Raw genomic sequence first — 115,343 nt, forward strand, 5'->3', positions numbered from 1 at the left:
AGGCGTCCGCGGCCGCACACTTCGTGCCCGGATCTGGCGAGGCCAGGCCGACGCTCGACTCGGCGCCAGGAGTGTCACGGCACACGAGGCGATCTTCGAGGCGCTGGCTGGCCGCGACGCCTCACACAGCCAGGCGGCCGCACTGATGCACAGCAGCAGCACGGAACAGTGGTTGCGGGAACACATCGAGGCCGGCCTTCCCTCGGGTACCCCCGCGAACTCCGGCCGAGGGCGGACAGGACGTGCCTGGAGCTCGGGACGGTCGGAGCCGCATGACGGGGTTTCTCATGCCAGGTGCCGGATTACTGCCTCGGCGACGGCCCTGGCGCTGCTGGGGTTCTGGCCGGTGATGAGGCGGCCGTCCTCGACCACGTAGACGTCGAAGGGCTTGTCCGCGGTGGTGTAGGAAGCGCCGAGTTCCTTGAGCCGGTCCTCCAGGCTGTAGGGGACGGCGTCCGCCCGCTGGGCGAGTTCTTCCTCCCGCCAGGAGAAGCCGGTGACCTTTCTGCCCTTCAGCAGGGGCTCGCCGCTGCTCAGTGTGACGTCGAGCAGACCGCACGGCCCGTGGCAGACGGCCGAGACGATCCGGCCGGTCTCGTAGAACCGTGCGATGAGCGTCTCCAGGGCTTGGCTCTGGTGGAAGTCGAACATCACGCCGTGACCGCCGGTGAGGTAGATGGCGTCGTAGTCGTCGACGTCGACCTGGGTCACGGCCACGGTGTCTTTGAGCCTGTCCATGAACTGGCGATCGGTGTACCGCTTGTCGGTGCCGAGGTCGCCGAGGACGGTGTGGGCGAGGCTCTCCGGGTCCAGGGGCACGGGCCCGCCCTGGATGCTGGCGATGGTGACGTCGAAACCGGCCTGTTCAGCGACGTCGTGGAAATGAGTGAGTTCACCCAGCCAGAGACCAGTGCGGTATCCGACCTTCTCGTACTCGCTGATGCTGGTGACAATCACGAGGACGCGGTTCGTGCGCGGCATGGAATTCCCTTCGGGGACGGAATGCGTGGATGGATCGTGCCGTCAGGCGGAAGGCGCACCGGTCAGGACTTCCACCCGGCCGGTGTCGAGAGAGTAATAGGCGCTGACGACAGCCAGATCGCCCTTCTTCACGAGCGGCGCGAGGTCGGCGTTGGACCGCAGGTCCGCGGAAGTCTGCTTGGTGTGGATGCGGATCATGGCGTCGACCGGGTCAGCGTGCTTGGCCTTCGCCGTCTCCTCGTACGCGGGCCGCAACGCCTCGACGATGGCCTGCAGGTTGCCGGGCAGCGGCTTGTTCTCCTTGAGCGCCTTGTAAGCGGCCTTGATGGCGCCACAACGCTGGTGCCCCAGTACGACGATCAGGGGCGTCCCCGACGTCATGGGGCCGTACTCGACGGAGCCGATGACCACCGGTCCCACCACCTGGCCGCCGGTTCGCATCACAAACAGGTCTCCGAGCCCGGTGTCGAACAGCAGTTCCGGCGGCACACGGGAGTCGATGCAGGACAGGATCACGCCGTAGGGATCCTGCTCCTCGGCGACAAACTGACGCTGGCTGGGGTCCCGGTCGGGGTGCAGCAGCTTTCCGTCCACCCAGCGCCTGTTGCCGTCCATCAGGCGGGCGAAGGCTGCCCACGGCGTGTCAGGCCGATCGGCCGAAGACGAACCCTGGGTGGTCGGGGACGGCGACGATGCCTTCGCCGCATCCGCGTTCTCCGTCTTTGTGCTGTCCGTCTTCGACGAGCAGCTCGAAAGCGCGGCCACGGTGGCCACCAGTCCTCCGGTAAGTATGGATCTGCGCATCGGCTGTCCAACCCTGCTCATTGTCTTTTCCTTCCGTTCCGCATGGCTCGTGTCGGGGGTGACGTATGCATCTGACGAGAATTACGACCGAGGCCCGTCCAGGCATCTCTGGCATCGGCATGTATCGAGCCGCGGGAGCGAGATCCCAGGACCCGGCCCCAATGTAGGAGTGATTTCCCGGCCACCCCCGGTACCCTGGAAGGGAATTGGGAGGCAGCGGTTGCTACCGGAGTACCAACGGTCCCCATCCGGAAGACCCCGACACGGGATGCCACCCGCTGGACTTCGGGACAAAGGTGCGCAGGCTCTCCTTGGCGATCCAAGCCGTCAGCAGCGTCTACCCGCAGGGCGTATCGTCGCGAAGCTGACGGTTCCGAACGCGGCCTCGTCGCCCGGGTGGTGAGATACCGAAGCGGGCAAGCCCCTTGTCTCCATCGGCTACCGGCTCGGCGTCGAGGGCTTGCTCCACCTCGACGCCGCTCCCGACAACCGCGGCGTCCTCGACTGGATCGCCGGGCTGCGCTGGGTCCGCCGGTCTCTTCCGCGCTGCGACATCCCAGTCGAGTGCGGTCGTGTACCGCCCAGCGTCGCAGAGACGGCCTCGCCGTTTGAACCCTCATGACCGAGCGCATGGGTCTCCCCGCCACTGCCACAGCACTCCGCGACCTCACCGGTGACGAACTGCTCGCCTTGCAGAACGCCGTCTCCCCTCCCGGAGCTGGCCTGGTGCTAGCCCCTTCGCCGAGAGGGAGTTGATGCCGGTCCCCGTTCCCGACGCTTTCGCCGACGGTATGGCCGCGCGGGTGCCACTGCTGCTCGGATTTACACAGAAGGAGTTCAACGTCGTGGCGCCGGCCGAATCCGTGCGTGCCACGCTGGCGGACAACGGCCTCGTCCCCGAAGTCGTTGCCGCATACGCCGTGCTCCGCGCACAGACGCCCACACCCGCCACGAACTGCCCGCCCGGCTCTACCACTTCACCTGGGGCAGCGCCGCGCACTGCATCGACATGCCCTTCGCCTTCGACCTCCTCGACGCCGAGCACGGCAGTCTCCATGTCGGTGCCGTGCCGCAGTGCGCCCAGGAACGTTGCCCTGTCAGGAACGTGTGCGCGCGGTCCGCCGTCCGCGGCGGGAGGGCTCGGTTCCGACCAGGGCCAGGGCGGCTTCCTGGCCGGAAACGGGAGTGCCGGAGCCGCCATCCGCGTCTGAGTCGGCCCTGAGGTCACGGCGGGCCAGCCACCTGTCGATTCCCACGTTGAGCAACAGGCAGACAGCCCCCCAGCCGATAATCGTCGCCAAGTGGCCGCCGATACCGGCGCCGTCGAAGTAGACCGCGGCGCGGGCCACGTCGACCGCGGCGGGCAGGGGCAGGACGTCGTTCAGGTCGCGGAAGACTTCGGGGACCATGTACAGGGAGATGGCTCCACCGGAGGCCGGGACCCCGATCATCAGGGCGATCACCAGCACGGGAATGATTCCGGCGATGCCGAGGGTGCGGGTGAACACCGCGGTGAACATCGAGATGCTGAAGATCGTCAGTGCTCCGAAGCCGACCATCGCCCAGCCGTGACCGTTGATCGCGCCGATCAGGACGTCGAACAGCACCCACAACCACACGGCCATGCCCACCGCCCAGCCCGCCAGCATCGGCAGGAGCTGACGCAGCCGGTTGATCTCCGGCGCACCGCCGCGCAGCGCCGCCATGATCACGAAACCGGACATGATCCACGACATGGCCGCGTACATGCTGTTGCTGCCGTTGGAGTCGGAGGCGTTCAGCGGCTTGATGTCGGTCATTTCCAGCGGCATCTTCTGGCTCTGGGTGATCTGCTGGAACATCCCCCGCAGTGCGTTGTGCTGGCCGGCTCCCGCCGCCGAGGAGGTGTAGAGCTTCGCCTCGCCGCCCTTGGAGGTGGGCAGTACGTACGCGCCGACGATTCCGCGCTCGCGGATCTGATCGGTCGCCTTGTCGACGGAGGTGCTGGTGGTCAGGGAGACCAGGTCGCCCAGGCCCTGCTGGAGGCCCTTGGTCGCCTGCTCGGTCTGTGCCTGGGAAGCGCCGACGACCACGACGGGCATGTCGCGGATCTCCGGTTGGTGCAGGGAGGCGCTCATCATGCCGACGACGGCGGTGAGGATGGCCAGCGGGAAAGCGGCCACCGCGAAGTACCGGACCCGCTTGGAGCGCACTGGGCCGCCGGCCATCGCGGGCCGCGGGTCGTCGGGGTTGTCGGACTCCGGAACGCTCGCGAGGGCGGCCCCCTTGCGGCGCTCCATCAGGAGGGCGAGCGCGAGAGTGGCGACCATCCAGATGGCGAGTGTCAGCAGGTGCTTGCCCACCCCTCGGCCGTCGAAGTAGATGACTGACCGGAGTGCCTCCCCCGCGGCCGGCAGCGGCAGCACGTTGTGCAGGAAGCCGAAGAAGTCGGGCATCGCGTGGATCGGCGTGGCGAGGTTCGAGGAGGGTACGCCGAAGACGACCCACAGCAGCATGCCGGGCAGCACCGCCAGCCCGCCCAGGGTTCTGGCGAACAGCAGCTGACCGATGCCCACGGCTCCTGTTGCCAGCAGGCCGATCCCGACGAACGGCAGGTAGTGACCGTCGACAGCCCCCACGATCGGCCCCAGGATCAGCCATGTCACGGTGCTGGTCACCACCGCCCAGCCGGCCAGCAGTGGCAGGAACCTGCGCAGGACGAGCAGGTGGGGTGCCGCCGTGAGCATCCCGCTCAGCGGGACGTACCCGACCATGATCATGCCGATCGCGGCGAGCAGCACGGCGATGCCCGCGCTGTCCCCGGAGGGGAGCGGTGCGATGTCCTGGGTCTTGGTCGTCCAGTCGTGGCCCGCCGCCACCGGGGCCAGGATCTGCTTGACCATTCCGGCCTGCGAGGCGCCGGCTCCCTGGGCGGTGTAGACGGTCGCCTCCCTGGCGCCGTCCGCAGGAATCAGCAGTACACCGGCGACGTCACGGTCCTTGAGCAGGTCGAGCGCCTTGTCGCGGTCGGCGACCAGCCGGGGATCGGCGGCGCCGTCCTGGACCGACTTCAGCTCGTCGACGACAGACTCGGCCACGGCCCCCGAACCGACCACGGCGACCGGCATGTCCCGGGTCTTCGGTGAGTGCATGGTGCCCATGTAGGTCGCGTACATCATCGTGACCATGACGAAAGGAATGAGGAAGAGAAAGACGCGCTTGACGATCTCTCGCTTCCGGTCCGCCTCGGGCGAAGCCGGCTCGTGCCCGCTCACGTTGGCGACGGGGGTCGGTGTTTCCATGACGTGCTCCTGATGTGCGGACTCAGAGTGTGGAACGTGAGCTCTTGTCCGTTTTGTGGTTGAGGTGGGGACATGACCGCTGGTTATGGGTGGGGTCCCGATCGGCAGGGCGAGGGCTTCGCAGAGGTTGCGGGCGCGTGTCCGGGTGCGCGTGTCGGGCCGGGGGCCGCGTAGCCTCGGCCGTGGTCGAGTGCCTTGGGCAGGGCGCTCCCGGGCATGCGCGGCCCGTACCGCCTCAAGGCGTCGTCGGCCCGGGCTGCGCGGAGCGGACCCGGTCGGCGTCTTTGTGATCCTGCTTGCAGTCGGTGGAGATTCGGGCGGAATCAGCTCGCAGCGATGTCGGCGAGCAGGGCCGTGACGCGCGCCTGAGCTCGCTCGGAGACGTCGGCGCCAGGGGCGACGTGAACGCGGTCGGCCTCGATGGCGGCGATCGCCGAGACCGCGACATCGCGCGGAGAGAGCTTCTCGCCGAAGCGTGCGGGGGCGTTCTGTATCGAAAGGGGAGCGCCGGCCTGCAGGTTGATGGCGCCGAGCGCTGCGGAGTTCCGGCCGAGGGGCGTGTCGACGAGCCCCGGGCAGAGCACGGTCGCGCCCAGCGTGGGCGCCACGCGCTTCAGCTCCTGATCGAGCGTCTCGGTCAGCCCCACGACTGCGTGCATGGTAGTGGTGTACGGCGTGAGGTCGGGGAGGGGGGCGAGACCTCCGGAGGATGCGGTGTTGAGGAAGTGACCGCTCCCCTGCTCGATGAGCAGGGGAGCGAAGGCATTGACTCCGTGGACGACTCCGAGCACTTTGACGCCGATCATCAACTCCCAGATACGCGCCCCTTGTTCCCACATGGGAGCGGGATGGGAGACGACGCCGGCGTTGTTGCACACCAGGTCCACTCGCCCGTACGCGGCGATGGTCCGGTCGGCGAGTGTGCGCACTGAGGTCTCATCGCTTACGTCCGCCACCACGGCGGTGACCTCGGCGCCGGCGGCCATCAGTGACGCCTTCGCCTTGTCGAGGCACTCCTCGCGGATGTCGGAGATGACCAGCCGCACTCCGCGGTCTGCGAGGGCTTCGGCGAGGCCGTAGCCGATGCCGCTTGCGCCTCCGGTGATGACGGCGACCTGATCGTTCGCGATGCGCATGCGTACTCCTGCTTTTGTCTGCTGCTACCAGAATTGAAGGACATGAGAACCTGATTGCGGCAGGTGGGTAACTGATGAGCAGTTCGAATTCGTGGATCAAAAGGAGCTGCAAATCGTCCCGTCGCGGTCGCAGTCCCATGGTGCGTCGGCTCGCGTACTTTTGCCTGACGCTGAACGCAGGTGGCGGCCACCGCAGCGAGTCCTGTGGCGAGCCACCTGAAGAAGGACGATTTATCGCTTCGAATGGAATTCACGGAAATATCCCTTCTCTGGTTTCCACCCCATTCTAGGAGTGGTTTCCCAGGCGTCCCCTGTACTCCGGAAGTGAGTTGGGAGGCGGTGGTTACTACTGAAGTACTACCGGACCTCATCCGGAGGATTCGGGTGTCTGATGGGCGGGCGGCAAGCCGCGCGAAAGGCATGGCGATGCCGTGCGCCGTACGTCAGGAGGTGGTCTTCGTCGACTCCGATGGCTTGGCCGGTGTGCGCATCGGGACGGTGCGGCCCTGTTGGCCGGGCAGGAAGGCGGCGAGTGCACAGCACAGTGCAGCGGCGCCGGCGCCGATGGCCAGGACGGTCCTGAAGCCGTTCTCCGAGGGGAGGGCGTGGCCCGCGAAGTCGGTGGTCATCTGTGCCAGGACCACACCGACGACGGCGCTGGAGAAAGAGGTGCCGAGGGAGCGCATCAGGGTGTTGAGGCTGTTGGCGGCGGCGGTCTCGGACACCGGTACCGCGCCCATGATGAGCGCGGGCATGGCGCCATATGCCAGCCCCATGCCTGCGCCGACGATGCAGCCGACCACGACCAGCTGCCAGATCGCGGACATCAGCACGATGCCGATCCCGTATCCGACGGCCACGACCAGCGCGCCGATCATCAGGGTGACCTTGGGGCCGCGTGCCTTGGTGACGCGCGCCGAGAGCGGGGCCGTGGCCATCATCACCAGACCCATCGGCGCCATGGTCAGACCGACGGTCAGCAGGTCCTTGCCCATGCCGTAGCCGGTCTGCTCGGGCAACTGCAGCAGCTGCGGCATGACCAGGGACAGCGCGAACATCGAGAAGCCGATGGCGACGGACGCGAGGTTGGTGAACAGAACCTGGCGGCGGGCGGTGGTCCGCAGGTCGACCAGCGGCGCGCTGACGCGCAGTTCGAAACGCCCCCACAGGAGCAGTACGACCGCTGCGGCGGCGAACAGGGCCAGGGTGCTCGCGCTGCTCCAGCCCCAGTCGGCTCCCTTGGACACGGCCAGCAGCAGACAGATCAGCCCGGCTGAGAGCCCGGCCGCGCCCACCAGGTCGAAACGGCCGCCTGTGCGCACCTCGGATTCGGGGACGATCGTCACGACAAGTGCGATGGACAGGACGCCGAGTACCGCAGAGGTCCAGAAGAGCACGTGCCAGTCGAAGTGGTCGGCGATCAGGGCGGCCGCGGGCAGCCCCAGCGCGCCGCCGATACCGAGGGACGCGCTCATGAGGGCGGTCGCGCCGGGCAGCCGCTCGGCGGGCAGTTCGTCGCGCATGATGCTGATGCCGAGTGAGACGGCGCCGGCGGACAAGCCCTGAAGGACCCTGCCGATGATCATCGGGGCCAGCGAGTTGCTGAGGCCGCATACCACCGAGCCGGCCACGAGGAGAGCGAGGCTGACCAGCAGCATGCGCCGCTTGCCGTGCATGTCACCGAGTCGTCCCACGACGGGGGTGGCGACGGCGCCGGCGAGCAGTGTAGAGGTGACGGCCCAGGCCGTATCCGCTGGGGAGGCGCTGAGGAGTTCCGGAAGCTCGGGAATCAGTGGGATGACAAGGGACTGCATGAGCGAGACCACGATCCCGCCGATGGCCAGGACCGCCACGATGACGTTCGCTTGCGGAGTGGCGGACGCCTCCTTGGCGGCCCGCCGGGATGATGCTGCGGACATGAATGGGCCTCTCAGGTAGGTGGGCGGGGAACAGGGGGCGCAGTAGCGCGGCGCATGGGTGAGGCGGCGCTCCCCGGGGAAGTGGGGAGCGCCGCCCGATCCGGGCGGTAGCCCGGCTGCGGGGAGGAGGGAGTGCGGGCTACTCCTTCAGACGGATGGCAGCAGCCGGACAGATCGCCGCCGCCTCCCGCACGCCCTCGTGCAGATCGGCGGTGGGGTTCTCGGTGAGCAGGATGGCGATCCCGTCCTCGTCACGCTGGTCGAAGACCTCGGGTGCGGCCACGACGCACTGTCCCGCGGCGACGCACTTGGGCTCGTCGAATTCGATGTGCATGTTTTCTCTCTTCTGGTGTGGGGGTGTCTGCTGTAGCGGGGGGTCTGGGGTCGAGGGAGGCAGATCAGTCGTGGTTCCAGCTGAGTGACAGGCGTTCCGGACCTCGGGTGAGCACTCCGGACTTCCAGACGACGTCCGCCTCGGACTCGTGGAACCGCAGGCCCGGGAACCGGGTCAGCAGGGTGCGCAGGGCAACCTGCAGTTCCACCCGGGCGAGCGGAGAACCCAGACAGTGGTGTGTGCCGTGCCCGAAGGCGAGGTGGGGGGCCTCATGGCGCTCCAGGTCGAGCCGGTGGGGGTAGGTGAACACGGATTCGTCCCGGTTGGCCGAGTGCAGGGCGACCGTCACCGCCTCGCCGGCCCGTACCGTCACCCCACCGACCTCGACGTCCTCCAGGGCGTAGCGCGCGAAGGCGGTGCCGATGGACAGCGGGACGAAGCGCAGGAGTTCCTCCACCGCCTGCGGGATCCGGTCCAGATCGGCGCGCAGGATCGCGAGCTGTTCGGGGTGGGTGAGCAGCACATACACGAAGTCGGTGATCTGCGTGGCAGTGGTCTCGAAGCCGCCGACGAGGATGCCGGAGAGCATGGTCTGCAGCTCTCCCTCGGAGAGCCGGTCGTCCTCGTCCCGTGCGGCGACGAGGTCGCCGATCAAGTCGTCGCGGGGATTCTCGCGGTGTTCGGCGATCAGGCCGGCCATGTACGCGGTCAGGCTTTCCCGGTGCCCGGCCGCCTCTTCCGCCGTGTACTTGGTGGTGGCGATGAACGCCTCGGCCCAGACGTGGAACTCCTCCCGGTCCTCGAAGGGCACTCCGAGCAGGGCGCTGATCACGCTGATCGGTAACGGCAGCGCGAAGTCGGTGACCAGATCGGCGGGAGCACCTTTGGTGAGCATCCTGTCAGCCAGAGCGGCGGCGATCCGCTCGATCCGGGGCCGCCAGTCCTCGACCCGCTTGACGGTGAACGCCTTGGCCGCGAGCCGGCGGAGGCGGGCGTGCTCCGGCGGATCCATGATCATGAGAGCGTCCGGCGGGGTGGGGAAAGACCGCATACGTGGCTCGTCGCGGTGGACGCTCTCGTTCCGGCTGAAGCGGGGGTCACTGAGGACCAACCGCGCGTCCTCGTAGCGGGTGGCCAGCCAGGCGGGCTCGCCGTAGGGGAGCTGGACCCGGCTCAGTGGCTGCTCCTTCCTGAGCGTGGAGTACAGAGGGCTGAGATCGAGTTTCTCGGCCATGAACGGGTACGTGGCGGGCCGGGAGACCGGCATGGTCGACTCCTTGGCGGGGCAAAGGAACTCACTAACCGAGAGGATGCTATCGGTAAGGCGATCGGTGTGTTCAACTCAATGGATAGTTCGGTATCGGTTGCTAAAGTGGAACGGTGACTGGTGAAATTCCGCGTCGACTGCGCGCCGACGCCGCCCGCAACTCCGAGAAGATCCTTCGGGCCGCGCGCGCGATCTACGCCGAGAGTGGCCCCGATGCCTCACTCGAGGAGATCGCCCGTCGCGCCGGTGTCGGCATCGCGACGTTGTACCGACGGTTCCCGAACAAGGAGCAACTCGTCCGGGCGGCGCTGGAGCAGAAGATCACCGAGGAGATGGCGCCCGCGATCAGCCGAGCGCTCGATGACAGCGATCCCTTGCGGGGGCTCGCGACCCTGTGGGAGGCATCGGTCTCCTTCGCGGCACGCGAACGAGCCATGCTGGGCGCGATGAGCCATGCCGGCTCCTTGGCTTCGGAGCTCTCCGCACCGTTCTACGAGGCGCTGATCCTCGTGGCGCGACGGGCACAGATCGCCGGACGTGTCCGCGCTGACCTCGTTCCCGACGACCTCCACCGGATCACGGTGATGCTGCTCAGTGTTCTGCACACGACGCAGCCCGACAGTGACGGGTGGAAGCGCTACATCACCCTGATGCTCGACGGCCTTGCTCCTGCGCAGCCCACGGCGCTTCTGTCGCCGGAGCCGCTCAGGCAGACGCGGACACGGGGTTCCCGGCCCGCCTGACGAAGAGCCGTGGCCCACGGCTGCCTCACTCCCGCAGGTTCGCGCCACCGCGGACCGACCACCTCCGGCCGTTGACCCACTCTCCGTGGTCGCAGAGCAGCAGGGCCACCGTCGCGGCGATGTCGGCGGGCCTGCCGAATCGGGTGCTTCGGATGTCGTGTCCCGGCTGCGGCGCGGGGTGCCTTGGCGTTGCAGGGACTCGGTCACGACTCGGCCCGGTGCCACCGCGTTGCAGCGGACCCCCTCCCGGCCCCAGCGCGAGGCGATGTGCCGGGCCAGGGCGTTGACCCCGGCCTTCGAGGAGGAATACGCGGGCAAAACAGGCAGACCGGACGATGTCCCTCCGGAGGAGCAGTTGACGATGGCGCCACCGCCCGCGGCGAGCAGATGCGGGATGGCCGTCCGGCAGGCCAGGGTGTGTCCGAGCAGGTTTACCTCGAAGGTACGGCGCCAGATCTCCACATCCATGCCGAGCAGGTCGGTGTCCCGGTCGGGCACCGCGTCCGGAACATTGGCACCCACGTTGAAAAGGCCGTCCAGCCCGCCGAGTTCGGCCACGGCGCGATCGATCAGCGCCCGCACGGAGCGCTCGTCTGCCAGGTCGACGTACACGGAGACGGCGGTTCCGCCGCCCTCGGCGATGCGCCTGCCCGTTGCCTCCGTGCCGGAAAGGTTCAAGTCGCCGATGACCACCGACGCGCCCTCCTCCGCGAGCCGTTCGGCCGTGGCGGCGCCGATCCCGGTGGCTCCGCCGGCGATGACGATCCGTCTGTCTTGCAGGCATCTCATGTCCTTCTCCTGGGTCTGCCGCTGGAGGGGGTCGTGGGACCGGCGGCCGGGGGTGGCGCGAACCGCCAGTCCCACGGTGCGCCGCCCGACCTGTCCCCGGTGTGGCGGCGCCAGGGGCCCCCTCCGCTGCGGAGGCGGCCCGTCTGTGGGTTCCCTCGCCTACCAGGTGACCGGCAGTTCGTGGACGCCGAAGGCGGCCATGGTGCCCCGGAACGGGATCTCTTCCAGGGGTGCGGCCAGGCGGAGGCCGGGCAGCCTGCGCAGCAGCCGGGGCAGCGCCTCCGTCAGTTCCACCCGGGCGAGGTTCTGGCCGAGGCACTGGTGGATGCCGTAGCCGAAGGCGATGTGGCCGCGGGTGCTGCGGGTGATGTCGAGGGAGCCGGCGTCGTCCATGAAGGAGGGGTCGTGGTTGGCGGCGGGCAGGTTGACGGCGATGATGTCGCCGGCTTTGACCTCCTGGCCGCCGATGACGAGGTCCTCGTGGGCGGCGCGCCAGATCATGTCCTGGGCGATGGAGAGGTAACGCAGCAGTTCCTCGATGGCGTTCGCGACCACCTTGGGGTCGTCGCTGTCCCGGACCAGGGCCGCCTGCTCCGGGTGCTCCAGCAGGGTCAGTGTGCCCAGGCCGATCATGTTGGCGGTGGTCTCGTGGCCGGCGATGAGCAGGACGAGGCCGTTCATGGCCACTTCCTCCGGCTTGAGCTCACCCGTCTCGACGCGCTCGGCGATCAGCCGGCTGATCAGGTCGTCGCCGGGCTCGCGCTGCTTGCGCTGCACGAGCTCCATCAGGAAACCGAACAGCTCGGCGCTCGCATGGCTCTTCTCCTGCGGGGTGACGTCCGGCTGGTTGATCGTGATGCTGTGCTTCTGGAAGAACTCGTGATCCTCGTACGGCACCCCGAGCAGCAGGGAGATGACCAGGGACGGCATCGGAAGCGCGAAGGACGCGACGAGATCGGCCGAGTCGCCCTTGGCGGTCATCTCGTCGATGAACCGGTCGACCATCGCCCGCACCTGGGGGCGCATCGCCTCCATGCGCTTGACCGTGAAGTCCTTGGTCAGCATCAGGCGGATCCGGGCGTGCTCGGGGTCGTCCATGCGCGGGAACGCTGGTACCTGCTGCTGTTCCCCGCCCGGGTGCATCCGGGGGTATCGGATGGTGTCGGCGCTGATGCGCTGGTCGGACAGGACGAGTTTGACGTCCTCGTGGCGGGTGACGACCCAGGCGGTCTCACCGTTCCACAGCCGCACCTTCTGCAGCCCGTCCCCCAGGCGCCACTGCTCGTACTCGGCGGGCAGATCGAGCGGACAGCGTGCGGAGCGGGCGGCGGGGTAGGCCGGCAGATCGAGGTTGCCGGTCGGGTCGGTGGCCGTGTTCATGGGTCCTCCAGTGGGGGTTGTGGGGGTTGGCGGGTAGAGGGGAGCTGCGGATGTGGGGCTATGCGACGACGGCGCCGATGACGGCTTCCGTCCAGGCGGTGCCGGCCGCGACGAGCGAACGCCAGGCGCGTACGGCCTTGGGCGGCAGCCCCGCGGCGAGTACGCCGGTCAGCCGTTCGCCCCGGCGGTAGACGATGAGCAGCCGCCGCGCGTCCTCGGCCTGCAGGACGAGTGCCTCGTCGTGACCGCGCAGGTAGCCGTACGCGTGGATCTTGACGTCGTACTGGTCGGACCAGAAGTACGGCACCGGCGCGAACGGACGTCGCTGGTCGGGGGTGAGGTGGTTGCGGGCGACGGCCATGGCCTGCTCGGCGGCGTTCGTACGGTGCTCGATGCGCATCGGCGTGCCGAAGAGCGGGTTGTGCCAGCGGGCCACGTCGCCGACTCCGTACACGCCGGGCGCCGCGGCGCAGTACTCGTCGCACAGCAGCCCGTCCTGGAGGACCAGGCCGCTGCTGTCCAGCCATTCGGTGTTGGGCAGGGAGCCGATGGCCACGAGGACGTCGTCGGCGGGCAGGACGCTGCCGTCGGACAGCAGGACACCGGTGACCCGGCCGGCGGAGCTCTGGATCTCGTGGACCGAGGTGTTGGTGCGCACGTCCACGCCCTGGGCCAGCTGTAGCCGGGTCAGGAACCGTCCGGCTTCGTCGCCGACGGCCTGGCCCATGGGGACCGTGCCCGCCTCCACGAGCGTCACCGTGACGCCCAGCGCGCGGGCCGTGGCTGCCACCTCCGCCCCGATGAAGCCGCCTCCGACGATCACCAGTCGGCGGTCCGGCCACAGGCGTTCCTTGAGCGCCAGCGCGTCCCCGACGGTCCGCAGCACATGCACACCGGACACGCCGTCGCAGCCCGGCAGGCGGCGCGGGCGGACACCGGTGGCGACGACCAGCGCGTCGTACGGCACCCGGCTTCCGTCCGCCAGGTGCACCTGGCGGGAATCGCGGTCCAGCCCTACGGCGGTCGCTCCCAGGCGCAGATCGAGGCCGAGGGCGTAGATGTCCGCCGCCGGGCGCAGGGCCAGACGGTCCGGCTGCCAGTCGCCCTTGAGCAGTTGTTTCGACAGGGGTGGGCGGTCGTAGGGGGCGTGGGGTTCGTCGCCGACGAGGGTGATCGCACCGTCGTAGCGCGCCCGGCGCAGTGCCTCCGCCGTGGCCAGTCCGCCCGCCGAGGCGCCGACCACCACGATCCGGTTCACGAGGCCGCCCCGCGGCCTGGGGCGTCGATGTCGGCTGTCAGTTGCATCAGATGTCTCCTTTGCTGAGCCGTTGCGAAGAACCGCTCGACTCTCCGTACCGATAGCAACTCTCACTTGATGGGGGTCGCGGAACAACCTACCTGAGAAGTAAGTGGTGTTGGATCCGTCATCCGTGGGTCGTATCCGTAAGAACGAACTAGAAAAAGCCGCGTGAAGTGCGGTTTCTGCTCATTGACGCCTGCTTCAAAAAAACGATAGCGTCAAATCGTTTAGCGGCTTCAGGCCCTGGACGTCATGGCGTGCGCCCCCCTGCGCCACATGGCGTTCCGCCCCGCCCCTCTCGTGGGCGGAGGCCAGTTCACTTGCGGAAAGAGGCGAAGCATGACTGAGGCGTATCGGAACCTGATCGGCGGCACGCTGCGACCACCGGAGTCGGGGCGATGGCTCGACGCGGAGAACCCGGCGACCGGTGAGGTCTGGGCCCGGATCCCCGCCGGCGGCCAGGCGGACGTGGACGCCGCGGTCGCCGCCGCGAAGGAGGCATTCCCCGGCTGGTCGGCGCTGCCGGCGGCGGTCCGCGGCTTCCACCTGCAGCAGGTGGCGAAGGTCTTCGCCGAACACGGCGAGGAACTGGCCCGGCTGGAGACCCGCGACAACGGCCGCCTTCTCAGGGAGAACATTCAACGCGCCGGAATCGGCATGGCGTTCGTGTGGAACCAGGCCGCGGGCCGGACGCTGGAGGCGGTCACCGGCGACAGCGTCGTGCTCGACCCGACCAGCTTCGGCTTCACCCGGCGCGAGCCCTACGGAGTCGTTGCGGCGATCGTTCCGTGGAACGCGCCGCTGGCGATGCTGTGCAACAAGGCCGCCATGGCGCTCGCGGCGGGCAACACCGTGGTCGTCAAACCCCCGGAGCAGGCAAGCGTGTCATCGCTGCGCTTCGCCGCTCTCGTCGCCGGAGTGCTGCCGCCCGGGGTCCTGAACATCGTCTCCGGAACCGGCGAGGAGGTGGGCGACCCCCTCGTCCGGCACCGGGACGTCCGCAAAGTCACCATGACCGGGTCGACGCAGACCGGCCGGGCCATCCAGCGGGCGGCGGCTGACACCCTCACCCCGAGCATCTTCGAACTCGGGGGGAAGTCCCCCAACATCGTCTTCGCCGACGCCGACCTCGACGCGGCGGCGCAGGGCGTGACGGTCGAGTCCATCTTCACCGGCAACGCGGGCCAGGTGTGCGTGGCCGGCTCCCGGATCCTCGTCCAGCGGCCGGTCCTCGACGAGATGCTGAAGCGCATCGGCGCGATCGTCGAGGACATCGTCCTGGGCAACCCGGCCGACGACGCCACCACCATGGGCCCCCTCATCTCCCGGGAGCAGTACGACCGTGTCGTCGGCTACCTCAAGTCCGGTGCGCAGGAAGCCGAGTTGGTCTTCGGCGGTCGGCACGGCCCGGAGCTGGTCCCCGAACTGCCGGGGGGCTACTGGGTCGAACCCACCCTCTTCACCAGCACGGACAACTCGCTGAGCATCTGTCAGGAGGAGATCTTCGGCCCCGTCGCCGTGATCATCCCCTTTGACACCGACGACGAGGCCCTGGCTCTGGCCAACGACAGCCGTTACGGCCTGGCTTCCGGGGTGTGGACCCGTGACCTGGCCCGTGCCCACCGCTTCGTCCGCGACCTCGACGCGGGCAACGTGTGGGTCAACGCCTACCGCCAGACGCGGTACGAGCTGCCGTTCAGCGGCGTGAAGGACAGCGGCTACGGCCACGACGCCGTCCTGGAGTTCACCCGGGAGAAGGCCGCCGTCATCAAGGCATGACACCCCGGCACACATCCCTACCACGCCTGCCGACGAGCCCGTCGGCATGCCTGCCCCACCACAACGCCCCCACCACAAGAAGGAGAAATCGCATGGGTGACATGGACGGCAAGGTCGCAGTGATCACCGGAGCCGGCGCGGGCATGGCCAAAGCCTGCGCGGAGCTGTTCGTCCAGCACGGTGCCAAGGTCGTCGCCGCCGACATCAGCGGAAAGGAGAAGGACACCGCGGCCGAACTCGGCGAGGCGGTCGTACCCGTCCACTGCGACGTTTCACAGGAGGACCAAGTCGTCTCGATGTTCGAGACAGCGGTACGCGAATTCGGCCGCGTGGACGCCGTACTGAACGTGGCCGGCATCGCCGACGGAGCGCCGCTCGCCGACTCCACCCTGGAGATGTACGACCGGATCATGGCCGTGGACCTCAAGGGCGTGTTCCTCGGTACCAAGCACGGAATCCGCACCATGCGCGCCACCGGCGGCGGCGCGATCGTCAACTGGGCCTCACTGGCGGCCCTGGCCACCTCCGGCGCCTATGCCAGTGTCTACTCGGCCGCCAAGGCGGGCGTCATAGCACTGACCCGGGCAGCGGCGACCGAGTACGCCACCGACGGGATCCGCGCCAACTCGCTCTGCCCCGGCATCATCCTCACCGACATGGGCCAGAACGCGGTCCAGGCGGCCCCGGAGAAGCTCCAGAAGCCGGCGATGCAACGCGGCGGCACCCCCCAGGAGGTTGCCGAACTGGCTCTCTTCCTCGCCTCGGAACGCTCCTCCTACCTCACAGGGCTGGCCATTCCGATCGACGGCGGCTGGGGATCGCTGCTCCGCTGAGTGCACCCGTCACCAGGCAGTGCGCGCGGTGACGCAGGGGAGCCGGAACACAAATCGTGGGAGTTTCCCGGGAATCGGAGCGTTCGGCACGTGCGGCGGACGCTCCGGCCCTGGGCCAGTGCCGCGGATTCCCGGAGAACTCCCAGGACCTCTCCGGAACCTCGCATGCGCGGCGGACAGGCTGGGCGAGCTCGACGACACGCGGCCCCGCGCCGCGTGCGTCACCGAAACACAGCGGAGTACCTCTGACATGACTGCCATCACCGTCGGACCCGGGCAGGGAAGGTCGGCACAGGCCGCGCCCGCCCGCCCCGAAAGCCCCTTGGAGAACGCCCTGGAGGGGGCGGCGGCCGTCCTGTGCGCCCTCATCGCCATGGTGGCCGTTTCCGCACTGGCCCTGTGGCTGCTGGACGCGGAATCCCTGGGATCGCTGTGGTCCCTGGCGCTCACGGTGACGGCCATGGCTGTCGGGGGCTCGGTGAGCCCGGCGGCGGCGTCCTCCGGGGCGGAGGGCTCCGGAGGGCTGTCGGGCCTGCTGGGCGGCGGAGGGCTGAGCCCGACCATGAGCGGCACGGTCGACGCCGTGCCGCTCATGGTGACCCTGCTCGGCGCCATGGTGCTGTGGCTGGCGTTCTCGTGGCGGATACGGTGCCGGCCGTTCACCGCGGATGAGCTGGCCGGGCGGACCGCCGGAGCCGCGGCGACGGCCCTGCTGGGCTTCCTGACCGTGGCCGAACTCGCGGAAGGCTCCTTCCGTGTGCCAGCGTCCGCGATGAGCGGAATGCGCGGAGAGGACTCCACGTCAGGAGGTCTCGGCATCGGCAACAGCCCGCTGGGCGAGCTGTTCGGCGGCGGGCTCGGCCAGCGTCTGGGCGGTGGTTCCACCATCTCCCAGGGCATGGTGATGCGCTATCAGGTCCAGGCCGGTTCGGCCGTACTGGGCGGGCTTTTGTGGGTGACCGTGGTGATCGCCCTCGGCTGCCTGATCACCCGGCGGGCTCACCTGCCGCTGCCATGGCAGACCGGCCGACTGCGTGCCGCGTGGGCGCCGAGCGTCTCGGCGGTTGCGCGCATGCTCCTGCTGATGACCGTCGTTCCGCTGATCGCCCTCGTGTTCGTCGGCATCGTCGTCGGCGGGAAGGGCGCGACCGCCGCCGGCGCCGCCCTCCTGCTGGCCCCCGACACGGTGGTCGTCTTCGTGACCCTGGGCCTGGGCGTCTCCTGGACGGCCTCGACACACCAGGCGCAGAGCGAGGACGGCAACCCGCTCGCCTCACTGCTGCGCAGGCTGGGCGGCGCACAGGCGCAGGCGCGTCCCGACCGCGTCGAGCACCTCAGGGACCTGTCGGCAGGCGGCTGGCCGCTGCGGCTCCTGGCCCTGCTGGTGACCGGTCTCGCCCTGCTGGCCTGCGGTTACGCGGCGGCACGGGCCACAGCACGGACACCGGCCCACGCTCCGAGCGGCCACCGGACACGCCATGGGCAGCACCTTGCACCGGCAGCACGCCTCGGGGTCGTCCTGGGCGTGGCCCTGGGCCTGACGACCTGGCTCACGCAGGCATCCGGCCAGATCTCGGCGACCATGTTCCGAACGCCTCACCCGGCTAGTGGAGGACATGCTGCTTCTCGCCCGGCTCGACGAACAGTCCCTGAGAACCGCCGGCGGCGCCCCGGGACAGGGAGCCGGTTCACCTGACCCGTTCCCGCTGGGCCTGGACTGCGCCCCGATGGATCTGCGCACCCTGGCGGCCGACGCCCTCCACGACGTCCGGGCGCTCGACGCCGCCCGGCCCGTGACCCTCACCGGGCCGGACGGCGACGGCCCGCCGGCCTCCGCCCTCGCTCTCGCCGACGAGTCCCGCCTCCGCCAGGTCGTCACCAACCTGATCGGCAACGCCGTCAGGCACACACCACCCGGTACGCCGATCCGCATCGGCGTGGGCACCGACGGCGGCCACGCGGTCCTGGAGGCCGCCGACGAAGGCTCCGGCCTCACGGAGGAACAGGCCCACCGAATCCTCGAACGCTTCTACCGCGCTGATACCTCACGGACCCGCGCCACCGGGGGAGCGGGACTCGGCCTGGCCATCGTGCAGTCGCTGGTCACCGCGCACGCGGGACATGTGGACGTGCGGTCGGCACCGGGCCGGGGCGCCACCTTCCGCGTCCTGCTGCCCCCACCCCCAGACCCTCGCACCGAACCGCGCACCTCCGTGCGGCCCCAGGTGGACGCCTCGGCCGTCGGCGCGGCTCTCCGCTGAGTACCCCCACTGATCCCCCCCCCACATTCAAGGAGATCCCGTGAAACGACGCACGCTACTGGCTCTCGCCCTCACCTCGTCCCTCGCCTTCCCGGTGACAGTGACGGCGATGGCGGCGACACCCACCCCAGCCGACGAGGAACGCTCCTCGCGCGTCACCGGCGTCGAGGTGACGCGCAAGGAGTCGCTGGGCACGTTCGGCGGTGTGCCGTACGAGCGGTTGGTCGGGACCGTCTCAGGAACCGTGTCGGCCGGGGAACCCGTGGCGGGACTCGACTCGGCCGCCGGGACCGACGGGGTCCACACCTACACCTCGGGCTTCGAGCTGATCCGCCCGGTCGGACGGGACCAGCGCAGCGAGGTCGTGGTGGAGGTGGAGAACCGGGGCATTCCCCTGCTGCTCCACGGCTACAACTCGATACAGGACCCGCCGCCCGTAGGAGCCCCGCAGGACGTCACGTACCCGTCGGGCATGGGCGACGGCTTCCTGTTCGCCGAAGGACGCTCCTACGCGCGGGTCCAGTGGCAGACCGGCATCTCACCGGGAGTGCCGGAATCGGCCCAGGGCGTCGGCCAGGTCATCGTCCGTGACTTCGGGCGGCTGCTGCGCAGCGGACGGCTCGAAGGCGAGGACTCGCCACTCTGCGCGTACGAGCACCGGTTGCTCGTGGGGTTGAGCCAGGCCAGCTGGTTCGTCACCAGCTTCGTCGCCGAGGGCTTCAACGACGCCGACGGACGCGTCTTCCAGGGCGCCTACGCCCAGGACGGCACCGGCAACCAGCTCGCGATCAACGGCGTCGCCGCGGCGGACGGCGAGTCACAGGTGCCCTACATGAGGCCGGACGGTGTGCCGCTCACTCCTGGGCAGGTGTTGCGCCGACCGGCGACGGATCCCGTCTTCGTGGACGTGGCGGCCTACACGGACTACTACCGGCTCCGGGCCAGTGTCTCCCGGCAGGCCGACCCGGCCGACGGCTACCACCGCTACGACTGGCCGGCCGCCCACAACCCGGCAATCAGCGCCGACGCGGCGGACACCGCGTTCCAGCGCTTCGGCTGCAATGACGGAAAGCCGATCCCGCTCAGTCCCCTGCACAGCGAACCCTACGGCCGTGCCCTGCTCGTGGCGTTGGAACGCCGTCTCGGCATCGGCGGTCCGCGCGAGAAGATGCCGCCCGAGCAGGTGTTCACAGCGGGTGCGCGTCCCGCCGATCCGGCACTCCTCAACGGCCTGCCCGACCGGGAGGTGACGGTGCCGCGAACGGACGCGGACGGTTTCCCGATCGGCGGAGTGCGCTTTCCCGCGGCCGATCTGCCGCTCGGCTCACCGGTTCCGCCCGCGGTGGCTCCGGTGTCCACGGCGAGCATCACCGCGGTGTGCGGCAACTACGGGGGGTGGCAGCCGTACACGGCGGACGAACTGCGCCGGCGTTACGGTTCGCTCGACGACTACCTCAGCGCCTACGACGCCCGGGTCACCCGCCTGATCGCGAGCGGGCTCCTCCTTGAGAGGGACCGCGGGCCCCTGCTCGACCGGGCTTCGGAGGAATGGCCGAAGGCACCGACCGGGTCGTGACCCACGGGGTCCGCCCCGCCCGCCGGACATCTCTCCGCGTGCAGGGATCCGAGCCGTGTGAAGCCGGGGCTCGGCGGGTGTGGGCGGATCCTCGCTTCGGCGAGGCGTCGGTGAAGCCCGGTCAGACGGCCGACCAGCCGTTGTCCACCGGGAGGATGACACCGTTGATGTTGCTCGCGGCGGCGGAGGCCAGGAAGACGATGGCCGCGGCCTGTTCGTCCGTGGTCGCCCGGCGTCCGACGTTGACCATGTACTTGCCGAGCACGCCCACTCCGTGCGACTCGATGTCCAGCCCGGCCGTGATACTCGTCGTCGTGCCGCCGGGAGCGATCGCGTTGGTCCGCACGCCCTGGTCGCGGTACGTCACCGCGAGGGACTTGGTGAGCCCGGCGATCCCGTGCTTGGAGGCGGTGTACGCGGCACCGGCCGCGCTGCCCCGCAGGGACGCCTCGGAGGCGGTGAACACGATCGCCCCGTCACCCGTGGCCAGCAGGTGAGGCAGCGCAGCGCGGGTCAGCAGGAAGGGCGCGGTGAGGTTGACCCGCAGGACGCGCTCCCACTCCTCGTCGCCGATGTCGGCCACGGCGGACATCCGGTCCATGATTCCGGCGTTGTTCACCAGGACGTCGATGCCTCCGCAGGCGTCCACGGCCGTGGTGACGACCCGGTCGACGACCTCCTGGTCGCTCAGGTCGCCGATCGCGGTGACAGCGGTGCCGCCCGCCACCGCTATGGCCTCCGCCGTCGCTTCGGTGCCTTCGGCGTTGATGTCCGCGAGGACGACGCGGGCGCCCTGCGCGGCGAAGAGCAGGGCGGCGGTTCGGCCGATGCCCGAGCCGGCTCCCGTGACGATCACGGACTTGCCGGACAGACCTGTGGTGCTGTTCATGTGTGGATGCTCCCTGGTGGTGTCGGAGACCGGTGAGTCCGGGGAAAGGGCTCACGTGCCTGCGTCGACACTAGGAAGAGCCAGGCCGCGCCCCGAGCCTCCACAGGACCCAAAACGGGCGGGGCGATGAGTACCGGGGTACTGCCACGCCTCGTCCGAAAGGTGGCCGGACAGCCTGCCGCGCCGGTTGCGGCGTGGCTCTGACCACGGGCCGGCTGTCGACGTCGCGGTGCTTCGGGTGCTTCGGGAGGAGGACGACCAGTACCGGAGGAGGATGCGGCAGCGGCGTATTCGCTTCCCCGGTGCCGTGGGCGGCTGGATTTTCCCGCCTAGCTTGATGGACGGGTCACGCAGACCCACCCAGTTCTCGTCATCCATCTCGTTGTTTTCCCAGGTGGGAGTAACTCCTGTGGCCACGTTCCTCTACAGACTCGGCCGGTTCGCGTTCAGACGTCGCCGCCTCGTGGTAATGCTGTGGATCGCCATCCTGGCTGTTGTCGGCATCGGCTCCGCGAGCGTGTCCGGCACGACGTCGGACCAGTTCACCATTCCCGGCACCCAGTCCCAGAAGGCGCTGGACCTGCTCGACAAGGAGTTCCCCCAGGCATCCGCTTCCGGTGCCACCGCCCGAGTCGTCTTCGAGGCACCCGACGGGCAGAAGCTGACGTCCGGGGCCAACAAGACCGAGGTCGAGTCGCTGATCGCCGGCCTCAAGAAGGCTCCCCAGGTGGCGAGCGTCAGTGACCCCTACGCCAGTCGTCTGGTCAGCCAGGACGGCACCATCACCTACGCCCAGGTGACGTACAAGGTTGCCCAGGCCGACATCACCACCGAGGCACGGGACGCCTTGCACGCCGTCGCCGACAAGGGCGAGAAGGCGGGCCTGGCGGTCAGCCTGGGCGGCAACGCCGTCAACGAGAAGGAGGGCGCCAACGCCGGCGAACTGATCGGTCTGGCGGTGGCCGCCGTGGCGCTGGTGATCACTTTCGGGTCCCTGCTCGCCGCCGGCCTGCCGCTTCTGACCGCGCTCCTGGGAGTCATCATCGCGATCCTGTCGATCACCATCGCGACCGCGATATGGGACATGAGCGGCTCGGCGTCGACGCTCGCGCTGATGCTGGGCCTGGCGGTCGCCATCGACTACGCCCTGTTCATCGTCTCCCGCTACCGCAGCGAGATCAGGGCGGGCCACGAACCCGAGGACGCCTGCGGGCGAGCCCTGGGTACGGCCGGATCAGCGGTCGTGTTCGCCGGCCTGACCGTGGTCATCGCACTGGCCGGCCTCAGCGTCGTCGGCATCCGGCTGCTGACGGACCTGGGTCTGGCGGCGTCGTTCGCGGTCGTCGTGGCCGTCGTCGTCGCCCTGACCCTGCTGCCCGCGGTGCTGGGCTTCGCCGGGATGCGCATCATGAAGGGCGATCTCCAGACCAAGCGCATGCGGGCGCTGGAGCGCGGCGAGGGCGAGCCGATGGGCGTGCGCTGGGTGCAGCACGTCATCCGCCACCCGTGGCGGGCGCTCGTGGTCTCGGTCGCCGCCCTCGGTGTGCTGGCCATCCCGGCGCTGTCGATGCGCCTGGGTATGCCGGACGACAGCACGGCTCCCGCAGGGAGCACCCAGCGGGTCGCCTACGACACGTTGAGCAAGGGATTCGGCCCGGGCTACAACGGCCCGCTCACGGTCGTCGTCGACGCCCGGGACAGCAAGGACCCGAAGGCCGCCGCCGAGGAGACGGTCACCGTGCTGGGCAAGCTGCCCGATGTCGCCTCCGTGAGCCCGGCCGTCTTCAACACCTCCGGTGACGTGGCCCTGATCCGGGCCGTCCCCAAGGGTTCCCCGAGCAGCCAGGACACGGTGGACCTGGTCGGGGAGATCCGTGACACCACCGCCCCGGCCGTGCAGCGAGCCACGGACGCCGAGGTCGTGATCACCGGTACGACAGCCCTGAACATCGACGTCTCCGACAAGCTCGGCGACGCCCTCGTGCCCTACCTCCTGGTGGTCGTCGGCCTGGCGCTGATCCTGCTGCTGCTCGTCTTCCGCTCGATCCTGGTGCCCGTCAAGGCGACGCTGGGCTTCCTGCTCAGTGTGGTGGCGACCCTGGGCGTCCTGGTCGCGGTCTTCCAGTGGGGCTGGCTCAAGGACGTCTTCGGCGTCGACACCACCGCGCCCATCGTGAGCGTGATGCCGATCTTCATGATCGGTGTGGTCTTCGGCCTTGCCATGGACTACCAGGTCTTCCTCGTCACCCGGATGCGGGAGGAGTACGTCCACGGTGCCGAGCCCACAGAGGCGGTGGTCGCGGGCTTCCGGCACGGCGCCCGTGTGGTGACGGCCGCGGCGATCATCATGATCTCCGTCTTCGCCGGATTCCTGCTCGCCGACGCCGCACTGATCAAGTCGATCGGTCTGGGGCTCGCCTCGGCCGTCCTCTTCGACGCCTTCGTGGTCCGTATGACGATCGTGCCCGCGGTCATGACCCTGCTGGGCCGCCGGGCCTGGGCACTGCCTGGGTGGCTGGACCGCAGCCTGCCCAACGTCGATGTCGAGGGCGAGAAGCTGCGGCACGTCCTGGACGGGCCGACCGACACGACAGGGCCGGACGGGGAAAACAGGCCCACAAGCGCGAAGGACAGGCTGCTCGCGCCCGCCCGCCGGGGCCAGGACTGACCACCGCGCCGCTTACATTAGCCCGGCGCAGGTGATCCCACGGCAGTGGGATCACCCCTTCAATCGCCGTCCGTCGGTCCTCACTCCCCCCAAGGCCGACGGACGGTCCGCCGGTAGTTCGGAGACACACGCCGTGACCTCAGCATCGAAGAACTCCCCGGCCGAACCCGGCACCCTGCTGGGCAGCTCGGAGGACCGCACGGTGGTCCGGGTCCTGACTCTGCTGGCCTCCCTGGGCCGGGCGGACCAGGCGCACCCCCATGTCAAGAGGTGGGGGATGCCGATCCTGTGCGCCGCGCTCGGCCTCCAGCCGCTGGTGGAATACCCCGGCCCGGGACCCGCGCTCCCGGTCTCACTGGGTCTGCTGGCCGGAATCACCGTCCCGCTGCTGTGGCGCCAGAGCCGTCCTGTTCTGGTGTTCACGGTCGTCACGGGGTTCTCCGTGGCGGAGGCCGCCTGTGGTGTCCTGACCAACGCGCACTTCCTCGCCCAGCTGATCATGCTGTACAACCTGGCCCGCTTCGCCTCGCCCCTCGCTCTGGCCGGGGCCGTGTCGGTCGTCGTACCCCAGACGGTGATCACCACCCTCGCCTTCTCCTCCGACGTACAGCTCAAGCGCATCACCACCGCCCTGGCACTGGCCGTCATGCTGTCGCTGTGCATGCTCGCGATGGCGGGACTGGGCCTGGGCGGCCGGGTGGCCCGCCTGTACATCACCGCTCTGCAGGACCAGGCGGTACGGCTGGAGGTGGAGCGCGACCAGCGGGCCCAGCTCGCAGAAGCAGCGGAGCGGGCCCGCATCTCCCGGGAGATGCACGACATCCTCGGCCACACCCTGGCCGTCATGGTCGGTCTTGCCGACGGCGCGACCGGACTGACCGAGGCCAACCCCAAGCGGGGCGCCGAGACACTGCAGATCATCGCCGACAGCGGACGCGGCGCCCTGACGGACCTGCGTCGGCTCCTCGGCACCCTCCGCGAGAACGGCACTGCGTCCTGCGACTCCCCGCTGGCACCCCAGCCAGGTCTGAGTGACCTCAACACCCTCCTGGAAAGGGTCCGGGCCGCCGGCCCCACCGTGACCCTGCACACCGAGGGGGAACTCGCCGGTCTCCCCGCAGGACTCCAACTCACCGTCTATCGCATCGTCCAGGAAGCCCTGACCAACACCCTCAAGCACGCCGCCCTCACGACGACGGTCGACGTGACCGTCGTGGCAACCTCCCACGCGGTACGCGTCGCTGTCGAAGACAGCGGCCCACCGCGCACGCCGCGCGAACACCTTGGCAACGACGGGAGACAAGGGCTCCTCGGTATGCGCGAGCGCGCCTTGCTCTACCAGGGGACCGTGACCACCGGCCCGAACTCCCGGGGCGGCTGGCACGTCCGAGCGGAACTGCACCTCCTCCCACCCACCAACACGCCCACGGAGAATCACCCGGCATGACCACTGTCCTCATCGTCGACGACCAGGCCCTGCAACGCCTCGGCTTCAGCATGCTCATGGAACAGCACCCCGACCTCACGGTCATCGGCGAGGCCACACACGGCGCCGAAGCGGTACGTATGACGGCCGAACTCCACCCGGACGTCGTCCTGATGGACGTACGCATGCCAGGCATGGACGGTATCGAGGCCACCCGACGCATCGTCACCTCCGGTGGCCGCTCCCGCGTGCTGGTCATGACCACCTTCGACCTGGACGAATACGCCTACGACGCGCTGCGCGCCGGAGCCAGCGGATTCCTCCTCAAAGACGCTCTGCCCGCAGAACTCCTCGCCGGAATCCGCGCGGTCGCGGCCGGGGACGCCGTCATCTCACCGGGCCTGACCCGCAAACTCATCGACGCCTTCACCACGCGCTTGCCCGGGCACACTCCTGAGCAGGCGCGACAGCTGGAAGCCCTCACCGAACGTGAGATCGAGGTTCTCACCGCGGTTGCCACCGGATGCAGCAATGCCGAGGTCGCCGAACACCTGCACCTGGCCGAGACCACCGTGAAGTCCCACGTCAGCCGCATCCTCGCCAAGATCGGTGCCCGGGACCGGGTCCAGGCGGTCATCTTCGCCTACGACGTAGGGCTCGTACGGCCGACATGAGCAACCGGCGCGGTGTGGTTCACGAAGCCGAAGAAGGGCCGAGGTCGCCGGACCCGGCCCTGCGCGAGCGGAGACAATCAGAATGAGTACGCACATAGGGGAGCCCCGAAGACTCTCTCCCGGAGCAGTGCGGAGCCGGCGGCGGAGACCGGTACACCGAGCGCGTCCGGTGAGCAGGCGCACGGATGCGTCCGTGAACAGGCAGACATGGCCCGATCAGCGCCGGACGAATCACCGACACGACCCGCTCCATGGCATCGCCCGGCGCGTGGCTGTGGGCAGCGCGCTGGTGCTCCTCGTCAGCGGTGTCCTCTCCGTGGCGGTGTGGTTCTGCATCACCTTCCAGACGGTCGTGACGCCGGTTCTGCTCGCGCTGCTCGGCACGGCCCTGCTCGGCCCGCTCTACCGCAGGCTGATCGCGATGAAAGTGAACAAGTCGCTCGCCGCAGGGCTGACCTGTGCCGCCGTCGTCGTGGTCATGGGCGGGGTGGCGTACATCGTGGTGACCGCCCTCATCGACACCGGTGACCAGATCATCTCCTCGCTGCGCGACGCGGCCGCTTCGATCGAGGAGCGGTTCGGCCTGGCGGGGACGTCCCTGGACGATCTCGCCGTGAACGCGAAGGACCTGCTGTCGAAGTTCGGGGGCACCGCCGTCAACGGCCTCTTGAACGGTGTGAGCGTGGTCGTCGAAATGGCCGCTACGGGCACCCTCGCGATCCTGCTCATGTTCTTCTTCCTGCGCGACTCCGACAGGGCCGTCGCCGCACTGCACTCGCTCGCCCCACGCGATTCCGGTGAGAGCCTCGAGGTGATGGCCCGCCGTGCCTTCCAGGCGATCGAGGGATTCATGCGCGGCACCACGATCGTCGCCTTCATCGATGCCGTCTGCATCACCGTCGGTCTGCTTGTCCTGGACGTACCGGGCGCGGTCGGGCTCGGGGCACTGGTGTTCATCGGTGCGTACATCCCGTACCTGGGCGCGCTCCTGTCCGGCGCGGTCGCGGTCCTGGTCGCCTTCGCCGACGGCGGTCTCGGCACCGCGCTGTGGGTCCTGGGCGTCGTCTTCGTAGTGCAGCTCCTCGAGGGCAACGTGCTGCAACCGATGATCCAGAGCCGCACTCTGCAGATGCACCCCGCAGTGATCCTGGTGACCTTGACGGCCGGGGCGTCGGTCGCCGGAGTTCTCGGCATGCTCCTCGCCGTGCCCATGACCGCGGCGGTGTTCGGAGTGCTCTCGGAGCTGCGGAGCCGATACGAGGAGACACCGCGTGCTCCCAAGGCGCCCCAGACCGAGGTCGTCGATGACTCCCGTCCAGGTGAGGACGAGCCGCCGCCCCGCGCGGGTCGTCGGTCTCGGCGGCTGATGGGCGTCGCGGCCACGGGAATGCCGTCGCGCCTGCCGCACAGAATCAAGGGCACGGTGTCCGGAGCTTGACCCGCGTACATGAGTGGGGTACCAGCCAGAATCAGTCGGCTGGTACCCCACTCGTCGATTCCGGTCGGGCGGTACGCGATCAGTCGGGGTACACGGCCTGACGCATGTGCTGGGCCATCAGGCCGTAGACGCCTCTGGCCGTTTCGGCGTCGTTCTGGTCGTAGCCGTGGTCGGCACCCGGCACGTCGATGTGGTCGTAGAGCGCCCTGACGCCGCGCAGCCGCTCGGCGTAGCGAGTGCCCTCGGCATGGAGGAGGTCGTGTTCCGGCGTGATGACGAAGGCGGGGGCGATGCCCGTCAGGTCGGCAGTGTCGGAGGGATGGGCGGGGGAGACCAGGGGATCGCTGCGCACCGCAGGGTCCGGCACGTAGGAGGTGTCGAAGATGTCCGCCATCCATGGGCGCAGCAGCGGCTTGGCGATGACCGAGCGCTTGTCCCTGGCACTGGTGACGAGGTCCAGAGGGGGATAGTGCAGGATCTGGAGAGCGATGGAGGGACCTCCCTTTTCCAGTGCCTGACGGGCCACCGCCGCCGCGAGGGCCCCTCCGGCGCTCTGACCGCCCACCGTGAGGAGGCTGCCGTCCCAGCCGTGTTCGGCGCCGTGTTCGGCCACCCACTCGACGACCTCGTATGCCTGGTGAGGCGGCGCGGGAAACGGGTGCTGCGGCGCGACGACGTAGTCCACGTTCACCACCACCGCCCCCGCTTCGGCCGCGAGGAAACGGCACAGCGGGTCGTCCAACTCGACAGGCGGCAGGACGAAGCCGCCACCGTGGAAGTTCACGTGGACCGGCGGCAAAGGCGCGCCGTCGGGACAGTTGGGGAAGTACACCACAGCGCGGGCCGGGGCGATGGAAGTAGGGATGGTCAGCTCGTGTGTGTTCCGGGGATACTCCGGATAACGCTTGTGCAGGGAGGACGCGACGTGTCGGTCCGCCAGCAGCGCGTTCAGACGCTGCATCACTTTGGCGGCGGGGGAGGCCAGCGCTGGCCGGGCCAGGAGGGACATGACAGCTCCGTTCGGTGGGGTGGCGCGCCGGGCTCGCCGCTTCGAGGGACGGTCACCTGCGCAACGCCCTGCTCTGCCGGACCCGCCCGTAGTGCCCTGTGGCGTGTGTCCAGGCTAGTGATCTCGTACGGGACGAGTAGGGCACCGAAGAAGCGAAAACGGCGGGCCCGACTGGTACTTGAGTAGGAGTGGCCCTGTCCGAAAGGGCAGATGGGAGCTACGGCGCTCAGAGTGTGTCCCTTCGGAGGAAGGCGACCCCTACCGTGGTAGTAGCTGCCGTCCTGGTTTTGGGTTCTCCGGTGCTGCGCGTTGTCGAGGCAACGCCTTTAGCGTGAAATACGGGCCGCGCGATGGCCCCTCCATACTTTTTTCACGACGAGAACGGTCGCGTGCGTGAGCCGCTTCCTGTCAGCCACCGTCCGCCGGTCCCTCCCACTCAGGGGTGGCTGACGGTCCGTATGCACCCCGGGAGACGCATCCAGTGACCACCACCTCCCCGAGGGGCCGCTCGGTGGAACCCAGTAGTCTTCTGGGCGGCCCGGAGCACCGCACGGTAGTGCGGCTGCTGGCCTGGCTGATATCGATACAGCGGGCCGGCCAGGAGCACCCCCGGGTCAGGCAGTGGGCGGCGCCACTGGTGTGCGCGGCTCTCGGTGTCCCGGGCCTTGTGGACAGTGCCGCCGGGGCCGATCCGGGTTTCCCGGTCGCGCTCATGGTGATGATCGGGTTCACTGTCCCGCTGTTCGCGCGGGAGCGTCATCCCTTCCTGGTCTTCACCGTCATCACGGCCTTCTCCGTGGCGGAGGCCGTGTCCGGGGTTCTCACCTACGCTCATTTTCTCGCGCAACTGATCATGCTGTACAACCTCGCCCGGATCGCACCGCCGGTCCAGTTGGCCGTCGCCGTCGCGATCACCGTCCCCCAGACCATCGTGACGATCATGACGTTCGCGCCGGACAGGCAGATCGAACGGATCGACAGCCCGCTGGCGGTCACCACCGACCTGGTGCTCTGCATCCTCGCAGTAGCAGGTCTGGGGCTGGCCGGCCGCGTGGCGCGCTCGTACATCGCCGCCCTGGAGGACCAGGCGGTGCGTCTGGAGGTGGAGCGCGACCAGCGGGCCCGCCTGGCAGAGGCCAGGGAACGGGCCCGCATCTCCCGGGAGATGCACGACATCCTCGGCCACACCCTTGCTGTCGTGGTCGGTCTGGCCGACGGTGCGGCGGGGCTGGCCGAGACCAAGCCGAAGCAGACCGCGGACACGCTGCGGATCATCGCTGACAGCGGGCGCAGCGCCCTGGCCGACCTGCGTCGGCTCCTCACCAAAATTCGCGAGGAAGGACCTCATGAGACGCCCTTTCGGCCCCAGCCGGGTATCAGTGATCTCGATGCTCTGCTGAAACGGGCCCGTGCGGCAGGTCCCGACGTCGGCCTCCATATGGCCGGTGACCTCACCGGCCTGCCCGCAGGACTGCAACTCGCCCTGTACCGCATCGTCCAGGAAGCGTTGACCAACACCCTCAAGCACGCCGCCTCCGACACCACGGTCGGTGTCTCCTTGATCGCGGAGAAGGATGCCGTACATGTCACCGTCGAGGACACTGGTCCGCCCGCGACGGAACGGGATCATTCCGGGGAAGGCGGCGGGCAGGGGCTTCTCGGCATGCGTGAACGCGCCGCGCTCTACCAAGGGACGGTCACCGCCGGTCCCAACTCCGAAGGCGGCTGGAGCGTTCGAGTCATTCTGCTTCCGACCGCACTCACGAACACGGCCTCAGACGCACACCCAGCATGACCTCCGCCGACTTGGCGGCACGAACGCTTATTGCTGGCTACAGCGGGTAGTCGTCTGCCTTCCGGAGGGAGTGTGGCCACGGCCCTCAAGGCCGTGGCCACGTCTGCCGGGTCCCCGGCCTTATCACCAACGCCCGGCGCGCGCTGGCCGGCACATTCGCCACCATCATGCCTGTCCTTGTGCGTTCTGGCGTGATCCATCCGGAGCCGCGGGTGCTACGGCGAGCCTTGTGAGTAATTGTCAATTCCTGTGGATCGGTGGTGCGCTTCAGCCCTCCTCGGGCTTCTGCCCCTTGGCTTCGAGGAGGCGGCGGAGACGTCGGATCTCGGCGACCAGACGGGGAATGTCCTGGCGGGCGTTGGCGATGAAGTTGGCGTTCTCGTCCCAGCGTTCGTCCGCGACGTCGACATATCGTGGCTGCTGGACGAGGGTGGCGGCCACGATCTGGCGGTGGTCGAAGTCTGGCCGGCGTTCGCCGGCTCCGGTGTCGGGGACAGTACTGATGGCGACGAGGCTCATGGCGAAGTCGTCGTCCAGCTGGCGCACATGCCAGGGGCCGGGAGTCGCAGCAGCGGCAAGCTCCTCGATCTCGGCGAGTTCCTCGTTGGTGAGCGGATCGGGGGTGTCCATCAGGCTGCCCGCTCCTCGCGCTCAACCAGCTGACCACGTTTGAAACGGGCTCCGGCGCGGACAAGGGCAACGAGGTGGGGCGCGTTCACGGCTCGCCGGCGGGCCTGAGCGGACTCGATGAGCCTGAAGACCATGGCCGGTCCGGCCGCGCGGGAGCCGGCGCCCCTGGTGACCTTGGTCCGCAGACGCACGGTGGCGAAGGCCGACTCGATCGGGTTGGTGGTCCGCAGATGGATCCAGTGCTCGGCTGGAAAGCCGAAGAACGCCAGGAGCTCGTCCTCGTCGTCCGTGATCCGCTTGACGACCTTGGGGTACTTGGCCTCGTAGGCCCGTTCGAAGTCGCGGACGGCCCGGGCTGGGTGCTCCTTGTCCTCGGCGTCGCAGATCTCCTGGATCGCACGCTTGGCCGCAGGCTGGGCCGACTCCGGCAGCGCGTCCGGAACGCTGGCGGTTCTGTGAACCCAGCATCTTTGACGGCGCGTGTCGGGGAAGACCTCGCTCAGCGCGTTCCAGAAGCCGGGAGCGTCGTCGCCGACGGCCAGGACCGGGGCCCGCATGCCCCGGCGGGCGCAGTCCCGCAACAGGCCCGCCCATGCCTCGGACGACTCGCGGTAACCATCGGTCATCGCGATCAGCTCCTTCGTGTCGTCCGCGCGTACCCCGATCAGCACCAGGACCGCGGCCTTCGCCTCCTCCAGGCGGATGCGCAGGTGGACGCCGTCCGCCCAGACGTACACGTAGTCCGTGGCGGACAGCTCCCGGTCCATGAACGCGGTGTGGCCGGCCTGCCATGGGGCGGTCAGCCGCGTCACGGTGGCGGGCGAGAGGCCGGCCGGGGAGCCGAGGAACTGCTCCAGCGCGGGCACGAAGTCGCCGGAGGACAGGCCGTGCAGGTGGAGCAGCGGCAGTACCTCTCACCGGCCAACTCGGCTATGTAGCTGTTTACTTCGGCTTCCAGCGCGGCGGCCGGCATCCGCCGGGCGCCCTCGCGGACGACCTCGTCGATCAGGGAGCCGTTTGCCGTGGAACCGTCAGCATTGACTACCGTGAGCACGGGCGTGCCTTCCCGACCGACGCGCCAACGTCGGCCTACTCGACGACCATCACAGGATCATGCGGGAAGGTACGCCCTCCGCGTTGCCTCCCCGACGCCGATCCACAGGTCTTGAGCATTGCTCACTGCGGACGTGCCCGAGGCTGGGGCACGTTCAGCAACGGACATCGGTGGCAGGGCCATTCGGCAGTGGCGAAGAGACTCGGTCGGCATGCCGGGACCTCGTTGACCGGATGCTGATCCAACCTGACCGGACGATCAGGAAGGCGGGCCGGCGCTGTGCGAGGCTGCACCGCATGCACATCCTGGTGGTCGAAGTCGAGGCGGACCTTGCCCACACCCGGCACACCGGTTTGACCGCCGTCAAGGGAAATTCACGTTTGTCGAGAAAGATGGACCTGCCGGACGACAGCGCACACGGCTGCCTGCCCGTCTCGGCGGAGTCGGATTGGCGAGGAAGCAACGATGACCAGTGCCACTCACATCGGCACGGACAGCGTTTGGACGCGGCTGTCACGTTCGAAGGAACTCAGATGGGTAGTAGCCCTGCTTCTCGTCTTAGCTGGGATGCTTGCTGGTTCCACAACGCCGGCGAGTGCCGACCCGGATGATGACATCCAGGGCAGCAAGTTCGTGAGCTGGAACCTGCAAGGGGGCTCAGCCGGAATCGACAGCAAGTGGGTGACCGGCGTGCTGCCCCGGGTGACGGGTGGCCGCGACGGCGTCGCCTACGACTTCGTCGCGTTGCAGGAAGCAGGCCCTGAGCGCGGAACGCATCGCACAGTGGTCCAGACGAGGGGGACCTTGCAGGTGATCCGAACCTTGTGGGACATCGGTGACGGTCACTTTCCCTCCATCTACTGGATGGAGACCGACGTCAACGGCCACCGCGTCAACGCGGCGATCGTGACCAGCCGTGAGCCCGACGAGGTGATCATCGTCGACGGAGCCCAGGGCAATCCCGCCAGTCGGCCCGTGTTCGGGCTCGTGTACGGCTCCACCGTCATCTACTCGGTCCACGCGCTGTCGCGAGGTGGCGGACCCGACGCGCCCGAATTGCTGGACAACATGGACGCCGCAGCCGGTCCGCGGAGAAACTGGATCGCGTTGGGCGACTTCAACCGCGAGCCCCTCAACCTGGCGGACGCACTGTGGAACCGTAGCAACGGCAGTCCCGTCGGTTACACGGTGAGCAGCGGTCAAGCAACGCATGTGGGAGGCGCCCAGCTGGACTACGGGGTCACCGATCGGGGTCTCGCCGGCTACTTGACCGCGACGCGGCTGGACAACTGGGGCGGCTCCGACCACCACCCCGTGCGGTTCACCACGCTTCCACCCATACCTGAATCTCCGACCATACCTGAATCTCCGGCTCAGGAATCGATCCGTGTGATGCCCCTCGGTGACTCGACCACCGCCGGCGTAGGGAGTTTCGACGGCACCGCATATCGCGACGAAACCGGCGATGCGCTGAACAACCCGGGCGGTTTCAGGTACATCAACTTCGTCGGCTCGCAAAAACGGGGCACGATGCCCGACCCTGACCACGAAGGCCATCCGGGCTGGCGCATCGATGAGATCGCGTCGATCGCCGACTGCAAGGTGCCGCAGTACCAACCGAACGTGATCACCTTGCTTGCCGGTGTCAACGACATCAACCAGAACTACGACCTGTCCTCCGCCCCACAGCGCATGAAGAACCTGATCAACCAGGTGCTGGAGGACTCGCCGAAGGCGGTGGTCGTGGTCGCGAAGGTGATGCCGACCGGTAAGGCCGGCCTGCAACCTCGCATCGACGCGTTCAACGCCGCACTGCCCGCCGTCGTGTCCGATCTGCGGGCGAACGGCAAACACGTGGTGCTGGTGGATACCAGTGACATCAACGTCGCCGAAGGACTCCAGGACGACGCCCACCCTGACGACGGCGGGTACGCGAAACTGGGACGCGACTTCTATCGGGGCATCGTGGAAGCGGCGGGCAAAGGCTGGCTCCAGGCGCCTGACCCGCAGAAGCCGGCCACCCCGTGCGATGTGTCGGACAACCCGTCCGACGGCACCGCTCTCGGCGACGGATGGCGCGCGCTGGGCGTCATCGCGCCGGGTATGCAACAGCCCGCGAACTACGGCCGCACCGAGATCGCCGAGATGAACGGCGACAAGCGGGCCGACTACGTACAGATCCGCACGGACGGCTCGATCAGGGTCGCGATCAACACCGAGGACCAGCCCGGACAACCCACCTGGATCAACTGGGGCGGCGGCACCGGAGAGTTCTTCCCCGCTGGAGGAACCCTGCCGGAGGCAGCCTCGTCTTCCAACATCCGGCTCGCCGACATCGACGGCGACGGCCGCGACGACTTCCTCTACCTGCTGGGCTCCTTTAGCGACTCCACCTTGGTAGACGTCTGGCTCAACAACTCCGAGGGAGATGGACGGCCGAGTTGGGGAGAGAAGAGCACCCTCGTCATCCCCATGGAGGACGCCAAGTTCGACCACATCCGCTTCGCCGACGTCAACGGCGACGGCCGCGACGACGTGCTGCGGGTGGGCGACACCGGCGAGGTGCACGCGTACTTCAACACTCCCGCGTCGGGCAGTTCCACACCGACGTGGAAGGAGAAGCTGAGCTGGGCACCAGGAGTCAACGGCGCCACCCTGGCCAATCTGCAGTTCGCTGACGTCGACAACGACAACAAAGCGGACTACCTCATGGTCGGCGCGGACGGCTCTGTCCACGCCTATCTCAACAAGGGCGGCAAGGACGCGGGCGGTTTCGAGAGGCACCTCAACTTCGCCAACGCCTCCCACTATTCCCGCGAGTACATCCAGTTCAGGGACATCAGCGGCGACGGAAAGGCCGACTACCTCGTCGTCTACCGAGGAGGCGCGGTGCGTGCCTGGCTCAACAGAGGCGGAAATCTCTGATCGGTAGAACGAGCGCCTGCCGTCGGGTCGATGGCCTTCTATCGGGTGCATGTACCGAGATCAATGGGACACGCCCGGGATCTGCGCCAGAATCCGGAGAAACCCCTGCGGCCGCGCGCTCCACCGTGTCCGCCGACCAGCGGTGGGTGGCCGGGCTGGAGCAGTACGGGCAGGTTCTGGACGCGCTGGAGACGTCCCGGGCCGCGTACAAGGTCGGCAACAGTGCGACGGCGTACGGGGGAGCCGACCCGCAAGGGGGCGGTACCGTTGGAGACGGTGTTCGGCGTACAGGAAGTACCGGTGGAAACTGTTGTTGCGGTGCAGCTGTCACTGATCGGCTGGTACGGGATGGCGTAGTGCCGGGAGACGAGCCAAGGCGCGTACTCGAAGTTCTGGTTGCCAAGTTGCCGTAGGTGCGGCACGAGGGGCCGCCCCGTCACCTGGCGTATCGGGCACAAGCACGCACAAGCTCACCGCTCCGTCGCCCCACTTCCGCTCGCGCAGAGAACACGGGACTCGCACGCCTGGCGGACTGTGTGGGGCCGGTGCGCCTCTGCGTCCTCCGGAACGCCACATCATGCACTGACATGCGAGGTCACGGCGGCGCGTCACCCGGCGGGCCGTGCCTCCGTGGCGTCGAAGTGGGCCGACCCCGTCGGGTGCCTGGGTGACGAGGTCGGCCGTGCCCTTCTCAGGTGTGGCGCGGGCGGGGCAGCAGGGCGAACGCGGTCTCCGCTATCGAGGTCAGGCGGGCGGGACTGTGGCCGTACGCGCCGACGATGTCGCTCCCGCGGATGACGGTCAGCAGAAGGTACGCGAGGTCGTCGGGATCCGCGTCGGGGTCGATGTCGCCGTTGCGCTGCGCCGCTCGCAGGCACTCGGCCACCGCCGTCGCGACAGCGGAGAAGCCCTCCTTGGCCAGGCGTTTCACCTCGGGGTCGGAGGCGCCGATCTCCAGGGCCATCTTGGCGGCGAAGCAGGCCGCTGCCGTCCGGTCGGAGGCGGGGGGTACGTCGGGGGCGAGCGGCACTCCGTGGACGGCGCGGAGCAGGTATGCGTGCAGTCGTTCCAGGGCGCCCTCGTCCGGTCCGGCGAGCATCTTCGGCGGACCCTGCTTCAGTCGGGCGGAGTAGCCGGCCATCGCCTCCAGCAGCACGCCGTGCTTGCCGTCGAACGCGGTGTAGAGGCTGCCGCGGCCCAGGCCGGTGGCGGCGCTGATGTCGTCGACGCTCGTGCCGTTGTAGCCCGAGGCGCGGAACTGCCGCTCGGCGGCATGGAGGACGTGGTCGCGGTCGAAGCTTCGTGGTCTCGCCATATACAGAAGGTAAAGCCGACTCACCGTTCTTGACAACTCAGTACAGAACTGCCTAGGTTTTGGACTGTTCAGTAAACAACCAGTCCGGGCTCACCGGACAGGCTTTGCCTCCGGCTTGCAGGACCACAGCGCTCGCCGAAGGCATGGCCACAACCGAAGGAATCACCATGCAGACAGCTTCCCCCGTGGCCCTCGTGACGGGCGCCTCCTCCGGAATCGGGCGGGCAGCGGCGCTCGCCCTCGTGGGCTCCGGCTTCACCGTCGTCGGCACGAGCCGCAACGCGGCGAACGCCGAGCCGCTCGCCGGGGTGACGTTCCTCGACCTCGACGTGGCCAGGGACGACTCGGTCCGCTCCCTGGTCGGGGAGGTGATCGATCGGTTCGGCCGGATCGACGTCCTGGTCAACAACGCAGGCGTGGGTGCGGTCGGCGCAGGCGAGGAGAGCTCGATCGACCAGGCCAAGGAGGTCTTCGACGTCAACGTCTTCGGCCTGATGCGGATGACGAACGCAGTGCTGCCCCACATGCGTGTCCAGCGCAGTGGCCGGGTGGTCAACGTCGCCTCGATGCAAGGTCGGCTCCCAGGGCCCTTCATGGCCGTCTACGCCGCCACCAAGCATGCGGTCGAGGGCTACTCCGAGTCCGTCGACCACGAGCTTCGCGAGTACGGAGTGCGGATGCTGCTGGTCGAGCCGGCCTACACGAGCACGAATTTCGAGGCGCGCAGCCTGGCACCCGACTCGCCCCTGCCGGTCTACGCCCTACAGCGGGAGATCGCCCGAGACGTGCTGGCCACAGCCCTGCGCACCGCCGACGACCCGGGCGTTGTCGCGAAGGTGATCGTCGAGGCCGCCACCGATTCCAAGCCCAAGCTCCGGTACCCCGCCGGCCCGATGGCCAGACGCGTCAGCCTCCTGCGCCGGATAGTGCCCCCGCGTGTCTTCGACCAACAGATCCGCAAGCTCAACCGACTGGCCGGCTGACCCCGCAGTACACCCGGAGCCCGAGGAGACGCACATGTCCAGAACCAGAGACACCGAAGCGGGCACGAAGTTCGAACACGTCACCTTCGACCTGCCGCACGGCACCTTTCACGCACTCCAGGGCGGTGATCCCGATGGTCGACCGACGCTCGTCCTGCACGGCTTCCCGGACCATCCGCCCACCGCGCAGCCCTTCCTCACCGAGCTCGGCCGCCGCGGACGTCACGTCCTCGCACCCTGGCTTCGCGGTTACGCGCCGTCCCCGACCACGGGGCCGTTCGACTTCGCATCCCTCACCAGTGACGTGCTCGCGCTGATCGACCGCTGGTCTCCCGGGCGAGCCGTGGAGTTGGTCGGCCACGACTGGGGCGCCCTGCTCACCTACGATGCCGTCGCCACCGCGCCGGAGCGCATCGAACGCGCGGTCACGCTCGCGGTACCCCACCCCCTGACGATGCTGAGCCGACCGCGCCTCGCTCAGCTACGCCGGATCTGGTACATGGGGCTCTTTCAACTGCCGGGAAGCGGCTGGATAGCCACCGCCCGCGATCTCGCCTTCATCGACCGCCTCTGGCGTCAGTGGTCGCCCAACTTCTCGCTCGATCCAGCTCTCCAGGCGGAGCTGCACGAGCACCTGCGGGCGAGCATGCCCGCGCCCATCAAGTACTACCGGGAGATGCTGCGACCCGGCATGCTCAGGTCGTCGCGCCGTCTGTCTCAGCCGATCACGGTGCCCCTGTTGCAGCTTTTCGGTGCCGACGACGGCTGCTTCCTCCCTCCGCAGGTCGACGACCGGCATCGGTTCGCCGCCCCGCACGCGCTGGAGGTCGTCCCCGACGTCGGCCACTTCCTGCACATCGAGGCCCCCGAGGCGATCGCGGAACGGATCGCGGCATGGGCCGAGTAGCGGATCGTCCGACCCTCGCGGTGAGCCCATCAGGACGGGCGGCGCGGGACCGGCCGGCAGGCCGAGGCGGAGCGGGGAGATCGAACATACGATGGCTGAAAGGCGACGCCGGCACCTGGCCGGCGCCGACCGGTGATCCGATCACTCGGGGTGGGAGTTCGTATGGCACAGGCCGCGGACGCTGCGCGGACCGTCATCATGACCGTGGACGACGATCCCGGAGTGTCCCGGGCCGTCGCCCGCGATCTGCGACGGCGCTACGGCGGGTCGTACCGGATCGTGCGCGCGGAGTCCGGCGAGTCGGCGCTGGAGGCGCTGCGGGAGCTGAAGCTGCGCGGTGATCTCGTCGCGGTGCTCCTGGCCGACTACCGGATGCCCCAGATGAACGGCATCGAGTTCCTCGAACAGGCCCTGGACGTCTATCCGGGCGCGCGCCGGGTGCTGCTGACGGCGTACGCGGACACGAACGCGGCGATCGACGCGATCAACGTCGTCGACCTGGACCATTACCTGCTGAAGCCGTGGGACCCGCCGGAGGAGAAGCTCTACCCCGTCCTGGACGATCTGCTGGAGGCGTGGCGGTGCAGTGACTTCCGGCCGGTGCCCGCCATCAAGGTGGTCGGTCACCGGTGGTCGGCCCGCTCCTCGGACGTACGGGAGTTCCTGGCCCGCAACCAGGTGCCCTACCGCTGGTACTCCTCGGACGAGCCCGAGGGGCAGCGGCTGCTGGCGGCGGCGGGCGAGGACGGGCAGCGGCTGCCGGTGGTGATCACCCCGGACGGCGATCCCCTGGTCGAGCCGGAGGCGCCCGACCTCGCCGCCCGCGTGGGCCTCGCGACGACGCCGACGGCCGACTTCTACGACCTGGTGGTGATCGGCGGCGGTCCGGCGGGGCTCGGGTCGGCGGTGTACGGGGCGTCGGAGGGGCTGCGTACGGTGCTCGTGGAGCGGTCGGCGACCGGTGGGCAGGCGGGGCAGAGTTCGCGGATCGAGAACTACCTCGGCTTCCCGGACGGGGTGTCCGGCGGTCAGCTCACCGAGCGGGCGCGTCGTCAGGCCATGAAGTTCGGTGCCGAGATCCTCACCGCCCGTGAGGTGACCGGTCTGGAAAGCAGCGGGGCGGCCCGGCTCGTACGGTTCGCGGACGGGTCGCAGATCGCGGCGCACAGCGTGATCCTGGCGACCGGTGTGTCGTACCGGCAGCTGGAGGCGCCGGGTGCCGACGAACTGTCGGGCCGCGGGGTGTTCTACGGGTCCGCGCTCACAGAGGCCGCCTCTTGCCAGGGGCACGACGTGTACATCGTGGGCGGCGCGAACTCGGCCGGGCAGGCGGCGATGTACCTGTCCAGGGGTGCCAAGTCGGTGACCCTGCTGGTACGCGGAGCGGACCTCACCGCGTCGATGTCGCACTACCTGATCCAGCAGATCGCCGAGTCGCCGAACATCTCGGTCCGGGCCCACACGGTCGTCGAGGCCGCGCACGGCGACAACCAACTGGAACAGCTGACGCTGCGCGACACGACGAGCGGGCAGACCGAACTCGTCGACGCCCAGTGGCTGTTCGTGTTCATCGGCGCGGCCCCGCTGACCGACTGGCTGGAGGGCACGGTGCTGCGCGACGAGCGCGGGTTCATCCTCGCCGGGCCCGATCTGACCGCCGACGGGCGGCCCCCGGCGGACTGGGAGCTGGACCGGCCGCCCTACCACCTGGAGACCAACATCCCCGGCGTGTTCGTCGCCGGGGACGCGCGCGCGGAGTCCGCCAAGCGGGTCGCGTCCGCCGTAGGAGAGGGAGCCATGGCCGTGATGCTCGTCCACCGGTATCTGGAGCAGTCGTGAGCGGGCGGCCGATGCCGTGCAGCGCGGGGGAGATCAGCTCGCTGTTCCTCTTCGAGAAGCTGAACTCCGAGCAGCTCGGCAGGCTGTGCGGCGAGGGGCGGGTCGAACTGTTCGACCCCGGGCCGGTGTTCACCGAAGGTGACCCGGCGGCCTCCTTGTACGTGATGATCGAGGGCACCGTCGTCATGTCGCGCCGGGTGGGCAGCGACGACATCGAGGTGAGCCGCACGTCCCAGCCAGGGGTGTACGCGGGGGCCATGATGGCGTACCTCGGGGACGGGAAACAGCAGCGGTACATCAACTCGCTGCGGGTGTCGGAGCCGACGCGGTTCTTCGTCCTGCCCGCCGAGTCGTTCGCGGACTTCATGCACGAGTGGTTTCCGATGGCGGTCCATCTCCTGGAGGGGATCGCCCTCGGTTCGCAGACCTTTCAGCGGGCCGTCGGGCAGCGCGAACGGCTGCTGGCGCTGGGCTCGTTGTCCGCGGGTCTCACCCATGAGCTCAACAACCCGGCTGCAGCGGCCGTACGGGCCACCGCGTCGCTCAGGGACCGGGTCGCTCACATGCGCAACAAGCTCGGCATCATCGCCTCGGGCGACTATCACCACGACGTCCTGAAGGCCCTGGTCGACCTCCAGGAGCGTACGGCCGAGCGGGTTCGCAAGGCGCCGGCACTGAGCCCGCTCGAAGCGTCCGACCGGGAGGACGAACTCGCCGACTGGCTGGACGACCACGGTGTCCAGAACGGCTGGCAGATCGCGCCGACTTTCGTACAGGGCGGTCTCGACGTCGACTGGCTGGAGCAGATCGCCGCGGCCGTCGACGAGCAGGAAATCCTGCGAAGCGCCATCGGGTGGCTCAACTACACGGTCGAGACCGAGCTGTTGATGTCCGAGATCGAGGACTCCACCACCCGGATCTCGCACCTCGTCGACGCCGCCAAGCAGTACTCGCAGCTGGACCGCGCTCCCTACCAGGTCGCCGATGTGCACGAACTCCTCGACAGCACGCTGCTGATGCTGTCGGGCAAGATCGGTCCGCAGGTCGAGGTCGTGAAGGAGTACGACCGTTCGGTGCCGAGGATTCCGGCCTACCCGGCCGAGCTGAACCAGGTGTGGACCAACCTGATCGACAACGCGGTCTTCGCCATCAACAGCGCGGGCGGCGAAGGGACGTTGACCGTACGCACCGCTCTGGTGCACGACCGGCTGCTGGTGGAGTTCCGCGACACGGGCCCGGGCGTGCCGGCCGAGATCCGCGGCCGGATCTTCGACCCGTTCTTCACCACCAAGCCGGTGGGCGAGGGCACGGGGCTGGGGCTCGACATCTCCTGGCGGATCGTCGTCAACAAGCACCACGGTGACCTGAAGGTCGAGTCCGTACCCGGCGACACCCGCTTCCAGGTGCTGCTACCCCTCACCGCCACCGACCCCGACACCGTCCCCGACGCGGCCCAGGAGCCCTCGTGACCAAGGACACCGGAATCGACCCCAGCGTTCCGCCCAGCGGTGCCGGATGCGTCGAGTGCGATGCCGACGGCGGCTGGTGGTTCCATCTGCGGCGCTGCGCCCAGTGCGGCCACATCGGCTGCTGCGACGACTCACCCGCCAAACACGCCACCGCCCACTTCCGGGACACCGGCCATCCGGTGATCCGCAGTTACGAGCCGGGCGAGGCATGGTTCTGGAACTTCGAGACGTCCGAGCTCTACGATTCCGGTCCGGCCCTGGCTCCCCCGGCCGCGCACCCTGCCGACCAGCCCACGCCGGGACCGGCGGGACGCGTGCCGGCGAACTGGGCGGACACGCTGCGCTGAGCCCGGCGGGCCAGGGCTGTCAGCATTCATCTGTGCCGCAGAACCTGTTCGGCACTCCACTTCATCCGCCGATCGCATCGAGCGGTTCGGGCTGCTGCCCGGCGGCATGTACGTGAACGCCGCCTTCGTACTTGACAACTCAGTACAGAACCGCCTAGGTTTTGGACTGTTCAGTAAACAACCCTCCTGGGCTCACCGGACAGGGTGCGTGCACGCCTGGCGACGGCGAGTTTCGTCGCCGGAGTGGATCTGGCCGGACTCTCCACGACAGCCCAAGACGGTCACCGATCACATCGTGGGCCTTCTGAGCAGTTGCCCCCCCTCCCGTCACCCAGAACTCGAAGGACTGACCGAACCATGACCGACAAGGAAACGCAGGAGACCACGGCTGTGACGACTCCCGCGTACGAGAGCGACGCACTGGCCGAAGGGACCGTCGACGCGGTGGTGATCGGCGGGGGCGCCGCGGGGCTGAACGGTGCACTGATCCTCGCCCGCTCCCGCCGGTCGGTCGTCGTGATCGACAGCGGCTCCCCGCGCAACGCGCCCGCCGAGGCCGTGCACGGCCTCATCGCCCTGGACGGCACCCCGCCGTCCGAGATCCTCCGACGGGGCCGGGAGCAGGTGCGCCAGTACGGCGGACGCGTCGTCCACGGCAAGGTGGTCTCGGCCGAGCCTGCCGCCCCGTCGGTGGACGGGGACCTGCGGTTCACCGTCACCCTGGCCGACGGCCGCCACATCACCGCCCGCCGCATCCTGGTGGCCACCGGCCTGAAGGATGTGCTGCCGGAGGTTCCCGGGCTCGCCGAGCACTGGGGGGACAGCGTGGTGCACTGCCCGTACTGCCACGGCTGGGAGGTGCGCGACGAGCCCATCGGCATCCTCGCCACCGGCCCCGCCTCCATCGGCCCCGCGTTGTTGTTCCGTCAACTGACCGAGGACCTGATCTACTTCACCCGCGGCACCGACCTGGACGAGGACAGCCGCGCCCGCTTCGCCGCCCGCGGCATCCGCGTCATCGACACCCCGGTCACCGAGGTCGTCGACGACGCGGACGGCGCCCTCGCCGGGGTACGCCTGGCCGACGGCCAGGTCGTGGCCCGCCGCGTCCTCGGGGTCGCCCCGCAGATGCAGGCCCGCACCAAGGGCCTGGAAGGTCTGGGCCTGCCGGTGCAGGACCTGCCGACGGGCCGCACTTTCGCCTCCGGCACGGACGGCGCCACCGAGGTGCCGGGCGTGTGGGTGGCCGGCAACGCCACCGACCCGGTCGCCCAGGTCGGGGCCTCCGCAGCGGCCGGCGCACTGGCCGGCATCGAGATCAACAAGATGCTGGCCGTCGCGGACACCGACGCGGCCCTCCAGGAGATCGCCGGGGCAAGCCCCGAAGCGGCCACACGATGATCTCGAAGCCCTGAGATCTCGGTCCGCCACCCGCCTCGGCGATTCCACATCCTCGGCTTCACGAACGGCCGACCCACCCCAACCAGATGGAGGACACAACCATGACGGATCGCCATCCCATTCTGATCACCGGCGCCGGCGGCCAAATCGGTGGCGTGAGCAGGGTGATGATCGACATGCTGCTCGAACAGGGCCACCCGGTGCGCGCGTTCGTGCGACGGGACGACGAGCGCGCGCAGTCGCTGCGCGAGTCAGGGGCCGAGGTCTTCGTCGGCGACCTGCTCAACCTCGCTGACGTGGCCGCCGCGCTGAAGGGTGTCCGGCGCATCTACTTCAGCATGACCCCGCAGCCGTACTACGCCGATGCCCTCACCGTGATGGCCGCGGCGGCGCGAGCGCAGGGCGACATCGAGGCATTCGTGCACCTGTCCAACTACGAGCAGTCGTACATGACGCTCGAGAAGATGACCGCACCGGAGGAAGAGCGGCGTTCCTGGCTCGGGGGAGTGGTCACGGACTGGTCGCCGCAGCAGCGGGCGCACTGGGTCTGCGAGCGGGTGCTGGACTGGTCCGGCCTCCCGACCGTCAACGTGCGTGCGACCCTGTTCGCCGAGAACCCCCACCTGACCTGGATGCAAGCGGGCCCGCTGAGCAACGGTGAACTGCGCCTGCCCTTCGGCAACCAGCGGCTCGCGCCCATCGCCGTTCACGACCTGGCAGAGGTGTGCGTGAAGATACTGGTCGACCCCGCACCGCACATCGCGAAGTCCTACGAGCTCACCGGTCCGGAGCTGAAGGACATGTACGGGTTCGCTGAGGACTACGCAGCCGTGCTGGGACGCGAGGTCGTCTACATCCCTGAGGAAGTGGAAGCCTGGAACGAGGCATTCCTTGACGAGACCCTCTTGCAGGAGTCCCTGGGTGACCCGGCCGTGGCCCGGCACGTGGCGGCGCATCTGAGGATCCAGACCAGGCTGATCGCCAGTGGGCGGTACGACGTCCTCTCCGACAAACTGGAAGCCCTGCTCGGGCGCCCTCCGCGGACCATGCGGTGGGCGCTGCGGAACAATGCTCACCTGCGCGAACTGGCGGTTGCCCCGAACCACTGAGTGCTCCGGAGCAGACCATGACGCCACACGGAGTCGCGAACCAGGCGACGAGTAACCCCTGAGTGACTTTCGGAGCCGGATCTTCCTCGTCGGACTCGTCGTGGCCCTCGTCCTTGCGGGGGTCGGGCCAGCGGCCGAACGGGCCGACCTGGCCAGGGCGTTCGGCTCCGAGTGCCCGGGGCCCTTCGTACGGTGCGGCGGCAGCGGGATCACGCGTGACCCACCGCGCCGGTGGTGCCGCTTCCAGGCCCGGCGAGGTCCGCCCGGGTCGGCCAGCCGCGGGGCGCCGGTCTCCTCGGCTGGGGCGAGCGCGCGGTAGGACGGCACGCTTTTGTCCTTCAGCGCGCGGGCGAAGCTGAGCATGTCGTCGTCGACGGCCTTCGGCCGTCCGCCGTGGTTGCCCTTGGCCGCGGCGGTCAGGACGGCGAAGAACATTGCGCCCATGCCGCCCGGGTCGCAGATGCCCCGGCCGGGTCTTGCTCCGAGTCGAGATCTCCTCGGAGGGGTTTCGCTCGCAGACCGGTCCCAGCGCGGTGAGCCGGCTCTGCAACTCCTGCACGGCTGCCCGGGGACGCGGTCCTCGTGCACCGGCACCTCATGTTTTCCCGTTGGCAAGGCGTTCCCCGACAGGGGTGGCCGGTGGGGTGGCCGCGACGGACGAGGTCGGCGGTGGCGTACGGCGCGTCGGCGCTCTCGTGGAGGAACAAGCGCAAGGGCCGCCCCGGGCGCGCTCGGTTCCGCGTCGGCCGGGCTTCGGCCACGAGGTGGGGCGGGTCCGGCGTGCCCGAGCGTCCCGGGGGCGTCATACGGGGGCTTCGGCTCGGCGTGACAAAATGGGGGCCGTTCGTCCGTCCTCCGATGCTGCGAGGTTCTCCGTGAGCAAGCATGTGGCCCGCGAGCCGCTGCGCCGTAATGCGCGGTCCAACCGGGCGCGCATCCTGGCCACGGCACGTGAGGAGCTGGGGCGGAACCCCGATGTCACGCTGGAGGAGCTGGCGCGGGCCGCCGGGGTCGTCCGGCGCACCCTCTTCGGGCACTTCCCGGGGCGGGCGGCGCTGGTGGAGGCGCTCGCCGAGGAAGCCGCCGAGACGTTGCGGAACACGGTGGAGGCCGGACCGGAGCCGGGGGAGTCGGCCGAGCAGGCGTTGGCTCGGTGCGTCCTGCGGATGTGGCCCGTGGGCGACCGCTATCGCCTGCTCCTGGCGCTCACCCGGCGGGACCTCGGCTCCGAGCGTCTCACCGAGGTGCTCGCGCCGGCCCGGGAGGCCGTCACCGGGATCCTGGAGCGCGGGCAGCGGGACGGCGTCTTCCACTCCCATCTGCCGCCGGCCGTGCAGAGCACCGGCCTGATGGCGTTGATCGTGGCTCTGGTGGAGTCCGTCAACACCGGCGCGCTGGAGGACGACGGGCACCGGATCGCCACGGCCACCCTCATCGCGGCCGGTGTACCGGAGGATCGGGCGAGCGCGGTGGTCGAGGAGGTCGCGTCGGCGATGACTGCGGCTCTTCCGGCTCACGACGCCTGATTTCTCTCCGGCCGACCCGTCGACGAGGCGTCCCGGGGCGTTGTCGTGGCGGAAGGTGGCCGATCTGCCGGAGCAGTGGGTGGTGAGGCTCTGCTCCGTGGTGGTGACCGAGCGCAGCCGGCGGCCGTCGGAGTTGTTCCGCGGCGCGATCGGTTCGGCGAAGACCTGGCCGAGCAACGTCTCACCGGCCTCGGGCAGGGCGACACGGCCCGCGACCTTGAAGTCCTCGATGCCGAGGGTGGTCAGGACGCGAGCGCGGATCCGGCCGGAACCGTAGCCCCGGGCCAGTTGCAGGCCCAGGGCGCCGGACAGGTCCGCGTACGACAGGAAGACGGTCGCCTCCGCCGAGCGGGCCCGGGCCTCGCTGTCGTCGTCCGGCTTCGTCAACCTGTCCATCCGCAGGGCGAGTTCGCTCACCGGCAGCCGGCGGGCGGAGCCGTCGGCGGGTTCATGAGAGTACGGAAACTCGCACTCCTGGTCACAGTCGCGCCCGAGGCGGGGGCGGACAGGGGTGAGTGCGAGTGGCGCACGGGCACGGGGTTTCAGACGGGACTCGGGGGCGACCCGGACTTCCGTACCTGATCGACCTTCGTGGCGGCGGTGTCCGGGGCGACTCCGGCGGCGATGAGGGTGGCGGTGGCGGCGCCGGTGCCGTCGTCGGACCACAGGCCGCAGTCGGCGCAGTCGAGCAGGGCCAACAGTTGGGCCTCGATGGCTCGGCCGAGCGGGTCGGGCGGGAGGACGGTCTGGAAGGCGCCCTCTCGGCGGCCGTGGGCGAAAACCCTCGTGGCCATGGAACGGGCGGGGGCCAGCAGTTCGTCGACGCGTGCGCGTGCGAGGTCATGGCCGCGGGCCAGCCGGATGAGGGCGCGGTAGCGGTCACCGACCGGCCACACCGTGAGAACGAATCGCGCCAGGTCCGCGACGGCGTCACGGGTCGGGGCCGGGGCACCCGCGACGGCGCGCTGGATCGCCTCCGCGGCCTCGGCGGCCAGGCCCTCGACGAGCGCGGCCCGACAGGCGAAATGGACGTACACGGTGCGCCGGGCCACACCGGCGGCACCGGCGATGTCCTCCAGGCTGCTGTCGGGGTCGCGGGTCAGTTCCCGCCGGGCCGCGTCGAGGATCCGGGCTCGGGTGGCCCGCGCGTCCCGACGCTGCGCCGAGGCCGAGGTGGAAGTCGGAGCAGAAGGGGGCGGCGTCTCGTAGGGCCGGACCGGAGACCGTCTCGGCCTCGTCGTCGGTGTTCGTGCTGGTCGGCTGGTCACGTCGGTACCTCGCAGGCGGGTGGAAGAAGGGAGCCATCGCGATAGTTGCACACCAGTGAGCAATAAACTAGTGTGCACATCGATGGGCAATTAAGTGTTTCCCGCTCGTCCTCCCCGTTCCCCTCAGGAGCTACTGATGCCTTTCCTTGCGAACACCCCCGTGGAGAAGATGCCCGGGCCTTACGCGCGGCGCTGGTGGGCGCTGCTCGTGCTGTGCCTGAGCCTGCTGATCACGGTGATGGCGAACACGTCGCTGATCGTCGCCGCCCCCGACATGACCACCGACCTGGGCCTGAGCAGCAGTGATCTTCAGTGGGTCGTCGACAGCTACACCGTTCCGTACGCGGCGCTGATGCTGGTGCTGGGCGCGATCGGCGACAAGTACAGCCGGCGCGGTGCGCTGGTGCTGGGGCTGCTGATCTTCGCCGCCGGTTCGGTGATGGGGAGCATGGTCGACGAGACCTCGCTGGTCATCGTGGCCCGCGCGATCATGGGTATCGGCGCCGCGGTCGTGATGCCGGCCACGCTGTCCCTGGTGGTCGCGAGCTTCCCCCGGAGCGAGCGGGCCAAGGCCATCACCGCCTGGGCCGCGACCTCCGGGCTGGCGGTGGCCTTCGGCCCGCTCGTCTCCGGCTGGCTCCTTGAGGACCACGCCTGGGGCTCGACCTTCCTGATCAACGTGCCGTTCGCCCTCCTCGCCGTGGTCGGCGCGCTCGCCCTGGTACCGCCGTCCAAGGCGGAGGGCATGGCCCGGATCGACTACGTCGGTGGTCTGCTGTCGATCGTCACCGTCGGCTCCCTGATCTACGCCGCCATCGAGGGCCCGCACGCCGGCTGGGGCGCCGGCCCCGTCACCGCCGCCGTGGTCGCCGTTGCCGGTCTGGCCGCCTTCGTCGCCTGGGAGCTGCGGCACCCGCACCCGATGCTGGACGTCCGGAAGTTCGGGCTGCGGCCCTTCACCGGCTCGATGCTCGCGGTGATGTTCTTCTTCTTCGGCATGTTCGCCGTGATCTACTACGCGACGCAGTTCCTCCAGTTCGTCCTCGGCTACGACGCCCTGGAAACGGGCGTACGGCTGCTGCCGCTGGGCGGCGCGGTGTTCCTCGGGTCCGCGCTGACCGGGATCCTCACCCCGAAGCTGGGGGTGAAGGTGATGGTCGTGACCGGCCTGGTCATCGGCACGGCGGGCATGTTCCTGCTCACCCAGATCGACAAGGGGTCGACGTACGGGGACTTCCTGGCGCCGCTGATGATGCTGGGCCTCGCGCTCGGCCTGGCCATCTCCCCGGCGACCGACACGATCATGGGCTCCTTCCCCGAGTCCGAGCTGGGCGTCGGCGGCGGTGTCAACGACACCGCGCTGGAGCTGGGCGGGGCGCTGGGCATCGCGGTACTCGGCTCCCTGCTGGGCACGGCCTACCGGGACGAGCTGACCGACCTGGTGGGCAACCGGCTTCCGGCGGAGGCGATGGAGACCGCCAAGGACTCGGTCGGCGCCGGCCTGGCCGTCGCACAGCGGGTCGGGCCCGAGCAGGCCCAGTCCGCGGTGGACGCCGTCCACCAGGCATTCGCCCACGGAGTCGCCCAGACCAGCCTCATCGGCGGGATCATCATGGCCGCCGGAACGGCGATCGTCCTCGCGGTCCTGCCGGGCCGGCGCGGATTCGCGAAGCACAACGCCGAGCCGGAGGCCGGGACGACGGCGAGGGAGGCGGCGACTGTGCGGGAGCACACCGGGTCCACCCGCTAGATCACCGGCGGGGCGCCGGGCAGGACGCGGGAGTGGTCCACGGCCACGCGGAACCTCTGCCGGAACACCTCACCGTCCTCGGCCTCCGGGCCGCCCCGGGGCTCTCCTGCGGGGCGGCCCGGAGGCCAAGGGCCGTGAGGTGACAGCGGCGGTCGCCGCCGTCCGCGCTCCCTAGGCGGAGGCGGCGGCCACGAAGTACGGAATGGCGATGAGGAAGCGGTCGGCCTCGGCGCGTCGGTGCTGTTCGGCGAGCCACTCGTCGGCCTGGTCACGGCCGACGGCACCGCTCGCACAGGCCGACTCGACGAGCCTGGTGGGCAACGACAGCATCGCAGGATCGGTGGACACGCTGGTGTGCACCTCGACGGTGACGTCGTCGAAACCGCCGTCCAGGAGCAGGTTGCGGTACTGGCGGCCGGCGCGGGGCGTGCTCAGGAGGTCGGCTCGGGCGTGCACGATCGTGCGGGTGAGCGCCGCGTCGTCGGAGTCGATCATGATGGCGTCCCAGTCCTGTCCGACCAGGACGATCCTGCCGCCCGGGCAGAGGACGCGCCGCGCTTCCGCCACCGCGCGCCATGGCTCCTGAAGCGCGTGGAAGACCTTGTCGGCACGGTAGCCGCGCACACTTCCGTCGGCGAACGGCAGATCCTCCGCCCCCGCCTCCCGGAACTCGGCCGCCGGCCACCGTTTCCGGGCCTCGGCCAGCATCCACGGATCAGGATCCACGCCCACCGCGTGGACGCCACGCTCGGCCAGCTCGGCGACGGCCCGCCCGGCACCGCAGCCGATGTCCACGACGGACGAGCCCGGGGCAAGAGACAGCAGTTCGTAGGAGCGGGCCCGCAGCGGGCCGGCGCCCGGTATCTGCTCCGCCGCGTCGAGGACGGCCAGCATGGCCTCGGTGTTGCGGTGCTTCTCCACAGCTTCCTGGTTCTCGGACATGGACGCCAAGCTACGACTTGAGGTCGACATGAAGTCAACCGCAGACAACGGCGCAAGCGCGATGAGTATCGGCGCTCTCGCGGCACGGTTCGGTCTCGCCACGCACGTCCTGCGGCACTGGGAGTCGATGGGCCTGCTGCACCCCTCACGGGACGTGGGCGGACGCCGCCGCTACGGCGCGGACGACCTCACCCGCGTGGCGACGATCCTCGTGTTCAAGGAGGCCGGCTTATGCCTGGACACCATCAGGAGCCTGTCCGCCACCGTCGAGCGCGCTGCCCGGCACGAGATCCTGCGTGCCGAGGCCGAAGAGATCCGGTCGAGGATCGCCGCCGCCCGGGCCTCGTTGGAGCTCATCGAGGGTGTCCTGAACTGCGAGCACGAGGACGTCACCCAGTGCCCGGACTGCCGGCGGCACATCGCCGAGCAGGCCGGCTCCCAAGTGCCGGCGCACAGGCGAGCACGAGGCGGAAAGCCGCCTGCCCGGCGGGGCGATTGATCACGCCCCGGCCCGGGCCCGCAGGGGAACGCACAGAACTCCGTCGTCGTCGGCCACGATCACGGCACCGCGTCGGACGGTGGTGCCGGCGGGCGTGTTCCCCGGGCCGGGGTTGGCCTGCACCGTGCCCTGCGCCGAGACGTCTGGCGAACAGGCAGGGCAACGTGTTCGACGGACGGCCTGTGCGCCCGCACACAAGCGGACTGCGAACCGTCAGGAACTCTCCCTGTACGCGGCCCCGGCGCTCTCGGATGGTCAGGCCGCCGAGTTCAGCAGGTCGGCCAGTACGTCGGGCCGTTCCAGGGCGATGAAGTGGCCGGCCTTCGCCACTTGTGTGAAGTCGGCGGCGGGCAGGAGCCGCCGGTTGGCCTCGCGGTCCGAGGGGCGGGACCAGTCCTTCTCGCCGTAGACGAGGTGGATCGGGGCCTTGACCTCGGAGTAGCGCGAGCGGGCCGCGATGAGGCTGGGCAGGGCCTGGTACACACCCCGGGCGACTTTCGGGTAGCCGGGACGGCGGCCCACCTGGAGGAGTTCGTCGAGGTAGTCCTCCCGCAGCGCGTTCTTGTCGCCGAGGCCGCCCTGCAAGATCGCGCGGAGGGCGGGCTTGGGCTGCAACCCCGCGATCACCGGGCCCACCCCGGGGGCGAGGGCACCGCTGACCACGAATCGGGCGAGGAGGCTGGAGCGGGCGACCCCGCCGCGGAAGTCGTAGGTGTTCACCGCGACGGCGCGCCGTACCCGCTCCGGGAGATCGGCCGCGGTGGTCAGGGCGAGCACAGCACCCATGGACTCCCCGACCAGGGTGACGTCGTGGAGGTCGAGTTCGGTCAGGAGCCGCTTCACGCCCGCACGCATGGCCGGTTCGTCGTACGAGGCGCCGGGCACGATCTCGGAGTAGCCCATCCCCGGCAGGTCGAGGGCGTGGACGGTGTAGTGGTCCGAGACCAGCGGGATGAGGCGGCGGTAGTGCTCGGCCTGCGTGCGTACGGTGTGCAGCAGGACCAGGGGCGCACCGCTGCCCGCCTTGAGGTAGCGCAGCGTTCCCTCGCGGCTGTGGCCCGTACGGGGGGTGATGGTGTGGCTGGTGGTCCCCGGGATGCGGATCGTGGGACGTGGGTCTTGGGTGGGCATGTCGCGGTCTCCTGGTGAGTGAACTACTGATGAGTGAAGTGCGGCCACGCGTCCGGTGCGACTCGTGAGCCGTTGGGCCGTCCAGTCGGACGGGGTCACCTGCGCGGTCTCTAGCCCGTCGTCCCTATGCCGTGGCGGACCCCGACGATCGGCAGCCGCAGCGCGGCGGGGGCGTGCTCGGGCACGACGGGACGCCGGGGGCTGACGGGGCGCAGGCGGTGATAGGCCGAGCCCAGGTCCGGCCGCTGATCGGCTTCGCCCTTGTTGGGCCACAGAGCCATCGCCCGTTCGGCCTGGGCGGTGATGGTCAGTGACGGGTTGGCCCCGACGTTGGCCGAGATCGCCGAGCCGTCGACCACGTGCAGGCCGGGGTGGCCGTAGAGGCGGTGGTAGGGGTCGATGACCCCGGTGTCGGGCGAGTCGCCGATGGTGCAGCCCCCGATGAAGTGCGCGGTCGCCGGGGTGTTGGTGATGTCGCTGGCCGTGGCGGTGGCTGTGCCGCCGATCTTCTCGGCCACACGGCGGGCGACCTCGTTGCCCACGGGGATCCAGGTCGGGTTGGGCGGGTGGCCCTGGGAGGTGACCAGCTTGTGGCGCCCGAACCGGGTGTTCTTGCCGGAGACGGTGAGCGAGTTGTCCAGTGACTGCATCACCAGCAGCATGATCGTCTTCTCCGACCAGTGGCGTACCCACAGTGAGCCCAGGTGCCGCGGGTCGCGCGCGAGTTCCTGGACCCAGGTGACCCACCGTGGATGCGGCTTGTCGCCGTCGGTCAGGGCGGTCATCAGCAGGCCGAAGGCGTTGCTGCCCTTGGCGTAGCGGAACGGCTGGATGTGGGTGTGCTCGTCGGGGTGGATCGAGGAGGTGATCGCCACCCCTTGGCTGTAGTCGACGTCATTGCGCCTGGCCGTGGCGCCGAGGATCGCTTCGGAATTGGTCCGGGTCAGCAGGCCCAGCCGACGGGAGATCCGCGGTAGTACGCCTGTGTCGCGCATACGGTGCAGGAGCTTCTGGGTGTTGTAGGTGCCTGCGGAGAACACCACTTGTCCGGCGGTGAAGGTGCGCAGGTTCGCGCGGCGCCGGGGCGAGCGGCCGCTGCGTACGGTGTCCACCGCGTATCCTCCGCCGGCCAGCGGACGCACCGCGCGCACAGTGGTCAGCGGGTGGACCTCGGCACCATGGTGTTCCGCGAGGTACAGGTAGTTCTTGTCCAGGGTGTTCTTGGCGTTGTGCGCGCAGCCGGTCCAGCACGACCCGCAGCCGATGCAGGTGTTGCGGCTCGGACCGCTGCCGCCGAAGAACGGGTCCGCGACCTCGGTACCCGGTGCGGTGCCGGGACCGCCGAAGAGCACCCCTACCGGGACGGGGCGGAAGGTCTCCTCGACCCCCATGTCCTCGGCGACTTCTTTCAGGACCTTGTCGGCCTCGGTGACCAGCGGGTTGGTGGTCACGCCGAGCATGCGCTCGGCCTGGTCGTAGTACGGCGCCAGCTCACTCTGCCAGTCGGTGATGTGCGCCCACTGAGGGTCCCGGTAGAACGGGGCCGGCGCCTTGTAGAGGGTGTTGCCGTAGATCAGGGAGCCCCCACCCACGCCGGAGGCAGCCACGAGAAACACGTCCTTGAGCCAGTACATGCGCTGGAGCCCGTAGAGGCCCAGCCGGGGCGCCCACACGGAACTGCGGGCGTCCCAGGAGGTCTTGGGGATGTCGGCGGCTTCGAAGCGCCTTCCGGCCTCCAGCACCCCGACCCGGTAGCCCTTCTCGGTCAGCCGCAGCGCGGACACCGAGCCGCCGAAGCCGGAGCCGATGACCAGAACGTCGTAGTCGTATGCCATGTCGTTTCCTTCGTTTGCGCGACCCCTCGGGCTCTGGCGCGAGTGCGGCAGCGGCGGGGGCAGCCGCTTGTCTGTCTCCCTTTGTCCGCGCTGCGCCCGATGTGGCGTGTCGGCTCAAACCGTAAGTCGCGCCGATCGGCCCGAACAATGTGCAACTGCCCATTGCTGGCCGTTACTTATGTGCAATGGCCTATCTCTTGTCCCGCACTGTCACCGGCGCATAGCCTGCGGTCATGCAGACGACCGCCCCGGACGTGGCGATTCTGATCAGGCGGGTCGCCGAGCGATGTCTCACCGAGGTCGACGACATGCTCGCCGCCATGGACGCGGCGGTCTTCGAGGTCGTACCGGTCCTGGCCGAGGACCCCACTCTTGCCGCCGAGAGCCGGGCCAGCAGCCGGGCCAACGTGCTGCGCATACTGACGGTCCTGCAACGACGCCCCGGCGAACCGGTCCCTCGCGGCGCACCGCTGGAGACCCTCGACCTGGCCCGGACGCTGGTCCGCCGCGGCATCGAACTCGAAGTTCTCGTGCAGGCATACCGCTGCGCCCATGACGCGGCCTGGCGGTGGTGGATGGACGTCGTCGCTGCGACCGTGCAAGCACGCGACGACCTGGTCGCGGTGTTGCGGGAGTCCTCCGCCCTGTTGTCCGACTACATCAACAGCGCCCTCGTTGCCGCCATGACCCGCATGGAAGATGAACGGCAGGATCTGCTCTCAGGAGAGCTGGCCCGGCGGGCCGAAACCGTTCGCCTCGTGCTCGACGGCGCTCCCATCGGCGCCGACCGGGCCGGCCGGCGGCTCGACTACGACCTCGCCGCCCGGCACACCGCCATGGTGCTGTGGGCGGATCCGCCCGGCGAGGTTCACGGCATCCTTGAGCAGGCCGCCGGACTCCTGGCCGCGGCGGTCCACGCCCGCCGCCCTCTGACCCTCCCCGCGGGCACCTCCACCCTGTGGGCCTGGATCGCCACCCGCGACGCTCCGGACCGGGACGCGCTGCGCGAGGCCATGACCCAGGCCGCGCCGGGCGTCCGCGCCGTACTCGGCCCGTCCCGGGACGGGCTCGCCGGATTCCGGCGCAGTCACTCCGCGGCGCTCGCGGCCCAACGGCTCCTGGCCGACAACCCCGACGGAGACCGCCTCACCCTCTACCACGACGTGGAGGTCGTGGCTCTCGTCGGCCACAACATGCAACAGGCGCGCGAGTTCGTCACCTCGGCACTCGGACCACTGTGCGGAACCGACCCGGCGCTGGCGACCTTGCGCGCCACACTGCGCGTCTACCTCGACGAGGGCGGCAACGCGCCGCGAGCGGCCGAGCGGCTGCACACTCACCGCAACACCGTGCTCCAGCGCGTCGCCCGCGCCGAATCCCTGCTCGGCCACCGCCTCGCCGAGCGCCGGCTCGCCGTGTCTCTGGCCCTCGAACTCCTGCACCGCCTTGGCAACGGGGCACGGATGCCCCGCTAGGGCGCGCACGGAGTCGTGATCAATGGTGGAGGCCGGTGAGATGGCTGCCCGGGGCCTTGGCTGCCGCCTCCACCGGATCGCCCGCCAAACGCGTCGTGCCGGGCCGCTGAGACCAGTCCGAGGAGCTTCCTGGCCGACTCGGGGTCAGTGGCTGTGCCCGTGGACGCGGCCTTCGTCGATCTGGGCGAGCTGCTCGTCGGCTTCCCGGCCGTGGAGGAGGGGTTCGCGGCGGTCCCAGGTGGTGCCGTCGCGCTGGTCCCTGCGGCGGCGCGCGATCGCCGAGAGTGCTTCGAGGACGACCCTGTTGCCGAGCAGGGCGGTGACGTCGGCGTGGTCGAAGGGCGGTGAGACCTCTACGAGGTCGAGGCTGACCACGGGGAGTTCGTAGCACAGGCGGCGTACGGCGTCGAGGAGCTGGCGGGGGGTCAGGCCGCCGGGCTCGGGGGTGCCGGTGCCGGGTGCGGAGCCCGGGTCGACGACGTCGACGTCGACGGAGAGGAAGACGCCTTCGCAGTCGTCGAGGGCGATGCCGGCGGCCTCGGTGAGGCAGTCGTCGAGTCCCCGTTCGACGACCTCGGTCATCTCGAAGGAACGCAGCTTGTGCTGGGCCATCCAGGTCAGGACCGGCTCGTCGGGCCAGTAGCCGCGGAGTCCGATCTGGAGGAACCGGTCGCCGCGCAGAGCGCCGGACTCGATCAGCCGCCGCATCGGCGTGCCGTGGGCGACGAGGGACCCGAACTGGATGTCGGCGGTGTCCGCGTGGGCGTCGAAGTGGATCATCGACACCTTGCCGAAGCCGAAGTGCCTGGCGACGCCGGTGTGATCGGGCCAGGCGATGCTGTGATCGCCGCCCAGCACGATGGGGACGGCTCCCGAGGAGGCGATCCTGAACACGGCCTCCTCGACTCCCTTGACCGACCGGGCCATGTCGCCGCTGTAGACGGCGAGCGCGTCGACCCGGAGAGCGAGGCTGGGGCGCGAACCGTCCTGGGGGAGATAACACGCCTGGCGGACGGCCGAGGGGCCGAAGCGGGAGCCGGAACGGTACGAGGTTCCGCCGTCCACGGGAGCGCCGAGGATGACGACGTCCGCATCGGCGTACGTGGCCGGGTCGTCCAGGTCGAAGGCGGGGTGGGCACGGGTACGCCTCTCGGGTGAGTGGGGGCGTGAATATCTCTTGCTGAACATCAAATTGTGCAAATATTTCTCGCCCAATGGCTATGATTGCGAAAACTCAAAGCATCCGGAGGGGGAGGGACCCGTTGGATACGTCACGCCAGTCCGCAGCCAAGGCGCCGAAGGGGAACGAGCCCCCGGCGGGGGGACTCGACGCCGTCGACCATCAGCTCGTGAAGCTGCTCGTCGCGGACGGCCGAGCGGGTTACGCCGAGCTCGGCGCCGGTGTCGAGCTGTCGGGGGACGCGGTACGGGAACGGCTGAAGCGCCTGATCTCCGACGATGTGATCAAGGTGATCGGCAGTGTCTCGCCGGCCACGGCGGGACTGGACAGTTTCGCGCTGGTCGGCATCAGCGTGCGGGGGCCCGTCCTGCCGGTGGCACTGGCGCTGGCGGAACTGCCGGAGGCCGACCTCGTGGTGCAGACGACCGGCATGTTCGACATCATCGTCGAACTCGTATGCCGCGACGACCGCGAACTGCTGCGGGTCCTCGACGAGTCGGTGCGCTCGATTCCCGGCGTGCTCACCTGCCTGGCCATGCAGTACCTCTCGGTGGAGAAGTACGCGCCGGAAGGCTCCCAGCAGCTCCTGGTCGGCGGCGGCCTCTCCGGCGGCTCGGGAGCCTGGGAGGATCTCGACGACGCCGACCGCGCGCTGGTCGCCGTGCTCCAGCAGGACGGTCGCGCGTCCTTCAAGGAGCTGGCGGAACAGTCCGGGGTGCCGTACGCCAGCGCACGCCGCCGGGCGCTGCGCCTCCTCGAACGGGGCGTGGTGAGGATCGTGACGATCACCAATCAGCTGGTGTACGGCCGGCGTGTCCAGGCAGGGGTGGGCCTGCGGGTCCAGGGGCCGGTCCCCGACGTGGTGCGGACCCTGCGGGACATCGACGAGGTGGAAGTGGCGGCTGCCACCACCGGGCCGTACGACCTGTTGCTGGAGGTCAGCTGCGCGAGCCGGGCGGACCTGTACCACCTGACCGGGACGGTGCTCCGCCGGATCCCGGGAGTCATGTCGACGGAGACGTTCAGCTACATCGACATACACAAGCTGCCGTACACCTGGACTGCTCTGTGACGGATCCCGGGGACGAGTCCGGTGCTCAGAACCCGCCCTGTGGGTCCTGGGGTGTCGAGAGGCGCGCGACCTTCCCTCGCACCCGGGACCACAGCACGAGACCGAGGAGCGCGACGAAGGCCATGGCCAGCAGCACCGCGTAGTTCTCGTACCACGGCAGGTGCGGCGACCTCGGCCAGACGATGTTGACCAGTTCGAAGACGACCCAGACCGCCGCCACGACGGTGACCGGATATCCCCACCGCCCCAGGGTCACGGGGCCGGAGACCCAGCGTCCGCGTACCCGGTGCACCAGGAGGGCGACCACGGGCATGGCGAAGGCGATAAAGAAACCGCCGGTCGAGAAGCTGACCAGGGTGTTGTAGAACCTGGCGGACACCCCGGCGCACAGGACGGCCACGGAGACCGCGCCGGCCGTCAGGACCGCGGTCAGGGGGTACTGACCGCGGCGGGTCAGTGCGGCCAGCCGTCCGGAGGCGGGCAGGACCTCGTCGCGGGCGAAGGACCAGATGATCCGCGAGGCACTTGTCTGGGCGGCCAGCGCACTCGCGATGAACCCGATCACGATGAGCACGAACAGGGGCTTGGTGACGCCGCTTCCCATGGCGGCCTGAGCGGTCTCCGCGGTGGGGTCCTGCACCGTCCCCGCGACGACGGCCCGCATGTCCGGAACGGCCAGGACGAGGGCCAGCCCGGAGAAGAGCACGACGGCACCGATGGCCACGAGGGACGCCACGATCGCCTTGGGGACGTTCCGCCTGGCGTCGACGACCTCTTCGGCGATGGCCCCGGCGCTCTCGAATCCCACGAAGGCCCAGCCGACGAAACCGACGGCCGCGAACAACCCGGTCCAGACCCAGTTCCCCCCGTCTGCCGCCGCCGTCCCCGCCGTGTCGAAGACGACGCTCCAGGGCTGGTTGCGGTGGCCGATCAGCAGGATCGCGCCGAGCACGACGCTGCCGACGACCTCGGCGGTCAGGCTGAGCACCGCGAAAGCCTTGACGGCCTTCGGTCCGGCCGCGTTCAGGCCGGTGACCACAGCGGTGACCGCGATCGCGACGAGGACCTTCGTGGTGCTCCCGAAGGGGTCGGTGCCCAGGATGACCGGCAGGAAGGAGGCGACGTAGTAGGAGCCTCCGGCGACGGCGACCATGAGCGACCACATGTAGGCCCAGCCCGCGAACCAGCCGTAGTGCTCGCCCGCGAGGAGCCGCGACCACTGGTAGACGCTGCCTTCCAGCGGCCACCGGGAGGCGAGCTGGGCGAAGACGCCGGCCACGAAGAGCTGGCCCACCAGCACGATCGGGAAGGCCCACCAGCCGGCCGGGCCGGCCGACATCAGGACCAGTGCGAACACCCCGTAGATCGCGACGATCGGCGAGATGAAGACGAACGCGATCGTGAAGGCGCTGCGCAGGGTGAACTCCTTCTTGAGTTCTCCGGCGGTGTGCTCCGGCACCCGCATCTGCTCGGTCGTCATGACGCCTCCCGCCGAGGCGAGGTCTCGCCCGTCCCGCAGCCCAGTTGCTCCAGCGCCTCCTGGAGGAGGTCGAGGCTCTCGTCGAGCAGGTCGTCCCCGATGACCAGCGGCGGCAGGAAGCGGATCACGTTGCCGTAGGTGCCGGTCACGAGGAGCAGCACCCCCTTCTGGAGGCACGCCGCCGAGAGGGCGGACGCCGCTCGCGGGTCCGGCTCCTTCGTCTCGCGGTCCTTGACGAGTTCGACGGCGATCATCGCGCCGCGCCCGCGTACGTCGCCGATGACGTCGAACTTGTCGGCCAGGGCGAGCAGTCGGGCCTTCAGCGTCGTCTCGATGGCCTTGGCCCTGGTGTTCAGGTCCAGTTCCTTCATCGTCTCGATCGCTCCGAGTGCGCCCGCGCAGGCGACGGGGTTGCCGCCGTAGGTGCCGCCGAGCCCGCCCGCGTGGGCGGCGTCCATGATCTCGGCGCGGCCGGTGACGGCGGCGAGCGGCAGTCCGCCCGCGATGCCCTTCGCGGTGGTGATCAGGTCGGGGACGATGCCCTCGTCCTCGCAGGCGAACCACTGGCCGGTGCGGCAGAACCCGGACTGGATCTCGTCGGCGACGAAGACGATCCCGTGGTCGGTCGCGAATCGGCGGATCGCCGGCAGGAAGCCCTTCGCCGGTTCGATGACACCCCCTTCGCCGAGGACGGGTTCGATGATGATCGCGGCGACGTTGTCGGCGCCGACCTGCTTGGAGATCTGGTCGATGGCCTGCGCGGCGGCCTCGGGGCCCGCGTTCTGGGGGCCGGTGGGCCAGCGGTAGCCGTACGCGACGGGCACCCGGTAGACCTCGGGCGCGAAGGGCCCGAAACCGTGCTTGTAGGGCATGTTCTTGGCCGTCAGGGCCATCGTCAGGTTGGTCCGGCCGTGGTAGCCGTGGTCGAAGACGACGACCGCCTGCCGCTTCGTGTACGCCCGCGCGATCTTGACGGCGTTCTCGACCGCCTCCGCGCCCGAGTTGAACAGCGCGCTCTTCTTCGCGTGCTCCCCCGGCGTCAGCTCCGCGAGCGCCTCCGCGACCTCGACGTACCCCTCGTACGGCGTGACGCTGAACGCGGTGTGGGTGAAAGAGGACGCCTGTGCGGTGAGACGCCGCACCACGGCCTGCGCCGCGTTGCCCACGACCGTGACACCGAGTCCGGAGCCGAGGTCGATCAGGCGGTTGCCGTCGACGTCCTCGACGATCCCGCCGCCCGCGCGCGCCGCGAACACGGGCAGGGCTGTCGCCACGCCGTCCGCCACGGTGTTCTTCTTGCGCGCCATCAGTTTTCGCGACCTCGGACCGGGGAGCGCGGTGACGAGCCGGCGCTCCTGAGGAACAGCCGAAGCTCCGGACAATACGGTCATGTAGGGACTCCTGGAGAAGTGTGTCGCTGGTGGTGGGAACGGTCAGGCGCCGCGTGTGCTCCCCGGCATGCGGGCGGGGTCGCTCCGCGGTGCCCAGGCGGACAGCAGCTCGTAGCCGACGTGGGCAGCCGCGACGCCGGTGATCTCGGCGTGGTCGTAGGCGGGGGAGACCTCCACGATGTCCGCGCCCACCACGTTCAGGCCGCGGGTGGCCCGCAGCATCATGAGCAGCTCGCGCGAGGTCAGGCCGCCGGACTCCGGGGTGCCGGTGCCGGGTGCGAACGCCGGGTCGAGGACGTCGATGTCCACCGAGACGTACACCGGACGGTCGCCGAGGCGGGCGTGGACGCGCTCGACGGTGCCCCGTACGCCGATGTCCTCGATCTCTTCGCAGCGCACGGGGACGAACCCGAGTGCGCGGTCGTGGTCCATGTCGCCGGGGCCGTAGAGGCCGCCGCGGATCCCGACGTGCATGCACCCCTCGGGGTCGAGCAGTCCTTCTTCGGCGGCCCGGCGGAAGGGGGTGCCGTGCAGGTAGGGGCTGTTGAAGTAGGTGTCCCAGGTGTCGAGGTGCGCGTCGAAGTGGAGGACGGACACGGGGCCGTGCCGTGCGTGCAGGGCGCGCAGGACGGGAAGCGCGATGGTGTGGTCGCCGCCGAGGACGAGGATCTTGCCGGCGCGTTCCAGGACACCGCGGGCGCCGTGCTCGACGGCGGTGACGGCGGCGGGAATGTCGTAGGGGTGGGCGGTGATGTCTCCGAGGTCGGCGACCTGCTGGCCCAGGAAGGGCCAGGCGTCGGCCTCCGGGTTGTAGGGGCGCAGGAGGCGGGAGGCGAGACGGATGTGCTGGGGGCCGAAGCGGGCGCCGGGCCGGTAACTGACACCCGCGTCGAAGGGGACGCCCACGACGGCGACGTCCAGGTCTCCTGTCTCGTACGGGCGGGGGAGGGAGGCGAACGTGGTGGGTCCGGCGAAGCGGGGGACCTGGGTGAAGTCGACCTGGCCGACGACGTCGTCGAGACGGGCCCGGGGCTGGGGCGGGAGCGGGGTTCCCATGGTGGTGCCTTTCCTGAACGGCCGGTGCTACAGGCCGATGACCGTGGTCTTGAGCTCGGTGTAGTGCTCGACGGCGGCCGAGCCGAGTTCGCGGCCGAACCCGGACGCCTTCACGCCGCCGAACGGCAGGGTGGGGTGGAAGACGCCGTAGGTGTTGACCCAGACGGTGCCTGCGCGAAGGCGCCGCGAGACGCGGTGGACGCGGGAGGCGTCGGTGCTCCACACCGCCGAGGCGAGACCGTAGGGAGAGCTGTTGGCGAGGCGGACGGCGTCGTCCTCGTCGTCGAAGGGCAGGACGGTCAGGACCGGTCCGAAGACCTCTTCCCGCTCGATGCTCTGGCCGGGACGTACGCGGGTGACGACGGTCGGGGGGACGAAGTAGCCGTCCCGGCCGGGCGCCGGTGCGGTGGTCCGCACGTCGGCTCCGTCGGCGGCGGCTCGCTCGACCAGCGCGGTGACGCGGTCGCGCTGGTCGCGGGAGATGAGCGGACCCAGCGTGGTGGCGGGGTCCAGCCCGTGTCCGATGACCAGGTCGCGGGTGCGGTCGAGCAGTTCGGTGACGAACTCGTCGTGCAGGCGCCGGTCGACGAGCAGGCGGCTGCCGGCGACGCACACCTGTCCGGTGTTCGTCCAGATCCCCGCCATCACGCCGTCGACGGCGGCGGGGATGTCCGCGTCGGCGAAGACCAACTGAGGGCTCTTGCCGCCGAGTTCGAGACTGACCCTGGTCAGAGTCCCGGCGGCTGCGCGCATCACGGCCTGTCCGGTGCGCGTGGAGCCGGTGAACGCGATCTTGTCGATGCCGGGGGAGGCCGCGAGCGCGGCGCCGGTGGCGCCCGCACCCGGCACGACGTTGACCACGCCGTCCGGGATGCCGGCCGCCGCGCACAGTTCGGTGAGATACGCCGTGGACAGGACGGTCTGCTCCGACGGCTTGGCGACGAAGGTGTTGCCGAAGGCCAGCGCCGGGGCCAGCTTGTACATCAGGATGGGGAGCGGGTAGTTCCACGGCGTGATCGCCGCGCACACCCCGATCGGCTCGCGGGTGGCGGTGGCGAGGAAGCAGCGCGGTGCGGGAATGACGGAGCCTTCGGCCTTGGTGGCCCAGCCGGCGTAGTAGCGCAGCACGGCCACGGCTTCGGCGATGTCCAGACGGGCCTCGGCCAGGGGTTTGCCGGTGTCGAGTGCCTCCACCTGCGCGATGGTCCCGGCGTCGGCCTCCAGCAGGTCGGCCAGGTGACGCAGTCTCTCCTCGCGTGCTTCCGGGTCGAGTTCGCTCCAGCGGCCGTCGTCGAAGGCCGTACGGGCGGCTGCCACCGCGTCGGCGACGTCCTCGGCGGAGGACGCCGCGTACGTGGTGAGGGTCTGGCCGGTGCCGGGGTCGACCACGTCGATGACGGTGTCGGAGCGGGGGGTGCGCCAGGTGCCGCCGATGTAGGGGGAGAGCGGGGGTTCGTCGAGCCAGTCGAGTGTGCCGGGGAGCAGCAGGCCGCGGACCTCGGGGGCCAGTTGTACGGTCATGGGGAGCTCGTCTCTGTGCGGCCGGTGCGCGCGGGAGGGGTCACCACTGGGTGGCGATGTACTTGGGTTCGAGGAACTCGTGCAGGCCGTGGCGTCCGCCTTCACGGCCGATGCCGCTCTGCTTGATCCCGCCGAACGGTGCCGCCGGGTCGGAGAAGACCCCCGTGTTCAGGCCGACCATGCCGGCCTCCAACCGCTCGGCCATGCGCAGACCGCGCCGCAGGTCCCGGGTGTAGAGGTAGGAGCCCAGACCCATGTCGGTGCTGTTGGCCATCGCGATGGCCTCGTCGTCGGAGCCGAAGGTGACCACCGGCGCGACGGGGCCGAACAGTTCGTGGTCCAGGACCGGCGCGGTGGGCGGGACGTCGTCGATCAGGGTCGGCGCGAAGTAGTAGCCGGGGCCGTCGAGGGGGCCGCCGCCGAGGACGACCCGGCCGCCGGAGGCGACCGCCTCGGCGACGGCCTCGGTCAGCGTGTCGCGGGCCGACGCGGACGCCATCGGGCCGACCTGTACCGACGGCACGGTGCCGGGGCCGACTTCGAGCGCGGCGAGGCCCTTGGCGAGGCGGGAGACGAACTCGTCGTGCACGGAGGCGTGGACGTAGAACCGGTTGGCGGCGGTGCACGCCTCGGCGTTGTGCCGCATCTTCGCCACGAGCGCGCCGGAGACGGCCGCGTCCAGGTCCGCGTCGGCGCAGACGACGAAGGGGGCGTTGCCGCCGAGTTCCATGGACGTCTTCAGCACGCGCCGCGCCGCCTGGCCGAGCAGGGCGCTGCCCACGTGGGTCGAGCCGGTGAAGGACAAGGCGCGTACGGGGCCGCGTGCGACGAGTTCGGCGGTGACGGCGATGTCGCGCGTGGTGGGGACGATGTTGACGACTCCGGCCGGAACTCCTGCCTCGGTGAGCAGGCGGGCCAGGAACAGCGCGGTCAGCGGGGTCTGGTGGGAGGGTTTGACGACGACCGTGCACCCTGCCGCCAGCGCCGGTGCGACCTTCCGCGTGATCATGGCGGCGGGAAGGTTCCACGGCGTCAGGAGCAGGCTGACCCCGACGGGCTGGGAGATCTCGATGATCCGTTTGTCGCCGGAGGGGGAGACACCGAGGTGGCCGGGGATGCGGACGGCCTCCTCGCTGTACCAGCGGAAGAACTCGGCCGCGTAGGAGACTTCCGCCTCGGCGTCGGCGCGGGCCTTGCCGTTCTCGGCTGTGATCAGGGCCGCGAGTTCGTCCCTCGCGGCGATGGTGAGGTCGAAGGCGCGGCGCAGGATCTCGGCCCGCTCCCGGGGAGGACGCCGACCCCATGCGGGCAGGGCGGTGGCGGCTGCCGCGGCGGCGTCCTTGCCGTCGTCCACCGTGGCGTCCGCCACCGTGGCGATCACCTGCTCCGTCGCGGGATCGGTGACGGGGAACGTGCCGCCGTCCCCGGCCGGACGCCAGGTTCCGTCGATGAACAGGCTGGTGGGGATCACTGGGGCACCTCGGTGGTGTGCGGGGCGCGGAACTCGTCGTTGTCGGCGCCGAGCCGGGGAACGGGACCGGGCCGCGCGCCCCGGCCGTCGAACAGCAGCGGCAGGCGCGGCAGGCTGAGCACGGTGCCGTCGGCACGCCGGGCCCGCTCGTCGTCGATCGGCGCGAACAGGCCGCGGTGGGCGAGCTGGCCGCAGGACCGGACATCGGCGATCGTCTGCACGAGTCCGGCCGGCTGCCCTGCGGCGCGCAGCGCGGCGACCGCCTCGTGACGGTCCTTGTCCTCGGCCCACTCCTCCAGCAGCGGGACGATCCGCCGCGCCATGTGCTCGGCGCGCTTGAGGGTGGTGTCCAGCTCAGGGTCGCTCTCCAGCTCCGGACGGCCGAGCGCGGCGCAGCAGCGGCGCCACATCTCCTCGGTGGGGATCACGATGGACACCCAGCCGCCGTCCCCGGCACGGAACGCGCCGACCGGGCTGAAGCGGTCGATACCCCGGGTGGGGATCTCGCCGGTGTACTCGTGCAGGGTCAGCGGGCGTTCGAGGAAGGCCGCGCCGATGTCGTACATGGCGGCGTCGACGTGGGAGCCCTCGCCGGTGGCGGCCCTCCCCACGAGCGCGGTGAGGATGCCGATGGTGGCGTAGACCCCGGCCATCAGGTCCATGGTCCCCATGGGCGCCAGGCCGGGAGGACCGTCCTGTTCGCCGATCAGGCTGGACAGGCCGCTCATGCCCTGGATGACGGAGTCGAACGCGGGCCACTTCGCGTAGGGGCCGCCGCTCGTCCCGAAGCCGGAGATCTCGCAGATCACCAGGCGGGGGAAACGCCGGCGCAGGTCCTCGGGGGCGAGTCCCTGTCGTTCCAGCGAGCCGGGACGCAGGTTGCTGACCAGGACGTCGGCCGTCGCGAGGAGGTCCTCGAAGGCCCGGCGGCCGTCGTCGGCGGACAGATCCAGTTCGACGGACTTCTTGCCGCGGTTGTAGGAGGCGAAGCCGCCGCTGATGTAGTCGTCGTCGGGGCCGGCCTTGGGGTCGTACCAGCGGCGCGGGTCACCGGTGACGGGACGTTCCACCTTGACGACCTCGGCGCCCGCGTCGGCGAGCAGCTGCGTGCAGTAGGGAGCGGCGATGTACTGCTCCAGCGAGACGACACGGATGCCGTCGAGGAGTTCCAGGCCGTCAGCCATGGTCTTCTCCGATCGTTCCGGCAACGAGTGCCACGGGACGGAAGTCGAGGACGTCGGCCGGGTCGCTGCCCGGCCTGAGGACCTGTGCGCGGATGCGGAAGGCCGCCAGCGCGCCACCGTCGACCGGCAGCAGTTCCTCACAGGTGATGCGGAAGGAGAGCAGGTCGTCCTCGAAGGACGGGGCGAGGTGGTCGCACGAGCGCCAGCCGACGACGGCGGCCAGACCGGGGACGAGCCGGGACAGCGACGCCTGCGCCAGCGCGACCACGTGCCCGCCGTAGACCAGGCGACGTCCCCGCTGCCCGCGTGCGGGATCGCGGTGGGCGGCGGCCTGGTTCTGGGTGAGGCGCACCAGATCCAGGGCGCCGCTGACGCTGTCGCGCAACGGGTCCTCGGACTCCCGGCCGGGCGTGGGCAGCGGGGCGGTGGACAGCCGGGGGAGGTCCCAGTCCGGCGGTACGGCCGCCAGCAGGTCCCCCAGAGCGCGGCTGGAGTCGGCGCGGCCGATGTCACCGGCCTCCACCAGACCGTCCTGGTTCCGTACGGGGAGCAGCGCCAGCCGCTCCAGCGAGGCCACCCGCTCGCCGTGCTCGTCACACGTCTCGATCGACAGCAGCACCTTCGCCCGGCGGCCCGCGCCGTTGTCGCGGGTGAAGGCGCGGGCGACCGGCGTGACCGTCGAGGTCAGCGTCGTACCCACCGGGATCTGCCGGTGCAGGGTCACGTCACGGTAGAAGAGGTTCGCGATCACGATCCTGGTGGCGACCGTGGACTGGCCGATGGCGACCTGGAGCGCGAGAGCGGAATTCACCACCCGGGCCGCCCCGCCGGTGACGGCGCGCGACAGGGGCAGGCTCAGCGCCAGCCGCGCGGGATCACCGCTGATCGCCTGGTACTGGGCGGCCAGCCCCTCGTCGAGCGTGATCGCGGGAGCGGGAGGCAGCGGCCGGCCGATCGTGAAGTCGTCGCCGTACGGCCCGTCGGGGGAGGGGATCTGGTTCATGAGCCGGCCTCCGCGAGGATGCGCTGGGCGCGGTCGACGACCGGCCGGTCGACCATCGCCCCGTCCACGGTGATCGCGCCGCTGTCCGGCGTCCGCCGTACGGCCTCGGCCACCCGGTGCGCCCAGGCGGTCATGTCCGCGGTGGGCCCGAACGCGGCGGCGACGGCGGCGAGTTGAGCCGGATGGATGCACAGCTTCCCCGTGAAACCCATTACGGCCGCTCGTGCGCAGTCGGCGCGCAGCAGCTCGGCGTCGTCGACCGCCGCAGTGGGGCCGGCGAACGAGGGGAGGGCCGCTCCGGCGGCGGCGTTCACGATGCGGGCCTGCGCCCACGACGTGTCCCGGGCGTGCAGGCCCCCGCTGCGGGCCAGCTCGGCGCGGTAGTCCAGTTCACCGAACATCAGCGCACGTACCGCCGGGTGGGCCGCGACGGACCAGGCGTGCTCGACGCCCTCGGCGGTCTCGACCAGCGCGACCAGCGGGAGCGCGCACCGGCCGGCGAGGTGGTCCACGGCCTGCGGCGTCGCCTTGGGGAGCACCAGCGTGTCGATGTGCTCCGCCACCTCCTCGACCGCCGCCAGGTCGGCGTCCAGGTGAGGGGAGTCGGCGGCGTTGACGCGCAGCCACAGTCCGCGCGGCGCGGCGGCGAGTTCCTCCGCGCACTTGGCGAACAGGTCCCGGGCGGTCGCCTTGCCCGGCTCCGCGACCCCGTCTTCGAGGTCGACCATCAGCGCGGACGCCGTCGACCGGCGAGCCTTGGCGAGGAACCGTTCGGAGGACGCGGGAACGGCCAGCACGGTACGGGTGAAGGGAGTCGTCATGCCGGGGTGTACCTCACGGGGAGAGAGGCCAGTCCGTTGACGAAGTTGGAGTGCAACGGCTCGGGCTCGCCGCTGACCTCGATGTCGGGAAGCCGCGCGAACAGTTCCTCGAAGAAGACGGTGATCTCCTTGCGGGCCAGCACCGCCCCCAGGCAGAAGTGCGGGCCGCCGCCTCCGAAGCCGAGATGCTGCTCCTCCGGCCGGAAGAAGTCGAGGTCTTCCGCCCGTGCGAAGACGCGCTCGTCACGGTTGGCGGACGCGTACCACAGGACGACCTTGTCGCCCTGCGCGATCGGCTGGCCGGCGATCTCGGTGTCACGGGTGGCGGTACGACGGAAGTAGCGCACCGGGGTCACCCAGCGGACGAGTTCCTCGACCGCGCGCGGCGCGAGCCGCTGGAAGTCGCCCTGCCACCGGCGGCGCTGATCGGGGTGGCGGGACAGCGCGTACATCCCCTGGCCGATGCTGGTCGCGGTGGTCTCGATGCCGGCGGTCGCCAGCAGCGCGAAGAAGACGGCGATCTCGTGATCGCTCATGTGCTCGCCGTCGACCTGCGCGCTCAGCAGCCTGCGCAGGAACGACGCGGAGTCCGAGACCTGCTCACGGGCCCGTGCGACCAGGCCCTCGGCGTACGCGATGATCTCCAGCATCGCGTCGTACGCCTCGGCGGTGCCGTACGCGGACAAGGCGGTCGCGGTGAGCTCGACGAGCCGGGCACGGTCCGCCACGGGGACGCCGAGCAGTTCGCAGATGACCTGCGCGGGGAAGTCACCGACCATGTCCCGCATGAAGTCGCACCCGCCTCGGGCGGCGACGCGGTCGATACAGCGCCGGGCGTGCTCGCGGATGGTGCCGCCGAGTGCTTCCACGGTGCGCGGGGTGAGGACGCGGTTGACGATGGCCCGGTGGTGGGCGTGGGCGTCGCCGCTCATGTTGAGCATCCCGCCGAAGATGTGGACCATCTCCGGGGTCATGTCGACGATCTCGGTGCCGTGCTCGGAGGTGAAGGTGTCCTGGTCGCGGCTGACCCGGACCACGTCCTCGTAGCGCACGACCGACCAGAATCCGCGCCCTCCCTCGGGGAACCAGGCGGACGGGGGTTCGTCGTGCCAGTGCACGGCCTTCTCGCGGCGCATCTCGGCGAACGCGGTCTGCGGGTCCTTGCGCAGCCAGAACTCCGGCAGGGCCGGGTTGCGGGTCAGCGTGGTGTCGTTCATGGGCACGGCCTGTTCCGGGTCAGAGGTCGAGGGTCAGTTTTTTGGACAGGCAGCGGCCGACGCAGATCATCATCGTCTCGTTGCTGTCGCGTTCTTCGGGGGTGAGGACCTGGTCGCGGTGGTCGGGGAGACCGGCCAGGACCCCGGTCTCGCAGGAGCCGCAGTAGCCCTCCTCGCAGGAGAAGGGGACCTGGGGGACGACCTCCCGGACCACGTCGATCAGGCGGCGGTCGGGCGGCACGGTCAAGGTCCGCCCCGAGCGCGCCAGTTCGACCTCGAACGCCGGACCGCGCGCCGTCCCGGCGCCGTCGTCGGCACGCGGTCCGGCACCGAACCGCTCCAGGCGAAGCGTTCCCGGCGGCAGCAACTGGTCGCTGAGGGTCTCGGCGGCCCGCAGCATCGGCTCGGGTCCGCACGCGTACACGGCTCCGCCCTCCGGCAGCGCGGCGAAGGCGGCGGCGAAGTCCGGGTGCCCCGACTCGTCCTGCGGCACCAGCAGCACCTCGCCACAGGAGAGCGCGGCCAGTTCGACGAGATCGTCGACGTACGCCATGGAGGCGCGGGTCCGTCCCCCGTAGACCAGCCTCCAGGGGGTACCGGCCGCGGCGGTCTCCCGGATCATCGCCAGGATGGGTGTGACGCCGATGCCGCCCGCGAGGAAGAGGTGGTTCTCGGCCTCGGCCAGCCGGAAGTGGTTGCGAGGACCGCGGATCGTGACGGTCGTCCCGTCGGTCAGCCGGTCGTGGACCTCCGCCGACCCGCCGCGTCCCGCGGGTTCGCGCAGCACGGCGATCCTGTACTCCAAGGGCCGTTCCGGGCGTCCGCACAGGGAGTACTGCCGGACGGTGCCGGACGGGAGGACGAGGTCGATGTGAGCGCCCGGCTCCCAGCTGTCGAGGGGGCCGTCGGAGGCGAGGGTCAGCTCCACGACACCCGCCGCCACCTCGCGGCGCCGGACGACGGTGACCTCACGCTCGCCGGCGCGCGCCGGGATTGTGTTTGTTCGGACTGGCTGGGTGCTCATGACCCGTGCCTCACTCTCTTTCGGGTACCTCTCGGCGGCGTGCGCGCTTCGGGTGGCCGTGCGCTTTCGGGTGCCGGTGTCAGAAGACGCGCAGAGCGTCCAGGACATCCGCCGCCAGCTTTTCGTCGCCCCGGACGTCCACATCCGTCTCCCGCCAGGGCTGCCGGTGCGTTCCCCACAGATGAAAGGAATCGGCGGACGTGGTGATGAGGGCTCCCGCGTGCGGGGACGCGTTCGGCTCGACCGTGATCCGCTGCCCGTGCGGCAGTCCGGCGAGCAGCCAGGTCAGGCTGGCGGCCATCACCGTCTCGTCCGCCGTGACCTTCAGCGCCTCGACGGTCCCCCGGGGTGCGGCGAGATCGTGGCGGAGGTGGCAGTAGTGGTCGAACGCGAGGGAGTCCGCGATCAGGTGGGCCGGACAGGACCCCGCGTCGTCGAAGTCCACGGGGGCGGACGCGGCGGGTTCCTCCCGCATCCCGACGAGGGCCTCCAACGCCGGAGCGAGGAGACGGCGGTAGGTGTCGAGCGTTTGATCAGGCCGTTCGCCTCTGAAGGCGGCCACGGCCAGGTCGTTGGTGCGCTCTATACCTCCCGCGAAGGGGCCGGGCAGGGACTCCGGAACGACGATCTCCCGCAGCGTGCACACGAGGTGGATCAGCACATCGTGGTTGCTCCAGCCCGGACACCCGCTCGGCCGTGACCAGTCACTGTCGTCGAGCGTCGCCTCAAGACCGACAACGCATCGGGACAACCTCTCCAGCGCGGTGACGCCACGTGATGTCATGGTTCCTCTCCTGACGTGGCTGCTGCGGACTCGCTCGCGCGCAAAGCCGGTCAGGCGTTCGCGGCCTGGCCCAGCTCGAACGCGAACTCGGCCCCCGCGTCGACGACGACGTCCGTGCCGTTGATCCAGCCGGCTTCGGGCCCGGCGAGGAAGGCGACGACCGCGGCGATCTCCTCCGGGCGTCCGTTGCGGCCACCCGCCAGCGCGGTCAGAGGATCGAGTTCCGCGTGCCCCATCGAGTCGTAGAACTCGGGCAGAAGCGGGGTCTCCACCGGACCCGGACTCACCGTGTTGAGCCGTACGTGCCCGCGATATCGCTGCGCCGCGTAAGAGGTCCATACGATGAGGGCCTCTTTGCTGCGGGTGTAGGCGTCCTTGCCGTTGGCCAGCACGTCCGCGCCGGCCGCTACCCCCGCCGCGAAGTCGGGCGCCCGCACGAGCCGTTCGACTTCTTCGAGGTGATCGCGCCAGTACCACCCCGCGGTGGAGGCGACACTGACCACGGCACCTCCCGCGTTCATCCTGGGCACGAGCCGGTCCGTCAGATGCCGGAGCCCGAAGAAGTTGACCCCCAGTACGAGCGGGACCGGTGACGAGCCCGACACACCCGCGACGTTGCAGAGCACGTCCACGGGCCGGCCGAGTGCTTCGACGGCGGCGTCGATCGAGGAGCAGTCGTTGAGGTCGGTCCCGATGTACCGGGCCGACGCGTCACCGCGCCTGCGGTCGAGTACGACGACCTCGTCGCCCTGCTCGATGAACCGCCGGACCACGGCGTCGCCTATCCCGGACGCGCCACCCGTGACCACGACCGTGCGGGACCTCGTCATCTCCCGGCTCCCTTCGAACGCCTGTGAGCCGTCGCCGCACAGGCACTGCCGCGGCAACGTCGAACGCACTCACGATGACACGCCACCCCTTTCAAGACAATGGAAAGTTTCAAAAATATGAATCTAGAGCCGTCTTGTTTGCATGATCTATCGAGTTCACGCCGCTTCCGTGCATGATGAACTTGCGAACGAACGTCACGCGTGCCAGCCTTGTGAACAGAGCCCGACAGGCTCCTGGACGAGGTGCGCCGTACCCAGCGATGACAAGACGGCGCGAGGAGAGAAAGACATGGCCTGGATCGCCCTCGTGGTCTCCGGAGTGCTGGAAGCCGTATGGGCCACCGCCCTGGGCAAGTCGGAGGGCTTCAGCCGGCCGGTGCCGACCACCGTCTTCGCGGTCGGCATCGTGCTCAGCATGATCGGCCTGGCCTACGCGCTGAACACCGTGCCGGTGGGTACCGGGTACGCGATCTGGGTCGGGATCGGCGCCGTGCTGACCGCGACCTACGCCATGGCCTTCGACGGAGAGGCCGTCAACCTGACGAAGATCCTCCTGCTGACCGGGATCATCGGCTGCGTGGCCGGGCTGAAGCTGGCGCACTGACAGGAGCCGGAGTGTCGATCCTCGCAGGATGAAAGGTGCAGATGTGAACGCGCTCGCAGCTTTGGCGTCGCAGGAGCGGCAGGAACCCCTTCTCCTCCCCACCCCGGAGGTCGTCGTCCAGCTGCTCGCCCTCCTCGTCGTTCTCGGTCTCCTCGCCAGAAGCCTCCTGCCGAGGATCAACAGGGCCCTGACGGAACGTCGTGCGGCCGTCGAGGACGGCATCAGCGAGGCTCGCTCGGCCCGGACCGAGGCGGAACAGGCTCTGGAGCTGAACAGGAGCCTGCTCGCCGAGGCTGGTCACGAGGCCGCCCGGCTCCGGCAGGAGGCCACTGACCAGGGTTTCGCGACCATCGCCGCCATGCGGGAGCAGGGCGCGCGGCAGAGGGACAGCCTCGTCGCCGCCGGCCGGGTCCAGGTCGAGGCGGACCGCAGGGCCTCCGTCGAGACTCTCCGCCGGGAGCTCGGGACAGTGGTCACCGATCTGGCGGGACAGCTCGCCGCCGAGTCGCTTGAGGACCAGGCGCGGCAGAGCCGCGTCATCGACCGGTTCATCGGCGGACTCGAAGACAAGGCCGCGAAGTCTCGTTGACCGGGCCTCGGCGAACGCCATGCGTTGGACTCGCCGACTCAGCTCGCGGTCGGACGCGTCGGCTGGGAGGAACCCCTTCGGGCAGGGGGCAGCAGGGCGAGGATCGGGTGACGGTTCCGAGTTCAGATCAAGGTCGGCCACCAGTCGGGCAAGAGGCCACCACCAGCGTGGCGCGGACTGTCGTCACCGAGACAACGGCACCCATCTCCACCACGAAGCCGAACCTCGCGCTGCACACCGGCACTGTCGGCCCCGCCGCCGTCCCGCTGATCCTCGGCTGGAAGGCTACCGATCTGGTGGACCCATCCGCCTCAGAAAGAGGCGGATGGGCGCGGTCAGGGATGTGCGGTGGCTGGTAGGCGTCCCAGGGCCGGCAGAGGGTGGAATGCCTCTGCGTGAGCGGTTTCGAGCGCTCAGGTTGTCGGCCATGGGTCGAAGTGTTCGGTGATGGGTTGGGAGCGGTGTGCGGCGAGGACGGCTTCGGTGGTCGCGCGGTGGTCGGGGTGGACGTCGTCCAGGGAGTGGGTGAGGAGGACATCGGGCCGGCGATCGTCGCGGTGGCCAGGCGTGGGTGGAGTTCGATGTCCATTCCGAGGGCCCGGGCGCCGGCTCGGGCTTTCGCGACGCGCAGGGGATCGTGCGATCGGACGGCGCCGGTGACCGGGGCGTGCTGGGCGTGGAGGGGGTGCCTCCGGCCCACAGTTCGAGGTCGTCGAGGTGGGCCATGACGGGGCCGGTCACGGTCACGCCAGCGCAGTACGTCCGCCCACACGTACTCGATCGCGGCGCCCTTGGCGCCGGTCAGACGGCCGCTGGGGCGCAGGCTGTCGCGTGTGAGGCCGCCGGAGAGGAGTTCGGTGGCGGTCTTTGCGCCGATGCCTTCGACGCCGGGCAGGTCGCCGGTCAGGGCGCGGTGGTCGGGCCACTGGCCGGGGGGTGACGCCGTAGCGGTCGAGGACCTCGATGTCGGTGATGATCCCCTTCGATGCCTTGCGGGACCGGTTGATGATCCAGACGCGTTCGCCGTCGAGGAGCTGGTAGTAGTCCTGATCGGCCCTCATGATGCGGATCGTGCGGTCAGGGCGGCGGTGGACGAGGGTGCCCACGACATCGTCGATCTCCCCCCAGGCGATCCCGTACGCGTCCAGCGCCTCCTTGAGCGGCGCGAGGAACCGGAGCGGTTCCAACGCGGCCGGGGTACTCTCCCGGTTCGCCTTGTAGCCGGCGTCCGCGTCCTTGCGTTCGGCGCCGCCGTGCTCGCCGTCGAGGACCACGCAGACTTCGGCCCGGTCGGTGCCCAGTGCGTCCCGCAGCAGGGCGAAGAACTCGAAGGGACCGGTCAGGTCGCCCTGTTTGTCCCGCGAGGAAATCGGCGCGGGGAACCCGAAGCGGCCGTGCCACAGTACGTTGAAGCCGTCGACGAGAGCGGGCAGGTTGCCGGCCTGGGAGCTTATTCAAAGGGGGTTGGGTACGGAGCGAGATCGACTGTCATGAGCGCGAGAAGATCCTCAAGGCAGCGTTCCCGCTCGACGTGCACGCGGACCGGTCGGCCGCAGAGATCCAGTTCGGCCACGTCTTCCGGCCGATGCACGCCAACGCCAGCTGGGACATGGCCCGGTTCGAGACCGCCTGTCATCGCTGGGTTCACCTCGCCGAGCCGGGCTATGGCGTGGCACTGTTCAACGACTCCTCCTATGGGCATGATGTCACCCGTACGAACCGTCCGGACGGCGGGACGACCACGACCGTACGGCTCAGTCTCGTACGCGCGCCGCGCAGTCCCGACCCCGAGGCCGACCAGGGACGCCACCGGATGACCTACACGCTGCTGCTCGGCACGGCCGTGGCCGACGGCTATGCGCTGAACATGCCTCTCCGGGTCGCCACCGGCAGTTCCGACGCGCCCCCGGCACCGCTGGTGAGCATCGAGGGGAACACCGCGTCGATCGAGGCGGTGAAGCTCGCCGACGACCGGTCCGGCGACGTGATCGTACGGCTGTACGGGTCGCTCGACGGCCGGGCGGACACGGACTTGCGGACCTCGTTCCCGGTGGCCGCCGTGACGGCCGCGGACCTGCTCGAACGGCCACTGCCCGGCGAGCCCGTGCCGATCGACGCCGAGGGCTGGATCCCCGTCTCGCTGCGTCCCTTCCAGGTCATGACCCTGCGGCTGAGCGGAACCGAATGATCGACCGGTTACCCGCTCAATCGGGACAGGCATCCCAGGATTCCGGCCAATCCGTGATCGCCCGCTGGTGGTCGCGATCCGCCGATGCCATCCTTCTTCCGGTCGTGGACGCCGGTGGGGCGGGGCGAGGGCGGTGGGTGTTGGCAAGATCGCGGCACCGGGGTGTCGTTGCTGTCATGGTGGGGCTTTCGGTCCTGCTCACAGGGCTGGGCGCGGGTGGCCTGACCAGGCAGGGGGCTGCTGACGCGGCAGCACCGCCGCCCGTTTCGCCCATCAGCTCGGCCCCCACTCCGGCCGAGCGCACGGCCTTGACCCAGGCCCGCGCGTCCGGGAAGCGGGTCGAGGTGACGGCGAAGCGCACCGAGACGATGGAGGTCTACGCCGATCCCAAGGGCCACTTCACCGCCGTGCTGCACCCCGGTCCGGTCCGGGCGCGGCAGGAAGGCAAGTGGGTATCGATCGACACCACCCTGGTGCGACGGCCGGACGGCTCGGTCGCCCCACGTGCCTCGGCGGTGTCACTGGCCTTCTCCAGAGGCGGTCAGGAACCTTTGGTCCGGCTCGACCAGGGCGGCAAGCAGGTGGCGCTGGGCTGGCCGGACCCGCTGCCGGCACCGGTCCTCAAGGGCGACACGGCTACGTATCCGGAAGTGATGCCGGGCGTCGACCTCAAGCTCACCGCGGGGGCGGCGGGCTTCAGCGAAGTGCTGGTCGTCAAGACGCGCGCGGCCGCGAAGAACCCGGAGCTGCGCAAGGTGCGGTTCGGCGTGCAGACGAGCGGGCTCACCCTGAAGGCGGGCAAGGGCGGTGGATCCGAGCTCGTCGATGCCAAGGGGGAGACGGTCTTCTCCTCGCCGGCTCCCGCGATGTGGGACGCGGCCTCGAACGAGGCGGTCGGCCGTTTCGAGATGGCCAAGAACGCGATCACCGTCATCCCGGACCGGAAACTGCTCACGGCCCCGGACACCCATTTCCCGGTGTCGATCGACCCGGACTGGTGGGTCCCCTTCGGCGGCTGGGCCAAGGTCTTCTCGGGAAAGCTGGACTCCTCGTTCTGGCACGGCGGCGGGGACGTCGAGCCGCCCGGCAGATTCGGCGGGCAGAACCTCGGCAAGGTCGGCAAATGCTGGCTCGTCAGCGGGACGTGCAACGGCATCGGCGCGGCTCGTACATTTGTGCAGTTCGACATCAGAGGCCTGCACGGCGCGCAGGTCGTGACCCCGAACGGGTCGTCCGGTGCGGAGTTCAACGCGCACGAGGTGTACGCCCCGGCCTGTGGCGGGGGCACCAGGAGATTCGGGGTGAGCCTGGTCCACGCCAACCCGTTCGGCGCCGACCTCACCTGGCGCAACTCGCAGAAGGAATTTCCGGCTCCCATCGGCGGGACACGCAGGGAGATGCACGGCTACGAGCCGGGCGGAGCATGCGGGCCGGCGAATATCGGCTGGGGCGTCGGCGACCAGGTGCGGTATTCCAACGACCAGCGCGCGACCCACGTCGCGTTCGCGCTGATCGCCGAGGATGAGAGCGAGGACTACAGCTGGAAGAAGTTCGACGCGTACTCGCTGCTGGTGCACTACAACTGGCCGCCCGACGTGCCGAAGAATTTCAGCTGGTCGGCAGGGACCACGACGCGTCCGTGCAGTACGGACGTGAACAACCCGGACTATGCCAGCAACGCGGCCGCTCCGATCACGCTGCGGGCGACCGGGACCGACCGGGACGGCGACAACCTGTGGATGCGGTTCGAGCGGTGGACCCGGCATGGATCCATGCACGAGCCGCCGAACGCCCCCGGGCCGCTGGTCAACGGTTCGGAGTTCACCGACGTCATCCCGCAGGGGACCTTCCAGCACGGATTCCAGCTCTCATGGCGGGCACGGGCCGGCGACTACTGGGGTCCCAGCCCCTTCGGGCCGCAGACAGGCACCGGGATGTGCCAGCTCGACATCGACAACGAAAAGCCCGGGAGGCCGTCGGCCACGCCGCCCTCCGAGTCGACCGTGGGTGCGCCGGCCGAGTTCACGGTCAAGGCCAATGACCCCGATGTGGTCGAGTTCCGGTACGGCCTGGCACAGGGCGGCAGCCAATGCCGTACGACCCGCAGCGTGCCCGCGGAGGAACTGGGTGGTGAGGCCTCGTTCAAGGTGACGCCGATGAAGGCGGCGGACTGGGACGTCTGGGTGACGGCCGTCGACCGGGCCGGCAATGTGAGCTCGGACTGCGAGCTCCATACGCTGAAAGTGAAGAAGGGCGCGAGCCCGGTGGCGCAGTGGGCGCTGGACGGCCGCTGGACCGATGCCGGCGTGACCGACCCGACGGGTGGTCACAACGGCACGGTCGCCCTCGGGCCCACACGCTGGACCAAGGGCCGGGCTGGGGACGCGCTGCACTTCACCGGCGCCAGCGACTCCTATGTCGCGCCCGGAGGTGGTCCCGCGGTGTCCACGAACGGGAGCTTCTCGGTGTCGGCATGGGTGAAGCTGGACCAGGCGAACGGTGTCACCCGTACCGCGGTCTCGCAGGTGGGCGACCGGATGTCCGCGTTCTCGCTGGGGTACATCGGCGAGGTCAACCGCTTCGGCTTCCGGATGGCGACCAAGGCCACCGACGACGCCGAGCTGATCACCGTGACATCGCTCAAGGCCGCCCAAGCCGGTGTGTGGACCCATCTCGCGGGCGTCTACGACGTCCCCACCCAAGCGATGACCCTGTACGTCAACGGTCTACGCCAATACAACGTCACCGCCGTGGTGACTACACCGTGGGAATCCAGCTCCGTCCAGATCGGCCGCGGCAAATCGCGGGGGACCTTCGGGGACAACTGGGCCGGCGACGTCGACGAGGTGCAGATCTATGACCGGGCGCTCAGCGACCTGACCTACCTCGATCCGGGGGAGGACGCGCCGCGCAGCGAGGTCGATCGCCTGGCCGGGACACCGGTCGAGGAGGCGTACTACCCGCTGGACGAAGGCTCGGGCGGCAGCGCGGGCGACGCCTCGGGGAACTACCGCACCGTCGGCCTGAGCAACGCGAGCTGGGTCACGGGCAAGGTCGGCAGCGGTGCGGTGCGGTTCGCGGACGGGACCGGCGCCGGGCTGACCTCCCAGCCGCTGGTGGCGCGCACCGACACCAGCTTCACGGTCGCCGCGCGGGTCAGACCCGATGTGCTGGACGACACGGCGCGCACCGTGGTGAGCCAGGACGGCGGTCAGCACAGCGGGTTCTTCCTCCAGCGCCGCAAGGTCGGCAGCGACCACAAGTGGTCCTTCCGGCTGGTCACCGCACCGGACCAGACCAACCCGACGCCCCTGTCGGTGGACGCTGGCGGGGCCGGGACGACGCCGGTCCAGGGGGAGTGGGCGGCGATCGCCGCCGTCCATGACGCGCAGACGGGCGAGATCCGCATCTACGTCAACGGGCACCTGGCCGGGACCGAGGCGGTCGGCACGCAGAACTCGAACGTGACGGGTCCGCTGGTCATCGGCCGGGGGAGGTGGAACGGCCAGCCGGCGGGGAACTGGATGGGATCGATCGACGAGGTCCACGTCTACGACGGCGTGCTGCCGGACAGGGAGATCGCCGAGCTCAGCGGCCAGACGGAGCCGCAGCCCCCGTCGGCCTTCGCGGGTGCCTTCGGGCAGTTCGCCGGGCATGACGGAAGGCGCTACACCGGCCCGGGACCGGTGCCGCCGGGGTACTACTTCGAGGGCACGCGCGGGTTCAGCGCACCGGAGGGCGCGCTGGACACCCGGCCGGTCTACTCCTGCCGCTATGGCGGAGGGTTCTTCCTGGACCACGCGGCCAACTGCGCAGGATATGAGGTTCTCGGCACCGCAGGACGGGTTTACATGAACCCGCCCGAGGGCGTTCCCACATTGCCGGTCTACCGGTGCGTGGTGATTGCGAGCGGGGACCACTACCTGTCCCATAGCGACGCCTGTGAGAGCACGCCGGACAAGGTGCGTACCGAGTTCCTTTTCGGATACGTACGAACGCTCACGCCGCTCATCCGCTATCGCGGGCCGGACGGGGAGCGCTGGACCAGCACGCACGCGCAATTCCTGCCATCCGGCTATAAGACCGAGAAGGTGCTGGGCTACGTGTCGCTACGGAGGATCGAAGGCGGCCCACCGCACCTGAAGCTGTGTGAGGACAGCCGCTCCGACGTCTTCGACGAGTTCGTGTCCACGGACGTCGCATGCGAAGGCCAGAACGACATGGGTGCCTGGCCCAGCGGCCACCTGTGGTCTGAGCCACCCGACGGCATGGAGAGCCAACAGCTGTACGCCTGCCGCAGCGAGGGCGCCGAGTGGTTCGAGTCCCTCGACCCGTTCTGCGAGGGGAGCGCCGACTTCGGCCGCCCGCTCGGCTACGTGATCACCCGCCCCTGACGGACCTGAGGAAGTCGCCATGATCATGCGTCGTTTCATGTCCTCGGGTACCGCGGTGACCCTGCTGGCCGGGCTGGTCGCGGGCGTCCAGTCGCCTGCGAGCGCGGACGACGGCTGGTCGCCGGTCCAGCCGGACCGGGCGCACCTGGTGGACACCACCAGGGTGCCCGTCAAAGCGCCGCCGCCCGACAAGGTGGCCGAGGCCGTGGCCAAGTGGCAGCCGGCTGCGTCGTGGCCCGCCGCAGGGAAGGCGGAGGTGACGCCACCGACGGCGAACCAATTCGGGTCGCGGCGGGTCCGTGCCAAAGCGCTACCGGTATGGGTAGGTGCCGCCAGCGGATCGGTCCTGCTGGACGGCGCAGGGAAGTCGGCCACACCGCCCACGGTCCAGGTGGAGATGGTCGATCACCCGAGCGCGAAGAAGCGGGGCGTCGACGGGCTCATGCTGAAGCTGAGCCGTACCGACGGGAAGACCGAACCCGGCAAGGTGTCCCTGACCGTCGACTACTCGTCCTTCCGCCATGCCTACGGAGGGGATTGGGCGGCCCGGCTGCGCCTGGTCGAGGTCCCCGGCGACGGCTCGGCGGGGAAGGTCCTGGCGACGACCAACGACGTCGAGGCCGGGACGGCGACCGCGGACGTGACGGTGGCCAGGGCGGGTTCGACCTTCGCGCTCACCGCCGCCCCGAACGGGGAGACGGGCGACTACAAGGCGACGTCGCTGTCGCCCTCGGGTTCGTGGGCGGTGTCGACGCAGTCCGGCGACTTCACCTACTCGTATCCGCTGAAGGTGCCCGCCGCCCCCGGCGGCCTGGAGCCGGACCTGTCGCTGTCGTACTCCTCCGGGTCCGTGGACGGCCAGACGGCCGCGACGAACAACCAGGCCTCGGCGATGGGCCTGGGCTGGGACATGTGGCCGGGCTCGATCGAGCGCTCCTACATGGGCTGCGCCGACGACATCACCGACCCGCTCAAGAAGACCGGGGACCTGTGCTGGGAGACCGACAACGCGTCGCTGAGCCTTGACGGGCGCTCCTCGCGGCTCGTGTACGCAGGCGGCAACAGGTGGCGGCCGGAGAAGGACGACGGGAGCCGGATCGAGCGGCTGACCGGGGTGGACAACGGCGACAAGGGCGGCAGCGAGGGAGTCGGCGAGCACTGGAAGCTCACCACGACCGATGGCACCCAGTATTTCTTCGGCCAGACCAAGACGTCGGCGTGGACGGTGCCGGTGTTCGGCAACGAGGACGGCGAGCCGTGTAAGCAGGCCACGTTCGACGCGTCGTGGTGCGACCAGACCTACCGGTGGAACCTGGACAAGGTCATCGACACCCACGGCAACACGATCACGTACTCGTACACGCCGGAGACGAACAACTACGGTCGCAACCTCAGCGGGGCGAAGACGACCCGGTACGTCCGCGGCGGGATCCTGGACCGCATCGAGTACGGCGGAAGGAACGGGGAGCATCCGGCCGCCCAGGTGGTCCTGGACCACGCCGAGCGCGGCGGACCGGACGTTCCGTCCGACCAGGCGTGCGCAGACGGGCAGAACTGCGGGACGAAGTTCTCCCCGACGTTCTGGTCGACCAAGCGGCTTTCCACCATCACCACGCAGGTGTGGAACGGCAGCGCCTACAAGGACGTCGACCGGTGGACGTTCGAGCACAGCTACCCGCCCAACACCGACAACACCACGCCGTCGCTGTGGCTGCACGGCATCACCCACACCGGGCTCGCGTCCGGGGACAACATCGTCGGCCAGGCCATCGAGCTGCCGAAGGTCACCTTCAGCGGGACTCAGCTGCCGAACCGGCTGAACTCCGACACCGACGGCCTGCTGCCGATGAACAAGTGGCGGATCAACCAGATCAACAACGAGTCCGGCGGCACCGTCTCGGTCTACTACGACGGCACCGACTGCTCGCCGACCTCGCCCCCGGCCGCGCAGGGCAACACCAAGCGCTGCTTCCCCGCGATCTGGACACCGGACGGCGACATCCAGCGCAACGACTGGATGAACAAGTACCGCGTCCAGTCGGTCGCGCTCCAGGACCGGGTCGGCGGGCAGCAGACCGAGACGACCAGCTACGAGTACGTCGGCGGTACCGCCTGGAAGTACGACGACAACCCGCTGGTCCCGGCCGCGCGCCGGACGTGGAGCCAATACCGCGGCTACGAGAAGGTGCGCGTCCTGAGCGGAGACCCGACGAAGGTCACGCAGTCGTCGACGCTGCACCAGTACTTCCGCGGAATGGGCGGCGACCCGATCACCGACTCCCAGGGTGCGACCTGGCCCGACGATGACCAGCTCTCCGGCTTCCAGCGCGAGCAGATCACCTACGAGGGGGCTGGGGGGCCGGTGGTCTCCAGCGTGATCAACGATCCGTTGAAGCGCGATCCGACGGCCATCCACGGCACGCTGAAGTCCCATGTCGTCGAGGTCGAGAAGACGACCACCCGGACGACCGTGAAGCCCGGAGGCCTGCGCACCACCGAGGTCACCACCAAGTACAACGCCGAGGGCCTACCTATCGAGGTGAACGACCTCGGCGATGTCGACGTGGCGACCGACAATCGGTGCGTCACCACCCGCTACGCCCGCAACGAGACGTCGTGGCAGCTCGAGCTGGTGTCGGAGGAGTGGACCGACGCCGTCGCCTGCGGCACCACGCCTTCGTACCCCCGCGACGCCGTTTCCCATAACCGTACGTACTATGACGGCGGCGCCCTCGGAGCGGCACCGACGGCCGGTGACGCGACGAAGGTCGAGGAGCTCAAGGCGTACGTCGACGGCGAGGCCACTTACATCCCCAAGACCAGGTCCACCTTCGACGGCTACGGCCGGGTTCTGGAAGCCGTCGACCCGCTGAACCGCAAGACGACCACCAGCTACTCGCCGCAGACCGGTCCGCCGACGTCCACGACGGCGACCAACCCGATGGACGTGGCCAACCTGTCGGACGACCATGTCACGACGACCACGCTCGACCCTGTGCTGGGCCGGCCGGTGAAGGTCGCCGATCCCAATGGCCGGCGCACGGATCTGACGTACGACGCGCTGGGCCGGCTGGTGGGAGTGTGGAAGCCCGGCCGCAGCAAGGACAGCGGCGACAGCCCGAACACCCGCTACGCCTACGGAGTCCGCCCCGACGGGCCGAGCTGGGTGTCCACGGAGGTCCTCAAGCCGAACGGCAACACCCAGACGGGCTACGAGTTGTTCGACGGCTTCCTGCGCTCTCGCCAGAAGCAGGCGGTGGGACCCGGGCCAGCCGGTCAGGGGCCGTTGCGAGTGCTCACCGACACGCTGTACGACTCCCGCGGGCTGGCTGTCCAGGCCAACGGACCCTACGCCGACACCGGAACACCTGGCACCACGCTCGCAGGCGTTGCTGACACCAAGGTGCCCGCTATGACCCGTACGACCTTCGACGGGGCAGAGCGACCCACCGTGACGGCCGTGCACTCCCTCGGCACCGAGCTCCACAAGACGACGACGGCGTACTTCGGCGACCGCACCGAGACGACTCCGCCTGAGGGCGGCACGCCGGTCACCACCTACACCGATGCCAGAGGCCAGCTCAGCGAGCAGCGCCAGTTCTATGCCGCGGCCACTCCGACCGGCGACCACAACAAGACCCGCTACACCTACACCAACACTGGCGAGATCGAAACGATCACGGATGCCGCGGGCAGCACGTGGCGCTACACCTATGACCTGCTCGGCCGGCAGGTGGGCATCTCCGACCCGGACAAGGGCCAGAGCACCAAGACCTACGATGACGCCGGGCAGCTCACCTCGACGAAGGACGCACGTGGCAAAACCCTCGGTTACCGGCACGACGCTCTCGGCCGCAAGATCGAGGAACGCCTTGAGACGGCCAACGGCCCGAAGGTGCTGGCGAACTGGACATACGACACCCTCTTCAAGGGACAGCTCACCTCGTCGACTCGCTATGTCGGCACCGAGAAATACACAACGGCGATCACCGGATATGACGCCGCCTACCGACCCACCGGCAAGACGCTCACCTTGCCCTCCAGCCTGTCCCCGCTGAACATCAGCCTTACCACCAAGTCGACGTACAAGGTCGACGGCAGCCCGGCTACTGTCACCCTGCCCGCATTGCCCGGTGTCGTTGAGGAGACCCTCACCTACGGCTACGACAGCCTTGGCCTTCCCTTCGAGATGAAGGCCAACAGCGGCTTCAAGTACGTGTACGACACCGCCTACTCGGAATTCGGCGAACTGTCCCAGATCCAGTTCGGTGACCTACCGGCATCAGGCCAGACAGCTCAGCAGGTCGCACAGACCTTCTACTACAAGCAGGGCACCCGGTGGCTCGACCGGGCTGTCGTCCAGCGTCAGGGCGGCCAGCCGGGCAGCGTGCAGGATCTGAACTACAGCTACGACAAGGCGGGCAACGTCACCTCGGTCGCCGACCGGCCGGAGATCGGCACCGCCGACGTGCAGTGCTTCACCTACGACGGGCTCCGGCGCCTCAGCGACGCCTGGACCACCACCGCCGCCACCTGTGGCTCGCCGGGCAACAGCGGCGGCGGACCGGCGCCGTACTGGACGAGCTACACCTACGACGCCGTCGGCAACCGGCTCTCCGCGACCCAGCACGGCGTTGGCTCGGGAGCCGCCGCGACGGCCACCACCAGCCGCTACAACTACCCGGACGACGACGAGGAACAGCCCAACACGGTTTCCTCGATCACCGCAGGCGGGACCGCGGTGACCGCCGCGGGCGCCTACGACTACGACGAGACCGGCAACATGACCACCCGGCCCGGGCCATCGGGGACCCAGACCCTGACCTGGAGCCCGCAAGGCAAGCTCGAGACCATCACCTCGGGCTCGATCACGACCACGAACAGCTACGACGCCGATCAGGGCCTGATCGCCAGCACGGACACCGGCGCCACCACCGTCTATTTCGGCGGCGACGAGATCCGCTACGACAAGACCACCCGCCGATCCGCCAGCACCCGCCACTACACGTTCTCGGGTCGCACGATCGCCGTCCGCGATGCCGGCGGGCTCAAGTGGCTCAGCCCCGACCACCACGGCACGGACGGGGTCATCGTCAACGCCGCCGACTCCGCGACGGCCCTGCGCCGCAGCGACCCCTTCGGCAACCCTCGCGGCACCCAGCCTGCCTGGACGGGCTCCCGCGGCTTCGTCGGCGGCATCGAACTGCCCTCGGGCCTCACCCAGCTCGGCGTCCGCCAATACGACCCGAACCTCGGCCGCTTCCTCTCCGTCGACCCCGTTCTGGATCCCAAGGATCCGCAGCAGCTCAACGCGTACGCCTACGCCATCAACAACCCCACCACCATGACCGACCCGGATGGTCTGAAGTACTTCATCGATCTCGATGGCAGCGATGCCGCACCGAGCCGTTCGGCCGCCAAGACCATGGGCTACTACAACTGGAAGATGGCCATCTACAAGGCCTCGATGAGGGTATGGAAACGACGGTGCCCGCCTTTCGGCAGCTTTGGCTGTCTTCTCAACAAGCCCAGGAAGCCGAACCTCTTTGATCCGAGGGACATCAACCCGCGCTACGTCAAGCCCAAGGCGAAGCCCACGTCCAAGCCCGCCGAGCCCGTACAATTCGATCGGCCTATCGTCACGGAGGATTTGAACAACTCCGACGCCAAGGGCTCGACGTCCATCTGCCCATCGGTGGCGATTGCCGCCGGTTACGGTGCCGGGGCCAACGCCTGCCTTTCGATGGACTCCAACGGCTTCACCTTCAACGCCGGTGTGAAGCAATTCGGCACGGAAGGCGCCTTCGCCGCCGCGGACATCGGTCTCATGTACAACAGTGGCTCCGCGGACCAGATCAACGGTGGAAGCGGCACATACGCCCAGGCGTCCCTCGGCGGCCACCTCGGCGGCGGGGGCACCCTGGCGGCAGGTGTGGAGCGCAGCTTCGACGGCGAGCTCGCCTCGTACGCACAGGCTTCCCTAGGTATTGGTCTCGGTGCCGCGGTGGGAGAAGCCGGCGTGACACACGGCGTGAACTCCGGCTATTTCAAGTGGCCGTGGGTCGACCACGTCAACGTCCGCGTCGTCGACCTCCCCTATCGGAACCCGCTCGCCCCGAAGACTTCGGGCTGGGATCGATTCTCGTAGCCGAGCCGCCGTCAGAGGGTCTTGCGGTAGAGGACGGCGTGGGAGATGCCGAAGACGGGGCGGATGGAGGCGGCGATCGTGCCGTGGCAGTTGATGTCGACGACCTCGCCCTCTGTGGTGATGCCCTTGGCGGCGAGGTCGGTCCAGCGGCCCCGCTGCCACAGAGCCGGGTGGACCTGGCCGTTGGCGAGCTGTGACTCGGCCAGGATCTGGTTCCTGTCGTTGATCGCCACGAGTCGGGTGGTCGAGCCGCCCAGGGCGCCCAGGTCGGTGACCTTGCCCTTGTCCCACCGGGCGGCGTGGAACCCGGTGGCGTCGTGCAGCCTGCCGCCGGAGACCTGGCCGCGGTCGTCGATGGCCGAGGCGTCGTCCAGCGGGAGCTTGCGCATGCGTCCCTTGGACCACAGGAAGGCCTTCCTGCCGCCGGTCTTGGTCGCGCTCAAGCCGACGACCTGGCCCTTGTCGTTCATGGCGGTGGGGAAGCTGGACGGGCCGCCAGAGGTAGGCGGTGTTCTCGCCGTCGACCCTGGCGACCGTATGGCCCTTGTTGTTGATGTCGAGCGGGTGGAACGCGCCGAGATCCTTCATCTTGCCGCGGCGCCAGACGAAGCCGTGGAAGCCGCCGTCGGCGACTGCGCGGCTGCCCACCACCTCACCGCGATCGTTCATCGCGGTGGCGAAGCTGCTCTCACCCCCCAGCGTGCCGAGGTCCACCAGGCGGTAGGCGGGAGTCGTGGATCCGGCTGCGGCGGTCGGCACCGCCGAGGCCGACGCGAGCACCGTGAGCTTCAACATCTGACCGCCTCCTCTCAAGGGGCAGGTCCGGTTTGTGCTCGTTGGACGCACGGAGCCCGGATTGGGTTGTCACCGTTGAACCGCTCGTCAGAACGGCGTTGAGCCCCCGGAAATCCACGGCCTGTGAATTGGTGAGAGTCGCTTGAAATGGCGACGGTCTCTGTGCTGGATCTTCACTCGCCGAAGAAGAAACCACACAGAGACCGTCGTGGATGAAGGCTGTTACGGGGCTTGAGCGGGAGCACCTGACCGAGCTGGTTGCGCGGATGCATGCGGTGACAGGGCCGCTGTGGGTGCAGGGCCGCCCGCCGGCCGCGGGTTTGTACCGGTCGGTGGTGATGGTGCTGTTCCTGCTGCGCGAGAACGTGACCCAGCAGGCGACGGTGTCGCGTCGCTGGGACCTGCTGCGTCCGGCCATCATCACGGCCCTGGCCGATGCCGTCCCCTCGCCCGCGCAGATCGCCGGAGGCTCAACGGCGCTGGTCGATGGCACGCTGGTCCCGACCTGGGACCGGAAGCACCGCACCGACCTGTACAACGGCGAGCGCGGCGACCACGGGATGAACCCAAGCGGCTGGCCGGCATGCAGCTATGCGGCGATCTGGTCTATCTCGGCACCGGCATGATCACCGGACGCCGCAAGCCACCCAAGCAAGACCACACCCCCGCACAACTGGCCGCCAACACCGTGCTCGCCAGATTCCGCTCCCACAACGAACACGTCATCGCCCGCCTGAAGAATTGGAAAATGCTCTCCCACCGCTGCCGGCCACCCTTGGAAAAACTCCCCGAAGCCGTCCAGGTAATCGTCTTCCTGTAGCTGTTCCGGACACACTTCCAGGCAAGCCAATGAATAAGCTCCCTGGTAGCTGAGACAGGTACTTCGGTGCTCATGGCCGCGCCGAGCCGGTCCGGTATTGCGCGCCATGTCAGCAGCTGTTCCAGGAGCGCGAACGGGGAGCGGGCGGTCCTCGAACCCGGCGTGGACAGCGGCTACCGGGGCGCGTTGGGCGTCACGCGTCAGACTTCCGCCTGAGCAACATGAACGACCGGGCGAGGTGGGTTTCGAGAAGGGTTCAGTCGGATTTCGAGTCGTGTGGTGTCAAGAAAGAAGTTTCCCTCTCCTTATGCCGAAACGACGATCGTCCGCTACTGGTTTTGCCGAGACGGTGGCCTCGCTGACGCCTGCGCCAGCTGAACGCCATGAGCCCGACGGGTCCTCCGAGGCCATGCCCGAACTGTCCCCGGCCGGTTCGGGGGACCTCGTGGACGAGAAGGGGCGTCTGTGGACACGGAGCCGGGGTCCTCTTGGTCCGAGGCCTGCCAAACGCCGGGTGCGTACTGCGGACGAGATGATCGTCGGTGACAGGGCCGGCGAAGTGTTGCCTTTCGTGGCGCCCGTTGGCCGTGAAGCCGAGTGGGCCGAGTTGAAGAACCGGCGGCGATGCCGGCCAGTGCGGTGGCAGAACCGGGGACCAGCGGCTCGCGGAGCGGCGACCCCCGGTGGGAACCTGAATCAGTGCGGAAATCCCGGTGTCCACGCGATGCCGATCAGCAGGACTGCCCGGACCTTCGGCCCCGGCATCCGGATCGACACCGACAACCGGCCGGGCGGCTGCACTCTCACCTTCGACGCGGCGAGGATCGGCCGCACGTACGTCGCGCTGGATTTCAGTACGACACGGACGGCGACGCCCGACAGTGCGGGAACACCGGGTATCGCTGGGCGGAGACCGACCGAGGCCCTGTGAAGATCGGCGTCGACACCGACGACCGGGCTGGAGGCTGCCGACTTCAGCTTCGGCTGAGGGTCGGATTCGGTTAGGACTCGTTCGGGCGATCAGGTGCGGAGCCCGATGGTGAGGGCTGCGACGCGACTTCGGAAGACCGTGGAGAACGCGCGGTCTGACTGACGAGAACCCGGCGGTGAGCGGCCCCCGCCGGAGCGGGAGGCACAGGTCTCTTGGAGTCGGAGCGCTGGTCGGCGTGGCAGCGCCCGGCGCCGGTACGGTCTTCCGCCGGAGTGTGCGGCAGGACTTCGGGGGACAGGGCGATGCATCGGCGAAAGCCTTCTCCGGTGGGGCGCCAGGAGTTCGCCGCGCTCGACCGTGGCCCAAGTACGGTCAAGGCGCGGCCTCATCCCGAGCGGCCGGTTCCGTGACGCCGACTGGGCCTTGTCGAGGTCGCGATGTGGTTACTGGACGCGGTACTTGAGGAGGCGCCCGCTCTCTGGGTTCTCGGCCGGAGGGCGGGGACACGAGAGAAGCGGCGAGGTACGCCCCCGCCGCGTTCATCCAGCCCTGTCCTCCGCACGTCGTCGGTCGAGTGGCATCCACGGGGGAGAAGACCCAGCCGAACCAGTGACGCAGGTCACTCCCCAGCCATGTCACAGGGCGGCGGGCCCTCTCGTCTCGGGTGTGTAGCCACCCACGAGCACGGAGGAGCACACCATGGACGCGCGACTGGACTTCATGACCGAGCCGAGCACCGGCAAGACCCTCAAGTACCTGATGACGGCGGGCAAGGCGCTCAGGGACACCACGCTGCCCCTCACCACGCAGGAACTCGTGTCGGTGCGGGTGAGTCAGATCAACGGCTGTGCCGCCTGCCTCGACATGCACACGAAGGACGCCCTCGCCGCCGGTGAGGACCCGGTGCGGCTGGGGCTGGTGGCGGCGTGGCCGGAAGCGACGGTCTTCACCGACGCCGAGCGGGCCGCGCTGGAGCTGGCCGAGGAGGGGACCCGGCTCGCGGACGCGGCGCACGGCGTCAGCGACGAGGTGTGGGCGAACGCCGCCAAGCACTACGACCAGCAGCAGCTCGCCGCCCTGGTGCTGCTGGTCAGTTTCATGAACCTGGCGAACCGGATGAACATCATCGTCCGGCAGCCCGGAGGCGACTACCAGCCCGGGCAGTGGCACTGACAACGCGGAAGCGGCTGCGGATTCGTGGATACCGGTAGCCGATCGACCGACGGGGCCGGATGATCATCGGACGGGCGGAAAGGGGCCAAGTCGTGGGCAGTGTCGAGGAGTTCGCGGAACTGCGGCCGTTGTTGTTCTCCATCGCCTACCGGATCCTGGGCAGCGTCAGCGAGGCCGAGGACGCGGTCCAGGAGACCTGGCTGCGCTTCGAGGCCGGCCCGACGCGGCCCCGGTCGGCCAAGTCCTACCTGTCGGCCGTGGTCACCCGGATCTCGATCGACGTCCTGCGCTCGGCGCGGGTGCGGCGGGAGGCGTACGTCGGGCCGTGGTTCCCGGAGCCGCTGCTCGCCGACCCCTACGAGGACCCGGCGCGCTCGGCCGAGCTGGCCGACTCGGTGTCGACGGCGGCCCTGTTGCTGCTGGAGCGGCTCAGCCCGCTGGAGCGCGCGGTCTTCGTGCTGCGCGAGGTGTTCGACTTCGGCTTCCCCGAGGTCGCCTCGGCGGTCGGCCGGTCGGAGGACGCGTGCCGCCAGCTCGCGGTACGGGCCCGCCGGCACATGAGCGAGGGCCGGCCCCGCTTCGAAGCCGACCGCAAGGAGCGCGAGGAACTCGCGGGCCGCTTCTTCGACGCGCTGCGCGAGGGCGACGTCGACGGCCTGCGGCAGTTGCTCGCCGCCGATGTCTCCATGGTCGGCGACTCCGGCGGCAAGGCCCCGCAGCTCGCCCGGGCGATCGTCGGCGCCGAGAACGTGGCCCGGCTGCTGGCCGCCGTCTTCCCGACGCTGGCCCGCATCGACATCACCGCCGAGCCCCACGCGATCAACGGCCGCCCCGGTGCGATCTTCCGCGACCGGGACGGCAAGGTCCTGCACACACTGGGACTCGATGTCCTCGACGGACAGATCCAGACGATCCGCCTCGTCCTCAACCCCGACAAGCTGGCCCACGTCGGCCCGGTCGCGGACGCCTGGACGGTCTCCCGCGAGCTGAAGGAGTCACGCCGGACCACACCATGACCACGGTCAGCGCCCGGCGAGCCTCCGCAGCACCACCGACGACACCGGCGTCGGCAGCACCCGCAACGTACGGACCAACGCCGCCGTGGGCCACGGGAAGTACGCCTGCGCCGGTTCCCGCTCCAGGGCGCGTACGACGTACCGGGCCGCCCGCTCCTGACTGATCTGGAACGGCTTGGGAAGGCCGTCCCCGTCGATCCGGTCCGTGGCGACGAAACCCGGGTGGATCGAGGTGAACCGGATGCCCCGGGGCGCCAGTTCGACCCGAGCGGCGTCGATGAGCGCCCGTGTGGCCGCCTTCGCCGCGGAGTAGGGACCCTGGCGGGGGATCCCCATGAGCCCGGCCAGCGAATTGGTGTGGGCGATCAGGCCGCCGTCGCGCTGGGTCCCGAGCTGCCGGATCAGCGGGACCAGGTAGTTGACGACCACGTCGTGGTTGAGGGCCATGATCCGGGCGACGTCCGCCACGGAGACCCGGTCCATCGACATGTCCGGCCCCTGGCCCGCGTTGAGCAGGGCGACGTCGACGGCGCCGAACTCCGCGACGGCGGCCGCGACCACGCCCTCGGCGGCCTGCGGATCCAGTGCGTCGGCGGGTATGTCCAGGCAGGCGCTTCCCTCGGCCCGCACCTCCCGCGCCACGGCGGCCAGTTCGGGTGCGCGCCGTGCCGTGAGGACCAGCCGGTTACCGCCCGGAGCGAGCCGCCGGGCCACCTCCGCGCCGATCCCCGACGAGGCGCCCACGATGAGAACCGTCCTGCCGATGACGCCCGCCATACCGGGTGCTCCTCACTGTCGATCCCGCTCACGAACACGGCCTTGCCGCTCAATGGAATCATCCAACCATGTCGACTGACCATGTCACCTGTAGGGCGGCGCTGAAACCCGGGTCGGTACGGCGGCGACGTCAGACGCGGACCACGACCTTGCCCCGCGTGTGCCCGCGCTCCGCGTACGCGTGCGCTTCCGCGATCCGGTCGAGGGGGTAGACGCGTTCGACACGCGGCGTGAAGAGGCCCTGGCCGCCGAGTGAGGCCGCTTCCGCGAGGAGCGCGGAGTCGTTCCGCGCGTCGGCCACGCGTACGCCGAGCCGGTGCGCGCCCGCGTGGTCGGCGACCGTGGACACGCGTGCGGGGTCGCCCACGAGGGCGACGAGGTCGGCCAGCGAGCCGGAGGCCGCCGTGTCCAGGGCGAGGTCGACGCCGTCCGGGGCGAGGGCGGCGACGCGGTCGGCGAGACCGGGGCCGTACGTCGTGGGGAGGGCTCCGAGGGACGTGAGGAACGCGTGGTTGCGCTCGCCGGCCGTGCCGATCACGGTGGCGCCCCGGGCCACCGCGAACTCGACCGCGGCACTGCCCACACCTCCGGCGGCACCTTCGACGAGAAGGGTGCGTCCGCGCAGGGGGCCGAGCGCGTTGAGGCCGCCCAGCGCGGTCACGGCCACCAGGGCGGCGCCGGCCGCCTCCTCGTCGGTCCACCGGGCGGGCGCGTGGGCCCAGGCCGACAGGACGGCCAGCTCCGCCGTCGCGCCGGTGAGGCCGCCGAGCCCGAAGACACGGTCACCGACGCTCACCCCTTCCACACCCGGACCCGTCCCGTCGACGACACCGACGGCGTCCCGTCCGGGAATCGCGGGCAGATCCACGGGGAGCACCTCGCGGATCACGCCGGAACGGACCTTCCAGTCCACCGGATTGACGCCGGCCGCCGCGACCCGGACGCGGACCTCACCCGGTCCGGGACGCGGGTCCGGCACCTGCTCGACCACGAGGGTCTCCACACCGCCGTACTCGTGGAAACGGGCTGCGCGCATGACGTACTGCCTCTCCAACGCGGCCTGGACGGGCCGACGTTGAGATCGTTGGACTGCGGACGCGATCTACGCTAGAAGCTGACGTCGGCGTCAGGTGCAAGTCGTTCAGGAGGAGGACCGGTGCGGATCGGTGAGGTCGCGGACAGGGCAGGAGTGAGCGTGCGGGCGCTGCGCTACTACGAGGAACAGGGCCTGCTCGACGCGTCCCGCAGCCCCGGCGGCCAACGGCACTACCCCGACACCGCCGTCGGCAGGGTCCGCCTGATCCAGCAGCTGTACGCGGCCGGCCTCCCGAGCAGGGTGGTCCGTGACTGCCTGCCGTGCGTGGACTCGGGGGCGACGCACGCGCCCTCGGAGCTCCTGGACCAGCTGGAGGCCGAGCGGGCCCGCATCGACGAGCGGATCGGCGACCTGCTCGCGGCACGCGACAGGCTGGACGAGGTCATCACCCTCTCGCGGGACCCGGACGCCGACTGCTCTCACATGGTGTGAGGGGTGCTGTCGGCAGCACCTTCCACGGCACGGCGATCGAACCGTCCGGCTCCCACCCGAACCGGTACAACTGGACGCTCTCCTGCGTCCGCCCCAGCTTGCGCAGCATCCAGACCGCCGTGGACCGGGCGCGGGGAGAGCCGGCTTCGGCGGCGCGGAAGTACCAGTGCAGGGACTCCTCCACCCGCCCCGCCGCCTCCAGCAGCCGGGCTGCCGACCACGACCGGTCGAAGTCGGTGTCGGTCGTCGCGCGAGCCTGGTTCTCCCTGATCGCGCGCTCCAGCCGCCCGCGCTCCTTGAGCCACGGGATCAGGGCCTCCAGCATCTCGGCAGGCGAGGGGATACGGGTGGCGTCCAGCTCGATCAGGGCGAGTTCATGCTCCGTCAGCTCCGCACCCCGAAGAGCCGGCGCGGTGACGGAGCCGAATCGGGCGGCGGTGCGCAGCAGACCGCGCTCGACGGCCGCGCGCGTGATGGTCCCGCGGTCGGCGGGAGGGGCGTGGTCGATCAGGGCGTGCCACAGGGCGGGGGGTGGGGGAACGGCGTTGCGCGCGGTACGGCCGTGCTGTTCGAGGTAGTCGGCGAGGCGGTAACAGGGCTGGCCGGGACGGGACTGGCCGGCGCGCGGACGGATGCGGGACAGCGGGCCGCGGGCGCCGTGCACGGGCGTCCCGGTGTGGGCGAGGGCCTGTTCGAGCCAGTCGTCCTCCAGCAGGTCGTACTGGGCGTCGGTGAGGTACCCCTCGGCGGCCGCCTCCAGCAGAGTGCGGGGGAGAACCGGGCCGTGGCCCAGGCGCCGGGCGTCCATGGCGGCGTCGATCAGGGCGCGTGCGGGTGCGGGGGCGGCGTGATAGCGGTCCAGCAGGGCGGGGGCGCCGGCCAGGTACTGGGTGATCTGCCCCTGCTCAGCCCGTGCGGCGGCCTGGCGCAGCCGGGGATCGTCCTCGGCTCTGCGCTCCAGAAGGCGCAGATCGGTGTCCGTGAACGTCTCGGGGACGGGCACGGCATGGCCGGTCAGCAGCGCACGGGCCTGGGCGTGAGGGTCGGGTGCCGCGTCGGCGGGCGGGACGGTCAGGCGGGACCAATGGCCGGGCCAGACGGTGCCCAGCACCAGCACCGGCCCTCGCTCCGGCTCACGCAGCAGACTCCGCAGCCCCGCGGCGACCCGCTCGCCCACCGGGCCGGAGGCCAGGTAGAACTGAGCCTCGTTCAACCACACCACCGTGTACGGTGCGACGTCCTTCAGCTCGGCGAGGGCGGCCTCGGGCCGGGTGGGGTCGATGGGGTGCCACAGCCGCCACGGCTCGTCCCGTTCACGCAGCGGCTTCAACGCCTCCCAGCAGGCGCGGGTCTTGCCCGTGGACGACCCGCCCACCAGCACCGCGATCCGGCTGGTGCCGGCGGCCGCCCGTGCCACCACCTCTCCCAGCTCCCGGTCATGTGCGCGCGGCACATACTCCGGCAGCACGGGCAGGCCCGTGAACGGGGAGTCGATCGCGCGGTGCACCTCCAGACGGAACGGGTCGGTCACCGAGCCGAGCGGCCGCCCGGGGCGCATCCGCTCCAGCGCGGCCCGCCCCTGCTGGGCCTGGACCGCGGCGCGGGTGGCCGACGCGCGCCGACGCGCCTCCGCCTCGTAAGCGCGCCGCCACCGCTGCGGGTCCAGCAGCGCCACCACCACGGGGTCGTCGGACAGCCCCACGTGGCCGGCCCGGTCCCGCAGCACCCGCAGGACGACGAGCAGCGGCTCTATCCGCTGCGGAAAGCGGTCCGTACGCAGCCAGTCCCCGACCGTGGTCGGGCTGACCCCGGCGGCGCGGGCCAGCACGCGGTCCGAGGGCTCGCGGCGGAGGCGGACGTCGCGGAACACCGCCAGTTCGGCCATCAGGGCGGCGAAGGCGGGCGACTCCGTCATCCTCTGCCTCCCTCCGCGGCGCCGGGATGCCTGAGTGCTCTCTACCCCTTCAGGCCGCCACCGACCGGTGCACCCGGAAATGTGTCCAACCCGCACCGGACCCCTGCTGGACAGCACACCTGGACAGCCACTGTCGGCTCCACAGGACACCCGCCACATCCCAGGGGAGTGCATGCCATGAGCCCGTTCCAGATCCTGTCCCTGCTGCTAGCCCTGTCCATGGCCCTCAACCTCGCGATCATCGCGGGACTCCTCGCGCACCGGTCCGGCGCCGGCCTCCACGACGCGTTCCTCACCGGCGCGGGCACGGCGGGTACGGGCCTCGGGATCTATTTCGCGGCCCTCGCCGCCTACCGCTGACCGCCTCCCACGCCGAACCTCCGATGTATCAGCCGGTTTTCGCGCGATCCCTGGACAGCAACCGGTTGGGGGCTGTTAATTCATCCCATGTCATTCGTCATTCGGTGAGTCGCATGACAGGACGTGCCGTTCCACGGACAGTTTCCACGGACAGTGAGGAGAGACCTCCCTTGTCGCAACCCCCCACCCGACGCGCCGTGTTGACGGGCCTGGCGGCCATGACGGTGGCCGCCGCCGTCGCACCGGCCCTCGCGTCGCCCGTGTACGCCGCCTCCGGGCAGCCCCTGCCGCTCGCGCCCCTGCGGATCCCCCGGCTCGACCTGGGAGTCGAGCAGCAGCCGGACGAGAAGGTCCGGTGGCTCGCGGACGCCAGGATCGGCATGTTCATCCACTGGGGCGTCTACGCGGGCCCGGCCAGGGGCGAGTGGTACATGGAGAACGCCGCCGTCACGCCGGAGAACTACCGGAAGTACGTCACCGACGCGACCGGCGAACAGTTCACCGCGAGCGCGTACGACCCCGCCGACTGGGTCCGGCTGGCCCAGGACATGGGCGCCAAGTACACCGTCCTCACCGCCCGCCACCACGACGGCTTCGCGCTGTGGCCGTCCGCCCACCCGAACGCCTGGCACGCCGGACAGGCCCCGCTCCAGAGGGACTTCATCGGCCGGTACGTCACCGCCGTACGCGCCGCCGGGCTGAAGGTGGGGCTGTACTACTCGCCGCTGAGCTGGCGTTACCCCGGCTACTACGACGTCCGTGGCACCAACTGCCTGAAGAACGCCTGGGGTTACACCACCGATCCGGCGCACAAGGAGAACGCGCGGATCATGAAGAACGAGGTGTACCAGCAGGTCAAGGAGCTGGTGACGCAGTACGGGAAGATCGACGACCTCTGGTGGGACGGGGGCTGGCTCGGCCAGCAGGGCTCAGACGCGGACGCCGCCTTCTTCTGGGAACCCGGCAAGTACCGTGACAGCGCCAACGAGTGGCCGGTGGACGCCGGTTACGGCGACACCGACCCCGCCACCGGCAAGCCGCTGGGCCTGACCGGGCTGGTCCGCAAGCACCAGCCGGACATCGTCACCACCCTGCGCTCCGGCTGGATCGGCGACTTCGCCAGCGAGGAGGGCTCGTCGGTCCCCACCGGCCCGATCCGTACGGGCAGGGTGGCGGAGAAGTGCTTCACCATCGGCGGCGCCTGGGGCTACAAAGCCGGCGCCCCCGTGATGAGTTTCGGCACCGCCATGAACATCCTGGTCAACGCCTGGGTGCGGAACATGACGTGCCTGGTCAACGTCGGCCCGGACCGCACCGGCGCGGTACCGGCCGACCAGCAGTCCCTGGCCCGCCGGATCGGCTCCTTCCTCACCACCTGCGGCGACGCCGTGTACGGAACGCGGGGCGGCCCCTGGAACCCGGTGGACGGCCAGTACGGGTACACGTACAAGGACAGGACCGTCTACGTCCACCTCCTCCCCGCGTACAGCGGCACGTCGTTCACCACCCCCTCGGTGGGCGACGCGCGGGTCACCCGGGTCCACGACGTCGCGTCGGGCGCCGACCTGCCGTACAGCGTGGACGGCAGCGGCAAGGTGACGGTCACCGGCATCGACCGCACCCGCATCCCCGAGGACAGCGTCGTGGGCGTCACGCTGGACCGGACCGTGCAGCCGGCCGACATCGCCGCAGGCAGGACCGCCACGGCCGACAGCGAGGAGAGCGGGAAGGGGAACACCGCGGCCAAGGCGGTCGACGGCTCCACCGCGACCCGCTGGTGCGCGGCCGACGGCTCCACCGGGCACTGGCTGACGGTGGACCTGGGAGCGGCCACGTCACTCACCGGCGTACGGATCGCCTGGGAGAAGGACGCCACCAACTACCGGTACAAGGTGGAGGGTTCCAGCGACAACAGCACCTGGACCATGCTCGCCGACCGCACCGACACCACCAGCGCCGGCCAGACGCAGACCGCCGTCTTCAGCGCCTCGGTGCGGTACGTGCGGGTGACGGTGACCGGGCTGCCCGCGGGGGCCTGGGCCTCCGTCCGCAGCCTGGAGGTCTACGACCGTCCCTTCGCCGCTTTGTAAGGGCGCCGTCACGCCTCCGGTACGGTCACCAGTTCCAGTCGCCCCCCGGCCAGGGCCAGCGAGGCGGAGACCAGGATCTGCAGGCCCCTGCGCTCGGCCTCTTCGTCGGGGAACGACAGATGCTGCGTCGTGAGGCCGTCGAACCCGGCGAGGAAGAAGCGGGCGATCGTCTCCGCCGGCTGGGCGAGCTGGTGGCCGGTCCGCTCGGCGGTCTCGGTCACCAGCTTCGTCGTCACGGCGGTCACCTGGCGGTAGTGCGCCTCAAGGGCGCCCTGGAGACGGGGTGTGCGGACGGCGAACATGAACAGTTCGGCGAGGAGCTGGTGGCTGGTGGGCTGCTCGCGCACCGTACGCCACAGCGCCGCCGCCAGTGTGGCGAGGGTTTCCTCGAAACCGGTGTCCTCGGGCGCGGCCCGCTCGACCTGTGTCACCAGATCCGCCGTGAGCTGCTCCATCACGGACCGGTACAGGTCCTCCTTCGTGCCGAAGGTGTAGTGGACGGTCGCCTGGGCGACGCCCAGTTCGGCGGCGATGGCACGGGTGCTCCCGGCGGCGATCCCCTCCCGCGTCATGAGGTCGATCGCCGCCTTGATCAACTGGGGGCGGCGCTCGGCCGCTGTCACGTGTGCCATAGGGGCATGATAAATGACTGAGTCCATCGATTGAGTCGTGCGACTCAGATCAGGCCGACGACGTAGGACCGAGTGCGGAACCGGCCTGCTCACCCCTCGACGGCCCCTTGATCGGCGGCTTCGTTGGCGCGGGCGATCTCGGCCATGTGCTCCTCCGCCCAGGTCCGCAGCCCCGCGAGCGCGGCTTCCAGGGACAGCCCGAGTCCGGTGAGCCGGTAGAAGACGCGCGGCGGCACGGCCGGTTCGACCCGGCGCGACACCAGCCCGTCGCGGGTCAGGGTTCGTAGCGTCACGGACAGCATCTTCTGCGAGACGCCGGGCATCCGGCGTCTCAGCTCCGCGAAGCGCACCTCGTCCGGGGCGGCATCGGCGAGCGTCTTGACGGCCATGGACGTCCACTTCGTGCCGATGCGGTCCAGCAACTGCCGTGTCGGGCAATGGGGATCGAACAGATCGCCGCGTGCCCCGCGACCGGCGGCCCGGGCTTCTCGGGTGGTCACCTCTGGCTCACCACCTTCCCTCAAAGTGCCGTCTAGGAAGCGATCGGACAGTTACCTATCGTTCTGTGGTCACCAATGGTAACCAGCCGGAGGAGCCGTCATGCCCGTCACCACCGCCCATCACCTGCGCCGTGTCGCGACGAACGGCGTCCACCTCAATGTCGCGATCGCCGGGGACGGTCCCGCGGTTCTCCTGCTGCACGGCTTCCCGCACACCTGGCAACTCTGGAGCGGCGTCATGGGCCGACTGGCCGGGCAGTACCGGGTCATCGCGCCGGACCTTCGAGGCTTCGGCGCCAGTGAACGTGCCAGCGAGGGATACGACGCGGGCACCCTCGCCGCCGACGCCGAAGGCCTGCTCGACGCGCTCGGCGAGCCCTCGGCAGCGGTGGTCGGCATCGACGCGGGCACCGCCCCCGCCGTCCTGCTCGCGCTGCGCCGACCCCGCCTCGTCCGGCGCCTGGTCGTGATGGAGGCACTGCTCGGCCGCCTGCCCGGAGCGGAGCGCGTCATCGCGGGTGGTGCCCCGTGGTGGTTCGGCTTCCACGCCGTCCCCGGCCTCGCCGAGACCGTCCTGGCCGGCAACGAGGCCCCGTACATCGACTGGTTCCTCGACTCGGGGACGCTCGGGCGAGGAGTACCCGAGGACATCCGTGCGGCCTTCGTCCACGCGTACACCGGGAGCGAGGCCCTGCGCTGCGCGTTCTCCTATTACCGGGCCCTGCCCACCAGCGCGCAGCAGATCCAGGACGCCGTCGCGACGGCTCGGCTGACCATGCCCACCATGGCCATCGGCTCTCACCCCGTCGGCACAGGGCTCGAACGCCAACTCCGCCCCATCGCCGATGACCTGGTCGGACACCACCTCCAGGACTGCGGCCACATCATCCCCCTCGACCGCCCCGACGCGTTGTTCGCGCGCCTCGCTCCCTTCCTCTCCGCCGATCTGCCGAAGTGACGGGAGCGGGGCTGAAGGCGAGCCTCGCACCGCTTCCGCCGCATGCCCTGACTCGCAGAGGCGCTCAGCGTGCTGAAGACCGGCGACGTCGGCATCGAACTCCTCGGAGGGGGAGGCGGGCGCGGTTCACGCGACCGGCTGGGTTTCCTTCGCGTCCGGCGCCGGTGCTTTCTGGAGGCCGGTGCCCTCGATGTCGAGGTCCGGCAGGATCCGGTCCAGCCACGTCGGCAGCGTCCAGGCGCGGCGCCCGACGAGCGCGAGGACCGCCGGTACGAGCGTCATGCGGACGACGAACGCGTCGATCGCCACCCCGACGGCCAGGGCGAACGCGATGGGCTTGATGAGCGGGTCGTCGAGGGGGAAGAACCCGGCGAACACGGTGAACATGATGACGGCCGCCGCCGCGACGACCCGGACGCTGTGCTGGGCCCCCTCGACGACCGACCGCCGCGCCTCGCCCGTACGGATCCACTCCTCGCGCATGCCGGACACGAGGAACACCTCGTAGTCCATGGCCAGTCCGAACAGCACCCCGATGAGGATGATCGGCAGGAAGCTGACTACCGGGCCGGTGTGGGACACGCCGAGCGCGTCGGAGAGCCAGCCCCAGGTGAACAGGGCGACGGTCATGCCCAGCGAGGCCGCCACCGACAGGAGGAAGCCCGCGGCCGCCTTGACGGGGATCACCAGTGAGCGGAACACGATCGTCAGCAGGATCAGGCTCAGCCCGACGACGATCGCGATGAAGGGCACGAGGGAGTCGCCCAGCCGGTCGGACACATCGATGTTGACGGCGGTGGCGCCGGTGACCGCGACGCTCGTACCCGTCGCTGAACGGATGTCGGCCCCGGCGGCGCGGATGTCCCGGACCAGCCGGTCGGTCCGTACGCTGTCCGGCCCCGACGCGGGGATGACCGTGATGACGCTCTGGGCCGGGTCGCTGGTGCCCTGCGGCGGGAGGACCGCCCGGACGTCGCGGATGTCCCGCAGCCGGTCCGCGACCCGGGCGCCGGCCTCGGCACCCGGCCCGCTCCCGGCGTCCGTCAGCACCAGCAGCGGCCCGTTGAACCCGGCGCCGAACGCGTCGCTGACGGTGTCGTACGCCCGGCGCTCCGTGGACCCCTGCGCGGCCGAGGCGTTGTCGGGCAGCGACAGCCGCAGATCGGTCGCGGGCAGCGCGAGCACGAGCAGGAGCCCCGTCCCGGCGAGCACGGTCAGCAGCGGCTTGGCCACGACCCGCCGCACCCAGCGCGCACCGAGGCTCTCGCCGCCCGCGGAGCGCTGTACGCGACGCCCCGGCCTGGGCGTGAGGCGGGTCCCGGCGAACCCGGCGATCGCGGGGACCAGCGTGATCGAGGCGAGCACGGCGACGAGGACGGCCCCGGCGGCGCCCAGCCCCATCGTCGTCAGGAACGGGATGCCGATGACGCTCAGCGCGGCGAGCGCGATGATCACCGTGCTGCCCGCGAAGACCACGGCGCTCCCGGCGGTGCCGTTGGCCAGGGCGATCGACTCGCGCGGGTCGATTCCCCGGGCGAGCTGCTGGCGGTGGCGGGACAGGATGAACAGGACGTAGTCGATCCCGACGGCCAGCCCCAGCATCAGCGCCAGGGTGACGGCGGTCGAGGAGATGTCCACCACGGGCGTCAGCGCCAGCAGCCCGGCCAGCCCCACCGCCACCCCCACCAGCGCCGTGAGCAGCGACATGCCCGCGGCGAGCAGCGAGCCGAAGGTGATCACGAGGACGGCCATCGCGACGAGGACGCCGATGATCTCCGACGGGCCGATCTCGACGCCCTTGCTGCCGTAGACCGAGCCGCCGACCGCACTCGTCAGCCCCTGCTCCTGCGCCGAGCGGGCCGCTTCCTCCAGCGCGTGCACGGAGGACTTCTCGACCTCGGCGGTCTGGACGGCGTACTGGACCTGGACTATCGCGGTCCTCCCGTCCGCCGAGACCGCGCCCGCCGCCTCGGGCGGTACGACGGCGCTGACCTGGGGCGCCTTCTCGGCCGCCGCGACGGTCTCGGCGATCACGGCCCGGTAGCGGGCCTCGGTGACCTTCTCCCCGGCGGGCGCCGTGAGCACGATCTGCGCGCCCGCCCCCGCGGTGGCCGGCAGCGTCCTGCCGAGCGTGTCCAGCGCGCGCTGCGACTCGGTGCCGGGGACGGAGAAGCGGTCGTCGAGCTTGCCGCCGAAGAGACCGACGCAGGCGACGAGCGCGGCGAGCACCGCCAGCCACAGGGCCAGGACGAGCCTTCGGTGCCGGTAGGCGCCGTGGCCCAGCCGGTGCAGGAGGACAGCCATGAACGAGCTCCTTGGAACGGGGACGTACCGGGGCGTGACCGCCCGTACTCGACCGACATTATCACTCGACAAAGTCGATCGCGTCAGTCGTATGTGTGAGGTAGTCCGCCCTGGTGCGGAGGCGCGGGCGCACCCCGCGCGGCAACGCCCGAAAACGCGGCGGGGCGCCCACCGGTGGTGGGCGCCCCGCTGTTCTTGTCGGCTGTTCAGCCCACGGTGTAGGTGTACGGGATCCCGATCAGCTCGGAGCCCGCCACGAAGGGCGAGACCGTGTCGACGTAGACGATTCCGTGGACGACCGTTCCCGTGGGCGCGGTCGGGGTCAGGGTGAGGTGCATCGTCGCGGTCTTGCCGGGCGCGGCCCGGTCGCTGTCGAAGTCGGCGGCCGGGTCCCAGTAGTCACCGGTGGACGCCTTGGCCGCCGGGTCGAACGCCTGGGTCGTGGCGGTGAGCGTGACCTTCGCGGTGCCTTCGCCGGCCGGCTTGTCCGTGAAGGGGCCCCGGTCGGTCACGTCCGTGGTCCACTGCCCGGCGGCCAGTTCGCCGGCGGTGGCGGTGGCGACCGTGGTGCCGTCGGGGCCGGGCTGCCCGAACACGGCGGGTGCGCCGGTCCAGGGGTAGAGGTCGAGGTCGACCGGCCGGTCCGCGCCGGCCGTGGCGACCAGCCCGGTGGTGTGCGAGGGCACGTTCCAGGCCGGGCCGCCCTCGTTGATCTTCCCCGTCCCCGACTTGTCGTCGCCGTACTCGAAGGCGCTGACCTGGGTCATGGTGTCGAGCCTGGGGTCGAGGAAGTAATCCCGCACGGCCGGACCGGAGTTGACCACCCGGATCGGGACGGTGAGCGAGCTGCCGCGCTTGAGCACACGGGACGGGCTGTCGGGCAGCCCCGGTGCCGAGGCCGTCACGGCGTCGAAGCGGACCTTCCCGGTGACCTGTTGGCTGAACGCCTTGCCGCTGACGGCGTCGGGCAGTCCGACGATCAGGGTCCAGCGTCCGGCGGCCGGGCGGTTCGCGGTGAGGCTCGCGTACTTCGTCGGCACGCTGTGCTCGTCCGTGGTGCGGTCGCTGTCGCGGGCGAGGATCTGCCCGTCGGGGCTGACCAGGTAGTAGACCAGGGCGGTGGCGGGGTCCTCGGCCGTGAGGTCGACGGTCAGTGCGCGCCTGCCCGCCGGTACGTCCAGGTAGTAGCCCAGGGTCTGGCCGACGTCCCGTCCGACCCCGCCGGTGACGGTGGCCGTGAAGGACGTGCTGTGCCCGGGCGCCGGGTCGGTCGGGATCAGCGTACGGCGGGCCACCGGGAGGGACAGCCGGGTCCCCGCGTCGGAGGCGAACTGGAGCGAGAACGGCGCGTCACCGGCCGTACGCGGCAGCGGGATCCGTACGGGGAACCTGGTGGTGCCGCCCGCCGGGACGATCCGCGTCTGCTCGGGGACCCCGGCCGTGGTGTAGCGGTGACCGGTGAGCCGGACGGTGACCGGGCCGCGGTAGCTGCCGGGCTTGAGGGGCTTGTCCTGGAGGTGCATACGGCCGTTGCTCCACACCACCTTGACCGTCCAGGCGCCGGGGCGCGGGTCGTGGACGTCGACGTGCTGGTAGTTGGTGTGCAGGCCGTAGCCGTCGTAGTCGTAGCTGAACTGGGTGAGCCGCCCGTCCGGGTCGACCAGGACCAGGGCGAGCTTCCCGGAGTCCGCGGTGCCGGGCCACACCATCTCGGCGTCCAGGAGCGGGGTGCCCTGGGGGACCTGGACGGTGAACGGCCGTGCGGCGAGGGCGCCTTCGCGGTCGTCCCCGGCCAGGGGTGCGCCGACGGTGACCTTGCGCTGGTTGCTGAAGGTCTGGGCGCCGACCGTGCGGGAGGTCAGGGTGACCCGCTGCGGGCGGGCGGCGGTGTTGGTCAGGGAGACGGCCGTGTCCTGCGTGCTGCCCGGCTTGCCGGTGACGTTCAACTGGCCCGCGGAGGGAATCAGTTCGGCGCCGCTCGACCGTGCCGCGCGGACGGCCGCGGCGGTGTCCAGCAGGCCCGCGCCCTGTTCGTCGGCGGGGGTGCGCAGGTCGTGCGCGGTGCCGGTCAGGAGCCGCTTGACGAGGTCCGGCGCGGGCCGCCGGCCGCCGTGCGCGTCCTTGTACGCCTGGACGACGTCGGCCGCCGCGCCGGCCACGAAGGGCGCCGACTGGCTGGTGCCGCCGAAGACCTGGGTGGGCAGGGCGCAGTCGGCGAAGCGCGGGGAGACGGTGCAGGCGGACATGCCGACCATACCGGGGGCCACCAGGTCGACCAGCTTGTTGCCCGGGGTCGTGCCGCCGGAGGACAGCGCGGTGATGTTGTCGCCGGCCCACTTCGCGTAGCCGAGGCCCTGCGCCGCCAGCCGGAACGACGTGCTCGCGCCCACGCCGATCACCCGCGGGTCGCTGGCCGGTGAACCGACCGTGCCGGACGTCCCCGAGTCACCGCTGGAGGCGACCACGGTGACCCCGGCGGCGACCGCCGCGTCGTCGGCCAGCCGGATCGGGTCGGTGGCCGCGTCGGGGTACGCGTTGCCGCCGAAGGACTGGCTGAGGACATCGGCGCCGTGTTCCACCGCGTACTGGATCGCCCGCACGAACCCGGAGGTCCAGGCGTGCTTGCCGAACACCCTCAGGTCCATCAGCTCGGCGTCCGGCGCGAACCCGCGGATCCGGAAGGTACAGCCCTTGGGCAGCCCGGCGTACGGCAACTGCTCGGACATGTCGTACGTACGGCTGCCCTGCGCGGCGATGGCGCTCGCGTCGCCGAACGCCTCGCCGCCGCCGGTCGCGGCGTTCACGCCGTCGCCGCTGAAGTCCTCGCGGTCGGTGACCACATGGGTGCCGTCGGGGCGGATGAACTCGGGGTTGTCCGCGTCCATGCCCTCGGCGAAGAAGGCGACCTTCACGCCCTTGCCGGTGGCGGTGCGCTGCGCGGCGTCGGTGTGCGTGAGCTGGAGGGCCTCGGGTTCGAGGAGGGGATGGGCGGGGGACGTGGGGCACGACGACGGGGCGCCGGTGGCGGTGCCCGTGGCGGTCGTGGCGGCGCGGTTCGTGTCGGGCAGGCGTATCGGGAGGTCCGGTACGACCGCGGCGACGTTCCGGTTGGCGCGGACGCGTGCCACGGCGTCCGGCTTCAGCGTCGCGGAGACGGCGTTGATCAGGCTCATGCCGTCGATGTGGGTGGCGCCGTCCTGCTTCAACTGCGCCACGACGGGGGCCTGGTCCTCGGCCGCGGCGCGAGTGCGCTCGGCGGACTGGGTCCGCACGGGGAGGTCGGTGAGCTGGTCGCGCAGGACGACGATGACCCGTTGCGCGGGGCCGCCGGGACTGCCGGCGGCCGGCTGTGCGGGGGCTGCTCCCAGCGAGAAGGCGCCCAGCAGGACGGTGCCCGCGAGCGCCGCTCTTCTTCTGTTGACGTGCATGAAGTTCTCCGCTTGTGGGGGGTGCGGGGCGGCAGAGACCGCCGCCGATGATCATTCGCCCCAAGTCGTCAACTCCATAAGGCACTTCATGGCAAAGGTTGCTTAATTTTCAAGTAGGTGAGAGGAGGTGTGAGGGAGCGGTCCCGGCCGCATTATTGGCATGAACCCGACCGGTGGTGCGGGAACCGCGAGATCGGGACTGTCGACGTGCCGGTCATCGGGCCGGCACCAGGGAGGTCACCGTGACAACCGTCCCTCGCGCGCGCCGCACCCGCCGCCGATTACTGCTCACGGCGGTGCTCAGCGTGCTCCTGCTCGCCTCGTCGCTCCTGTCCGGCCTGTCGTCGGCGTCGCCCGCGCGAGCCGCCCTCGCGGACAACACCGGCAACGCCACCCACTTCACCGCCCTCGGAGCACCGTACGGCGGCTGCGGCGTACCGCAGGCACAGCTGGAGTCCCAGAACTTCGTGGCGCTCAACGTGTGGAACACACCGGGCAGTTACGCCGGTCAGCCCACTCCGCGCCCGGTCCCCGCCGGCGACGCCGCCCGCATGGGAGCGTTCGCCAACGGCCTCAACTGCGGCCGCTGGGTCCGGGTGACGATCGGCGACTACTGCACCGGCGTCAACGACGGCGCGGCGGGCCAGGCGTTCTGCCGTAACGGGAGCTGGACGCCTGACCAGTACAACGGCGCGACCCTGGACATGCTGGTCGCCGACAGTTGCGGCGACACCAACGCCTGGTGCCGGGACGACCCCTACCACCTGGACCTGGCGACCCAGTCGCTCAACGCCTTCCAACTCGGCGGGCGGCCGGTGGCGGACATGTACCCGAACCGGTGGAACAACCGGCACATCTCCTGGTCGTACATCCCGGCACCCGGTTACACCGGCGACATCGCGATCGGCTTCGTCCAGAACGCCGCGCAGTGGTGGCCCACCATCGACGTCACCCGCCTGCCCAACGGCATCCACGGGGTGGAGTACTACGACGGCACCGGGTGGGTGTCGGCCACCATGGTCAGCGACCTGGGACAGCAGTACACGATCGGCCCGAACTCCTCGGGCGGCTCGAACTACACCGTCCGGGTCCGCGACGTCGAGGGCAAGCTCGTCCAGGGCGGCCGGACGTACAGCTTCGCCCTGCCGGGGTCCTGCTCCTCCGGCTGCCCCCAGCCGTACACCGGCGTCAGTTACAGCACCGGCGGGAGCGGGGGACTGGACGCGCCGGCGAACCTCGCGGTGACCGCCACCACCACGAGCAGCGTCTCGCTGTCCTGGAGCGCCTCGCCCGGTGCCGTCGGCTACGCCGTGTACCGCGACGGGCAGTTGGCGGGCAGCCCCACCGGCACGTCCTTCACCGACACCGGCCTGACCGCCTCGACCGTCTACACCTACACGGTCAAGGCGCGCGACAACGCCGGAGGCATGTCGGCCGCCTCGGTCGGCGTCTCGGCCACCACCCAGGGCTCGGGGAGCAACTCCGGCTGCACCGCCACCACCAGGCTCGTCAGCTCCTGGTCCGGCGGCTTCACCGGCGAGGTGACGGTCACCAACACCAGCACCTCCACCAGCCGGGGCTGGCGGGTCGGCTGGAGCTGGCCCGGCGGCCAGAAGGTGACGTCCGCCTGGAGCACCCAGCTGACGCAGTCGGGCTCCTCGGTCACCGGCTCGAACGTCGACTACAACGCGGCGATCCAGCCCTCCGGGAAGACGACGTTCGGCTTCAACGCCACCGGGGACTCGGCCGGCCTGCCCGGCACCGCCGTCTGCACCCTCACCTGAACCGCGCGACGGCGCACGGTACGAACCGTGCGCCGCCGCTTTTGATCAGGCGCTGTGCGGGGCGCCGTTGACGAGCAGTTCGGTGGCGTCGAGGAACTTGCACCCCGACGGACCGGAGTCGGCCGCGCAGTCGACGCCGCGCTCGGCGGCCTGGTTGCCGAGCATGGTCAGCCGGACGTAGCGGACGTTCTCGCCGGTGCCGGCCGCGAGGGGCACGGCGTTCTGGCGGCCCGTGTCGGCCGGCCCGAAGTGCCCCTCGGCGGCGACGGCCCAGGCGGTGCCGTCCGCGGACGTCTCGATCCGGTAGTCGCCCAGGGACGCGGTGAGGTCGTCCCCGCAGCCGGCCGTCGGGTCGACGCGCAGCTCGCCGATGTCCACGGCGGCGGGCAGCCGGACGGTGTTGTGGACCGGGTCGACGCCCTTGCCGTCGGTGCCGCCCTTCGCCTCCGAGCCCCACACGGCGGACGCCGCGTCGATCAGACCGGCGGGACCGCAGCCGGAGTCGCCGTAGTCGGGCCCGCTGAAGTCGGCGACCTCGGCCCCGCCGGAGGAGGCCGCCCAGTCGCGGCGCACCTGCCAGTCGACGGCCGTGGAGCCGGCGAGGGTGACGGTGCGCAGCACGGGTTCGTAGCCGGCGCCGCTCGCGTACACCTTGCGGTACGTGCCCTCCGGGACGTCCGGGATGCTGTACGTGCCGTCCGCCTTCGTCACGGCCGACAGGTCGGCGCCGGGGAAGCCGGAGGAGTGGCCGCTGACGCTGACGGCGATCCCGGCCACCGGGGCGCCGGTCGCGCTGTCGGTGACCGTGCCGGTGAGCGCGCGGCGCGGGGTGCCGGGTCCCGGCGGCAGGGAGAAGTCCTCGTCGGGCTTGACGTCGGCGCTCGTGAAGGAGGCGGCGAAGTAGCCCATGCCCCGGTTCGCGAACACCTTCCAGATACGGTCGTGGGCGCGTCCGCCGTTGACGACGGTGTCGGCCTGGAGGATCGCGTTGCGCTGGTCGAGGAAGCTCGGGTCGGCCGGGGACAGCTCCATCGCGCGGGTCACCAGCGACCGCGTGAGCCCGCTGCCCAGCGCGGTGCGCAGGTCCCAGAGGGTCTCGCCCCAGATCTCGCCGTCGGCGTGCACCCCCGGACCGTTGCCGATCTTCCCGTAGTCGCCGTAGGTGTACCCGCCCGGACCCGCGGTCCCGTCTCCCGGGCACCTGGCCGAGGTGGAGCCCACCGGGCAGTCCAGCCCCTGGGAGCGGGTCGGCGCCTGGTCGATCCAGCCCGCCGGGTCGAGCGCCAGCTCGCCGTCGACGTCCCGCCGGTCCTGGCGCAGCCCCTCGGCGGTGAGGAAGTCGAGGGCCTACCAGTCGCTCCACGCCTCGCCCATGGCGCCCGACTGCATGCTGGTGAGCGTCGAGACGCCGTCGGCGTCGACGACCAGCCGGTTGGACAGGCCGTGCGTGTACTCGTGGTAGACGGTGGCCGCGTCGTCACCCCAGTTGCCCTGCACGATCGGGTAGCCGTCCGAGGGGGCGGTCAGGAACAGCTGCATCGTGGGCGGCTGTCCGTCCGGCGGCGTGTTCATGTTGGCGTTGTTCACGTGGTTGCCGTCGGGCAGCCCGTCCCGCACGGCCGCGCCGTCGTCGGTCTGCGCCTGGACGGCGTCGCCGTCGCGGCCGTCGAAGTTGCCGGCGGCGCGGGTGAAGCCGATCGGGGCGGCCTGGAGGTGGCTCTGGAACGTCGACAGGAAGTAGAAGACCTGCGCGGCGTTCTGCTCGCGGTTCGTCCGCCAGGAGTACGGCGTCTTCGCGTCCCAGGAGCACGGCACCGGGGTGCCGCAGCCGTCCCCGGTGAAGGGCTTGAACGGGAACGCGAACGTCCCGTCGGCGGCCGGGGAGATCTCCTCGTCCGCGTCCGCCTCGTTGTTGTCGTTGACGTCGCTGAAGACGTGCGCGGCGGGCCCGGAGAGGGTCTTCGCGTCCGCGGGGAGCCAGCCCCGGAGGGTCAGGTCGCGCGGGTACTGCGTGCCGCCCCGTACGTCTCCCGGGGCGTGGTCCCAGGCCAGCACCTGCCCAGGGCCGAGGAGAGTGCCGGGCGAGGACGGCGACGGCCGCCCGGCACTCGGTGCTGCTCCCGGCGTGCCGGCGTCCCGCAGGTCCGAGGACAGGCTCTGCCGGTGCAGGACCCGGCCGGTGTCCGCGTCGACGACGTGCAGCCACATCCCGTGGCCGTCGGGCGAGGTGACGGTCCGCCAGGCGCGGCGTGCCGTGCCGTCGCCCGTCACGAACGCCACCTGCTTGGCGGCGGCGTCCGTGCCCGTGCCGCCGGCCCGCGCGCCGGCAACGTCCCGTACGGCCGTGCGCTCGGCCTGCGCCGCGCTGATCCCGGCGGGCGGCAGGCTCGCCGGGAGGCCGCGCACGGGGGAGCCGGTCACGTTGATCAGGCGCCCGTCGCGCGAGACGTTCGCCTTGACGCCGTTGCCGAACACCGGGACGCCGCCGACCACTTGGACGAACGACAGGTGGCGGATCCCGGCGACGTCCGTGTACTGCCTGCGCAGCTTCAGGTCGCGGACCTGGCCGGCGGTCAGGCCGAAGACGTCGGGGTGGGCCCGCAGGTAGTCGCGCGCGACGGTTTCCGCGCCGGCGGTGCTGGGCGGCGTCAAGTAGCCGTCCGTCCGGGCCACTTGACGTGCCGTCCCGGTCGCCGGGTCGAGTTCGAGCACGCCCTGTGCGCCGAGCTGCTTCACCAACGCCCTTACGCCGGGCCGCTGTTGGGCCTTCGTGAGGGACGCGTCCTGGCGTATCAGGGTCTGCTGCGAGGGGATCGGCGGCGTCAGGGACGCCGGGGTGCCGCCGGGGTCCGCCGGGGCCTCGGGGGCCGCGTTCGCGGCGCCGGGCAGGAGGGTGACGGTCAGGGCGAGACCCGCCGTCGCAGCGAAGAGCGTCGCGCGAGTTCTTCTCGCGGAGGCTTTCGTCATTGATGCCTCGTGGGGGAGTGGGGGGTGAACGGCCGTACAGGACGGCCGAGTTGGATCTTCAACCTGCCAGTTCCCGCCCACCCGCCGGAAGTCTGAACTTTCAAGTTTCACAGAAAGATCACAGGGAGGCCGAGGCGTCGGATGCCGCGGCCGGCGGGCGCCTCGTCGTCCAGCTGATGCGCGTAGGGCGGGTCGCCCACCCCGACACTGCGGCGATTTCCTGCCGGACGCTGAAGGTCACTCCGCCGGGCGCAGCAGGGAGTGGCACACGGCCCTGAACTGTTCGCTCCAGGACGTGGGGCGCAGTGTCCCGGGGTCGAGGCGTATCACAACGCGGGTGCCATGGGCGTGGGTTACTCCGCCGTCCGCCGCGCAGAGACGGAAGCCGTAGGTCAGGCTGGTCGTTCCGAGCCGCTCGATCCAGAGGTGGACGGCGTACGGGCCGGGGAGGTGGACCGGCTCCTCGTACACGATGCGCAGTTCCTTGACCACGGCGCTGCCGTCGCCGGACGTCTGCCAGTCGATGCGTTCCTGCCACAGCTGGAGCCATGCGCGTTCGGCCAGCAAGGGGTAGCGCGCGTTGTGCAGCATGCCGAGCGCGTCGAGTTCGTCGAAGTGGACGGTGACGGGGATCAGTTGGCCGTAGGGCAGGGCGGGGGCGGAGGCCGGGGTTTCCGTGGTCATGGCAGGCTTTCTGGATCGTTCGGGCAGCGCTGTTGCTGCGGGTCGGTACGAGGTGACGTTCCGGGGGCAGCACGTTGGTCCCCTCGGTCACCGTCTGCGGGCCGCTGTGCCCGTTGAAGTCGGTCGCGACGGCGGACGGTCTCGTGTCCGAGGGGTTTCATCGGCTCCTGTGATGAATGGTGTCGTCACGCTTTCACTCTCGGACCGCGACAAGAGGACAACCAGTACCCCCTGCGACGGTAGGACTGCCAGTACCAGGCACAACAGCTGTCCGGCGGACATACTCGTCGAGTGCGTGAGGCCTTCGGCGCGAAATTGCTCCGCTGGCGCGACCGGATTCTCCTGGATCAGTGTCTTGGTCTTCCGCCATCCCCCACATTGAATTGAAAAGAGAGTGACATTCTCATGAAGAAGCGATTTGCTTCCGCACTTGCCACAGCGGCGATAACTGCCGCCGTCACCATTTCGGCGGCAGGCGTTGCGTCTGCGGCGGGGCAGCCGGCGGGAGCGCAGGTGGTCGGACGCGGCCTGGACGCCCAGGTGGGTGTCGCATACGCGCAAGCTCAGACCCAAGCGCGCAACGAGTGCGCGTCCAGGCAGGTCGTCCAGCGCGTCAGCCAGGACATCCAGCAAGCCCCCAGTGGCAAGTGGTCGGTGGTTCTGGTTCTGGTCTGCGGCTGACCGGACCGCCTCGGAGCAACGGCCGACCTGGGTGAGTGCCACCGGGTCGGCCCGCTCCTGGCTGTCCCGAACCCTAAAGCAGGCGGTCAGGTCCGCGACGGGCGCCACCTCCGAATTACTGCGCCATGCCTCTACGGCGGCCGGCTGCCACATCTTTCCCCGGTTTTCTAGCCGTCACCCTCCCCCCACTTGTGTGTGCGGCCGATTTGGGTGCCGCGCTTTTCAAGACCAAGTGAAACCGTGCGGTCGGACCTAATCGTCGCGTCACCGATATCGTCGGCGCCTCGACCTCGGCGTCTCGGGATCAGGAAGCCGGGCATCGGGTCGGCGAAGCTGAAAAGGTGGGTACGTGGTTGTGCGCCTGGTGCGTCTACCGTGCGGGGACCGTCCGCGTGGGTCATCACGCCGCCCGACCGCCACCGACGCAGCGAGTTCAGGGCAACCATGGTTACGGACAACCCGGGTGCGACCAAGCGGCCTGAGCAAGTCGGAGTGGATGCCCTGGTTGAACGGAGTGTCGAGGTCCGAGCCGATCCAGCTGACCCGCGCGTAGTACTCGTGGAGCGAGATGGCGGGCTCGTCGGGGACCGCCTCGGCCAGCACCGTGGGAAGGAAGAAGACCTGCCCGGCCAGGTGACCCGCCAGCCCCTTGACGCTGAGCTTCGCCAGTGCCGAGGGGCTGGTGCCAGTGGCTCCCTCGCCTGCGAGAGGCCCGACTCGCGGCGGAATCCCGGGCCGGTCCGGGTGAACGGAGCCCGTGGTGGATCTGTGCGGCAACGGGCCTCCTGGGCGAGATCGGCCGACCGCGACCGCGTCTCCACCGAGAGGCCCGTTCCTTTACGCTCACCCCACCGCCCCGGCACGTGTCAGGGCGCAGAGTTCACACGGTCCATCAGTTCGTGGAACGCCACCGTGTCCAGATGGGCACGCGCCCGCACCACGAGGCCCGGCGGAAGGCGCCACCCAGCAGTAGTCGTTGCGGTACGGCAGGCCGTCGAGAGCGATCACTTCGCCGGTGAACAGCGCGACAACCGTGTCACGGCCGGTGGCGTCATCCGCAGGTTCGTCTTCAGGCGGGTGAGGACCGGCGAGGCCGCTGTCGCGGGCCCGCCTGACAGGAACGGATGGTGCCCGGCAACGCGGCGGCGCACGGCGTGGGTCGGGGCTGAGCGCTGGCAGGCGGTCCGCGTTTCCCGTACAGCCGTGTCGCGTGTGGTGGAGCGGAGGAGATGTCGTGGAGAGGGCCGGTTGGCCTGATCTGTCGTGGCCGCACTCGGGTGCCACGTGGAGACTGAGGCGGTTCCCGGCCGACGGCCACGACCGATTCGAGCCCTGGAGGCCACATGCGTACCCCCCTAGCCGTAGCCGGTACGGTCGCGCTGATCGCGGGCACGTTCCTGGGCGCTCCCGCGAGCGCGCACACCGCCGACGACCCGATCAGCGAGTTCGACGTCACCATCGGCAACACGTACACCCGGGGTCTGATCAGCTGGTCGGACCGGGGCGTCTATGTGACCGGGGAGCACAAGTCGGTGAGCGCCGACACCCTGGCGACCTGCCGGGCGACGCGGGCCTACACCCTGGACACCCACGACGGACAACTGGGGGACGAGCTCAGCCCGAACGTCGTCTGCGGCTCCAGCCTCCGCTTCAACATGACCGTGCCGGCCGACGTCCCCGGCGGCGCCGCGGTCGTACGGATCTGCCTCACCGACGGTCTCCACAAGCCGCTGCGGTGCGAGCGCTACGGCCGCTGATCCCGGTCTGCCGACCGGCCGGAGCGGCTCGCCTCGGTGGATGCGGTGGTGGGTCCCGTTTCCGAAGCGCGGCCCGGCCCGTCCGACGTGCAGATGTCGATTCAGGGGGAACCTTCCGCGGGACCTTGACCTCTCAGTCGATTCCCAGAGGCCCGACGCCCAGGTCCTCGCGCATGAGGCTCCGCATCCGCGCCATCGCCTTGCGCCGACGCTCGATCAGAGGCGCGTCGTCGGCGGAGCCGACCGCCACTCCGCGGGCATAGGCGTCGCGGATCGCGCGCAGACAGTGGAACGCCTCGTTCCCTGCCTCCACGACCTGCGGCGGGCCCACCAGCCACAGACGCTCGCTCGCCGTGTAGATCCCGGTGCCCCGCACGGCCTCCCGCACCGCCGCGTCCCGCGCCGACTCGGACCTGTGGTCGCCCAGAGCGACGGCCCGTATCTCCTCACCGGCGGCCTTGAGGGCGGAGACGTACTCCGTGTACACCTCACGCCTCACCTCCAGCGCATGCCTGGCCTCCTCCCGCCGCCAACGGCTGCGATCGGCGGTCAGTGTGGCCGCGATGCCGATACCGGCACCGGTCAGTGTGGAGAGCAGGGGCATCCAGTCCATGGGCCGCACCATAAGGGGAGTACACGCGGGTTCCTGACTCTGCCCGAGTATCCCGTGGCGGTGTGGCACCGGGTCCGGCATCATCCCTGGGTGATCGTGATGCAGCCCGTTCTGGAGATCTTCGCCGCAGACGGCTTCGCGCTCTGGCCGGTCGCCGGGCACGAGTCGTACGGCTACCTCGTACTGGACGGGAAGCTGAGGGCTGCGGAGGTCGGCACGGCGGTCATGCGGATCGCCGACTACAACGACTTCGAGCCGGAGGAGGAGCACGGGCCGTGCCCGACCGACCCGCTCGGCGCGTTCCTGCACGGGCTGCTCACCCTGCCCGATCTGTGCGCCGCCGGCGGGTTCAGGGTGACCGACACAGCCACCGGCACCGTCTTCGTCGAGCCGGGCTGCTGCAACGGCCTGGAGACCTGGCGGGAATGGCGGGAGGTGCTGGACGGCACCGGCTGCTCCTCCTTCGGCCACGACCCGTCCTCGACGGCCGAGCGTGTCGGCGACACCGTCCGGCTGACTCTCGACGCCGACGCGAAGGACGGAAGCCCGGCGATCGACCTGCCGGTGGACCAGGTGCGCGCGCTCGTCACCGGTGCCGAGGCGGACCTGCGGGACTTCCACCGCCTTGCCGGAACCTGGGCCGCACACCACCTGCCGACACACGCCGCCGCCATCACGGCCGCCTTGGCCCGGGCACTGGCCCTATGACCAGCTTCCTGACCCACCGGGCGCGGGTGCACGACACCTGGCTTCCCCTCCACCGTCGGCACAGCGCGCTGCGTACGTGCCTCACTGTCTTTGCTCCCTACGGCCTGCGGGCGACCTACCACCACCTCACGCTGAGCGCCGCGATCCCCCGACGGCTGGAGGCGGACCCGGACGCGTTGGCCCGGGCGGTGGAGGAACTGCACGAGGCGCGGGTGCTGTGGCTCGCGCGGGCGGAGGAGTACGCCGTGCGGCGCCGGGCGGAGAAACGGGCCGGGCGGCGGGCCGTACCGAACCCTCGGCCGTGGTGGCTGCGGAACTGGTGGGATAGCCCGGAGCGGGCATGGTTCGACGACCCGTTCCGCCACCCGCCGCTGCGACTGTCCGAGTACGTCCGGCGGCAGAACGCGCTTCTGGACGGCGCCGATCTGCCCGGCTGCCCGGCGTGCGGGGACGAGGGGCCGCGTGTGCTGACCTCGACCGGGCACGGCTGGGTCGAACTGTGCCGTGGGTGCGCGTGGGTGCCGGCGCCATGTCCGTGCGGCCAGTGGCACCGGTTCGTACCGGAGACCCCGTTCAACTGGAACGGGGTCTGGCGGCGGGCGCACATGGGCGATGACGGCCTGCCGAACCCCCACTGGCCTGCGAGCTAGCCACCCTGTTCAGGGCCCGGTCGAGGAACTGTTCGTCGAGCCCCGTACGAGGTCGTAGGAGTCCGTGACCAGCTCCTCGACCAGGGCCGCGGTGATGCCCGGGCCGGTGCCCACGGAGATCCAGTGGGTCTTGTCGAGGTAGCGGCCGACGCTGATCGAGGGGTGGGTCGCGCGCAGCCGCCGTCCGTGTTCCGGCTCCGCCTTGACGGTGATGATCCGCTCGGCGGGGTCGTCGGTGACGATCAGGAAGACTTTCCCGGCGACCTTGTGGACGTCGAGGCCGGGGGAGAAGGGGCGGCTGCTCACGGTGCCGGGCAGGGTTTCGGCCGTGCGGCGTGCCGTACGTTGCAGCCGCTCCCCGGTGAGGGTCACCGCCCGCGGGGCGCCGGGGTCATCGGCCGCCGCGTCTTCGGCAGGCCCTCGACCACCAGCCGGTAGGAGTCGGTGACCAGCTCCTCGACCAGGCCCTCGTCGAGGGCACCGCCGTGCAGGGTGATCCAGTGCTTCTTGTTCATGTGATAGCCGGGAGTGATCTCCGCGTACTGCTGACGCAGCGCCGCCGCGTCGTCGGGAGCGGACTTGAGGATCACCATCGGCTCCCCGGTCACCTCGGTGACCAGCATGAACACCTTGCCGCGGACCTTGTGTACGTCCCACTCGGGGCCGAAGGGATGCGCCAGCTCCGTGCCGGGCAGCCCCTCGGCGCACCGAGCGGCCAGCCGCTGTACGTCCGTGCCGTCCATGACGCGCACCTTCCGGGTCAGGACGCGACAGCCTCGGTCGCCGTCCGGCTGAACGCCCAGTTGGAGTGCACGATCCGCCACTCGCCGTCGATCAGACGGTACGCCTCCGTGGAGTTCCAGGCCCGCAGCTGCCGCTCCTTGCCGTCGCCGTCGAGGACGTACGTGTCGAGGTTGTAGGCGAGGACCGCGAAGTCGCCGTCCTCGCTGACGTGCACGACGGGGTTGAGGTACTCGCTGCGCACGATGTGCGGGTTCGTGTAGATCGCGTCGATGTGGGCGATCACCTGGTCGCGGCCCACGAGCACGTCCTTGAGGATGGGGTCGAAGTAGCTGATCTCCTCGGCGTAGTTGTCGAGGTAGCCGCGGTTGTCACCGGCGCTCCACCGCTCGTTGAACGACTTCTCCAGCTCCAGAACCGTCTTGCCGATCGCTGCCTTGTCGACGCTCATGACTGTGTCCTCCGTGGGTGTGTGCATGCCGGTACCGGACGGCACCGGCGGCCCGCTGTCGCGGACCCGAGATCCACTCTGTCCCGCGCCGGCCCGGTTGGAGCCTAGACTGCGGACACATGATGGTCACTGGCGGACAACCCGGTATGGACGAGACCACCCCGCTGTTCGGTTTCCGGCCGCCCGCCGGGACCCCGTACAGCCTGGAGGTCACCACGATCGAGGACTTCCACACCGACCACGACGACTGGCCCTGGAACCCGCCCCGCCCCGGCCGGGCCACCTTCCACTACCTGATCCTCGTGACGTCCGGCGTACTGAGACACGACGTCGACCACGTCACCCGGACCGTCACCCCCGGCCGATGGCTCTGGGTACGCCCCGGACACACCCAGTGCTGGCACCCGCCCGCCGACGCCACCGGCCCCTTCATCCT

89 protein-coding genes, 5 pseudogenes and 1 riboswitch (1 of these 95 running past the window's edge) are annotated in these 115,343 nt (G+C 70.0%); of the genes and pseudogenes, 45 read left to right on the top strand and 49 right to left on the bottom strand.

The window, feature by feature from the left end:
* Window positions 1-285: 285 nt before the first annotated feature.
* Both ACLZOT_RS01405 and ACLZOT_RS01410 read right to left on the bottom strand, forming a co-directional pair.
* Window positions 286-981: a type 1 glutamine amidotransferase domain-containing protein gene (locus tag ACLZOT_RS01405; RefSeq protein ID WP_416966780.1), complete on the bottom strand. Its 696-nt coding sequence runs from the start codon at window positions 979-981 to the stop codon at window positions 286-288.
* Window positions 982-1,023: 42 nt separating this feature from the next.
* Window positions 1,024-1,755, bottom strand: coding sequence for a carbonic anhydrase (locus tag ACLZOT_RS01410; protein ID WP_416966781.1), 732 nt, complete (start codon window positions 1,753-1,755; stop codon window positions 1,024-1,026).
* A 463-nt stretch (window positions 1,756-2,218) separates the two neighbouring features.
* On the opposite strand from ACLZOT_RS01410, the gene ACLZOT_RS01415 reads away from it, so the two are divergent.
* Window positions 2,219-2,407, top strand: a complete 189-nt coding sequence (locus tag ACLZOT_RS01415) for a hypothetical protein (protein WP_416966958.1) — start codon at window positions 2,219-2,221, stop codon at window positions 2,405-2,407.
* A gap of 475 nt (window positions 2,408-2,882) precedes the next feature.
* Here the strand turns inward: ACLZOT_RS01415 and ACLZOT_RS01420 are convergent, their stop codons facing one another.
* The 5 genes from ACLZOT_RS01420 to ACLZOT_RS01440 form a co-directional block, all read right to left on the bottom strand.
* Window positions 2,883-5,066 carry an ABC transporter permease gene (locus ACLZOT_RS01420; RefSeq protein ID WP_416966782.1) on the bottom strand — a complete coding sequence of 728 codons (2,184 nt, stop codon included), beginning with the start codon at window positions 5,064-5,066 and terminating at the stop codon, window positions 2,883-2,885.
* A gap of 323 nt (window positions 5,067-5,389) precedes the next feature.
* Entirely contained in the window at window positions 5,390-6,202 is an 813-nt protein-coding gene (locus ACLZOT_RS01425) for an SDR family NAD(P)-dependent oxidoreductase (RefSeq protein WP_416966783.1), read from the bottom strand.
* 443 nt (window positions 6,203-6,645) lie between these two features.
* Window positions 6,646-8,121 (bottom strand): MFS transporter, encoded by a 1,476-nt coding sequence (locus ACLZOT_RS01430; RefSeq protein ID WP_416966784.1) that lies wholly within the window; start codon window positions 8,119-8,121, stop codon window positions 6,646-6,648.
* A gap of 139 nt (window positions 8,122-8,260) precedes the next feature.
* Window positions 8,261-8,455, bottom strand: coding sequence for a ferredoxin (locus ACLZOT_RS01435; RefSeq protein ID WP_416966785.1), 195 nt, complete (start codon window positions 8,453-8,455; stop codon window positions 8,261-8,263).
* Between the two features lie 64 nt (window positions 8,456-8,519).
* On the bottom strand, window positions 8,520-9,722 hold the full coding sequence (locus ACLZOT_RS01440) for a cytochrome P450 (RefSeq protein ID WP_416966786.1): 1,203 nt from the start codon (window positions 9,720-9,722) through the stop codon (window positions 8,520-8,522).
* A 113-nt stretch (window positions 9,723-9,835) separates the two neighbouring features.
* Between ACLZOT_RS01440 and ACLZOT_RS01445 the strand changes: the two genes are divergently transcribed.
* Window positions 9,836-10,465 (top strand): TetR/AcrR family transcriptional regulator, encoded by a 630-nt coding sequence (locus ACLZOT_RS01445; RefSeq protein WP_416966787.1) that lies wholly within the window; start codon window positions 9,836-9,838, stop codon window positions 10,463-10,465.
* 234 nt (window positions 10,466-10,699) lie between these two features.
* On the opposite strand, the pseudogene ACLZOT_RS01450 reads toward ACLZOT_RS01445, so the two are convergent.
* The 3 genes and pseudogenes from ACLZOT_RS01450 to ACLZOT_RS01460 all read right to left on the bottom strand — a co-directional run.
* A pseudogene (locus tag ACLZOT_RS01450) lies at window positions 10,700-11,254 on the bottom strand (SDR family NAD(P)-dependent oxidoreductase); the annotation flags it as partial.
* A gap of 159 nt (window positions 11,255-11,413) precedes the next feature.
* Window positions 11,414-12,634 (bottom strand): cytochrome P450, encoded by a 1,221-nt coding sequence (locus tag ACLZOT_RS01455; protein WP_416966788.1) that lies wholly within the window; start codon window positions 12,632-12,634, stop codon window positions 11,414-11,416.
* Window positions 12,635-12,692: 58 nt separating this feature from the next.
* Window positions 12,693-13,892 carry an NAD(P)/FAD-dependent oxidoreductase gene (locus tag ACLZOT_RS01460; RefSeq protein WP_416966789.1) on the bottom strand — a complete coding sequence of 400 codons (1,200 nt, stop codon included), beginning with the start codon at window positions 13,890-13,892 and terminating at the stop codon, window positions 12,693-12,695.
* Window positions 13,893-14,273: 381 nt separating this feature from the next.
* On the opposite strand from ACLZOT_RS01460, the gene ACLZOT_RS01465 reads away from it, so the two are divergent.
* The 5 genes and pseudogenes from ACLZOT_RS01465 to ACLZOT_RS01485 all read left to right on the top strand — a co-directional run bounded on the left by ACLZOT_RS01465 (window position 14,274) and on the right by ACLZOT_RS01485 (window position 20,383).
* A complete protein-coding gene (locus ACLZOT_RS01465) occupies window positions 14,274-15,713 on the top strand; it encodes an aldehyde dehydrogenase family protein (RefSeq protein ID WP_416966790.1) in 1,440 nt (479 codons plus the stop codon).
* Window positions 15,714-15,805: 92 nt separating this feature from the next.
* Window positions 15,806-16,546, top strand: coding sequence for an SDR family NAD(P)-dependent oxidoreductase (locus ACLZOT_RS01470; RefSeq protein WP_141573125.1), 741 nt, complete (start codon window positions 15,806-15,808; stop codon window positions 16,544-16,546).
* A 373-nt stretch (window positions 16,547-16,919) separates the two neighbouring features.
* On the top strand, window positions 16,920-18,242 hold the full coding sequence (locus tag ACLZOT_RS01475) for a streptophobe family protein (RefSeq protein ID WP_416966959.1): 1,323 nt from the start codon (window positions 16,920-16,922) through the stop codon (window positions 18,240-18,242).
* A pseudogene (locus ACLZOT_RS01480) lies at window positions 18,133-18,807 on the top strand (sensor histidine kinase); the annotation flags it as partial. The gene ACLZOT_RS01475 and the pseudogene ACLZOT_RS01480, both read left to right, overlap by 110 nt.
* Window positions 18,808-18,847: 40 nt before the next feature.
* Complete coding sequence (locus tag ACLZOT_RS01485) at window positions 18,848-20,383, top strand: alpha/beta hydrolase domain-containing protein (RefSeq protein ID WP_416966791.1); 1,536 nt, start codon at window positions 18,848-18,850, stop codon at window positions 20,381-20,383.
* Window positions 20,384-20,504: 121 nt separating this feature from the next.
* On the opposite strand, the gene ACLZOT_RS01490 is transcribed toward ACLZOT_RS01485, so the two are convergent.
* Window positions 20,505-21,272 carry an SDR family NAD(P)-dependent oxidoreductase gene (locus ACLZOT_RS01490; RefSeq protein ID WP_416966792.1) on the bottom strand — a complete coding sequence of 256 codons (768 nt, stop codon included), beginning with the start codon at window positions 21,270-21,272 and terminating at the stop codon, window positions 20,505-20,507.
* Window positions 21,273-21,681: 409 nt separating this feature from the next.
* Between ACLZOT_RS01490 and ACLZOT_RS01495 the strand changes: the two genes are divergently transcribed.
* The 4 genes from ACLZOT_RS01495 to ACLZOT_RS01510 all read left to right on the top strand — a co-directional run bounded on the left by ACLZOT_RS01495 (window position 21,682) and on the right by ACLZOT_RS01510 (window position 27,478).
* Complete coding sequence (locus tag ACLZOT_RS01495) at window positions 21,682-23,940, top strand: MMPL family transporter (RefSeq protein ID WP_416966793.1); 2,259 nt, start codon at window positions 21,682-21,684, stop codon at window positions 23,938-23,940.
* Window positions 23,941-24,073: 133 nt separating this feature from the next.
* Complete coding sequence (locus tag ACLZOT_RS01500) at window positions 24,074-25,387, top strand: sensor histidine kinase (RefSeq protein WP_416966794.1); 1,314 nt, start codon at window positions 24,074-24,076, stop codon at window positions 25,385-25,387.
* Window positions 25,384-26,040, top strand: a complete 657-nt coding sequence (locus ACLZOT_RS01505; RefSeq protein WP_416966795.1) for a response regulator — start codon at window positions 25,384-25,386, stop codon at window positions 26,038-26,040. The genes ACLZOT_RS01500 and ACLZOT_RS01505 overlap by 4 nt, the downstream gene beginning before the upstream one ends.
* Before the next feature lie 274 nt (window positions 26,041-26,314).
* Window positions 26,315-27,478 carry an AI-2E family transporter gene (locus ACLZOT_RS01510; RefSeq protein ID WP_416966960.1) on the top strand — a complete coding sequence of 388 codons (1,164 nt, stop codon included), beginning with the start codon at window positions 26,315-26,317 and terminating at the stop codon, window positions 27,476-27,478.
* A gap of 79 nt (window positions 27,479-27,557) precedes the next feature.
* Here the strand turns inward: ACLZOT_RS01510 and ACLZOT_RS01515 are convergent, their stop codons facing one another.
* On the bottom strand, window positions 27,558-28,487 hold the full coding sequence (locus tag ACLZOT_RS01515) for an alpha/beta hydrolase fold domain-containing protein (protein ID WP_416966796.1): 930 nt from the start codon (window positions 28,485-28,487) through the stop codon (window positions 27,558-27,560).
* Window positions 28,488-28,968: 481 nt separating this feature from the next.
* Here ACLZOT_RS01515 and ACLZOT_RS01520 point away from each other — a divergent pair, with 481 nt between their 5' ends.
* Window positions 28,969-30,282, top strand: coding sequence for a sensor histidine kinase (locus tag ACLZOT_RS01520; RefSeq protein WP_416966797.1), 1,314 nt, complete (start codon window positions 28,969-28,971; stop codon window positions 30,280-30,282).
* Between the two features lie 267 nt (window positions 30,283-30,549).
* Here ACLZOT_RS01520 and ACLZOT_RS01525 read toward each other — a convergent pair whose 3' ends face one another.
* Both ACLZOT_RS01525 and ACLZOT_RS01530 read right to left on the bottom strand, forming a co-directional pair.
* Complete coding sequence (locus tag ACLZOT_RS01525) at window positions 30,550-30,912, bottom strand: hypothetical protein (protein WP_416966798.1); 363 nt, start codon at window positions 30,910-30,912, stop codon at window positions 30,550-30,552.
* Window positions 30,912-31,966: pseudogene (locus ACLZOT_RS01530) on the bottom strand (IS256 family transposase). Before ACLZOT_RS01530 ends, ACLZOT_RS01525 begins: the two are co-directional and overlap by 1 nt.
* 465 nt (window positions 31,967-32,431) lie before the next feature.
* Between ACLZOT_RS01530 and ACLZOT_RS01535 the strand changes: the two are divergent.
* Window positions 32,432-34,891, top strand: coding sequence for an FG-GAP-like repeat-containing protein (locus ACLZOT_RS01535; protein WP_416966799.1), 2,460 nt, complete (start codon window positions 32,432-32,434; stop codon window positions 34,889-34,891).
* Window positions 34,892-35,582: 691 nt separating this feature from the next.
* Here the strand turns inward: ACLZOT_RS01535 and ACLZOT_RS01540 are convergent.
* Entirely contained in the window at window positions 35,583-36,206 is a 624-nt protein-coding gene (locus ACLZOT_RS01540; RefSeq protein WP_416966800.1) for a TetR/AcrR family transcriptional regulator, read from the bottom strand.
* A gap of 167 nt (window positions 36,207-36,373) precedes the next feature.
* Here ACLZOT_RS01540 and ACLZOT_RS01545 point away from each other — a divergent pair, with 167 nt between their 5' ends.
* From ACLZOT_RS01545 to ACLZOT_RS01580, 8 genes are all read left to right on the top strand, one after another.
* Window positions 36,374-37,189, top strand: coding sequence for an oxidoreductase (locus ACLZOT_RS01545; RefSeq protein WP_416966801.1), 816 nt, complete (start codon window positions 36,374-36,376; stop codon window positions 37,187-37,189).
* A gap of 34 nt (window positions 37,190-37,223) precedes the next feature.
* Window positions 37,224-38,096, top strand: coding sequence for an alpha/beta fold hydrolase (locus tag ACLZOT_RS01550; protein ID WP_416966802.1), 873 nt, complete (start codon window positions 37,224-37,226; stop codon window positions 38,094-38,096).
* 162 nt (window positions 38,097-38,258) lie between these two features.
* Window positions 38,259-39,935, top strand: coding sequence for an FAD-dependent oxidoreductase (locus tag ACLZOT_RS01555; RefSeq protein WP_416966803.1), 1,677 nt, complete (start codon window positions 38,259-38,261; stop codon window positions 39,933-39,935).
* An 11-nt stretch (window positions 39,936-39,946) separates the two neighbouring features.
* Window positions 39,947-41,404 carry an ATP-binding protein gene (locus ACLZOT_RS01560; RefSeq protein WP_416966961.1) on the top strand — a complete coding sequence of 486 codons (1,458 nt, stop codon included), beginning with the start codon at window positions 39,947-39,949 and terminating at the stop codon, window positions 41,402-41,404.
* A complete protein-coding gene (locus tag ACLZOT_RS01565; RefSeq protein ID WP_416966804.1) occupies window positions 41,401-41,751 on the top strand; it encodes a UBP-type zinc finger domain-containing protein in 351 nt (116 codons plus the stop codon). Before ACLZOT_RS01560 ends, ACLZOT_RS01565 begins: the two co-directional genes overlap by 4 nt.
* Window positions 41,752-42,108: 357 nt before the next feature.
* Window positions 42,109-43,152, top strand: a complete 1,044-nt coding sequence (locus tag ACLZOT_RS01570; RefSeq protein ID WP_416966805.1) for an NAD(P)/FAD-dependent oxidoreductase — start codon at window positions 42,109-42,111, stop codon at window positions 43,150-43,152.
* Between the two features lie 86 nt (window positions 43,153-43,238).
* Window positions 43,239-44,261: an NAD(P)H-binding protein gene (locus ACLZOT_RS01575; protein ID WP_416966806.1), complete on the top strand. Its 1,023-nt coding sequence runs from the start codon at window positions 43,239-43,241 to the stop codon at window positions 44,259-44,261.
* An 875-nt stretch (window positions 44,262-45,136) separates the two neighbouring features.
* Window positions 45,137-45,787 (top strand): TetR/AcrR family transcriptional regulator, encoded by a 651-nt coding sequence (locus tag ACLZOT_RS01580; RefSeq protein WP_416966807.1) that lies wholly within the window; start codon window positions 45,137-45,139, stop codon window positions 45,785-45,787.
* Window positions 45,788-46,329: 542 nt separating this feature from the next.
* On the opposite strand, the gene ACLZOT_RS01585 is transcribed toward ACLZOT_RS01580, so the two are convergent.
* On the bottom strand, window positions 46,330-47,055 hold the full coding sequence (locus ACLZOT_RS01585) for a TetR/AcrR family transcriptional regulator (protein ID WP_416966808.1): 726 nt from the start codon (window positions 47,053-47,055) through the stop codon (window positions 46,330-46,332).
* A gap of 136 nt (window positions 47,056-47,191) precedes the next feature.
* Here ACLZOT_RS01585 and ACLZOT_RS01590 point away from each other — a divergent pair, with 136 nt between their 5' ends.
* Window positions 47,192-48,805 (top strand): MFS transporter, encoded by a 1,614-nt coding sequence (locus ACLZOT_RS01590; RefSeq protein WP_416966809.1) that lies wholly within the window; start codon window positions 47,192-47,194, stop codon window positions 48,803-48,805.
* 171 nt (window positions 48,806-48,976) lie between these two features.
* Here ACLZOT_RS01590 and ACLZOT_RS01595 read toward each other — a convergent pair whose 3' ends face one another.
* Window positions 48,977-49,747 carry a methyltransferase domain-containing protein gene (locus tag ACLZOT_RS01595; RefSeq protein ID WP_416966810.1) on the bottom strand — a complete coding sequence of 257 codons (771 nt, stop codon included), beginning with the start codon at window positions 49,745-49,747 and terminating at the stop codon, window positions 48,977-48,979.
* A gap of 61 nt (window positions 49,748-49,808) precedes the next feature.
* On the opposite strand from ACLZOT_RS01595, the gene ACLZOT_RS01600 reads away from it, so the two are divergent.
* Window positions 49,809-50,246 carry a MerR family transcriptional regulator gene (locus ACLZOT_RS01600; protein WP_416966811.1) on the top strand — a complete coding sequence of 146 codons (438 nt, stop codon included), beginning with the start codon at window positions 49,809-49,811 and terminating at the stop codon, window positions 50,244-50,246.
* Between the two features lie 255 nt (window positions 50,247-50,501).
* Here ACLZOT_RS01600 and ACLZOT_RS01605 read toward each other — a convergent pair whose 3' ends face one another.
* A complete protein-coding gene (locus ACLZOT_RS01605; protein WP_416966812.1) occupies window positions 50,502-51,377 on the bottom strand; it encodes an alpha/beta fold hydrolase in 876 nt (291 codons plus the stop codon).
* A 110-nt stretch (window positions 51,378-51,487) separates the two neighbouring features.
* Window positions 51,488-53,212, bottom strand: a complete 1,725-nt coding sequence (locus ACLZOT_RS01610) for a GMC oxidoreductase (protein ID WP_416966813.1) — start codon at window positions 53,210-53,212, stop codon at window positions 51,488-51,490.
* A gap of 233 nt (window positions 53,213-53,445) precedes the next feature.
* Here ACLZOT_RS01610 and ACLZOT_RS01615 point away from each other — a divergent pair, with 233 nt between their 5' ends.
* Window positions 53,446-54,687, top strand: a complete 1,242-nt coding sequence (locus ACLZOT_RS01615) for a PucR family transcriptional regulator (protein WP_416966814.1) — start codon at window positions 53,446-53,448, stop codon at window positions 54,685-54,687.
* Window positions 54,688-54,831: 144 nt separating this feature from the next.
* Here the strand turns inward: ACLZOT_RS01615 and ACLZOT_RS01620 are convergent, their stop codons facing one another.
* Window positions 54,832-55,875 carry an agmatinase family protein gene (locus tag ACLZOT_RS01620; protein ID WP_416966815.1) on the bottom strand — a complete coding sequence of 348 codons (1,044 nt, stop codon included), beginning with the start codon at window positions 55,873-55,875 and terminating at the stop codon, window positions 54,832-54,834.
* Window positions 55,876-55,949: 74 nt separating this feature from the next.
* On the opposite strand from ACLZOT_RS01620, the gene ACLZOT_RS01625 reads away from it, so the two are divergent.
* Window positions 55,950-56,939, top strand: a complete 990-nt coding sequence (locus tag ACLZOT_RS01625; protein WP_416966816.1) for an Lrp/AsnC family transcriptional regulator — start codon at window positions 55,950-55,952, stop codon at window positions 56,937-56,939.
* Window positions 56,940-56,964: 25 nt separating this feature from the next.
* Here ACLZOT_RS01625 and ACLZOT_RS01630 read toward each other — a convergent pair whose 3' ends face one another.
* The 12 genes from ACLZOT_RS01630 to ACLZOT_RS01685 all read right to left on the bottom strand — a co-directional run bounded on the left by ACLZOT_RS01630 (window position 56,965) and on the right by ACLZOT_RS01685 (window position 70,721).
* A complete protein-coding gene (locus tag ACLZOT_RS01630) occupies window positions 56,965-58,419 on the bottom strand; it encodes an APC family permease (RefSeq protein ID WP_416966817.1) in 1,455 nt (484 codons plus the stop codon).
* The gene (gene gabT / locus ACLZOT_RS01635) at window positions 58,416-59,810 is read right to left on the bottom strand and encodes a 4-aminobutyrate--2-oxoglutarate transaminase (protein WP_416966818.1); all 1,395 of its coding nucleotides are present in this window, start codon (window positions 59,808-59,810) and stop codon (window positions 58,416-58,418) included. Before gabT ends, ACLZOT_RS01630 begins: the two co-directional genes overlap by 4 nt.
* Window positions 59,811-59,852: 42 nt before the next feature.
* Entirely contained in the window at window positions 59,853-60,866 is a 1,014-nt protein-coding gene (gene speB, locus ACLZOT_RS01640; RefSeq protein WP_416966819.1) for an agmatinase, read from the bottom strand.
* Window positions 60,867-60,893: 27 nt separating this feature from the next.
* Entirely contained in the window at window positions 60,894-62,387 is a 1,494-nt protein-coding gene (locus ACLZOT_RS01645; RefSeq protein ID WP_416966820.1) for an aldehyde dehydrogenase family protein, read from the bottom strand.
* A 40-nt stretch (window positions 62,388-62,427) separates the two neighbouring features.
* Complete coding sequence (locus ACLZOT_RS01650) at window positions 62,428-63,858, bottom strand: NAD-dependent succinate-semialdehyde dehydrogenase (RefSeq protein ID WP_416966821.1); 1,431 nt, start codon at window positions 63,856-63,858, stop codon at window positions 62,428-62,430.
* Entirely contained in the window at window positions 63,855-65,042 is a 1,188-nt protein-coding gene (locus ACLZOT_RS01655; RefSeq protein ID WP_416966822.1) for a CaiB/BaiF CoA transferase family protein, read from the bottom strand. The genes ACLZOT_RS01650 and ACLZOT_RS01655 overlap by 4 nt, the downstream gene beginning before the upstream one ends.
* Window positions 65,035-66,045 carry a hypothetical protein gene (locus ACLZOT_RS01660; RefSeq protein ID WP_416966823.1) on the bottom strand — a complete coding sequence of 337 codons (1,011 nt, stop codon included), beginning with the start codon at window positions 66,043-66,045 and terminating at the stop codon, window positions 65,035-65,037. The genes ACLZOT_RS01655 and ACLZOT_RS01660 overlap by 8 nt, the downstream gene beginning before the upstream one ends.
* Window positions 66,042-66,866, bottom strand: coding sequence for an HpcH/HpaI aldolase/citrate lyase family protein (locus tag ACLZOT_RS01665; RefSeq protein ID WP_416966824.1), 825 nt, complete (start codon window positions 66,864-66,866; stop codon window positions 66,042-66,044). The genes ACLZOT_RS01660 and ACLZOT_RS01665 overlap by 4 nt, the downstream gene beginning before the upstream one ends.
* Window positions 66,863-68,083, bottom strand: coding sequence for a cytochrome P450 (locus ACLZOT_RS01670; RefSeq protein ID WP_416966825.1), 1,221 nt, complete (start codon window positions 68,081-68,083; stop codon window positions 66,863-66,865). The genes ACLZOT_RS01665 and ACLZOT_RS01670 overlap by 4 nt, the downstream gene beginning before the upstream one ends.
* Window positions 68,084-68,102: 19 nt before the next feature.
* Window positions 68,103-69,107: a PDR/VanB family oxidoreductase gene (locus ACLZOT_RS01675; protein WP_416966826.1), complete on the bottom strand. Its 1,005-nt coding sequence runs from the start codon at window positions 69,105-69,107 to the stop codon at window positions 68,103-68,105.
* Window positions 69,108-69,186: 79 nt separating this feature from the next.
* Window positions 69,187-69,891: a maleylpyruvate isomerase N-terminal domain-containing protein gene (locus ACLZOT_RS01680; RefSeq protein ID WP_416966827.1), complete on the bottom strand. Its 705-nt coding sequence runs from the start codon at window positions 69,889-69,891 to the stop codon at window positions 69,187-69,189.
* Window positions 69,892-69,941: 50 nt separating this feature from the next.
* Window positions 69,942-70,721, bottom strand: coding sequence for a coniferyl-alcohol dehydrogenase (locus ACLZOT_RS01685; protein ID WP_416966828.1), 780 nt, complete (start codon window positions 70,719-70,721; stop codon window positions 69,942-69,944).
* A 216-nt stretch (window positions 70,722-70,937) separates the two neighbouring features.
* Window positions 70,938-70,999: riboswitch (guanidine-III (ykkC-III) riboswitch) on the top strand.
* A gap of 11 nt (window positions 71,000-71,010) precedes the next feature.
* On the opposite strand from ACLZOT_RS01685, the gene ACLZOT_RS01690 reads away from it, so the two are divergent.
* Window positions 71,011-71,325: a DMT family transporter gene (locus ACLZOT_RS01690; RefSeq protein WP_416966829.1), complete on the top strand. Its 315-nt coding sequence runs from the start codon at window positions 71,011-71,013 to the stop codon at window positions 71,323-71,325.
* Window positions 71,326-71,368: 43 nt separating this feature from the next.
* Window positions 71,369-71,914 (top strand): F0F1 ATP synthase subunit B, encoded by a 546-nt coding sequence (locus ACLZOT_RS01695; protein ID WP_416966830.1) that lies wholly within the window; start codon window positions 71,369-71,371, stop codon window positions 71,912-71,914.
* A gap of 743 nt (window positions 71,915-72,657) precedes the next feature.
* Here the strand turns inward: ACLZOT_RS01695 and ACLZOT_RS01700 are convergent.
* Complete coding sequence (locus tag ACLZOT_RS01700; RefSeq protein ID WP_416966962.1) at window positions 72,658-73,368, bottom strand: hypothetical protein; 711 nt, start codon at window positions 73,366-73,368, stop codon at window positions 72,658-72,660.
* A 20-nt stretch (window positions 73,369-73,388) separates the two neighbouring features.
* Between ACLZOT_RS01700 and ACLZOT_RS01705 the strand changes: the two are divergent.
* The 3 genes and pseudogenes from ACLZOT_RS01705 to ACLZOT_RS01715 form a co-directional block, all read left to right on the top strand.
* Window positions 73,389-74,102: pseudogene (locus tag ACLZOT_RS01705) on the top strand (glycoside hydrolase family 38 C-terminal domain-containing protein); the annotation flags it as partial.
* A 308-nt stretch (window positions 74,103-74,410) separates the two neighbouring features.
* Window positions 74,411-78,496, top strand: coding sequence for a LamG domain-containing protein (locus ACLZOT_RS01710; protein WP_416966831.1), 4,086 nt, complete (start codon window positions 74,411-74,413; stop codon window positions 78,494-78,496).
* Window positions 78,497-78,515: 19 nt separating this feature from the next.
* Window positions 78,516-84,644 carry an RHS repeat-associated core domain-containing protein gene (locus tag ACLZOT_RS01715; RefSeq protein ID WP_416966832.1) on the top strand — a complete coding sequence of 2,043 codons (6,129 nt, stop codon included), beginning with the start codon at window positions 78,516-78,518 and terminating at the stop codon, window positions 84,642-84,644.
* An 11-nt stretch (window positions 84,645-84,655) separates the two neighbouring features.
* On the opposite strand, the gene ACLZOT_RS01720 is transcribed toward ACLZOT_RS01715, so the two are convergent.
* Complete coding sequence (locus ACLZOT_RS01720; protein WP_416966833.1) at window positions 84,656-85,114, bottom strand: hypothetical protein; 459 nt, start codon at window positions 85,112-85,114, stop codon at window positions 84,656-84,658.
* Between the two features lie 112 nt (window positions 85,115-85,226).
* Window positions 85,227-85,439 (bottom strand): annotated as a pseudogene (locus tag ACLZOT_RS01725) (hypothetical protein); the annotation flags it as partial.
* Between the two features lie 212 nt (window positions 85,440-85,651).
* Here ACLZOT_RS01725 and ACLZOT_RS01730 point away from each other — a divergent pair.
* The 5 genes from ACLZOT_RS01730 to ACLZOT_RS01750 all read left to right on the top strand — a co-directional run bounded on the left by ACLZOT_RS01730 (window position 85,652) and on the right by ACLZOT_RS01750 (window position 89,379).
* Entirely contained in the window at window positions 85,652-86,065 is a 414-nt protein-coding gene (locus tag ACLZOT_RS01730; RefSeq protein ID WP_416966834.1) for a hypothetical protein, read from the top strand.
* Entirely contained in the window at window positions 86,062-86,259 is a 198-nt protein-coding gene (locus ACLZOT_RS01735; protein ID WP_416966835.1) for a transposase family protein, read from the top strand. Before ACLZOT_RS01730 ends, ACLZOT_RS01735 begins: the two co-directional genes overlap by 4 nt.
* Window positions 86,260-86,983: 724 nt before the next feature.
* Window positions 86,984-87,190 (top strand): hypothetical protein, encoded by a 207-nt coding sequence (locus tag ACLZOT_RS01740; protein ID WP_416966836.1) that lies wholly within the window; start codon window positions 86,984-86,986, stop codon window positions 87,188-87,190.
* 699 nt (window positions 87,191-87,889) lie between these two features.
* On the top strand, window positions 87,890-88,363 hold the full coding sequence (locus ACLZOT_RS01745) for a carboxymuconolactone decarboxylase family protein (RefSeq protein WP_416966837.1): 474 nt from the start codon (window positions 87,890-87,892) through the stop codon (window positions 88,361-88,363).
* A gap of 92 nt (window positions 88,364-88,455) precedes the next feature.
* Window positions 88,456-89,379: an RNA polymerase sigma-70 factor gene (locus ACLZOT_RS01750; protein WP_416966838.1), complete on the top strand. Its 924-nt coding sequence runs from the start codon at window positions 88,456-88,458 to the stop codon at window positions 89,377-89,379.
* A 6-nt stretch (window positions 89,380-89,385) separates the two neighbouring features.
* Here ACLZOT_RS01750 and ACLZOT_RS01755 read toward each other — a convergent pair whose 3' ends face one another.
* On the bottom strand, window positions 89,386-90,156 hold the full coding sequence (locus tag ACLZOT_RS01755; protein ID WP_416966839.1) for an SDR family NAD(P)-dependent oxidoreductase: 771 nt from the start codon (window positions 90,154-90,156) through the stop codon (window positions 89,386-89,388).
* A gap of 130 nt (window positions 90,157-90,286) precedes the next feature.
* Entirely contained in the window at window positions 90,287-91,192 is a 906-nt protein-coding gene (locus ACLZOT_RS01760) for an NADP-dependent oxidoreductase (RefSeq protein WP_416966840.1), read from the bottom strand.
* Between the two features lie 120 nt (window positions 91,193-91,312).
* Between ACLZOT_RS01760 and ACLZOT_RS01765 the strand changes: the two genes are divergently transcribed.
* Window positions 91,313-91,684 carry a MerR family transcriptional regulator gene (locus ACLZOT_RS01765; RefSeq protein ID WP_416966841.1) on the top strand — a complete coding sequence of 124 codons (372 nt, stop codon included), beginning with the start codon at window positions 91,313-91,315 and terminating at the stop codon, window positions 91,682-91,684.
* Here the strand turns inward: ACLZOT_RS01765 and ACLZOT_RS01770 are convergent.
* Entirely contained in the window at window positions 91,638-93,599 is a 1,962-nt protein-coding gene (locus ACLZOT_RS01770; protein ID WP_416966842.1) for a hypothetical protein, read from the bottom strand. The two genes, ACLZOT_RS01765 and ACLZOT_RS01770, sit on opposite strands and share 47 nt — an antisense overlap.
* 177 nt (window positions 93,600-93,776) lie before the next feature.
* Here ACLZOT_RS01770 and ACLZOT_RS01775 point away from each other — a divergent pair, with 177 nt between their 5' ends.
* On the top strand, window positions 93,777-93,959 hold the full coding sequence (locus ACLZOT_RS01775; RefSeq protein ID WP_416966843.1) for a hypothetical protein: 183 nt from the start codon (window positions 93,777-93,779) through the stop codon (window positions 93,957-93,959).
* Window positions 93,960-94,129: 170 nt separating this feature from the next.
* Window positions 94,130-96,049 (top strand): alpha-L-fucosidase, encoded by a 1,920-nt coding sequence (locus ACLZOT_RS01780; protein WP_416966844.1) that lies wholly within the window; start codon window positions 94,130-94,132, stop codon window positions 96,047-96,049.
* An 8-nt stretch (window positions 96,050-96,057) separates the two neighbouring features.
* On the opposite strand, the gene ACLZOT_RS01785 is transcribed toward ACLZOT_RS01780, so the two are convergent.
* Window positions 96,058-96,681 (bottom strand): TetR/AcrR family transcriptional regulator, encoded by a 624-nt coding sequence (locus ACLZOT_RS01785; RefSeq protein WP_416966845.1) that lies wholly within the window; start codon window positions 96,679-96,681, stop codon window positions 96,058-96,060.
* 89 nt (window positions 96,682-96,770) lie between these two features.
* Window positions 96,771-97,181, bottom strand: a complete 411-nt coding sequence (locus tag ACLZOT_RS01790) for a winged helix-turn-helix transcriptional regulator (RefSeq protein WP_416966846.1) — start codon at window positions 97,179-97,181, stop codon at window positions 96,771-96,773.
* A 100-nt stretch (window positions 97,182-97,281) separates the two neighbouring features.
* Here ACLZOT_RS01790 and ACLZOT_RS01795 point away from each other — a divergent pair, with 100 nt between their 5' ends.
* Window positions 97,282-98,139, top strand: a complete 858-nt coding sequence (locus tag ACLZOT_RS01795; RefSeq protein ID WP_416966847.1) for an alpha/beta fold hydrolase — start codon at window positions 97,282-97,284, stop codon at window positions 98,137-98,139.
* Window positions 98,140-98,265: 126 nt separating this feature from the next.
* On the opposite strand, the gene ACLZOT_RS01800 is transcribed toward ACLZOT_RS01795, so the two are convergent.
* Both ACLZOT_RS01800 and ACLZOT_RS01805 read right to left on the bottom strand, forming a co-directional pair.
* Window positions 98,266-100,443: an MMPL family transporter gene (locus tag ACLZOT_RS01800; protein WP_416966848.1), complete on the bottom strand. Its 2,178-nt coding sequence runs from the start codon at window positions 100,441-100,443 to the stop codon at window positions 98,266-98,268.
* A gap of 206 nt (window positions 100,444-100,649) precedes the next feature.
* Window positions 100,650-103,871: a S8 family peptidase gene (locus ACLZOT_RS01805; RefSeq protein ID WP_416966849.1), complete on the bottom strand. Its 3,222-nt coding sequence runs from the start codon at window positions 103,869-103,871 to the stop codon at window positions 100,650-100,652.
* A gap of 242 nt (window positions 103,872-104,113) precedes the next feature.
* On the opposite strand from ACLZOT_RS01805, the gene ACLZOT_RS01810 reads away from it, so the two are divergent.
* A complete protein-coding gene (locus ACLZOT_RS01810) occupies window positions 104,114-105,655 on the top strand; it encodes a cellulose binding domain-containing protein (RefSeq protein WP_416966850.1) in 1,542 nt (513 codons plus the stop codon).
* 45 nt (window positions 105,656-105,700) lie between these two features.
* On the opposite strand, the gene ACLZOT_RS01815 is transcribed toward ACLZOT_RS01810, so the two are convergent.
* From ACLZOT_RS01815 to ACLZOT_RS01825, 3 genes are all read right to left on the bottom strand, one after another.
* Complete coding sequence (locus ACLZOT_RS01815) at window positions 105,701-106,876, bottom strand: M36 family metallopeptidase (protein WP_416966851.1); 1,176 nt, start codon at window positions 106,874-106,876, stop codon at window positions 105,701-105,703.
* Window positions 106,877-107,002: 126 nt separating this feature from the next.
* Window positions 107,003-108,622, bottom strand: a complete 1,620-nt coding sequence (locus ACLZOT_RS01820; protein ID WP_416966852.1) for a M36 family metallopeptidase — start codon at window positions 108,620-108,622, stop codon at window positions 107,003-107,005.
* A gap of 237 nt (window positions 108,623-108,859) precedes the next feature.
* Window positions 108,860-109,306, bottom strand: a complete 447-nt coding sequence (locus ACLZOT_RS01825; protein WP_416966853.1) for an acyl-CoA thioesterase — start codon at window positions 109,304-109,306, stop codon at window positions 108,860-108,862.
* 405 nt (window positions 109,307-109,711) lie between these two features.
* Here ACLZOT_RS01825 and ACLZOT_RS01830 point away from each other — a divergent pair, with 405 nt between their 5' ends.
* Together ACLZOT_RS01830 and ACLZOT_RS01835 are read left to right on the top strand one after the other, a co-directional pair.
* A complete protein-coding gene (locus ACLZOT_RS01830; RefSeq protein WP_416966854.1) occupies window positions 109,712-109,987 on the top strand; it encodes a hypothetical protein in 276 nt (91 codons plus the stop codon).
* 1,343 nt (window positions 109,988-111,330) lie between these two features.
* Entirely contained in the window at window positions 111,331-111,744 is a 414-nt protein-coding gene (locus ACLZOT_RS01835) for a hypothetical protein (protein WP_416966855.1), read from the top strand.
* Window positions 111,745-111,877: 133 nt separating this feature from the next.
* On the opposite strand, the gene ACLZOT_RS01840 is transcribed toward ACLZOT_RS01835, so the two are convergent.
* Complete coding sequence (locus ACLZOT_RS01840; protein WP_416966856.1) at window positions 111,878-112,357, bottom strand: hypothetical protein; 480 nt, start codon at window positions 112,355-112,357, stop codon at window positions 111,878-111,880.
* 99 nt (window positions 112,358-112,456) lie between these two features.
* Here ACLZOT_RS01840 and ACLZOT_RS01845 point away from each other — a divergent pair, with 99 nt between their 5' ends.
* Complete coding sequence (locus ACLZOT_RS01845) at window positions 112,457-113,065, top strand: hypothetical protein (protein WP_416966963.1); 609 nt, start codon at window positions 112,457-112,459, stop codon at window positions 113,063-113,065.
* Window positions 113,062-113,715 (top strand): hypothetical protein, encoded by a 654-nt coding sequence (locus tag ACLZOT_RS01850; protein WP_416966857.1) that lies wholly within the window; start codon window positions 113,062-113,064, stop codon window positions 113,713-113,715. The genes ACLZOT_RS01845 and ACLZOT_RS01850 overlap by 4 nt, the downstream gene beginning before the upstream one ends.
* A gap of 9 nt (window positions 113,716-113,724) precedes the next feature.
* On the opposite strand, the gene ACLZOT_RS01855 is transcribed toward ACLZOT_RS01850, so the two are convergent.
* Genes ACLZOT_RS01855 through ACLZOT_RS01865 form a run of 3 tightly spaced genes read right to left on the bottom strand, consistent with a single transcriptional unit; the run spans window position 113,725 to window position 114,907 of the window.
* The gene (locus ACLZOT_RS01855; protein WP_416966858.1) at window positions 113,725-114,087 is read right to left on the bottom strand and encodes an MmcQ/YjbR family DNA-binding protein; all 363 of its coding nucleotides are present in this window, start codon (window positions 114,085-114,087) and stop codon (window positions 113,725-113,727) included.
* Window positions 114,084-114,458 (bottom strand): MmcQ/YjbR family DNA-binding protein, encoded by a 375-nt coding sequence (locus tag ACLZOT_RS01860; protein ID WP_416966859.1) that lies wholly within the window; start codon window positions 114,456-114,458, stop codon window positions 114,084-114,086. Before ACLZOT_RS01860 ends, ACLZOT_RS01855 begins: the two co-directional genes overlap by 4 nt.
* Before the next feature lie 17 nt (window positions 114,459-114,475).
* A complete protein-coding gene (locus ACLZOT_RS01865) occupies window positions 114,476-114,907 on the bottom strand; it encodes a YybH family protein (RefSeq protein WP_416966860.1) in 432 nt (143 codons plus the stop codon).
* A gap of 146 nt (window positions 114,908-115,053) precedes the next feature.
* Here ACLZOT_RS01865 and ACLZOT_RS01870 point away from each other — a divergent pair, with 146 nt between their 5' ends.
* Window positions 115,054-115,343, top strand: partial view of a helix-turn-helix domain-containing protein gene (locus ACLZOT_RS01870; RefSeq protein WP_416966861.1) — the 5' end (the start) only. The gene runs 589 nt beyond the window's last position; the window shows 290 of its 879 coding nt (coding positions 1-290); its start codon is at window positions 115,054-115,056; its stop codon lies beyond the right edge, outside the window.

This window comes from Streptomyces sp. 4F14 (genome assembly GCF_048159485.1).
GTDB lineage: Bacteria > Actinomycetota > Actinomycetes > Streptomycetales > Streptomycetaceae > Streptomyces.

Excerpts from the sequence above, each read along its gene's own strand:
- ACLZOT_RS01405 (WP_416966780.1), bottom strand. The coding sequence starts at position 981 with ATGCCGCGCACGAACCGCGTCCTCGTGATTGTCACCAGCATCAGCGAG.
- ACLZOT_RS01420 (WP_416966782.1), bottom strand. The coding sequence starts at position 5,066 with ATGGAAACACCGACCCCCGTCGCCAACGTGAGCGGGCACGAGCCGGCT.
- ACLZOT_RS01425 (WP_416966783.1), bottom strand. The coding sequence starts at position 6,202 with ATGCGCATCGCGAACGATCAGGTCGCCGTCATCACCGGAGGCGCAAGC.
- ACLZOT_RS01430 (WP_416966784.1), bottom strand. The coding sequence starts at position 8,121 with ATGTCCGCAGCATCATCCCGGCGGGCCGCCAAGGAGGCGTCCGCCACT.
- ACLZOT_RS01435 (WP_416966785.1), bottom strand. The coding sequence starts at position 8,455 with ATGCACATCGAATTCGACGAGCCCAAGTGCGTCGCCGCGGGACAGTGC.
- ACLZOT_RS01440 (WP_416966786.1), bottom strand. The coding sequence starts at position 9,722 with ATGCCGGTCTCCCGGCCCGCCACGTACCCGTTCATGGCCGAGAAACTC.
- ACLZOT_RS01455 (WP_416966788.1), bottom strand. The coding sequence starts at position 12,634 with ATGAACACGGCCACCGACCCGACCGGCAACCTCGATCTGCCGGCCTAC.
- ACLZOT_RS01465 (WP_416966790.1), top strand. The coding sequence starts at position 14,274 with ATGACTGAGGCGTATCGGAACCTGATCGGCGGCACGCTGCGACCACCG.
- ACLZOT_RS01470 (WP_141573125.1), top strand. The coding sequence starts at position 15,806 with ATGGGTGACATGGACGGCAAGGTCGCAGTGATCACCGGAGCCGGCGCG.
- ACLZOT_RS01475 (WP_416966959.1), top strand. The coding sequence starts at position 16,920 with ATGGTGGCCGTTTCCGCACTGGCCCTGTGGCTGCTGGACGCGGAATCC.
- ACLZOT_RS01490 (WP_416966792.1), bottom strand. The coding sequence starts at position 21,272 with ATGAACAGCACCACAGGTCTGTCCGGCAAGTCCGTGATCGTCACGGGA.
- ACLZOT_RS01505 (WP_416966795.1), top strand. The coding sequence starts at position 25,384 with ATGACCACTGTCCTCATCGTCGACGACCAGGCCCTGCAACGCCTCGGC.
- ACLZOT_RS01515 (WP_416966796.1), bottom strand. The coding sequence starts at position 28,487 with ATGTCCCTCCTGGCCCGGCCAGCGCTGGCCTCCCCCGCCGCCAAAGTG.
- ACLZOT_RS01525 (WP_416966798.1), bottom strand. The coding sequence starts at position 30,912 with ATGGACACCCCCGATCCGCTCACCAACGAGGAACTCGCCGAGATCGAG.
- ACLZOT_RS01535 (WP_416966799.1), top strand. The coding sequence starts at position 32,432 with ATGACCAGTGCCACTCACATCGGCACGGACAGCGTTTGGACGCGGCTG.
- ACLZOT_RS01540 (WP_416966800.1), bottom strand. The coding sequence starts at position 36,206 with ATGGCGAGACCACGAAGCTTCGACCGCGACCACGTCCTCCATGCCGCC.
- ACLZOT_RS01545 (WP_416966801.1), top strand. The coding sequence starts at position 36,374 with ATGCAGACAGCTTCCCCCGTGGCCCTCGTGACGGGCGCCTCCTCCGGA.
- ACLZOT_RS01550 (WP_416966802.1), top strand. The coding sequence starts at position 37,224 with ATGTCCAGAACCAGAGACACCGAAGCGGGCACGAAGTTCGAACACGTC.
- ACLZOT_RS01555 (WP_416966803.1), top strand. The coding sequence starts at position 38,259 with ATGGCACAGGCCGCGGACGCTGCGCGGACCGTCATCATGACCGTGGAC.
- ACLZOT_RS01560 (WP_416966961.1), top strand. The coding sequence starts at position 39,947 with ATGCCGTGCAGCGCGGGGGAGATCAGCTCGCTGTTCCTCTTCGAGAAG.
- ACLZOT_RS01570 (WP_416966805.1), top strand. The coding sequence starts at position 42,109 with ATGACCGACAAGGAAACGCAGGAGACCACGGCTGTGACGACTCCCGCG.
- ACLZOT_RS01575 (WP_416966806.1), top strand. The coding sequence starts at position 43,239 with ATGGAGGACACAACCATGACGGATCGCCATCCCATTCTGATCACCGGC.
- ACLZOT_RS01590 (WP_416966809.1), top strand. The coding sequence starts at position 47,192 with ATGCCTTTCCTTGCGAACACCCCCGTGGAGAAGATGCCCGGGCCTTAC.
- ACLZOT_RS01595 (WP_416966810.1), bottom strand. The coding sequence starts at position 49,747 with ATGTCCGAGAACCAGGAAGCTGTGGAGAAGCACCGCAACACCGAGGCC.
- ACLZOT_RS01600 (WP_416966811.1), top strand. The coding sequence starts at position 49,809 with ATGAGTATCGGCGCTCTCGCGGCACGGTTCGGTCTCGCCACGCACGTC.
- ACLZOT_RS01605 (WP_416966812.1), bottom strand. The coding sequence starts at position 51,377 with ATGCCCACCCAAGACCCACGTCCCACGATCCGCATCCCGGGGACCACC.
- ACLZOT_RS01610 (WP_416966813.1), bottom strand. The coding sequence starts at position 53,212 with ATGGCATACGACTACGACGTTCTGGTCATCGGCTCCGGCTTCGGCGGC.
- ACLZOT_RS01615 (WP_416966814.1), top strand. The coding sequence starts at position 53,446 with ATGCAGACGACCGCCCCGGACGTGGCGATTCTGATCAGGCGGGTCGCC.
- ACLZOT_RS01620 (WP_416966815.1), bottom strand. The coding sequence starts at position 55,875 with ATGTTCAGCAAGAGATATTCACGCCCCCACTCACCCGAGAGGCGTACC.
- ACLZOT_RS01630 (WP_416966817.1), bottom strand. The coding sequence starts at position 58,419 with ATGACGACCGAGCAGATGCGGGTGCCGGAGCACACCGCCGGAGAACTC.
- gabT (WP_416966818.1), bottom strand. The coding sequence starts at position 59,810 with ATGACCGTATTGTCCGGAGCTTCGGCTGTTCCTCAGGAGCGCCGGCTC.
- speB (WP_416966819.1), bottom strand. The coding sequence starts at position 60,866 with ATGGGAACCCCGCTCCCGCCCCAGCCCCGGGCCCGTCTCGACGACGTC.
- ACLZOT_RS01645 (WP_416966820.1), bottom strand. The coding sequence starts at position 62,387 with ATGACCGTACAACTGGCCCCCGAGGTCCGCGGCCTGCTGCTCCCCGGC.
- ACLZOT_RS01655 (WP_416966822.1), bottom strand. The coding sequence starts at position 65,042 with ATGGCTGACGGCCTGGAACTCCTCGACGGCATCCGTGTCGTCTCGCTG.
- ACLZOT_RS01660 (WP_416966823.1), bottom strand. The coding sequence starts at position 66,045 with ATGAACCAGATCCCCTCCCCCGACGGGCCGTACGGCGACGACTTCACG.
- ACLZOT_RS01665 (WP_416966824.1), bottom strand. The coding sequence starts at position 66,866 with ATGACGACTCCCTTCACCCGTACCGTGCTGGCCGTTCCCGCGTCCTCC.
- ACLZOT_RS01670 (WP_416966825.1), bottom strand. The coding sequence starts at position 68,083 with ATGAACGACACCACGCTGACCCGCAACCCGGCCCTGCCGGAGTTCTGG.
- ACLZOT_RS01675 (WP_416966826.1), bottom strand. The coding sequence starts at position 69,107 with ATGAGCACCCAGCCAGTCCGAACAAACACAATCCCGGCGCGCGCCGGC.
- ACLZOT_RS01680 (WP_416966827.1), bottom strand. The coding sequence starts at position 69,891 with ATGACATCACGTGGCGTCACCGCGCTGGAGAGGTTGTCCCGATGCGTT.
- ACLZOT_RS01685 (WP_416966828.1), bottom strand. The coding sequence starts at position 70,721 with ATGACGAGGTCCCGCACGGTCGTGGTCACGGGTGGCGCGTCCGGGATA.
- ACLZOT_RS01690 (WP_416966829.1), top strand. The coding sequence starts at position 71,011 with ATGGCCTGGATCGCCCTCGTGGTCTCCGGAGTGCTGGAAGCCGTATGG.
- ACLZOT_RS01715 (WP_416966832.1), top strand. The coding sequence starts at position 78,516 with ATGATCATGCGTCGTTTCATGTCCTCGGGTACCGCGGTGACCCTGCTG.
- ACLZOT_RS01720 (WP_416966833.1), bottom strand. The coding sequence starts at position 85,114 with ATGAACGACAAGGGCCAGGTCGTCGGCTTGAGCGCGACCAAGACCGGC.
- ACLZOT_RS01730 (WP_416966834.1), top strand. The coding sequence starts at position 85,652 with ATGAAGGCTGTTACGGGGCTTGAGCGGGAGCACCTGACCGAGCTGGTT.
- ACLZOT_RS01735 (WP_416966835.1), top strand. The coding sequence starts at position 86,062 with ATGATCACCGGACGCCGCAAGCCACCCAAGCAAGACCACACCCCCGCA.
- ACLZOT_RS01740 (WP_416966836.1), top strand. The coding sequence starts at position 86,984 with ATGCCGATCAGCAGGACTGCCCGGACCTTCGGCCCCGGCATCCGGATC.
- ACLZOT_RS01745 (WP_416966837.1), top strand. The coding sequence starts at position 87,890 with ATGGACGCGCGACTGGACTTCATGACCGAGCCGAGCACCGGCAAGACC.
- ACLZOT_RS01755 (WP_416966839.1), bottom strand. The coding sequence starts at position 90,156 with ATGGCGGGCGTCATCGGCAGGACGGTTCTCATCGTGGGCGCCTCGTCG.
- ACLZOT_RS01760 (WP_416966840.1), bottom strand. The coding sequence starts at position 91,192 with ATGCGCGCAGCCCGTTTCCACGAGTACGGCGGTGTGGAGACCCTCGTG.
- ACLZOT_RS01770 (WP_416966842.1), bottom strand. The coding sequence starts at position 93,599 with ATGACGGAGTCGCCCGCCTTCGCCGCCCTGATGGCCGAACTGGCGGTG.
- ACLZOT_RS01775 (WP_416966843.1), top strand. The coding sequence starts at position 93,777 with ATGAGCCCGTTCCAGATCCTGTCCCTGCTGCTAGCCCTGTCCATGGCC.
- ACLZOT_RS01785 (WP_416966845.1), bottom strand. The coding sequence starts at position 96,681 with ATGGCACACGTGACAGCGGCCGAGCGCCGCCCCCAGTTGATCAAGGCG.
- ACLZOT_RS01795 (WP_416966847.1), top strand. The coding sequence starts at position 97,282 with ATGCCCGTCACCACCGCCCATCACCTGCGCCGTGTCGCGACGAACGGC.
- ACLZOT_RS01800 (WP_416966848.1), bottom strand. The coding sequence starts at position 100,443 with ATGGCTGTCCTCCTGCACCGGCTGGGCCACGGCGCCTACCGGCACCGA.
- ACLZOT_RS01805 (WP_416966849.1), bottom strand. The coding sequence starts at position 103,871 with ATGCACGTCAACAGAAGAAGAGCGGCGCTCGCGGGCACCGTCCTGCTG.
- ACLZOT_RS01820 (WP_416966852.1), bottom strand. The coding sequence starts at position 108,622 with ATGACGAAAGCCTCCGCGAGAAGAACTCGCGCGACGCTCTTCGCTGCG.
- ACLZOT_RS01825 (WP_416966853.1), bottom strand. The coding sequence starts at position 109,306 with ATGACCACGGAAACCCCGGCCTCCGCCCCCGCCCTGCCCTACGGCCAA.
- ACLZOT_RS01830 (WP_416966854.1), top strand. The coding sequence starts at position 109,712 with ATGAAGAAGCGATTTGCTTCCGCACTTGCCACAGCGGCGATAACTGCC.
- ACLZOT_RS01835 (WP_416966855.1), top strand. The coding sequence starts at position 111,331 with ATGCGTACCCCCCTAGCCGTAGCCGGTACGGTCGCGCTGATCGCGGGC.
- ACLZOT_RS01840 (WP_416966856.1), bottom strand. The coding sequence starts at position 112,357 with ATGGACTGGATGCCCCTGCTCTCCACACTGACCGGTGCCGGTATCGGC.
- ACLZOT_RS01845 (WP_416966963.1), top strand. The coding sequence starts at position 112,457 with ATGCAGCCCGTTCTGGAGATCTTCGCCGCAGACGGCTTCGCGCTCTGG.
- ACLZOT_RS01850 (WP_416966857.1), top strand. The coding sequence starts at position 113,062 with ATGACCAGCTTCCTGACCCACCGGGCGCGGGTGCACGACACCTGGCTT.
- ACLZOT_RS01860 (WP_416966859.1), bottom strand. The coding sequence starts at position 114,458 with ATGGACGGCACGGACGTACAGCGGCTGGCCGCTCGGTGCGCCGAGGGG.
- ACLZOT_RS01865 (WP_416966860.1), bottom strand. The coding sequence starts at position 114,907 with ATGAGCGTCGACAAGGCAGCGATCGGCAAGACGGTTCTGGAGCTGGAG.